The sequence below is a fragment of the Promicromonospora sp. NPDC090134 genome, assembly GCF_044746965.1.
Classification (GTDB): Bacteria; Actinomycetota; Actinomycetes; order Actinomycetales; family Cellulomonadaceae; genus Promicromonospora.
Genome location: NZ_JBIVCZ010000005.1, coordinates 113,141 through 227,427, shown reverse-complemented (window position 1 = coordinate 227,427; position 114,287 = coordinate 113,141). Strand labels below are relative to the sequence as shown.

Here is a 114,287-nt window from a genome sequence, read left to right as displayed (position 1 = left end):
GAGCCCGAACGTGCCCTCGACTCCGGGCCGCACGCCCCGCACCTCGACCGGGTCCAACGCGCCGAAGACGCGCACCAGGTCCTCGCGGAGGAACGACATGCCGCCCGCGGTGTCACCACTCGCGAGGATCTCGGCGTCCGACGGCGCGGGCTGCTGCTCCTGGGCGAACGCGACGATGCCGTAGCGCCCGCCGGGGGCGAGCAGGGGCAGCACCCGGTCCAGGTAGGTGATGCGCCGGTGCGGAGCGATGTGGTGGAAGCAGCCGGAGTCGTGAACGAGGTCGAACGGGCCCGCGGGCAGCGGGTCGCGCAGCACGTCGAGCACCGTGACGGTCATGGTCGGCGGGAGCCCGGGCCGCGCGGCGTCGAGCACGGCCGCCGCCAGGTCGACGCCGACCACCTCGGCGCCGCGCTCCGCGAGCCACCGGCCGTTCCGGCCGTTGCCGCAGCCGACGTCGAGCACCCGGGCCCCGGCGAGTTCGCCCAGCAGCCCCCGCTCGGCCCAGTCGACGAGCGGCTCGTCGGGCAGGCCGGTGCTGAGCGGATGGTCCTCCCGCTGCAGCAGGGTCTCCCAGAACCCCGCCGACGCGGCACTCGTCCGGTCGCCCCGCGAGGTCGCCGCCACCTGCCGGTCGAGGAGCTCGAACAGGTCCTCCGTCGTCGAGATGCGCATGGTCCATCCTCCCCGCCGGAAGGCGGACCTGACCAGGAAAGACGTGCCCTCGCGCGGGGTCTCGGGCGGGGTTCCGGGCAGGCCCGGTCAGGATGTCGCGCGCAGGCTCTCCCGTGCCGCGCGGACGGCCTCGTAGCGGTCCAGGGCCTCCGCGCGCTCGGCCTTGTGGTCGACGACGGGTGCGGGGTAGCCGGCCGGCGGACCGTCCGGCAGCTTCCAGGGCTGGTGTGCGGCCTTGCCCGGCACGTCCGCGAGCTCGGGGACGTGCCGGCGCACGTAGGCGCCGTCCGGGTCGAACCGCTCGCCCTGCAGCACCGGGTTGAACACCCGGAAGTACGGCGCGGCGTCGGTGCCGCTGCCGGCCACCCACTGCCAGCCGTGCTGGTTGGAGGCGAGGTCGCCGTCGACCAGTCGGCTCATGAAGTGCCGGGCGCCCCACCACCACGGCAGGTGCAGGTCCTTGACCAGGAACGACGCCGTGATCATGCGCACCCGGTTGTGCATCCAGCCCTCGGCCAGGAGCTGCCGCATCCCGGCGTCGACGATGGGAAAGCCCGTGCGGCCCTCCCGCCACGCGGCGAACAGCTCGTCGGCCCCGGGCCCGCTGTCGGTGACCAGCGCGTCGAAGGAGCGGTCGTAGTTGCGGTGGGCGGAGTCGGGGCGCTGGTCGAGCACGTCGGCGTAGAAGTCGCGCCACGCGAGCTCGTTGCGGAACGACTGGGCGCCGTTCGAGCGCCTGGCCGCGAGGTCGGCGAGCAGGCTGCGCGGGTGCACGCAGCCGTACTTGAGGTAGACCGACATCCGCGAGGTCCCGGGCCGGTCGGGCCGGTCCCGGCCGTCGGCGTAGTCCTGGAGGTGGTCGCGCACGAACTCGTCCCAGCGCCGGTGTGCTGCCGCTTCCCCGGGCTCGGGCAGGTCGGCGTCGACGACGGGCAGGTCGGGGATCTCCGTTGCCTTCACGTCGACGGTCGCGGGGTCGATCCAGTCGAGGGAGCCGGCGTCGGTGTCCGCCGGGGCGCGCCACCCGTGGTCGGCCCAGGCCCGGCTGAACGGCGTGAACACGCGGTAACGGCCGCCGTCCCCCGACCGGACCCGGCCGGGCGCCACCGCATAGGGGGAGCCGGTGCGCACCAGCTCGCGACCCTGCTCGCCGAGCGCGCGCTCGACGTCGTGGTCACGGGCCTGACCGTAGGGACCGAAGTCGGCCGCGATGTGGACGGCGCCCGCGCCGATAGCGTCGGCCACCCGGGGCACGACGTCGGCCGGGTCGCCCTTCACCACGAGGAGCCGGCCGCCCAGGCTCTCGCTCAGGTCCCGCAGGCAGCCGTACAGGAACCACCGGCGTGCCGTGCCGGAGGGCTTGAGCAGGCGCGGGTCGAGCACGAACAGGGCCAGCGCACGGGCGTCCTGACCTGCGGCGAGAAAGGTGGGCTGGTCGGCGACGCGCAGGTCGCGACGGAACCAGATCAGCGCCGGGGCATCGGTCATGCCGCCCACCGTACGGGGGCCCGCCCGGGCTCGCGCCCTGGCCGACTCGCGCCCCGGCTGCCCTAGGGTCCACCTGTGCACAACCACGAACCCGCGGACTACGACTGCCCGTTCTGCGACTTCGCGGCGGAGCGCGAGGCCGAGGTGGTCTACCGCGACGACCGAGTCCTCGCGATCATCGCGCCCCGCTGGTGGCCGCGGAACGCCGGCCACGCGCTGATCATCCCGGTGGCCCACCACGAGAACCTCTACGACCTCCCGGCCGCCGACGGCCACGCGGTCTTCGACGTCACCCAGCGGCTGGCCCGCGCGATGCGCACCGCCTACGGCTGCGCGGGCGTCTCCACGCGCCAGCACAACGAGCCCGCCGGCAACCAGGACGTCTGGCACTTCCACCAGCACCTGTTCCCCCGCTACCCGGGCGACAACCTCTACGGGACGCTCCCGGAGCCGGACTGGCTCCCCGCCGACCGGCGCCGGGCTTACGCGGAGCGCCTGCGGGACGCGCTCGCCTGACGTCGCGCGGTGAGCACGAGTGCGGCGCAGCCCGCGCACGTCACGGCACGACGAACGTCACCGTGCGCACCGGGTTGTCGAACTCCGTGGTGCGCAGCGACACCTGCACCTCCCACCTCCCCGTGGTCGGCAGCACCAGGTCGCCCGCGTAGACGCCCGGGCCGAGCGAGCTGAGCGTCACCTCGCCGAGCTCCACCTCCTCGGACGCGAGGCTCATCCGCGGTGCCTCGTAGCCCTCCACGGGCTCGCCGGCGGCGTCGGTCATCTCGATGGTGAGGGTGGCGGGGCCGACGGCGAGGGGGGCCAGGGTGATCCGGGCCGAGATGTCGTCCAGCCGCACCGACTCCTCGGCGGTCGGGCCGCGCACCTCACCGGCGGTGACGGTCGTGCCGGACTCGGGGCTCCGGTCCACCAGGAAGCCCGTGACGACCAGGACCACCACCAGCACGGCGGCCTCCGCGAGCGCCGTCCGGACCAGCAGCGCGGCCGGCGCCGCACGGCCCTTGCGCGGTGCCGTCCGCAGGCGCGGCAGCAGGGCGAACCGGTTCCACGCGGCGATCCCGACGGCGGCCAGCGCGGCGAGGACCTTGACCAGCAGGAGCGTCCCGTAGCCGGAGTCGACGAGCGCGCTCCAGCTCCCGGCGACGCGCCAGGCCAGGACGGTCCCGGCGACCACGAGCACCGCCAGCAGCACCGAGGCCCAGGTGGAGAAGCGGCCGAGCACGACGGCGCCGGCGTCACCGCGCGCGAGGTCCCCGAGCACGAGCGCGACCGCCACGAGGCCGCCGAGCCACAACGCTCCCGCGGCCAGGTGCAGCACGTCCACACCGATCACGAGCGCCTCGGGGGTCGCGGCGCGGGTATGCCCGGTGAACGCGGGCGCGGCGAGGGCGAGCGCGCAACCGGCCAGCACCAGGGCGACCCGTCTCCGGTCGGGCGCCGCACCCGCCGGGAGCGACCAGGCGGCGAGCGCGAGCCCCGCGACCACGGCGATCGGGACGGCGTACTCGGCGGGCGCGAGCGCCGACCAGGTCGCGCCGTCGGTGATCGCCGACGCCGGCAGGCCGAGCTGGTAGAGCGCGACGAGCGGCACGGCCAGCCCCCAGCCGAGGGCGGCGACGCCGGCCGCCACGCGGGCGACGGGACGGAGCCGGGCGCGTGCCCGGTCGGCCGCGCGGTCGCGCGGGAGGAGCAGGACCACGAAGGCCGCCACCCCGGCGGCCCCCAGCAGGCCCACGTAGCCCACCCCGCGGACCACGCCGAGGAGGACGGGCGCGTCGGTGCCGGCGTCCGCGCCGGTCGGCACGTCCACCACCTCGCTGGGCGCCCCGACGGAGAAGCTCAGCGAGCCGCCGATCGGGTGCCCGTCCTCGGACACGAGCCGCCACACCACCACGAGCGTGCCGTCCGGGACCTGATCGTCGAGGTCGACGAGGAGCCGCGACGCGCGGACCGTCGCCGTGGACGCCACCTCCTCACCGGTCGCGTCGAACACCTTGATCCCTGCCGGGACCCCGATCACGGACTCGTTGAAGGTGAAGGTGACCCGCTCGGGGGCGGTGTCGAGCACCGCGCCCTGCACCGGGTCGGTGCTGATGAGCGTGGCGTGGGCCGCGGCAGGGCTCGCCGACCCGAGCAGGAGCGCCCAGGCGACGGCGAGCAGGAGCAGCCAGCCGCCGGCACGCCGCCCCGCGGTGCGGCGGCTCATCCGCGTCGGCGCTGCCGCAGCAGCACCGCCCCGCCCACCAGGACGCCCGCGGCCAGGAGCCCGGCGGCACCGTAGGTGACCAGCGGGCCGCGGGCCTCGGCGGTGGCGGGCTCCGCGGCAGCGGGCTCCGCGCTCGGCGCCGCAGAAGGCTCCGCGGCCGGTTCGGCGGCCGGGCTCTCGGTCGCCTCGGCAGCCGGCTCGGCGACGGGCTCGGCGTCACCGGCCGTCACCACGAGCACCGGCGCCGGCCGTTCGAGCGCGTCGTGGCCCTCCCCGTGCTCGGCGACCTCGGTCCAGGCCGCCTCCCCCACCTCGCACCGCTGGACGATCGGGAAGACGAGGGTCGCGCCGTCGTCGTCGGGCAGGCGCACGGAGAACTCGACCTCGGCGTGCTCCCCGTCCGGGAGCGGCTCGTCGGTCGACCAGGTCAGGCCGTCCGCGCTCTGCTCGACCGCCCAGCGGTCCGTGCCGGCGGCGGTCACGTCGGTGGCCTCCGCGGGGACCCGGACGGTGATCGCGGTCGTCGCCGACTCCTCGCAGCCGTGCGGGATCTCGACACGGAGCACGGCCGTGGCACCCGCCGCGGTGGTGGAGGGCGTGATGGTCACGTGGGCTGACGCCGTCGTCGTCCCGAGGGCCACGAGGCCCGCGGCGGCAAGGCCGGTGAGGGCCGCGCGACGGATCGTTGTCGTGCGATTCATGGTGACTCCTGGGAGTGGAGCTGGCCCGCACACCAAACCAGCCTGTCGAACTAGTGTCAAGAATGTGAACTGATGCGCGCACGACCATGGATTTCGGGGTGCGCTACGCGTACGGTGGTTCACGTCACTGAATCAAGGTCGCAGCCGTGAACTGCGGAGCGGCCGCCACCGGAGGGAAGACATGCCCAACATCACCGTCGAGCTGCTGCGCGGCCGCACGATCGAGCAGCGTCGCGACTTCGCCAAGGCCGTGGCCGACAGCGCCGTCGAGATCCTGGGTGCCCGCCGCCAGGACGTCCGCATGGTGTTCAGCGAGATCACCCCCGACATCGTCGCCAACGGCGGCGTGCTCGCCAGCGAGGACGAGAGCCGCGCCGGAGTGGTCGCCTCGCTGGCCGACGACTGACATCCAGTTCGAAGTGAATGGGGCCGGGCCCGGGGGACGTGTCCCCCGGGCCCGGCCCTTCTCACTTCACCCTGACCGTCACCCTGGTCTCCGCCGCGAGCGCCAGCTCGCTGCCGAGATAGGACGCCGTCAGCGTCAGGTCCTTCCCCTTGGGCTGGGCCACCTCGAACCGGGCGCGCCCGTTCTCGATGGTCCCGAGGAGGGTCTGACCGTCCTTCACCGCGAGGCGCACCTGCCCCGTCACCGGGACCTCGTTCGCGGCGGTGAAGGAGACCTCGACGGCCACCTTGTTGCCCGACTTCTTCGCGGTGATCTCCATGGTGGGCACCACCTTGTCGACCACCACCCGGACCTTCGACGTCGCGGCCTGGTGGTCGGCGTCGCCCGCATAGCGCAGGGTCAGGTCGTACACCCCTGGCTTCAGCGAGGTGGCCGGCAGGACGAGGGTTCCTCGCCCGTCCGCGACCGTGGCCGTCGCGAGGGTGGTGTCACCGTCGCGCAGCTCGACCGCACCCGTGGCCGTGTCCGGTGAGACCGCCACCGAGACCGTGCCCGCCGTGCCGTAGGTGATCGGCAGGGCCACACCGGCCACCGCCGTCACCGTCGGCGACTTCACCGTGACGGTCACCGTGGCCGCGGCGGAGAGGTCTTCCCCGTCGTCGGCCTTGTAGGTGAACACGTCCTTGCCGGAGAACCCGTCGTCGGAGGTGTAGGTGAACGACCCGTCCGCCTCCAGGGTGACCCGGCCGTTGGCCGGCTGCGTCACCGCGGTGGCGGTCAGCACGTTGCCGTCGGCGTCGGTGTCGTTGGCCAGCACACCCGGCGCCGGGAGGGTCAGCGGCTGACCGCCCACGGCCGAGTAGGCGTCGTTGCCCGCCACCGGAGCCGTGTTGACGGGCGGCTGCTCGCCCTCCTCCACCGTGATGGTCACCGTCGTCGCCGCGGACGTCGCCGCGCCGTCGGACGCCTGGTAGGTGAACGTGTCCGTCCCGAAGTACCCGCTGTCGGGCGTGTAGGTGAAGGACCCGTCCGCCTGCAGGACGACGTCGCCGTGCGCCGGCTGGGTGAGCCCGGTCGCGGTCAGGTCGTCGCCGTCGATGTCGGTGTCGTTCGCCAGGAGCCCCGGCGCCGCCACCTCCAGCGGCTCGTCCTGCACGGTCCCGTAGGCGTCGGCGGCACCCACCGGGGCCGTGTTCGACGCCGTCCCGGCATGGAGGTCGCCCACCTGCTCGGCGGTCAGCTCGTAACCGAACATCCGGAAGTCGTCGACCAGGCCGTCCCAGCGGCCGTCCGGCCAGCTGGTCCCGCCGATGAGGTTGGTCGTCGTCTGGCCGCCCACCCCGACGTCACCGATGGTGACGGTGAAGTCGTCGCGCGTGGCCTGGAGCTCGCCGTCGAAGTAGATCTTCCCGACCGAGCCGCTCTGCGTGAACACCACGTGCGTCCACTCGTTGAGCGGCAGGTCGTTGCCCTGGCCCAGGACCAGACGCTCCTGGGCGCTGCCCGGGGTGCCCGGCGCCTTGAACGTCGCCGCGAAGCCGGTTGCCCCGCTGGTCTGGGTGTTGGACTGGAGCAGGAAGAACGTGTCGGTGCTGCTCCCGATCTGCAGCAGCGGCACCCAGGTGGGCAGGGCGTCGGGGCGAGCCCAGATCGAGACGCTGAAGTCGTCCTCCATCCCGGCCTCGATGTTGTCCGGCAGCTCGACCTGGTTGCCCGTGCCCGACGCACCGCCGGGCAGGTTGACCGCCCCGCCGAACTTCCCGGCACCGGACCAGCCGGTCGACCCGGTGAGCGTCGCCGCCCCGACCGAGCTGTCCAGCCCGGTGTTGGCCGCCGTCGATCCCTGACCCTCGTCGAAGGTGTAGTGGATCGGCGTGCCCTCGCCGGGCGGCGGCCGCTCGACCGTGTGCTCCACGGTCTGCGCGGAGTCGCGCCACCCGTCGTCGGCGAGGAAGCGGATCTGCACGTCGTGGTCGCCCGGGGAGAGCGCCACGTCGGTGAACTCCACCGCGCCGGAAACGACGTCGACCTGCCCGCCCACGCGGGCGCCGTCGACCCACAGCTCGGCGACGCCCGTGGGGGCCCCGCCGCTCGCGGCCGCGAAGGCGCCCGAGACGGTGACCGGCGCGCCGAACGGCGACGGGGAGCCCGGCTCGACCGTGACCGTGGTGGTCGTGGCGAGCGCGCTGCCGTCGGCGTACAGGGCAGCCACGGCGTCGTCACCGAGCGCCGAGGTGTAGACCCGGACGTCGTCCATGAGGCCGTCGTAGGCCGGGTCCGGGAAGCCGTTGCGCCCCAGCCAGTTGTTGGCCGTCGGCCCGACGTCGGTCATGTCGATCGTCAGGTCGTCGCGGGACGCGATCGGCTCGCCGTCGAGGTAGAGCGTGCCCGTCGCACCCTGCCGGGTGAACGCGACGTGGTTCCACTCGTTCACCGCCACGTCCTGGGTCGGCGTGGCGTAGACCCGTTCCTGCAGCGCGGCGCCCTTGGCCTTGAACGTCGCTGCGAGCCCGGTAGCACCGGCGGCGTTGGTCTGCATCTGGATCTGGAAGAAGCTGCCCGCCCCCTCCAGCCCGTCGCCGAGGTGGAACAGGCCGGTCCAGCCCGTCCTGGTGTCGGGCCGCACCCAGAACGAGGTGGTGAAGCTCTCCTCGCCCTGGAGCAGGTTGTCCGGCAGGTCCACCGCGTTGGCGTTGCTGCCGCCGCTGAGGTCGAGGGCGTCGCCGAACACGCCGTTCTCGCTCCAGCCGGTCGTCCCCGTGAGCGCGGCTGCGCCCACGGAACCGTCCGTGCCGGTGTTGGCGGCCCGGGTGCCGGAGCCCTCCTCGAACGCGTAGTGCACCGGGACGTCGGAGGCGCCCGCATCGGAGCCCACGATCACCAAGTCGTCGATCATGACGCCCGCGCCGGAGTCCCCGGCGGAGAGGGTCAGGTCCTGCGACCGTGCCCCGGCCACGAAGGTCCCGACGTACGTGCCGAACGCCGTCTGCGACGAGAGGTTCGACCCCGCCGACAGGGTGGTCGACAGGTCACCGACGGAGAGGTCGGCGGTGCCGGGTGCCGTGCCGGCGGACCGGCTGTCGCGGGCGTAGCGCAGCGAGACCCGGTACTCGCGGCCCGGGTCGAGACCCTTGACCGTGCGGGTCAGGCTGCCCTCGCTGCCCACGGCGAGGTGGTAGCCGGTGAGGCCGAGACCACCCTGGCTGGGCGCGGCGGCGCGGACGAGCTGGACCTCGCTGTCGACCTCCCAGGGGGACATGCGGCCGTTGCCCGGCTCGACGTCCACGACGGCGGGCGGGTTGGCGGAACGCCACTCCGCGGGCAGGCGGGGGTACTCGAGCTGGTCGACCAGGTGCGGCGCCGGGGCATCCATCTCGACCTCGGGATCGATCTGGAAGATGTCGGCCACCGACGGCGTGCCGTCCTCGTCGAAGACGAAGAGCATGTACGCACCGGGCGGGGCGTACGTGCCGTCGACCGGGCTCTCGACGGTGAGGGTGTCACCGTTCTGGGCGAACGCCAGGTCCTGGAAGTTCTGGTCGTTGTTGAACCCGTGCGTCACCGAGCCGTTGCGGACCAGGGTGACCCGCGAGACGTCGACGTCGGCCTGCACGTCGAACGTGCCGTCGTAGCCGACCTTCTCGGGAACGCCCGTGACCTCCGGGCGCACCGCCGGCTCGTCGCCGTCGAACAGGTACGACGGGGAGTAGAACTCGACGTCCGTGTAGTTGCGCGGGCCCGGCGTACCGCCGCCGCCCACCATCAGGCGGCCGTCGGGCAGGAGCAGGGCGGTCGAGTGGTACAGACGGGCGTGCTCGTAGGGCACGTCCACCGTGGTCCACTCGCCCGTGTCCGGGTCCCAGATCTCGGCGGTGGTGACGTAGCCACCGTTGCCGTTGTTGTCGCGCGAGCCGCCGGTGACGATCACGTCGCCGTCGGGCAGCACCGTGGACGTGGCCCAGTGCCGGGCGTACTGCATCGGCTCGGTCGCCTCGACCACGGGCGCGTCGGTGCCGCCGGTGATGTCGACGGTGAAGCCGGCACGGGCGCCGTCCGGACCGCCGCCGTTGGCCCACCAGCCGCCGCCGACCTGCAGGATCTTGCCGGGGCGGTACATCGTGGCGGTGGACGTGGCGCCGACCGGGTTGCCGAGGCCGCCCTGGTTCGCGACGTCCGCGGGCAGGGTGCCCCGGAGCGTCACCGCACCGTCGCCCGAGGGGTCGAGCTCGTACATCTGGGTGCCGGTGATGTTGAAGACGTTGCCGTTGCCCGGCGCGACGAACGCGCGCGGGTACCACCAGCGGTTCTCGTCGGGCCCGTTGCCGTTGCCGCCGTCGCCGTACGCGGCCGCGCTGGTGGCGCCCTCCAGCAGCTTCCAGGAGCTGCCCTCGTCCGGCGTGTAGATCTCCGGCGTGAGCACGCCGGGGCCGCCGGGGCCGCCCTTGAGGCTGCCACCCTGCACCACGACGGATCCGTCCGGCAGGGTGGTGCCCGTGGGGTACCAGCGCGGGTAGTTCATCGGGGCCTCGTTGCGGAGCCCCTGGTTGGTCGTGTAGCTGGTGACGCCGATCGCGGCGTCGTTGGGCGCGTTGCCGCCCAGGCCGTCGTCACCGCCGACCGTCATCGTGGCCCGCCGGTGCGGCATCTGGACCTGCATCGAGCAGAACAGGTCGGTGTACGTCGAGTTCGTGACGATCCCGTCGTTCACGTTGGCGGTCGTGCGTTCCTCGGTCGGGTCCCAGACGTCGATCTCCATCTGGCCGCCCTGCACGACGCACGAGTTGCCGCCGAAGTCGTAGGGCGTGTTGTCGGTGCAGCCCGAGGACACGCTGCCGAACGACTGGACCTTGCCGTCGGACGTCAGCGCCGCGTTGATCGGCACCAGCGGCCACGGGGTGACCCCGCTCCAGGCGCCCTGCTCGGCCTTGTCCGGCGGCGAGCAGTCGGCCGGGAGCAGGCCCGCGGTGTAGGCCAGGCCGTTCTTCATCTGGGTGCGGATCGGGGCCTCGGCGTACGCCGTGCCCTCGTGCCCCATGCCCGAGTACCACGACCGGCCCTCGTCGATCTCCTGGCACCAGGTGATCGGGTGGTTCGTGCCGTTGTTGCCGCCGCCGTACGACGACTCGTCGGCGTTGAGCAGGGTGCGCACGTTGGGCGCCGGGTTGACCAGCCAGTCGTACCACTCGTCGCTGCGGGTGAACTCGGCCGGCAGCCCCTGGGTCAGCGGGTGCGAGGTGTCCTTGACCACCACGCGCCCCGGGCGCACCGCGGGGTTCTCCGGGTGGCCCTCGGACGCCGCGCCCACGAGCCGGGCGTAGAACGGGTTCACGTCGTGCTCGCTCTGGCCGACCGACCAGCCCGCGTAGTGCAGGCCCAGGTAGCCGCCGCCACCGCGGATGTAGGCCTCCAGTGCGGCGCGCTGGTCCACGTTGAACAGCACGCCACCGGTCTGGGCGAACGCGATCGTGTCCTTGGTCGCCAGGTTCGCCGTGGTGAACGCCGCGGGGTCGTCGGTCTCCTGGATCTCGACCGGCTGGTCGTACTCGACGCCCAGGTCCGCGACCAGGTCGCGGATCGCCTGGCGGGCCTGGACGTGCGAGGCGTGGAAGTTGGACTTGTAGAACAGCAGCACGCGCAGCACGCCGTCGTCGACGGAGCCCGGCGCGGCCTGCGCGGGGGCCGCCGCCGCGGGGGCGGCCTGGGCGACGCCGCCCAGGAAGGGCACGACCGCCAGGGAGGCGGCGAGCACGGCCGCCAGGCGTGCTCGGCGGGAGCGACGCGCGTGGTGGCGCCGGTCAGGTCTGCGTAACAGGTTCATCGTTGATCCCTTTTCGCACGGTTCTCATGGACATGAAGGCAGCCCGGACGGCCGATCCCCCGCACTGGGGTCGGCCGCCCAGACCTGTCGCCGGGTGGTGCTGTATTCGGTACTCGGTCCGCGCGGCGTCAGCGCCCGCGGCGCGGGCTCACCGGAGCTCGGCGATGACCGTCTTGAGCTCCGTGTAGTCGTCCAGCCCGAACGAGCCCAGCTCGCGGCCCCAGCCGGACTGCTTGAAGCCGCCCCGCGGGAGGGTGACGTCGTCCGCGTGCCAGGTGTTGAGCCAGACCGTGCCGGCCCGCAGCCTGCCGCCGACCCGGTGGGCCGTGCTCAGGTCGCGCGACCACACGCCCGCGGCCAGGCCGTAGACCGTGTTGTTGGCCGCCGCGACCACCTCGTCCTCGGTGTCGAACGGGATGGCGGTGATGACGGGCCCGAAGATCTCGTCGGTCTGGACCGCCATCTGCTCGGTGACGTCGGTGATGAGCGTCGGGGAGAAGAAGTAGCCGCGGTCGGCGGCCGGGCCGGGGCTGCCCGCGGCGATCGTGGCGCCGTCGGCGACCGCGCCCCGCACGTAGCCCATGACCTTCTCGTGCTGCTCCTGCGAGACCAGCGGCCCCATCGTGGTCGCCGGGTCGAACGCGTCGCCCACCCGGATCGCCTTGGCGGCCGCGGCCACACCCTCGATGACCTGGTCGAACACCTCGCGCTGCACGTAGAGGCGCGAGCCGTTGACGCAGCACTGGCCCTCGTTGAAGTAGCCCGCCAGGGCGGCGCCTGCGATCGCGGCGTCGAGGTCGGCGTCCGCGAAGATGATGTTGGGCGCCTTGCCGCCCAGCTCCAGCGACACCTTCTTGAGGTTCTTCGAGGCGCCCGCGGCGATCTTCTTGCCCACCTCGGTGCTGCCGGTGAAGGCGACCTTGTCCACGCCGGCGTGGTCCACCAGGGCGGCGCCCGCGTCCCCGAACCCGGGCAGCACGTTGACGACGCCGGCCGGGAGCCCCGCCTCCAGCAGCAGCTCGCCGAGCCGGAGCGCGGTGAGCGGCGTCTGCTCGGCCGGCTTGAGCACCACGGTGTTGCCCGCCGTGATCGACGGGATGATCTTGAAGGCGGCCATCGTGAGCGGGAAGTTCCAGGGCACGATGCCGGCGACGACGCCGATCGCCTCGCGGCGCGTGTAGGCGTGGAAGTCCCGGCCGGGCACCGACATCGGGATGGTCGTGCCTTCCATCTTGGTAGCCCAGCCCGCGAAGTAGCGGAACAGCTCGGCGGCCACGCCGACGTCGCCCCGCGCCGACGCGAGGCTCTTTCCGTTGTCGAGCGACTCGAGCTGGGCGAACTCCTCGGTGCGCTCCTCGATCATGTCGCCGATGCGCCACAACAGGTGCGAGCGGTCGCGCGGCGTCATCCGCGACCAGGGCGAACCCTGCTCGAAGGCGTTACGGGCGGCGGTGACCGCCCGGTCGGCGTCGACCGCGGACGCCTGGGCCACCTGGACCAGGACCTCCTCTGTCGCGGGATTCACCGTCGCGAAGGTCTTGCCGTCCTTGGAGTCGACCCACTCGCCGTCGATCAGCAGCTGCTTGGGCGAGGACAGGAACGAGGAGACGGCGGGCAGGAGAAGGGAGTTCTCGGACATGGGGAGCCTTCCGGGGTGTCGGGGTTCTCAGGAGTTGTTCGGGGCGAGGTGGGCCGCGGCTACTTGATGATCAGCACCTTCGACCGGTCGAGGGTGAGCGCGACGGCGGCGACGATGATCGCGCCGTAGAGGATCTGCTCGTAGGCCGACGGCACGCCGACGATCGGCAGCCCCACCCGCAGCAGCGTCACCACGAGCGCCCCGGCCAGGCTGCGCCAGAGCGAGCCGTGGCCGCCCGTGATGGCGGTGCCGCCCACCACGATGGCGGCCACCGCGGGCAGCAGCAGATTGTCCGCCATGGTGGGGCTACCGCTGAAGTTGCGGGAGACCAGCATGACGGCGGCCAGGCCCGCGCAGGCGCCGGAGACGGTGAACGCGGCGACCTTGACCAGGTCGACCGGCGCGCCGCCCAGGCGGGCCGCCGACTCGGAGTAGCCGGTGGCGCGGATCCAGGCGTCGAGCGGGGTGAACCGGAGCACCAGGGAGACCGCCACCACCACGAGCAGCGCGACGAAGAAGGACATCGGCACCACGCCGGCCACGTAGAGCGTGAGCCAGTGGGTGGCGTCCCGGTCGACCACCCGGATCGGGCCGGCGTCCGAGATCACCAGGGCGATCGCGGTGAAGATGCTCATGCCGCCGAGCGTGACGATGAACGACGGGATGCGCAGCAGCACGTGGGCGACGCCCTGGAGCGCGCCGATCGCGCCGGTGGCCGCGATGATCGCCAGGGTGGTGAGCCCGCCGAGGTCGGGCAGCCACAGCGCGAAGAAGACCGTCGCCAGGGAGCACAGCGCGGCGATCGACAGGTCGATGCCGCCGCACAGGACCACCAGGGTGGCGCCGGCGGCGAGCACGACGAGCGGTGCCGACGTGCGGACCGCGGCCGTGAGGCTGCTGGCGGTCAGGAAGCTCGGGTCGGCGATGGTGAGCGCCGCCAGCAGCACGACGAGCGCGATGACCGGCATGAACGACGTGAGCCGCTGGGCCGTGGTCGGCCGGCCCTTGGCGGTGGGCTCGGAGGCCGGCCCGGGGGCCGGCTGGGTGAGGACTGGCGTGGACATGCTCAGACCATCTCCTTGACGAGGTCGAGCGGAGTCGGCTTGCTCCCCGTGGGAGCGGCGACCTCCGTGGTCGCGCGGCCATCGCTCATCACGATGATCCGGTCGGACATGCCGATCGCCTCCTCGAGGCTGTCGGCCAGCAGCACCGTGGCCACGCCGCTGTTGGCGAGCTCACGCATGAGCCGGTACACCTCCGAGCGCGCCCCGACGTCGAGGCCGCGGGTGGGGTGGTCGAGCAGCAGCAGCCGGACGTCGCCGGCCACCAGCCAGCGGGCCAGGACGACCTTCTGCTGGTTGCCGCCCGACAGACGCTGGATCGCGGTGCCCCGGTGCGGGGTGCGGATCGAGAGCCGCTCGATCCACGTGTCCACGAGCGTCGCCTGCTTGCGCGGCCGGACCACGGGTCCGGTGCAGCGGGCCTGCTGCTTGGTGAGCGTCATGTTGTCGGCCACCGACATCGGCCCGACCATGCCCTCGGTCTTGCGCTCGGCCGGGACGTACCCGATGCCCGCGGCGCAGGCCGCGCGGGTGCCGGACAGGTCGAGCCGCTTGCCGTCGAGCACCACCTCGCCGGCCGTGGTGGGCTCGGCGCCGAACAGCGCCCGGCACACGTCCTCGCGGCCGGAGCCGTGCACGCCGACGATGCCGACGATCTCGCCGGCGTGGACGTCGAGGTCGACGCCGCTGAACGTCCTGCCGGACAGGCCGCGCACCTCGAGCCGGGGACGGCGAGGCTCCTCGGACCGCTCGGCGGCGCCGTCGTGGTAGTGGTCGTCGGACCCGGTCGAGCCGATCATCATGCGGTGCAGCTCCGCCGGGGCCGCGCCCTCGGCGGGCACCTCGCCCACCGACTGGCCGCCGCGCAGCACGGCGACCCGGTCGCACACGTCGAGCACCTCGTCGAGCCGGTGCGAGACGAAGACGACGGACGCGAACTCGCGCAGCCGCCGCACCTGGGTGAAGAGGGTCTCGATCTCCTTGGACTCCAGCACGGAGGTGGGCTCGTCGAGGATGATCACCGGCGGGTGCGAGGTGCGCTCCTCGATGCGGAGCACCTTGGCGATCTCGACCATCTGCCGGTCGGCGAAGCTCAGGGTGTCGGTGCGCGCGAGGGGGTCGATGTGCGACCCGATCTTGTCGAGCTGCTCCTGCGCGAGCCGGCGCATCGTGCCCCAGCGGTAGATGCCCCGGCGCACGCCCGGTCCCTCGCTGCCGAGCACGATGTTCTCGGCGGCGGTGAGGTTCGGCACGAGCGACTGCTCCTGGAACACCATGCCGATGCCGTGGTCGGCGGCGTCGACGACGCTCCGCAGGCGCACCTTCTCGCCGCGCACCCAGATCTCGCCGTCGTCGGGCCGGACCAGCCCGACCAGCGCCTTGAGCAGCGTGGACTTGCCCGCGCCGTTCTCGCCGGCCAGGCCGAGCACCTCGTTCTGGCGCACCACGAGGTCCACGCCGTCGAGCGCCTTGACGCCCGGGTAGTGCTTGACGAGCCCGCGCACCTCGAGGGCGTGCCGGGGTTCCGGCACGCGGGGCGCGGACTCTGTCCGCAGGTTCGTTGTCACTTGGTCACCTGGTTCCTACGACGCTGTGGGATGACGGCGGCCGCGACGGCCGCGACGACGATGAGGCCCTGGACACCGCCCTGCCAGTACGGGCTCACCCCGACCTGGACGAGGCCGTTGGTCAGGACGGTCACCAGCAGCACGCCGACCGTGGAGTGGAGGATGCCGCCGCGGCCGCCGGTGAGCAGGGTGCCGCCGACGACGGCGGCCGTGATGGCCGAGAAGTCGTAGCCCTTGCCCGCCTGGACCAGGCCCGCGCCGAGCTGGCTGGTGACCAGCACGCCGGCCAGGCCGTAGAACGCGCCCGCCATGGTGAAGACCGCCACCTTGAAGGGCGCGACCCGCACGCCGGAGAGCGACAGCACCTCCTCGGCGCCGCCGATCGCGAAGGCGTACCGGCCCAGGCGCGAGTAGCGCTGCACCAGAGCGCCCAGGACGACGCAGGCCAGCGCGATCCAGGTCAGGTGGGCCAGGCCGAGGAACCGGTCGACGGCCCAGCCCTCCAGCATCGGGTCGGTGACGTTGGGCTGGACGCCCGCGAACAGGAGGGTGGCCACGCCCAGGCCCACGGCGGAGACGCCGAGGGTGGCCATGAACGACGGCACCTTGAGCACGACCAGGGCGAGCCCGCTGAGGCAGCCGAGCGCGGCGGCCAGCAGGACCGCCACGGCGACCCCGAGGAGCCCCCAGTCGTTGTCGTTGCGGTTGTTGGCGACCAGGAGGGCGACCGTGATGGCGGACGCGCCCATGATCCCGGGGGCGGACAGGTCGATCGAACCCATCATCAGCACGAAGCTGATGCCGATGGTCACGACCGCGAGGACCGCCGCGGCGTCCAGGACGTTCTGCACGTTGGAGAGCGTGCGGAACCCGGGGCTGAGCACCGCGAAGATCGCGAAGATGACGACGAGCGCCACCGGCGGTCCCGCGTCCCGCAGGGACACCCCCCGCCGAGGCCGGGGGCGTTGCGCGTGCACGACGTCGGAGTCGGCTTCGGCGGGGGGTGCCATGGTCACGAGATCGCGCCCTGCGACCGGCTGAAGAGGTTGTCGCAGGCGAAGTCGGCCTCGTCGGTCTCCGGGGAGACGAAGTCGGCGACGTTGTCCTGCTGGATGAGGAACTGCTCGGCGAACCAGGCGCGGTCCTCGTCGGCGATGTCCTCGACGGCGAGCTCGCCGGTGGCCACGCAGTAGCCGATGGCCAGGCCGATGCCGCCCTGCCAGGGGCCGTCGCTGGAGACGGTCGCCGTCATGGTGCCGTCCTCGATCGCGGTCAGCGCGTCCGGCACGGCATCGATGCCGACCACGGCCACGTCGTCCCGGCCGGCCTGCTGCAGAGCCTCGAGCGCGCCGAGCGCCATGTCGTCGTTGGCGGCCCAGATGCCCTTGACGTCGTCGCCGTGCTTGGTGAGAAGGGTCTTGGTGACCTCCAGCGCCTCCGCGCGGGAGAAGTTGGCGGTCTGGTCGTCGAGCAGCTCGACGTCGGGGTTGGCCGCCAGCGACTCCTCGAGCCCGGCGAAGCGGTCCTTGGCGGCGCCGGTGTCCAGGATGCCCTGCAGGGCGATGATGCCGCCCGAGCCGCCGATCGCCTCGGCCAGGGCGTCGCCGATCTGCTTGCCGGACTCCACGCCGTTGTAGGTGATGTGCGACAGCCAGGAGTCGTAGTCGGTGACGTTCAGGTCGGCCGGCTTGTTCCACTGGGTGACGAGGTAGGCGCCGGCCTCCTCGGCACCCTCGACGATCGGCGGGGTGTCGGAGTCGCCGTTGGGCAGGATGTTCATGACCAGGCACTCGGTGTCGCCGGCGAGGAGCTGGCTGATCTGCTCCTGCTGACGCGTCGAGTCACCGTCGTAGGTGAGCCGCTCCTGGGTGAGGCCGACCTGCTCGGCGAAGGCGTCGCCGCCGTCGAGCCACGAGGCCTCGTAGGGGTTGGACTCGTTGCGCACCTGGCCCACCAGGGTGACGTCGGCGGGGTCGCAGGCGGCGCCGCCCTCGGCGGTGCCACCGCCGCCCCCGGCGGCCGTCTCGGTGCAGCCCGTGAGCGCGGCGGCCGCCAGGGCGACGCCGAAGACGGCGGCCGTGCCTCGAGCGGCTGTGTGTCGAGAGGTGAACTTCATTGTCGTTTCCTCGATTTCGTTCGGTGCCGGTGTCCGGCGGTGGAACTGTTGTGGGACGGACGGGCTCAGCGCGCCAGCCAGCCTCCGTCGACGGCCAGGACGTGGCCGTTGACGTAGTCGGCAGCGGGCGAGCTGAGGAAGACAGCCGCTCCGGCGACGTCCTCGGCGGTGCCCCAGCGGCCGGCCGGGATCCGTTCGAGGATGGAGCGCGAGCGGTCCGCGTCGTCGCGGAGCGCGGTGGTGTTGTCGGTGACCATGTAGCCCGGCGCGATCGCGTTGACCTGGACGCCGTGCGGCCCCCACTCGTTGGCCAGCGCCTTGGTCACGCCGGCGACGGCGTGCTTGCTGGCCGCGTAGGACACCACCCGCAGGCCGCCCTGGAAGGACAGCAGGCTGGCGATGCTGACGATCTTGCCGTGGCCTCGTTCGACCATCGGCCGGCCGAGCTGCTGGGTCAGGAAGAAGAGCCCGTTGAGGTTGACGTCGAGCACGCGCTGCCAGGAGTCGCGGCTGACGGCGACGGAGTCCTCGCGGTCGATGATCCCGGCGTTGTTGACCACGATGTCGATCTGCCGCGAGCCTGTCAGCTCGGCGCCGACCCGCTCGACCGCGTCGAGGTCGCTCACGTCGAGGTCCACGACGTCGGCCTTCGCGCCGAGCGCGAGGACCTGGTCGCGGGTCTCGTCCTGGTTGCCGGGCCGGCCCAGCAGGACGACGTCGGCCCCCGCGCGGGCGAGGCCGAGCGCGACCGCGCGGCCGAGGCCGCGCCCCGCACCGGTCACCGCGGCGCACCTGCCGTGCAGGTCGAAGGGTGAGCGGGCCTCGCCGGCGGAGGCGGCGGCCGGGCCGGTCGTCACAGGTCCTCCAGCGCCACGGGGCTCAGGTCGGTGTAGACGTTGTTCTCGCCGGCCATCGCCCAGATGAAGGCGTACGACCCGGTGCCGGCTCCGGCGTGGACCGACCACGGCGGGGAGATGACGGCCTCGCGGTTGCGGAGCACGAGGTGGCGGGTGGCGCCGGGCTTGCCCATGAAGTGGAAGACGCGGTCCTGCTCGTCGAGGTCGACGTAGCAGTAGATCTCCGTGCGACGGTCGTGCAGGTGCGGCGGGAAGGTGTTCCAGACCGAGCCGCTGGCGATGACCGTCACGCCGAACTGGAGGACGGAGGTCTTGAGCTCCTGACCCCAGGCGTAGCGGAAGAGGTTGCGCTCGTTGGCCGCCTCGGCCGAGCCCAGCGCGACCGGCTCCACCTCGCTGTGGCTGAGCGCCTGGGTCGGGTAGGTCGCGTGCGCCGGGGCGGACACGAAGTAGAAGGCGGCGTCGGCACCGCCGAAGGACACCTCGCTCCCCCGGCCCACGAAGAGGCCGTCGAGGTGCTCGAGCTCGTACTTCTCGTCGTCGACGACGACGTGCCCGGCCGCCCCGACGTTGATGATGCCCAGCTCCCGGCCCTCGAGGTGGGACTCGGTGCCCAGCACGTCGGACCAGGCCGGCAGCGCGAGCTCGGCGGTGCCGGGGACGGCGCCGCCGATGACCAGCCGGTCGTCGTGGGTGTAGGTGCCGTGGACCTCGCCGCTCACGAAGAGGTCGGGGACGAGGAAGTTCTCCCGCAGGTCCGCTGTGGTGGCCGTCTCCGCGCTGGACGGAGATGTCGAGTATCGAACCTGGATCACGTAGCTGCCCCTCGGTCGGTCCGCGAATCGCGTTCGTCTGTGAACTGCGTTCGTCTATGTGAACTGCTCTGAAGATAGACGTGATCCGGCTCACGGGTCAAGGGGCGGAAACCTGTCCATGTATGCGAACTCGCGGTAGTGTCGTATTCACCCCCGGGGAGGGCCCGGTGCACCGTGGTAGGACCAGAGGAGAGTTCATGCAGCTTCAGAAGGAGTTCAAGAGGGAGCCGAACGGCGCCGCCGACGCGGGGCCGGTCAAGTCGGCTGCCCGCGCCCTGGACCTGCTGGACGACATCGCCGCCCGCGGCCCCGGAACTCAGCTGCAGCTCTCGAACCGCCTCAACATCCCCAAGAGCAGCCTCCACGCGCTGCTGCGGACCATGACCGAGCGCGGCTGGCTGCAGACGGACCCCACGGGGAGCGTCTACCAGCTCGGCATCCACTCCCTGGTCGTCAGCTCGGCCTACCTCGACGGCGACCCCGTGCTGGCCCGCGCCCAGTCCGTGCTCGACGAGGTGGCCGCCGCCACCCAGGAGACGGTCCACCTGGGCCGCCTCGACGGCGCCGACGTCATCTACACCGCCAAGCGCGAGTCGGTGCACCCGCTGCGCATGCACTCCGCCGTCGGACGCCGGCTCCCGGCGTACGCGACCTCGCTGGGGCGCGCCCTGCTGGCCGAGATGCCGGCCGAGTCCCGCCGCGACCTGGTGCCCGAGTCGATCGCCGCGATCACGCCGAACACGACCACCGAGAAGGAGGCCGTGCTGGAGATCATCGACCGCGCGGCCTACCAGGGCTACGCCACGGAGAGCGAGGAGTCGTGCATGGGCGTGCGCTGCTTCGGCGTCGCGCTCCCCTTCGGCCACCACGCCGTGGACGCGATGAGCGTCGCGGTGCCGATCAGCCGGCTCGGCGACGGGCGCGAGGACCTCATCATCGAGACCCTGCTCAGCGTGCGGTCACGGCTGGCGGCCGTGCACGAGAACAGCATGGTGCGCTGAGGGACACCTCCGGACGCACAAGAGACCCCGCCGAGCCTGGAGCTTCCGCTCCGGGTCCGGCGGGGACCTGAGCTACGTGCAGTTCCAGCTCCTGGCGACCCTCGGGGACTCCCCGACGGGCAGCCGACGGATGACCGACCTGGCCGACGGCGTCGTCTACAGCCGCAGCGGGCTGACCTACCAGGCCCAGACGCGACATCCTCGGCCGCGCGCGGGACCACATGCGCCAGACGCCGCCGCGGTCGGCGGGGGCGCGGCGGCGGAAGAAGGCGGCCGCGGCGGAACAGGCCCGGGTGACCGCAGCCTCACCCGCCCACGGTCGCCGGCGTCACCGGCGTCAGTCGATCTGCGCGACGGCCTCGGTGAACTCCCAGTGCCACGGTTCGTACGGCCCGGAGCCGCCGGCCTGCGCCCACGACGGATTGTCCCAGCCGTGCTCCGGGCCGTTGGCCTTGAGCCAGTCCCAGCGCTCGCCGGCGTAGCTGTCGGCGCAGATGTCCACCGCCAGGCCCCAACCGTGGTTGGACCGGCCCGGCGTCGCCGTCAGCGTCGGCTTCTCCGCCTTCGCGGTGACCTGCTGCGCGTAGCTGCGGTAACCGTCCGTGAGGCACAGCGCCTCGCCGAACTGCTCGGTGTAGGCCTGGTTCAGCCGAGCCAGCGCGACGGCGGCGTCGGCACGGACCGGCGGGTAGCCGTCCCAGAGGTCGCACAGCTCGTCGTCGGGCACCTGGCCGTTGAGTCCTGAGCCTGTCGCCTCGCCGTCGCAGCCAGGCAGGACCGGCGGAGCCTCGACCTGCACGGGCGTGGTCTCCTCGCCGGACCGCGTCGCATCCTGGGGGACGGTGACGCCGGGGTCGGCCGCGCCGCGCGGTGCGCGCTGCTGGCTGCGCGAGGCGCCGGCTTCACGGTCCCGCGCCGCCTGCGCCGCGCCGGACGACGGACCCGTGAGCGCGACGGCGGCTTCCGGCCGGTCGCGCGCGCCGTCCCCCGGCCCGCCGACGGCGGCCACCGCGAACGACGAGGTGGTGGCCAGCACGATCCCCACACCGAGCACCGTCGGCCAGCGACCCGTCACCGACGGCAGCACACCACGCGACGGAGCGGAGTGCCGACCCTTGCGATGGCGGCCTCGCTTCGGCCGTGCTCGCGTCGGTGTTGCCATGGGTGTCTCCTGGGGTCGGCACGATCGAGGGTGTGTGAGGGCGTGAGGGGCGGGCGCCTGCCCGCCCCTCACGCGGAACGCGTCAGAGAACGCGGATGAACGTCGGGCTGGACTGCCAGATCTGCGTGTAGCGCACCGTCTGGCCCGGTACGGGCGCCTCGATCTGCATGCCGTCGCCGGCGTAGATCGCGATGTGCCCGGGCGACCAGATCAGGTCACCGGGCTGCGCCTCGGACCAGGAGACCTCCGGTCCGGCGTACCGCTGCTCGGACGAGGTGCGGGGCAGGTTCACGCCGACCTGGGCGTACACGTAGGACGTGAACCCGGAGCAGTCCATCCCGGCCGGGGTCGAGCCGCCCCACAGGTAGGGCACCCCGAGGTACCGCATGCCGATCGACACCACGGCAGAGCCGGACGCCGAGGCCGGGATGTCGAGCGCGGCCTCTGCGGCCCCCGCGGCGGCGGCCTCGGCTTCCGCGGCCGCCTCGGCCTCCGCCTCGGCGGCGAGCTGCGCCTGGTACTCGTCGTTCTCCGCCGCGGAGACGACCGAGACGGCGGCCCGCTCGACCTTCAGCTCGGCGTCGTTGGCCACGGTGACGACCGGGGCGGCAGCGACGGACTCCTCGGCCTGCGCCGCCAGGGCGTTGAGGTCTGCCGCGTTGAGGGCACCCTGGACCGACTTGCCGGCCAGGGACGTGCTGACCGCGCCGGGCGCCGGGGCGGCCTGAGCCGGGGCGGCGACCAGGGACAGCAGCACTCCTGAACCGGCCGCGGCCGCGACGGCGGTGCGGCCGGCGAGTGTGGTGACCTGCTCGGTGGCGGTTCGGGCGACGTCGGCCAGGACGGGGCGGCTGACCGCCCGGTGGCGTCCACGACCGCGCACGGTCGGGTCGGGGTTGTAGCTGGGCTCCATGAAAGCTGGGACCTTTCGGGTCGGAGTAGAACCACACGCGTCCCCGGGTTCGGGGCGCGCGAAACCGGTCGACACCCCAGGTGGGGCGGTGTCGACGGGATGTGGCGGTCTACGTCCGGGAGATCCCGAGGGCGTGGAGCGACGGGGCGGCTGCGACAGCCACGCCGGTGGCGGTACCGCGCTGGGGGTGCGCGATGTCGGGCACCAGCCACTGCAGGGCGAGGTCCGGCTCTCCGGCCAGCTCCGCGGAAGGCGACACGGTCCGGTCGTACCGGGCCGTCACCGTGCGGTTCTCCGAGCAGTGGTTCGGGTCCTCACCGTGGTGACCGGAGGCCCCTCCTGCCTCGGCGGACACCACGGCAGCAGCCGCGTACTGCCCGACGGTGCGCTCCGGGTGGGCGTGTCCGGCCTCGCCGAGGTGGACGCTGCACAGCAGCTGCACGCCCAGGACGGTGAACACCAGGAACATGACGGCCAGGACGCTCTTGACCTCTCGCCGGGGGTCGGCGAGGAGCGAGCGGGCGGCACGTGTCAGGTTCATGGCGAGCCCAAGAGTAACGGTATGGACACGGAGCCGGGCAACAGGGCGTGATGATCGGGACCAGGGCACCGTCTGGATGCGGCTTGACCCAGTGGTCGCCGTCGCGAGGTCTCGCATCGGCCCTGGAGCCGACGCCGCGATCGCTAGCCTGAGCACGTGAACGGTGACTACCAGGTGTTCCGGCCCAGGTCAGAGGACGTCTATGACTGGTCGGGCGGCCAGCTGCGCCCCGAGATCCGGCAGCACGTCGCGGTGGGCAACGTCGTCCGCGTCCAGGTCTCCGAGAACGGGAGCGCTGAGACCGGCTGGTCGGACACGCCGTACGTGCGCGTCACCGAGCAGGACGGCGACCGGCTGACGGGGGTCGTGGACGACCCCTACCGGTCGCAGTACAGCGCCCTGGAGAACGGGACGGTCCTCGAGTTCGACCGGGCGGACCTCACCGAGATCCCGCTCGACTGGCCCGAGAACGAGGCGCTGGCGCCGAAGGCGACCAGCACCGGCCGCGGCCGCGAGATCACGGGGTACATCGAGCCGGACTGAGCGGACGGGTTTGCTCGACGCCGCCGGGGCCGGCGTTCCTCCCCGGAGCGGCCACCGGCATGCGGGCGCACGCCGCTTCGGCGCAGCCCAGGCACGCCGAAGCGGCCTCCCGACGATCGACCGGGGTCAGGGCTTCCGACAGCACCCGGTCGCCGGCGAGGCCTTCGAAGAGACAGAGCACAGAGGCCCGGAAGCGGTCGTACGGATCCCTCAACGCGAGCGCCGAAGCCGTGAGCCGTACCGGCTCGTCGAGCCGGTAGCCGACGACGGCTGGCCTGACCGGGCAGACGATGGCCATTCATGGCGGCTACTTCGGGTAGCTCAGCTGTCGTTGTCCCAGCGCGAGCTGCTGGTGAGGCCAACGGGTGCGAAGCCAACGGTCGTGGGTCGCCAGGACCGTCGTGCCCGGACTGGTACCGAGCGCCTGCTCCAGGTCGTCGGCCAGGGTCGGCGACAGATGGTTGGTCGGCTCGTCCAGCAGGAGAAGCTCAGGCGGGTCGGCGATCAGAAGGGCCAGCGCGAGTCGGCGGCGCTGGCCCACCGACAGGCGACCCACGGCCGTGTCCAGGTCTCGCGGGGCGAGGAGACCCAGACCGGTAAGCGGGACCAGGTCGGCACGCTCCGGGCCGAGGGTGAGCTCGTAGGTCTCCCGGGCGCTGCGATCAGGGTCACTGAACGTCGTGTCCTGGGTGAGGAGCCCGACCGTGAGTCCGGCGCGCCGACGCACGAGGCCCGACGGCGTCAGGCGGCCCGCCAGTACCGCGAGAAGCGTGGACTTGCCCGCGCCGTTGGGACCTGAGACGAGCAGGCGGTCGCCGGGACGCAGGTCGAGACGATCCAGTCCGAGCCGACCTGGGACATGGATGCCACGAACGGAGACGAGAGGCTCGGTCGGCTCGGTGACGGGCCTGGTGAGGGGCTCGTGGAAGCGGAGCAGGTCGGGCGGCTCGGGAGTCTGGTCACGTTCCAGTGCGTCCAGACGGGCCGCAGAGCTGCGGACTCGCCGCGCGATCTGGTTCTGGACCCGCCCAGCGGTGTGGCCGAACCCCATCTTCTCGTTGTCGCGCTTGAGCCGGCCGGGCGCGACGTCGTGTGCGGTCTCTGCCACAGCGAGCCGGAGGCGGGCCAGCTCGGCCTGTTCCTCGTCGTACCGGCGTCGCCACCGTGCCCGGTCTGCCTGCTTCTGCTCCCGGTACTGCGTGTAGCTCCCGCCGAACTGAACCGGCCCGTCCGCTGCCGGATCCAGGTCGATCAGGTCCGTGCACACCGCATCGAGGAAGGCCCGGTCGTGGCTCGACACCACGACGACGCCGGACATTCCTCGCAGCTCCTCCTCGACGAATCCGGCCGCCGCATCGTCGAGGTGGTTGGTCGGCTCGTCCAGGAGGAGCGCGGCCGGCCGGCGCACGAGAAGGGCGGCCAGTGCGAGTCGTCCGCGCTGACCACCGGACAGCGTGCCCAGCCGCCGGTCGTCACCCAGGTCCCCCAGTCCGAGACCTGCCAGCACGATCGCGGCCCGTCGGTCCACGTCCCAGGCCTGCCGGTCCTGGGCCCTGTCGAGCCGGTCGCCGTACTCGGTCAGCAGCTCGTCGTCGTCCGGACGTTCCGCCAATGCTGCGGTCAGCCGATCGAGCGCCGCGAGGTCGTCGCGAGACTCGCGGAGTGCATCGTCGAGCACGTCGGCCACCGTCTGCTCAGCCTCGAACGGCAGCTCCTGCTCAAGAAACCCGAGCTCTGCCGGCCGGACCACGTCGCCGCCGTCCGGCTCGTCCGTACCGGCCAGCAGCCGCAACAGCGTGGACTTCCCGACGCCGTTCTCCCCGATCAGGCCGATCCGGCGTCCGGGTGCGACGGTGATCGATACGCCGTCGAGCACGCGCCGGAGGCCGAACGTGCGGACCAGGTCCCGGGCGATCAAGGCCGATCCGCGGCCGCCCGCCCGCTGATCAGCCACGGCCGTCAACGCCCTGGACCTCCAGCGCGCCGGTCTCCGGCAGACGCCGTTCGTCGGCGTGACGGTGGTCTGCTCGCAGTCGCTGCGGGTTCGCCTTCCAGTGGGCGCGGCGGTGGCGGGCACGAGAACGGGAGGTGCGGTGCTGCATGGGGTGGCCTTTCGTCATGGGTTGCGGAAATCAGCAGTGCTGACGAGCAACCGACCACTGGCCAGGCGTCATTGCGGCAACAAGATCGATCCCAGGATTCGGGCGCACAAGGGCGCCCGAGATGGAATGAGGCACGGTCCGAGACGGATCGTGCCTCATTCAGCTCAAGATCGAGGTCACGCGTGTTCGCAGGCAGGACTCTTGGCAGGGCCGGTGCGTTCGCGAACATGCCGGTGAGATGAAGCAGCGAGGTCAACGCCGAGCGTCAGCGGACCTGGGGTGCTGCGTGAGGGAAGAACGAATCACAACTATGGGAGCGCCAAGGCTCGCGTGCGTGAACGTCACCGGCAGTTCGGTGACTAGATTCTGTCGACCTCGATATCCATTCCTGCACCTTAACAGTTGTCCGGGACCGCCCTGCCCGTCGGCCCGACGGTTTCTCACCACGGCACGTCGGCCGGCGTCGTCGAAGAACCCGTCATCGAGCTCGGCACGGACGGGCGCATCCACCAGCGCAGGGAGCCCGAGGCGTGGCCTTCCCCGCTCCGCTCTTGACACTGCATCGGTCGCCCATCAGACTACTTTTGCACTTTTGGCGGCAAAAGTCGGATGGCCGTCGCCGTAAATGACAGAGTCGTCAATCGGAGCATCCATGCAGATCTCGCTACATTCGCCTCGTGCGCGGCGCCTCAGCGCGGCCTTGACGGGCGGCGCGCTCCTCGTGGGCACGCTCGCCGCGGCCCCGGCCGTCGCCGCCCCTTCCACCGTCGCAGCCCTCGCACCGACCACCACCACAGCCGGAGCATGTGGAGAGGGCGACGGGCTCCCCGACTCCAAGATCTCCATCCAGCTGTACACGCACGTCGGTGAGCTCGGGTTCGGGACACCGACCCCCGAGACGATCGACCGCGTGCTCGGCGAGGTGGCCAACGCGGGCTTCACCAACGTCGAGCCGTTCAGCCAGCCCTACTCGATGCCGGTCGACGAGTACAAGGCCATCCTCGACAGGCACGGCCTCGAGGTGTCCTCGAGCCACGGCAGCACGGACTGGGACACGTGGCCCGACACGGTCGACTACGCCGTCGCACTGGGCCAGGACTACATCGGGACCGGCGGGATGGCCGGCAGCTACGGCACCTACGAGGAAGCGCTCGCGACCGCGGCGTACGTCAACCGGCTCGGCCAGTACGCGCACGAGAACGGCGCGAACAAGATCGTGCTGCACAACCACCAGAGCGAGTTCACCACGCGGTACCCCCACCCGGAGACGGGTGAGATGGTGAGCGCCTGGCAGGTCATCGAGGAGAACACCGACCCGCGCTACGTCACGTTCCAGCTCGACGTCGGCTGGGCCGCGGACGCCGGCATCGACGTCCCGGCGTGGATCGAGGAGTACGGGGACCGCATCGAGCTCCTCCACGTCAAGGACGCCGTGAACGTCGACGCCGAGGGCGACATGAGGCAGGTCGCCCTCGGGACCGGTGACATCGACCTTCGGGCGATCATCGCCGCAGCCGAGCCCTACGTGGAGTACTACACCTACGAGTGGGACGACGCGCCGTCGTTCGAGACCTCCGCGGAGTCCTACCAGTACCTGCGCTGCTTCCTGTCCGAGGACGAGGGCGACGACGAGTGTGACGCCGACGACGGTGAGTCGCTGGCGTTGGGCCGGCCGGTGACCACCTCCAGCATCGACGACCCCGCTCGCACCGGCGACAAGGCGGTGGACGGCAACGCCGGCACCCGGTGGGGCAGCCAGTGGAGCGAGCCGGAATGGATCGCCGTCGACCTCGGCGCCACCTACGACCTCAGCCGCGTCGTGATCGACTGGGAGACCGCGTTCGCGTCGGGGTACGAGATCCAGACCTCGCCGGACGGCGAGACCTGGACCGCGGTGCACACCGTCACCGACGGTGACGGCTACTTCGACGACATCGACCTCTCGGGCACGGGCCGGCACGTGCGCCTCTACGCGACCGAGCGCGCGACGCAGTGGGGCTTCTCCCTCTACGAGCTCGAGATCTACGGCACCCCGACCGGCGAGCAGCCGGCACCTGAGCCCGTGGCTCACGGCGCCGGGTACTGGTCGTCGGAGTACCGGCAGGTCAGGACCCCGGACTACACGACCGACGAGCTGCTGTGCTTCCTGTCGAGCACGCGCGTGCAGAGCGACGTGTTCGACGAGGTGGTCGACCTGAACACGCTGGACGACGCCGTGCAGGTGCTGTGGGCGCCCAACCACGACGAGTGGGTCGACGTCTTCGACCAGCAGCTGCTCGGTGTGTGGCTCAACGTCGCGGCGGGCTCGGTCGCCCTGGAGGACCCGATCGTCGGGGGCGGCACGGTCGGCGACGTGCTGCACGCCGTCGAGGCCGCGCGCCTCGACGCGGGCGCGACGCGGGTCGACCTCAAGGAGTACAAGGACGAGCTGGAGACGGTGGACGCCCAGCACTGATCGGGAAGTCCTCAGCCGGGGGCCGGGGTGCGCTCGTCAAGGCGCACCCCGGCCCCCAGCAGCGTCCGAGCCAGAACTCCCGCCGGCGTCGGCCGAACCTTCGCGTCCGCGACGGTGAGCCCGGCCTTTCGGCAGCCTCACAGGCCACCGCTGGACCGAGCCCGCTACTGCTTGATCATCGCCACCCGGTAGATGTCGGCCGGGTCGATGTGGTGGTCGTGGCTGTCGTCGCCGATGTCGATCCGGACCCAGGCGATGTCCCCCCTGAAGGCGTTCGCCCGGCCGATCGGGTAGTCGGAGGTGACCGGTGCCCCGGTGTCGACTCCGACATCCGTGGTCTCGTCGAGGGAGAACGAGAGCGGATGGGTGCGTTCGACCCGCCCGGTGCCCACGGGCTCGCCATCGACGAAGAGGGTGACGTCGGTGCCCTTGCCGAGGCCACCACCGTCGTACGTGATCTCGGCACGGACCTGGTGCTCGCCGCTCTCCAAGGACTTCGCGGCCGCGATGTGGGTGATCTCGAACCCGCAGAAGCTGTACGCGTAGGTGAGGCGGCCGTTCTTGACGTACAGCGACCATCCGCCGGTGGTGCCGCCCTGGTTGAGGATGACGCCGTCCGCTCCTGCGTCGGGGATCGTGACCTCGGCGGTCACCGAGTGGGACCGGTTGCGGGTGTTGACCACGCAGTTCTCGTTCAGCCGACCCATACCGGGGAAGAGGGTCTGCGTGCTACCGACGACCAGCGAGGGGCGCCCCGCGATGTCTGCGTTGAGTCGCTCCCAGACACGGTCGTCGAGCGGGAAGACGTTGTATCGGTTGGCCTCCAGCAGGAACAGCCGCTGCAGCTCCTCCAGCTTCTCCGGGTGCTCGGCGGCCAGGTCGTGCGCCTGGGTCCAGTCGGTGCTCCCGTCGTACAGCTCCCACACGTCGTCCGAGATGTCCTGCACCTTGGCGACACCGGCCGCCCAAGGGGTGCGGTGCTTCGTCACGGCGGACCAGCCGTTGTGGTAGATGCCCCGGTTGACGAACATCTCGAAGTACTGCGTCGTGTGCCGCTCGGGCGCGGTGGCCTCGTCGAAGGAGTACCGCATGCTCTGCCCGTGCATCGGCTCCTGCTGGACACCGTTCACGCTGATCGGCTCGGGCAGGCCCGCGACGTCGAGAATCGTGGGCGCGACGTCTGTCACGTGGCAGAACTGCGGCCTCACATCACCCCTCGCCGAGATGCCGGCAGGCCAGTGGACGATCGTCCCGTTGCGGGTGCCGCCCCAGTGGGAAGCGACCTGCTTGGTCCACTGGTAGGGCGTGTCCATGGCGTGCGCCCAGCCCACCGCATAGTGGTTGTAGGCCTTGGGCCCACCGAGCTCGTCGATGCGTTCCAGCAGGTAGTCGGTCGTCTCCAGCCCGGGTCCATTGACGATGCCGGCGGCGTTGTAGCACCCGGTGATGGTGCCCTCGGCCGAGGCGCCGTTGTCGCCGATGATGTAGAAGACCAGCGTGTTCTCGAGGACTCCCTGCCGCTCGAGCGCGTCGATCAGCCGGCCGGTGTGGTGGTCGGCGTACTCCAGGAACGCCGCGTAGACCTCCATCTGGCGGGCCAGCACAGGCTTCAGTGCCTCGTCCATGTCGTCCCAGGCGGGGATCTCGTCGTGGCGCTCGGTCAGCACCGCATCAGCAGGGATGACGCCGAGCTCCTTCTGCCGCGCGAAGGTCTCCTCACGCTGCACGTCCCAGCCCCGGTCGAACTCTCCCCGGTACTTCTCGATCCACTCCTTCGGCACGTGGTGCGGCTCATGGGTGGCTCCGGGTGCGAAGTACATGAAGAACGGCTGCTCGGGCGTCAGTGCCTTCTGCTGCTGCACCCAGCCGATGGCATGGTCCGCGAGATCCGGCATCAGGTGATAGCCGTCCTCGGGAGTGCCCCACGGTTCCACCGGCGTCGTATCGCTGTACAGGGCCGGGTACCACTGGTTGGTCTCGCCCGCGATGAACCCGTAGAAGTGCTGGAAGCCGTTGCCAGGCGAGGGCCACCTGTCGAACGGACCGGCGGGACTCGTCTCCCACACCGGCACCTCGTGACACTTGCCGATGTGCGCGGTCGCGTAACCGTTGAGCCGCAGGGTCTCGGTGACCGGAGCACAGTCGTTCGGACGCACCGACGTGTAGCCCGGCGCCGACGTCGCCATCTCCGTGATGCCACCCATCGCGACGGCATGGTGGTTGCGTCCCGACAAGAGCGCCGCACGTGTCGGTGAGCACAGCGCCGTCGTGTGGAAACGGCTGTACTTGAGGCCCGAGGCGGCAAGCCGCTCCGCCGTGGGCATCTGGCACGGACCACCGAACGCGGAGGACGCGCCGAAGCCGACGTCGTCGAGCAGGATCACCAACACATTGGGCGCGCCCTCCGGCGGAGTCTCCGTGGCGATCGGTTCGAACGTGCTGTCCTCGTCCTTCACGGTGTACGGGAGCACACGTGAGCGGACCCGATTGGGGATCGGCAGGTGTGAGCGAGCTGACGGGTCGGCGGAGTCCATGGATGCCCCTTCGATGCGGTCGGACGCGACAACCGTCACCCTGTCCGCACCGCCTTGCGTGGGGCTCACCCGCTTCAGGTGAGGCCTGACGGGCACACGTAGCACCGCGACCCCGTCGCCCGATCGTGAGCGCGGCGGGTCTGGAGCGCCTGGACGACGGTCGGGGGAACCTCGGGGGACCCACGACGCGGAAGACGTCTCCTGGACAACGAAGAAACCCCGCTTGACCGGAGCATCTGCCCTGGTCAAGCGGGGTTTCCGTCTGTGGAGCTAGGGGGATTCGAACCCCCGACCTTCTCATTGCGAACGAGACGCGCTACCAACTGCGCCATAGCCCCTCGGACTGCAGAAGACTAGCACTTCCCGGCCGGGGCTCCGCAACTTGATGGGGTGTCGCGCGGGTCACGAACGCGTGACCCGCGCGACACCGACCAGCCGCGACGCCGCCGGCGGGGTGCGGCAGGTCACCCCGCCGCGCGGCGTCGGGCCAGGATCTCCTCGAGCGGCTGGCCCAGCGTCTCCGACTTCATGCGGGGCGGCTCACCCCGGAGCAGCTCGTCCTCGGCGACCGCGTCGGCCCCGGCCTTTGCGGCACCAGCGGCACCGGCCGCCGTCGTCGAACCGGAGGCCGGACCAGAAGCCGGCCCGGACGCCGCACCCGGCGACGAACCGGAGGCTGAGGCCCCGGAGGCACCCGGACGCCCCGAGGCGCCCGCAGCCGCCGTCGACGCCTTGCCGGACGCCGGCGCGGCCGTCCCCGGAGGCAGCGCCGCCGGCCGCCGCTGGGGCGCCTTCGGCTTGGTCACGTACGTGGGCAGCGGCACGGGGACCGGGTCCCAGGCGCGGCCGCTCGGCGGCTCGGCGGCCGCCGCAGGCACGCCCGGAGCAGCGGCACCGGACGGCGCCTCGTCCACGACCTCCGCCGAGACCTCGATGACCTTGGGCTTCTCCGGGCCGTCGAGGATCTCGTCGAGCACGTTCTTGCCGCCCACCCGCGGGATCGCCTGCGTCTGCGTGTCCGAACCACGCGTCGCCAGCCCCACGACCTGCGCGCGGTTGCGCGGCGCGTACGGGCCGCCGTTCGCGAGGGCACGGGCCTGCGTGGCGCGCTGCCGCGCCGCCCGGACCGTCGCGTGCCACCGCGCGTCCGCCCGGCGGGCGGCGCGGGCCGCACGGCGACCCAGGAACAGGACGAACAGCAGCATGGCCGACGACGCGACGGCGGCACCCCAGTGCAGCTGGTCGAACCCGACGAGCGTCCAGGCCACGACGCTGGACAGCAGCAGGAGGATCGACACGATGAAGCGGCGGCGCGCCCGGGCGGCCCGGCGCGCGCGGCGCTCGACCCGGCGGATGCGCTCCGCCGTCAGCGGGCGGCCGCGCACCATGATCTGGAGCGGGAGGCCCTGCTTCGGGGTCGGGTGGGCGACGCGCGGCACGCCCTGGCTCGCACCTCGCCGGTTGCCGTCGTTGACCATCGCCCCTCCTCTCCTACCCGTGCCGCTCATGGCGACGATGCGCAGTCCACCCGAGAACCGGTCCGGCACCCGGGCGTCGGCCAGCTCCGCCCGTCGACGCACCATGCTCGGCAGCCAGTAGCCCAGCCACAGGACGAACAGCGCTACGGCTGTGAGTCCCGCGGTCGATTCCACGACACGACGTTAGGCGAGCATCGCCGCGCCCCGCCGCACCGCGCGCGGCGTGTCCTGCCGTCACAGCGCCTCGCGCAGGCGCTGCCAGCGCGCCAGCAGGCCCTCGGGAACCTCCTCGCGGGTGACCGCGAAGGTGCGGTGGTCGCGCCACTGGCCCTGGATGTGCAGGAACCGCTCGCGCACGCCCTCGTCCCGCAGGCCGAGCTTCTCGACGACGCGCAGGCTCGGCTTGTTCTCGGGCCGGATGTTGATCTCGATGCGGTGCAGCCCCAGGAAGAAGGCGTAGTCCGTGGCCATCGCGACCGCCGTCGGGATCACGCCGCGCCCGGCCACGCTCTGGCTGACCCAGTAGCCGATGCTCGCGGAGCACATGGAGCCCCAGGTGATGGACGCGACCGTCAGCTGCCCCACGAGGGCGCCGTCGAGCTCTACACCGAACGGGAGCGACGTGCCCGCACGGGCCTGCGCCGAGAGGGACCGCACGTACTCGCCGAACGTCGACGCGATGTACCGGTTCGCACCGGGCGACGTCGCCTCCCAGCGCTCCAGCCAGGCCGCGTTCTCGGCCCGCAGGCGCGACCAGTCGGTCGCGTCCCGACGCCGCAGCGGGCGCAGCACGACAGTCCCCGCCGGCGTGTCCTCACGCAGCGTCACCGGCCATGGCTTGGCCACCGTCCACCCCTTCACAAACTTTCCCGTGGTGCCTTCCGGCACGTCCGACCTACTCGACGGCAACATCGTTCGCCCCCTGCCACGCCCCGTGAGGTTTCCCTCGCTGGAGGAGGGTCTACCACGCTCGGTGGCCTCTGACCCGTCGAGCAGCCGCTCGGTCATGTTCTCGCCTTCTTCGTGCGCCGTTCGTAACAATCCAGTCTCGGAGTCTTGGCACAATAGCGGTCATGAGCGGCATCTCTGTTCCGACGCCACAGCCCTACCCCGTCCACCCCGGGATGGAGACGGGCGACGCCAAGGAGGAGCTCCGCCGCGCGATCCGCGCCCAGCGCGGCCTGCGGTCCGCCCGGCGCCGTGCGGAGGCCGCAGCGATGTTCGCCGACGTCATCGAGTCCATCCCCGAGGTGCGCGACGCCGGGTGCGTCGCGGCGTACGCGGCACGCAGCGCCGAGCCCGGCATGCTGCCGCTCCTGGACCGCCTCGCGGGCCGCGGCGTCCGCGCGCTGCTGCCCGTGCTCGGCGCCGGGCTCGCCCGCGACTGGGCCGACTACACCGGCCCCGACGACCTGCTGGAGCGCGCGCCCGGCCGCCCGCCGGAGCCCGGCGGCCCCGCGCTGGGCACGGACGCCGTCAAGCTGGCCGACGTCGTCCTGGCGCCCGCTCTTGCCGTCGACACCCGCGGGGTGCGGCTCGGGCAGGGCGGCGGCTGGTATGACCGCGCCCTGACCCACCTGCGGCCTGGCGCGAAGGTGGTCGCCGTCGTCTTCCCGGAAGAGGTGTACGACGCCGCGGACCACCCGCTGCCGCGCGAGGAGCACGACATCCTGGTCCACGCCGTCGCCACCACGACCGACTGGCGCTGGCTCGGCTGAGCCGGGCGCAGACGCCTGACGCCGCCCGGCAGGTGCCGGACGGCGTCAGGGCGGGCGTCCGGCGCCGCTACGGCGTCAGGGTCTGCTCGTCCTCGGAGGCGCGCCCCACGGCCTCGGTGGTGAACGGCCACGGGAAGGTCTCCCCCGACGCCCACGCGCCGAGCTGGTCGTCGTAGTGCGGCGACGCCGGGTGCGCCGACGTGCCGGTCACGACCACCCAGGTGGACGCGTCCAGGTCGGCGAGGTCCACGACCATGCGCATCGACGGGCCGCTGGTCACCTCGAAGCTGCCGCTGGCCGCGTCCCAGGACGTCGCGTTCACGATCGAGGAGCCGCCCCCGACCTTGACCGGGGCCGGGTTCATGTAGGTCGAGATCGGGGCCGGGACGCCCGAACCACCGAGCACCAGGTGCTCCAGCCGGAGCTGGTGCAGCGTGCCCCACTCCCAGTCGCTGGTGTCCTTGCCGAGCTCGACCGTGAGGTCCTGGCGGGCGCTGACCAGCGCCTCCGTCAGCACCTGGTCCCGGCTCTCGACGACGGCCACCGTGGACTGGTCGTCCCAGAAGGCGTCGTTCGGGTCGTCGAGCATGCCCTGGATGACGGCGAGCCAGCGGCTGCCGCCGTCGGGCCACATGGCCTCCGGCAGCTCGTCGTTGAAGGTGGTGCGCAGGAGGTTGCGCCAGACCGCCGCGAAGTAGGCCGCGGCGGCGGAGTCCGCGTCCATGGACCTGTCCCAGTCGGCCAGGAGGGCCTGGCCGTCCGAGTCGTAGCCCGCCGGGAGCTCCACCTCGAGGAGCACGGGCACCAGGGTGTCGGCGAACACGCTCCACTGGTCCATCTGGAACTCGGACATGTCGGCGGCCGTCAGCTTGCGGCCCTCCGCGATCCGGTCGGTGATCAGGGTGCGGATGCGCTCCGACCGGTACCCGTAGTCCCAGTCACGGCTGAGGAACGGGCCGTTGCCGCCGGGCAGCACCGCCTGGTTCGCCGCGACGACGAAGCCTTCCTTCGGGTCCACCACGCCGGGCATCTGCGCCGGGTCCACGTAGCCGGTCCAGTCGTAGCGGGCGTCCCAGCCGGGACGCGGCCAGGTGCCGTCCGACTCGACGGCGCCGGGCACGCTCGCGCGCACCGGGATCTTGCCCGGCGCCTGGTAGCCGATGTGGCCGTCCGTCGTGGCGAACACGATGTTCTGGGCCGGGACCTCGAACTTCGCGGCCGCCTCCTTCATGTCCGCCGGGGTCTTGGCGCGGTTCATCTCGAACACGGCGTCCGCGGTGTGGCCCGGCTGGAGCGCCGTCCACTGCAGCGAGATCTCGTACTGGCCCAGCTCGGTGCCGGTCTCCGTGGGCGAGCTGCGCACGGCGTCCATCTGCTTCTCGTCCATCACGGTCGAGACGATCGGGCCGTGCACGGTGCGCCGGACCTCCAGGTCGACCGGGCTGCCGCCGTCGACCCGGATCACCTCCGTCTCCTTCTCCATGGGGACCCACTCGTCCGCGCCACGCAGGTACGTGTCGTTGCGGACCCGCTCGATGAAGAAGTCGGTGACGTCGGCGCCCATGTTGGTCAGGCCCCACGAGATGTCGGCGTTGTGGCCGATGATCACGCCCGGGAAGCCGGAGAACGAGAAGCCGGACACGTCGTAGGGGCACTCCGGGCCCACCTGGTTGCAGTGCAGGCCGACCTGCGCCCAGATGCCGGGCGCGGCGAGGTCGAGGTGCGGGTCGTTGGCCAGCAGCGGCTTGCCCGACTCCGTGTACTGCCCCGAGACCACCCAGGAGTTGGAGCCGGTGCCCTCACCGCGCGCGATCTGCACCGGCACGGCGTCGAGCGCCTTCTGCGCGGATGCGAGGGCGTCCGCGAGGTCCGCGCTCCCGTAGACCTCCTTGGTGGCGGACGCCGTCTCGGTGCCCGTAGGGGCGTTCGCCTGCGCCCCCGCCTCGGCCGCGTCGAGGATCGGCGCGTTGCCGGTGCCGGAGTAGGACGGGAACAGCTCCGCCACGCGCGAGGCGTCGTTGTCCAGGGTGCCGTAGGCCTGGGCGCGGTCGAGCTCGTCGTCGTAGTTGCCGCGCAGGTCCCAGGCCATGGCCTTGAGCCAGGCCAGCGAGTCGATCGGGTCCCACGGCTCGGGCTCGTTCACCTCGACGCTCACGTCGAGCACCGTGTACTCCACGGCCGTCTCACCGGGGCTGCGGTTCTCGAGGTAGGCGTTCACGCCGTCCGCGTAGGCCTGGAGGTACTGCCGGGTCTCGTCGTCGAGGATGTTGAACTCCTCCTCGGCGACGTGCCGCCAGCCGAAGGTGCGCGTGACCTTGTCGGCCTGGATCGCGTCGGCGTTGTTGCCGACCAGCTCGGCCAGCCGGCCCGCGGTCACGTGGCGGCGGTAGTCCATCTCGAAGAAGCGGTCCTGCGCGTGCACGTAGCCCTGCGCGCGGAACAGGTCCTCGGCGGTGTCGGCGTAGATCTGGGGCACGCCCTGGGCGTCGCGGCTCACGCGCACGTCCGCGCTCAGCCCCTCGACCTGCACCTCCCCCGAGTGCTCCGGCAGCGGACGGCGCGCGGTGAGCCATCCGAAGGTCGTCACGGCGACCAGCGCCAGCAGGACGACGACCGTGGTTCCGACCAGGAACTGACGGACGCGGGTGGTGCGAGTCCGACGGCGTTTGGCGGGCCGTGCACCGGTGGACGGGGCTTTTTCGACGGGCTCTACTGGCTCGGCGGGAGTGGTCGCGGACACGCAGTGGAGACTACCGTCCGCCCCAGGGCTTGGGTGAACGCGCTTGGGTGAACAGCCTCGGGAGATCCTGGGACTATCCCCCGCCGCTCGACCGTTACTATTGGCACTCGGAAACCCCGAGTGCCAGGCGACGGTCCTGTGAGCGCGCGACGCCCCGGCCGCCCTGACGTCCCAGAGGAGTGCACGTGCCCACCTACGCGTACCGGTGTGCCGACTGCGGCCACGCGTTCGACATCCACCAGGAGTTCACCGACGAGTCGCTGACCGTCTGCCCGGAGTGCCAGGGCAACCTGCGCAAGGTGTTCAGCTCCGTGGGCGTCACCTTCAAGGGTTCCGGCTTCTACCGCACCGACTCGCGGAGCACGTCGACGAGCAGCACGGTGAAGGCGGGCAAGTCGGAGTCCTCGGGCTCGTCGTCCTCGTCCTCGGGTTCGGGCGACTCCGGGTCGTCCTCGGGCTCGTCGTCGAGCTCGTCCAGCTCCTCGTCCACCGGGTCGAGCGGTTCGAGCTCGTCGAAGGCCGCCGCGTCCTGACGTAGCCGGTCGACCGGCACGCCTGACGAGCTTCCAGGCGCGCGAGCCCGACCACAGGCACGTGTTTCGCGCCTTCGTGCACAGGTTGCCCGACGGCGGCTCCGCGCCCCCGTCCTGGCTGCCTAACGTCGGCGGCATGGGACTTCTCGACACGCTCGCCGAGCCGGCCGCACGTCACGGCGCACCGCGCGGCGCCGGCCCGCGCACGCCCTGGGGCCGACCCGGTTCGCCCACGCCCCGGCGGGCACGGCGCGTCCTGTGGCGCTGGCGGTTCGCCCTCGCAGCCGCCCTGTTCGGCCTCGCCGCCACCCTGACGGTCCACCTGCTGCGCCCGCCGCCGCCCCCAACGGTCGACGTCGCCGTCACCGCCCGCCCCGTCGCGGCCGGAACCCAGCTGACCAGGGAAGACGTCGCGGTGCGCGCCGTCGCCGCCGACCTCGCCCCGCCCGGTGCCCTGCACTCGGTGCGGGAGCTGCTGGGCCGCGCCGCCGTCGTCGGGCTGCCGGAGGGCGCTCCGCTGCACGCCACCCTCGTGTCCGACGACGGCGTCTCCGCCGCCGCCCCGCGCGGCACGGTGGTGGTGCCGGTCCGCCTGTCCGACGACGCCGTGGCCGCCCTGCTGCGTCCCGGCGACCGCGTGGACCTGCTCGCCGGGACGACGTCGGGCAGCGAGCCGGACGGCGAACCCCGGTACCTCGCCCGGAGCGCACGCGTGCTGCCCGTACCCGCCGGGCGCGAGCCGAAGGACGCGGGTGGGCTGCTCGGCCCCGTCGCGGACGGCGAGGGGCCGGTCACGCTCGTCGCGGTGACGCCGGAGGAGGCCCCGGAGCTGTCGGCGGTCTCCGGCTGGGGCTCGGTGACGGCGGTGCTGGTGCCGTAGCCGAATCAGGGGATCGGCAAGGACATAGGGGCAAGAACGACATTGCTCATGCGGAGCGACTGTCCAGCTGCACATGCGCCGAACCGGATTTTCCACCACAATCTCCGTCGAGGTTCCGGCCAATGCCGAACCACATCGACTTGAGACACCCAGGGGGATCCATGCGTGACCTGTTCAACGGCTTCAAGGAATTCATCGCTCGCGGAAACGTGATCGACCTCGCGGTCGGTATCGCCATCGGCACCGCGTTCACGGCGGTCGTCGCTGGTCTGCTCAACGGCATCATCAACCCGCTGATCGCGGCCATCTTCGGACAGCCGGACATCTCCGGCGTCGGCCACTTCGAGATCAACGAAGCCCAGTTCAGCATCGGCGAGTTTCTCCAGGCAGTCCTCAACTTCCTGATCGTCGCCGCGGCGATCTACTTCCTGGTCGTCCTCCCGATCAACAAGCTGAAGTCGCTGCGCAAGCCTGCGGAGGAGGAGGCCGTCGAGGAGGCCCTCGCCGAAGAGGTCGTGCTGCTCACCGAGATCCGCGACCTGCTCCGGGTCCAGGCCGGCGCGCCGTCGGACGCCCCGTCGGACGCCCGCAACAACTGACCCGCCCGGCCCCTGGCGCGGCTCGCCCCACGCGACGCGCCCCTCACGACGCGCCCCGTACATCAGCACCGGTCGCCTGCGGAGACGGATGAGAGTGGTCGGTAAGAGGTCAGGTGATCGGCACCTCGAGGTGCCGATCACCTGACCTTTTACCGACCACGTGACGAATTGCCGATCACGCGGCATCGGCCCCCGCCGCAGTCGGGGCCGTCAGCCCCAGTGCGGCGGGACGTCGCGGCGGAGCTGGTCGTCGTTCGATCCGTGTCCGCCGTCGGACGAGCCAGGGCCGCCGTCGGCACCCTCGCCCCAGCCGGCCGGACGCTCGTCGGCGCTCACGCCGAGCACGGCCTCACGCTCGGTCCCACGCCGCACGGCCCGCCGAGGCCCACGCCGTCGCGGGGCAGCTTCACCGGGCGCGGCCACGCGGCCGTCCCGCGGAGCTGCACCGTCGCTCGGCCCAGCCGCGCCGCCGCTCGCCGCCGTGTCGGCCGACTCATCCCTGGACTCGCTCACCGCACCATTGTCGCCCCCGGCCCAGGACGACCGGCAAAGGTCCGCCACGAGACCCGACCCGGCAACCGGCAGCAGCGTCAGTCGTCCAGCACCTGCGGCACGATCAGCTCCGCTGCCGGCGCCACTCCCCCGGACAACCCGACCCGGGCGTCCCGCACGGAGAGCACCACTCGGCGCACCCGCTCCGCCTCCGAGTCCGGGTCGAGGAACGCGGCCGCGGACCATACCTGCGCCACCACCCAGCCCAGCCGTTCGAGCCGCTCCGCGAGCTGCCGGTCGCGTACGCGGATCGAGGGCTCGGCCACGTAGGCGGCATCGTCGGTCAGGACCGCCACCAGCAGCTCTCCCGGCAGGTCGGGGTGTCCCACGGCGAGCGGGATGCGGTCGCCGCCGGGCAGGCCGTAGTCGGTCTCGACCACCAGGCCTGAGCGCCACAGCCGCTCCCCCAGGTCCACGACCAGCCGGTCCACGGACCGCGCCACGTCCACGCCGTTGCCGATCTCCACCTGGTCCGCGAGCCCGGAGCGCTCCTGCGCGAACGACAGCACCCGCGCCAGCATCTGCGGCCCGGGACCGCGCAGCCGCTCGGGGTCCAGGTCGGAGGCCGGGAAGCACGACACGACGTGCAGCCGCTTGCGTGCCGCCCCCAGCGAGCCGAGCAGCATCGCGTCGCCGCCGGCCTCGCCCAGCACACCGAACCGGTGCAGCACGCGGCCGTGCGGCGTCCGCCCGAAGCCGAGGGTGAGCACGATCGTGTCCCGCGCCAGGCCGGCCACGCCGGTGACGTCGGCGACCACCACGGGTTCGGGGCGCGAGCCCGCGAAGAACGGCGCCAGCGCCGGGTTGGCGCGGACCTCCGCGAGCAGCCGTTCCCGGATGCGGTCGGCGTGCGCGGCCGTGACCGTCACGATGCCGAAGGTCTCCTCGGGCCGGGTCATCGCGTGCTCGATCGCCAGGTCGACCACCCGCTCCACCTCGGCGGACGTCGACTCGACGGTTCCGGAAACCGGGTCGGGCATGCCCGTCCCGTCCACGAGCGAGAAGTGCACCAGGGCCTCGGTGCGCGGCAGGGGCGCCGGCCGCATGATCCCCTCGTAGCCGTGCTCGGCCAGCAGGGCCGTGAGCCGCGGGTCCCGCCGCGCGGGCTCCGGCTGGAGCGTGACGCGCGGCAGCAGCCGCGCCAGGTCGCGCACCGCGGTGCCCGACGCCGACCGCGGGTCACCGACCACGACGATCTGCCGACCGCGCGCCAGCGCGGGCACCACCACCTCGACGGGCACGTGCTGCACCGCGTCGAGGATCACCAGGTCGGCACTGCGCTCGGCGGGCAGCAGGTGCGGCACCATCGTCGGTGTCGACACCCAGGTGGGCCGCAGCCGCCGCACGGTCGAGCCGTGCCCGGTCACCAGGTCGCGCATCGAGCTCAGGCCGCCGCCGACCAGCGTCGCGTACAGGGCCTCGGCGTCCTCCCGCTCGTCGCGCATCGCCGCGCCGAGGTGCGCCCGCACCGCCGCCCGCACGGGCGCGGACAGCGAGTCGACGTGCCGCCGGTCGAGCTCGCGGAACCGCCCCGCGAGGGCGTCCAGCCCGGCACCGTCCTGCCCGGCGAGGTCCGGCTCGACGGCCAGGATCTGCTCGAACACGGACGACCACCAGGTCAGCTCCAGCTCCGGGCCCACCAGGTCGGCCTCGACCCGGCGCTCACCGAGGTCGTCGACCAGCTCGCCGAGGCCGGACGCGCGCAGCCGCCGCAGCACCGCCGTCCGCTCGGGGAGCGGGTCCAGGGCGTCCTGCGTCTCGGACAGCGAGGCGAGCCGCTGGACCAGGGCGAACAGGTCGAGGTCGAGCAGCTCGCCGCCCGCCTGCGACGACCGCAGCACGGGTTCGAGCGCCTCGAGGTCGATGCGCACCGCCTCGTAGGTCTCCTCGACGCCCGCCAGCCCCTCAGGGAGGGTGGGCCAGCCGCCGCGCGGGCACTGCGCCTGCCAGACCTCGCGCTGCCGCTGCACCTCGACGAGCGCGGCGTGCATGTCCGGCACGCGCACGCCCGGCCGCACCATCTCGCGGGCGCGCCGCTTCAACCGGCGCCGCTCCAGCCAGCCCATCTCGGCACCATGATCGGCGCGCTGCTTGCGCGACGCCGTGGCCTGCACCATGTCGGCCGCGGTGCGCTCGAAGACCATCGGCTGGAACACGTCGAGCGTGCCCCGCATACCGCCGAGCATCGCGAGCTGCTCGCCCCACTGCTGGGCCGTCGAGGCCTCGACCAGGCCCGTCACCTTCGAGACGTACTCGATCTGCTTGCGCAGCTCCGGCAGCGTGTGCTCGCCCAGGCGGGTGACGCGGGCCAGCGCGGAGCGCGCGTCGTCATCGGTCAGGATGTGTGCGCCGAACCACGGGCTCGACGACGACTTGAGCGTGAACGCCCCCAGCTCGGCCGCCCGCTCGAGGTCGGCCGCGAGCTCTGTCCGACGTTCCGCGCCGAGGGCCAGCACCGACTCGGAACCGAGCCGCACGCGCGTGGCCGGCGCGGGCCGCTCGGACGTGAGCCGGGCCAGCGCCTGCAGGGCGTCGTAGGCCGAGACCCGCCACGGCTCGCGCACCCGGTGCAGCGCCTCGATGTAGCCGGAGAGCTGCGCCCGCGACCCGATCAGGGCGTCCCGGACGCGCGCGACCTCGTCGGTGTCGATGCGCTCCTGCGCGGGCGCCATCGCCTCCAGCAGACGGCGCGACGTCGAGGTGCGCCAGGTCGGCACGGGCGCGATGTCCAGCAGCAGCCCGCCCAGGCCGAGCGTGTCCAGCCGGGCGGCCAGCGCGTCCGCGGCCCGGCGGTGCCCCGGCACGTACAGCACGGACCGGCCGCTCGCGTTCGCCTCGGCGACCACGGCGGACAGCGTGCCCGCGACGTCCGACCCGACGGGCGCGTCCACGAACAGGTGGCTGCCCGTCGCGAGCGCGTCCACGACGTGCCGCTGGTGCGGGTCCAGGTCGCCGACGCCGCGTTCGTGCGCCGGGTCGGCGTCGCCCACCCGCGACCCGGGGAGCTCCACCTTGCCGAGCTTGGTCATGGACGCGTCCACGCCGCCGAGCGCCGAGACCACCTCGTGGTCGCCCAGGCGGGACGCGAGCTCGTCGAGGTCGTCGACGAGCACCTGGCCGGGGTGCACGAAGGTGCCCACCAGCACCCGCCGGTCCAGCCGGAACTCGCCCAGCACCGCGGAGCCGAGGCTCGCGACCCGGTCCAGCACGTCGGTCGGGTTGAAGCCCGCGAGGGTGAACGTCGCCTTGGCCAGCGCGACCGGGTCGAGCAGGGCGCCGTGGGCGCGCAGCGTGCGCGCCACCACGGGGTTGATCTCGGCCGTGGGGTCGAGCGTGATGTCGTAGTCGCCCTCGCCGTCGCTCCGTGGCGTCAGCATGACCGGCCGCAGGATCACGGGCGCGCGCACCACGCGCGGCTCCTGGTCGTCCTCGTCGGGCGCCGGGGCAGCGCCGCTCGCCGGCATCGCCAGCGTCACGATCGGCACGGACCCGGTCAGGGCCGGCGCGTCAGCCGGGCTGTCGGCAGAGTCCCCGCCCGGCTCGGCGGCGGACGCCGCGGACGCCGTTCCCGACGGGCCGAGCACCCGGGTCAGGGCCTCCATGTCGTCCGAGGCGTCGTTCGTGCCACCGCCCGCGGCGGGCCGCTCCGTCCAGGTCGCGACGCCGATCGCGAGGTAGGTGGGCGACACCCCGTAGCGCTGCGCGTGCTCCGCGGAGCGCGCGGCGACGGCCCGGGCCCGACGGCGGGCGTTCGGCAGCGCACCGGCCTCGCGCACGAGGTTGGACAGCCGGGTGGGCCGGCCCGCGAAGAGCTGGGCGACACCCGACGGATGGGCGGCCGACAGGTCGATCACGGCCTCGCCGAGAAGTCCGACGTCGGCCAGGGAGGACCCCCCGGCGAGCCGGACGAGCCCGGCGCGCCACAGCGCGACCGACTCGGCCATGGGGTCCCGGACGGCGTCCGGCGTGGACCCCGGGGCCTCCGACGCGGCCAGCTCAGCGGCTGGGTCCACGTTCTCGTCCTTCAGCGCGGCCGAGAGCTCCTCGGACACGTCGACCGAGATCTCGGGAGCGGCTGCGGTCTGGCGGCGTGCAGCGTTCACCCCAGCAAACTAACCGCGCGGCGTCCGCAAGCTCCGGACGCCACGCCGCGCGACACGCCGCACCCCGCCGTCCCCGGCGTGTCAGGGCCGGAAGTCACCCGGGTGAGCTGTGCGTCCGACCCCCACGGCGGGGTGGTCCGGGGCATGCAAAAGCCCCTCCGGCAGGGGGTCCGAAGGGGCTCAGCAGGTGGACCGAGGCCCACCGGGGTAATGACAGTGCGCACCGCGCAGGGGGCGGGCGATGCGCACCGTCTTGTGAGAGTCTGCACCTGTTCCAGGCGGACGTCAACACCGACTCGGACGATCGTCCAGGTTATGGCAAACAGGTCACAAGAACGTTGTCGAGGTGCAAGTTTTCGCCTCGCCCCGGCCCCTCACAACCGCGACATCTCGCCGTTCCGAGGCCCTTCGGCCGGACCCGGAAAAAAGCCTGGACGGCGGCTCCTAGACTCGAACGTTTGTGAGCGCACTCGTCGAGGCAGTCTTCCCACGCAGGCTCGGCCGGCCCTTCCGCTGGCTCGTCTCGGCGTCCTGGACCAGCAACATCGGCGACGGCATCGCGCTCGCCGCCGGACCCCTGCTGGTCGCGTCGCAGACGGACAGCGCTTTTCTCGTCGCCCTCGCCGCGATGCTCCAGCGGCTGCCGTGGCTCCTGTTCGGCCTCTGGGCCGGGGCGCTGGCCGACCGGCTGGACCGGCGCCGCGTCGTCATCGTCGCCAACGCGTTCCGGGCCCTGGTCATCGCCGTCCTGTGCGCCTTCATCGGGACCGGCGCCGTGAGCATCGGGATGGTGCTCGCCGCGATGTTCCTCTACGGCACCGCCGAGGTCTTCGCGGACACCACCCAGCAGACGCTCCTGCCCACTCTCGTGGCATCCGCCGACCTCGGCGCGGGCAACCAGCGCATGCAGGCCGGGTTCCTCGGCGCGAACCAGCTCATCGGCCCGCCGCTGGGCGCCTTCTTCTTCGCCGCCGGCATGGTCTGGCCGTTCGTGATCCAGGTGCTCTGCGTGACGCTGGCGATCGTGCTCGTCTCCCGCATCGTGGCTCCGCCCGGCGTGTCGTTCGTCAACGTGCGCGACGCCGACACCCACGTCCGCAAGGACATCGCCGAGGGCCTGCGCTGGGCGTGGCACCACCCGCCCGTGCGCACGCTGTGCCTCGTCATCCTGGTCTTCAACATCACCTGGGCCGCCCCGTGGGGCGTGCTCGTGAAGTACTCGCTGGACCACCTGCACATGAGCGAGGTCGGCTACGGCCTGCTCACCACGGCGAGCGCGGTGGGCGGCGTCGTGGGCGTGCTCTCGTACGGCTGGCTGGAGCGGCACGTCAACCTGGCCACGCTCATCCGCGTCTGCCTGACACTGGAGGTACTCACCCACGGGGCGCTCGCCCTGACCACCACGGGCTGGGTGGCGATCCTGATCATGTTCGAGTTCGGCGTCTACGCCTTCGTCTGGGGCACGCTGTCCACCACGGTGCGGCAGCGCGCGGTGCCCAAGGCGTTCCAGGGACGCGTCGCGTCCATCAACATGATCTGCGTGTTCGGCGGCCTGGTGATCGGGCAGGGCATCGGCGGCGTGATCGCCGAGCACTGGGGCCTCGTGGCCCCGTGGTGGTTCGCGTGCGCCGGCGCCGGGATCACCCTCGCGCTGGTCTGGCGGTCCCTGGGCAACGTGGCGCACGCCCAGGCCACGGACTAGCGAACGGGCCGGCTCGGGAGGGTCCGCCCGTCGCCCGAGCCTGGGCGCACTCCCCTTTGAGGCCCGGGTTTCTTCTCTTTGGAGCGGTCCAAAGAGAAGAAACCCGGGCCTCAAAGGTGATCACCCGGCAGCCGGGGCGACCCGGGCCGCCGCAGGCTCAGCGGACCTTCACGACCGGGATCGAACCCGTCTCCGTGAACTCGCGCATGCGCTTGCTCACCGTCGACCGGCTGACGCCGACCTCCTCCGCGATCTCGCGGTACGTGCGGCCCTTGGTCCGCAGGTCGATCATGCGCTCGGCGTCCTGCGTGCCGAGCTGCGTGTTCCGGCGCGGCGCCCGGCGGCGAGGAATCCCGTCGCGGACGTTCGCCGTGGCGCGGGCCGCAGCCTCGGCCGGCTCCACCGGCACCCCGGCGGCGGCCCGGCCGGCCTCGTCCCCGTCGGTCACCGCCTGGTCGAAGACCCCGTCCGGCTGCGGGGCGCGCTCCCGTACCTCGTCGCGGGGCGCCGCCAGGCTGGCATACGCCACCCGGCGCTCCGCACCCTCCCGGACGCCGGCACCGGCACCGTCCCAGGCGTCGGCGCCGGGAACGGCCTCCGCGTCGACGTCGCCGCGGTGCTCCCCGGCGAACTCGGCGGCCACCGCGTCGGCTGCCCACTGCTCGTAGTCGAGCGCCCCGACCTCGGGGCGCTCACCACCGGCACGGCCGTCCGGCTCGTCGACGAGGATCCCGGTGAGCCGCTGGCGGTCGGCCAGGTGCAGCCGGGCGACGTCGGCGGTCCCGTCGCCCACGGCCGCGAGCGCCTCGCACCAGGCGGCGACCTGCGCCCGCATCTCCGTGGGCGGCACGGTGCGCAGCGCCACGGAGCGGGCCCGACGGCGGCCGGCCTCGGCGCGGGCGAGCCGGCGGCGGGCGGTGCGTGACCCGTCGTTCAGGCTCTGTGCCCGGAACAGGTCCTCGGTGGTGAGGAACAGGGCGTGCATGCGTGCGGACTGGCGCAGCGCGGACCAGGACGTGCCGGTGGCCAGGTGGCGGTCGCCGATCAGGGCGAGGTGCCACATGAGCGCGGCGAGCAGGGGCACGACGAACCGGAACACGACGGCGCCGACGGGGTGGCCGATGTAGGCCTCGTGCCAGGCGGCGAAGACGCCGGAGGCCGACGAGAGCGCCCAGGTCAGGGCGAGCAGGGTGCCGCCGGGGCGGTTGTCGCGGGCGGCCTCGCGGGCCAGGAGCGCGACGGTCACCAGCGAGAGCTCGAAGACGCCGGCGGTCGCGTAGGCGGTGCCCTGGCTCATGGCGAGCACGTCGATGCCGAACTGGACCATCGCCAGGTAGGCGGACCCGGTCGAGATGAGCGCGACGGACACCGCGCCCGTGAGCACCAGGTTGCGGGAACGGCGCGTGGGGACGGTCGTGACGGGGAACGCCCGGTCGGCGGGGGCCACGGTGATCTCTCCTTCGTCAGGTGTCAGTCGGACTGGATCCCGCGGCGGAGCCGAACAACAGTTCGGGTCGCGATGCGGGCGGGCACGAAGATATCGGACAACTGTGACAACCCGGTATCGTCGAGGGCTCGGCTGCGCGCAGCACCCGCGCAGGGCACGATGGGCACGACGTCGGGACCGGGCGCGGGCAGCGCAGTGGCACAGGGGAGAACGAGCAGATGTCGCAGAGGCGCAAGGCCTGGATCTGGGTGGTCGGCACAGTGGCGGTCGCGCTCGTCGGGACGGCGGCCTGGTTCGGGCTGCGGGCCGGGCCCGACCCGGCCGAGGCCGCGCCGTCGGCGAGCCCGTCGCCGTCCGCCAGCCCCACGCCCGAGCCGACGCAGAAGCCCGCCGGCTACTCGCTCGCCGCCCTGTCCCGGCCGGACATCGACGGCCTGCTGCCCGCCGAGCTGCCCGTGACCAAGCTCGACACGCTCCAGGGGCTGCCCGGTTCGGTCGCCGAGCCGAGGAAGGCCCGGATCCCGGTCTGGGCGGCGCCCGACGTGACCGAGGCGCCGGTGCTCGCCCTCGAGTCCGACTACTACGACGCCGACGCCCGCTGGCTCGTGCTGGAGCGCAAGCCCGGCTGGGTCAAGGTGCTCATCCCCTACGGCCGCGGCGCGCTCCCGTCGGACGACCCGGACCGGGTCAACGGCGTCTCGGGCTGGCTGCGCGGGAGCGACGTCGTGCTGGAGAGGGAGCGGCGCTCGGTGGTGGTGGACCTGTCGGACCGCACCGTGACCGTTACGCACGACGACGGCTCCCGGGACGTGCTCCCCGCCGGCGTCGGCGCGCCCGAGACGCCGACGCCGCGCGGCCTCACCCAGGTGTTCACGGTCACCGAGGCCGTGAACACCGGGACGTCGGTGTTCCTGTCGATGCAGAGCGAGTCCCTCGACGGCTTCTACGGCACCGACTACGCCGCCACCGCGCTCCACGTGGGCGAGGGCCAGGGCGATACGGTCAGCAACGGCTGCATCCGGCTGACGAGCGGGGACTTCGAGCGCCTCGCCGGCCTCGACCCGGGTGTACCGGTCCTGGTCCGGGGCTAGCGAGGCGTCCGGGTCACCCCGCCGGGCACTCCTCGTCCGCCGCCTTGCGGAAGCACCCCACGAAGTGGCCGGGCGCGTGCTCGACCAGACCGAGGTCGTCGGCCGTGCCGCTCACCGAGCCCGCCTCGGCCTCCTCGTCCAGGAACCGCCCCTGGGCCGCGAGCGCCTCGTGGTACAGGCACCGCCCCGCCAGGCGCGCGGTCCGGTGCGACTCCTCGGCCTCGACCTCCTCCCACGTGCGGTCGAGGTGCGGCACGGAGGCCAGCAGGTCGCGCGTGTAGGGGTGCAGCGGGTCGTCGAAGACGGCGCTGGTGGCACCTCGTTCCACGACGCGCCCCTTGTAGAGGATGACCACGCGGTCGGAGACGTAGTTGCCGAGCGAGAGGTCGTGCGTGACGAACAGGATCCCGAGGCCGCGCGACTTGAGCTCGCCCAGCAGGTTGAGCACGTCGATGCGGGTCGAGGCGTCGAGCATCGAGATGATCTCGTCGGCCACGAGCAGCTCGATGTCGAGCAGCAGGGCGCGCGCGATGAGCAGTCGCTGGAGCTGCCCGCCGGAGAGCTGGTGCGGGAACTTGCCGAGGATGTCGCCGGGTTCGAGCGTGACCGCCCCCAGCGCGTCCTCCAGCTTCTCTCGCCAGGCGGCGCCGGAGACCCAGGGGAAGTAGGAGCGCCGCAGCGTCTCGAACGTCCGGTCCACCTTGTAGATCGGGTTGAACGAGCTGAACGGGTCCTGGAACACGCCCTGGACCTTGCGGTAGTAGTCGCGCCGCGCCCGGAACCCGAGCCGGGTGACGTCGCGCCCGTCGAACGTGATGCTGCCGCCCGTGGAGTCGAGCAGGTGGAGCACCATCTTGCCGATGGTCGACTTGCCGCTGCCGGACTCCCCGATGAGCGAGACCACCTCGCCCCGCTGCACGTCCAGGCTGACCTGCCGCACGGCGTGCAGGTCGGAGGTGCCGAAGGTGCCGGTCTTGTAGACCTTGTCGAGCGCGTCGATCGTCAGCATCAGCTCACCGCCCAGCACGCGACCTGGTGCCCCTCGGCGACCTCGCGGAAGGGCGGGGCCTCGGCGCACCGGTCGTGCGCGAGGGGGCAGCGGTCGCGGAACCGGCAGCCGGCGGGCGGGTCGAGCAGCGACGGCGGCCGCCCCTCGATGCCCTCGAGCCGCTGCTCCTCGTACCGGTCGCCCACCTTGGGCAGCGCCCCGATGAGCATCTTCGTGTACGGGTGCAGGGGCTCGTCGATGATCGTCCGGGCCGGCGCCTTCTCGGCGAGGTGCCCGGCGTACATGACCAGGATGGTGTCGGCCACCTGGAACAGCACGGAGATGTCGTGGGTGATGACGATCATGGACCGGACGAACCCGTGGTCGCGGAACTCGACGAGCGCCCGGGCGACGGCCTTCTGCGAGGACACGTCGAGCGCGGACGTCACCTCGTCGCCGATCAGCAGCGACGGGTTCAGCAGCGTGGACAGCACGAGCACCACGCGCTGCTTCATGCCGCCGGACAGCTCGATCGGGTAGCGCTTCAGCACGTCGGTGTCGAGGCCGACGAGCTCCAGGCGCCGTTCGAGCTCCGGCAGCACCTCCGCGTAGCGCACGTTGTGCGCGGCGAGGAGGTCGCGGATCATCCGGCCGATCTTGCGGGTCGGGTTCATCGCCGACATCGCGTACTGCGGGATGAGGGACACCTCGCGGTAGCGGTGGCGGCGCATCGCGCCGTCGTCGCCGATGGGGAGCTTCTCCCCGTCGAGGGCGATGGTGCCGCCCACGTGCTCCATGCGGGTGTCGAGGCGGATCAGGGCCTTGCCGAGCGTCGTCTTGCCGCAGCCGGACTCCCCGGCGATGCCCATGATCTCGCCGTCGGCCACCTCGAAGCTGACGCCGTCGAGGGCCTTCACGGGGCCGCGCAGGGTGCGGTAGTGGACCCTCAGGTCGGTCACGGAAAGGGCCATCACATCTCCCGCAGCTTGGGGTTGAAGACCTCGTCGAGGCCCACGTTCATGATGTAGAGCGAGCCCACGATGAGCGTGATCCCCAGCCCCGGCGGGATGAACCACCACCACAGCCCCAGATGGAGCGCGCTCCACTGCACGGCCTGGTTCATCATCAGGCCGAGCGACATCGCGTTGGTCGGCCCGAGCCCGATGAAGTCGAGCGACGCCGCCGTCAGGATGGACCCGCCGAACAGCAGCACGAACGTCATGAAGAGGTAGGAGTACATGTTGGGCGCGACCTCGCGCCGCAGGATCGTGCCCACCCCCACCCCGGACAGCCGCGCCAGGTCGATGAAGTCCCGCGAGCGCAGCGACAGGGTCTGCGCCCGCACCGCGCGCGCCACCCACGGCCAGCTGAACACGCCGATGTACAGCGCCTGCATGGGCACGCTGCGCACGCCCAGGTAGGCGTTGATGATGATGAGCACCACGAAGCCGGGGATCACCAGCACCACGTTGGTGAGCATGTTGAGCAGCTCGTCGATCATGCCGCCGCGGTAGCCCGCGACGAACCCGATGGTCATCCCGATGACGGCGGCCACGCCGCCGCCCAGCAGGCCCACGAGGAACGTGGACCGCAGGCCGGCGACGAACTGCGCGAAGACGTCCTGCCCGAACGTCGTCGTGCCGAACGGGAAGTCCGCGGACGGCGGCGCCATGGGCGGCCCCGCGTAGTCCATCGGCGCGAACTTGAGGAACAGCGGCCCGAGCAGCCCCAGCAGCAGGAACGCGAGCACCACCACCGAGCCGAGCACGACCTTGGGGTTGCGCAGCGCGAAGTACAGCGTCTCGCGCGCGTCTCCCCCGGGCTTGCGGGCCGCCGACGGCGCCGGGGTCGCCCCGGGCGGTTCGGCCGCCTCGGCCCCCGTTGCCGCGCCCGGCCCTGCCGTCGTCGGTGTCGCCGTCATGCGGTCGCCCCCGTCAGTCCGGTCCGCGTGCGGGGGTCCACCAGCACGTAGACGATGTCGATCACGAAGTTGGCCAGGAGCACGCCGATCACCACGAACAGCAGGGTGCCCTGCAGCAGGAAGAAGTCCTGGTTCTGGATGGCGGACAGCACGAGCTTGCCCAGGCCCGGGTAGGCGAACACGATCTCCGTCACCAGGGCGCCGCCCAGGATCGTGCCGAGCTGCAGCGCCAGGCCCGTGATCTGCGGCAGCATCGCGTTGCGGAATGCGTACTGCCGCACGAGCCGCTTGGGCGCGCCGAGCGCCGACAGGTAGTTCGCGTAGTCGGACTCGAGCTCGTAGATGATCAGGTTGCGCATGCCGATCGCCCAGCCGCCCAGCGACACGAGGAACAGCGACAGGAACGGCAGCACCCAGTGCTGCAGCAGGTCGCCGGCGAAGGCCCACGACCACTGCGGCACCATCCCGAAGTCGTAGCCGCCCGCCACGGGGAACCAGCCGAGCGCGACGCCGAGGCCCCACGCGAGCAGGATCGCCAGCCACATGTACGGCATCGCCGTGATCAGGTAACCGACGGGCAGGGCCACGTTGTCGAGCCAGCGGCTGCGCGCCGCCATGGCCCCCACGCTGTTGCCGATCACGAAGCTCAGCAGGATCGCGGGGATCATGATGCCCAGCGTGTACGGCACGGCGTCGAGCACCACCTGGCTCACGGGCGCGGGGAACAACCACACGCTCGTGCCCAGGTCACCGCGGAACAGCGCGGCCCAGTAGTTCAGGTACTGCTGCCAGAGCGGCAGGTCGAGCCCGAACGTCCGCTCGTAGTACGCGGTCATGGCCGCGATCGTCTCGGGGTGCTGGACGGCGGCGCGCGCCACCATCCGCTGGACCGGATCCCCCGGCATGAGCCGGGGGATCAGCCAGTTCAGCGTGACCGCGACGACGAACGTCAGGCCGTAGATCACGGTCTTGCGAGCGAGATAGCCGCGCATACGTCAGGAGGCCGGCTCGAGGGCGAGCAGCGTGTTGATGCCACCCATCTGCACGTACCCGTTCCACATGATCGGGAAGTACGCGTCCTCGCGACCCTCCTTGGGCCAGTTGGTCCACTGCGACTCGTTGTACTGGGCCCACGCGCCGTTGTACCAGAGCGGGATCGCCGGCAGGTCGGTCATGAACTTCTCCTGGACCTTCGACAGGGTCTCGGAGAACTCGGGCGTGCCGCTCTCGGTGCGCGAGAGGTCCTCGACGAGGTCCCACGCCTCCTTGTCCTCGTAGCGGCCGAAGTTGCCCGCCAGCATCTGCTCCTGGATCGGCTGGTAGAACGCGTAGTTGTAGTAGGTCCACGGCGTGTTGCTCACGCCCGCGTTGCCGTTGATCACCAGGTCGAAGTCGCCGGTGGCCCGCGCGTCGTCGACGGCGCCCGCGTCGGGGAAGTCGGCGGTGACCTTGATGCCGACGGCGGAGGCGTCCTCCGCGATGACGCGCGCGGCCTCCATCCAGTCGGTCCAGCCCGCCGGGACGATCAGCTTCAGGTCGATCGCCTCGCCGTCCGGCGTCTCGACGAACCCGTCGCCGTCGGTGTCCTCGTACCCGGCGTCGGCCAGGATCGACTTGGCCTCCTCCGCGTCGAAGGTGAAGCCGTGCTCGGCCACGACGTCCTCGTCGTAGTACTCCTCGAACGCCGGCACCAGGCCCGACGGGTGCGCCTTCGCCACGAGGCCGCCGTACGCGTTCGTCACGATCTTGTCCACGTCGATCGAGCGCGCCAGGGCCTGCCGGAAGTCGACGTCGTCCATCGGCGGGCGCGTCTGGTTCGGGATCAGGTTGGCCGACGCCGCCGCCAGCATGTACGGCTCACCCTCGTAGTACGTGCTGACCTGGCCGGTGTCGACGAGCTGGTTGACGCCGGGCAGGAAGTTGTTGCTCAGGTCGAGGCCGCCGGACAGCATCAGGCCGAGCGCCACCTCGTTGGAGGTGTTCACGACGTCGACGATGTACTTCATGGGCATCTCGTAGCCGAGCTCGCCGCGGGCCCACCAGTCGTCGTTGCGCTCCCAGACCATGCGGTCCTGGGCGACGGCGGAGAACTTGAACGCCCCGGAGCCGATCGGGTCCTCGTTCGGGTTGGACAGCAGCTCCTCGTCCGACCAGTCGCCCATGATGTGCTCCGGGACGACCATCGTGCTGTAGAGCCAGTTGTCCCACTCCTGGTAGCGGGGGTCGGAGAACGTGAACTCCACCGTGGTGGGGCTGGTCGCCTCGGCCTTGTCGAGCCATGTCCACAGGTTGCTGTACGGCACGGCGTCGACCTTGCCGAGCTCGGTGGTGAAGACGACGTCGTCGGCGTCGAGCGTCTCGCCGTCCTGCCAGGTCAGGCCCTCGCGGAGCGTGAGCTCGTAGGTCTTGTCACCGGTCCACTCGCCGCCCTCGGCGAGCCAGGGCGTCAGCTCGAGGGTGATCGGGTCGAACTGGAACAGCGGCTCGTAGAGCAGGCCGCGCGCACCGGTAGCGTGCCCGGAGCTGGGGATCGGGTTCCACGACGTGGGCGGGCCCCACTGGGTGCCGCTCGTGAACAGCGTCTCCTCACGCGGGTACTCGGCCACGAGAGCGTTGGCCGAGTCCATGCCCTCCGCGGACGCGTACGGGTTGGACGTCGTGGGTGCGCTCCCACCGCCACCGGAACAGCCGGCGAGCAGCGCGCCCGCCGCGGTAGCCGCCACCAGGGCCAGCACGCCCCGGGACCTGGTCTGTCGAAGGAACATCGTCGATCCTCTCCGCCCGCACGGCCGTCGTGCGGACCAGGCGCGCCGTCGCGCCGGGTTGCTGAGCATCGTTGTGGGTCGGAGAGGGATTGGTCAAGGTTTGTCACCTATGTTGCGCAATTGACACCTACGCCCGACCCGGGCGCTTGGCGCGCCGGGCCGGGCGGCCGGTAGGCTGTGTGCGCCGGTCCGGGCCCAGCCCGGCCGCCGCACGTGGCTCCCCCACCGGGAGAGGCGCGGGCGCCTGTAGCTCAGTGGATAGAGCACCGCTCTCCTAAAGCGGGTGTCGGCAGTTCGAGTCTGCCCAGGCGCACCTACTGCTCGACGAGCCGTCCGGCGGGTGCCGCCGGGCGCTCCTCGCCCGCCGGCTGCGCCTGATCCGCATCCTCGACGCGGGACGCCGCGCGCTCGCCGCGCTCCCCGCCCCGGACCAGCACGGCCACCACCATGACCGCCAGCCCGGCCAGGGTCACGACGGCGCCCGCCCACAGCGGCGAGGTGTACCCGAGCCCCGCGGCGAGCGTGAGCCCGCCCACCCAGGCGCCCAACGCGTTCCCGACGTTGAACGCCGCGATGTTCGCACCCGACGCGAGGGTCGGGGCCGCCGACGCGTGGCGCATGACCCGCATCTGCAGGCCCGGCACCGTCGCGAAGCCGACGGCGCCCATGAGCACCAGGCTGATCATGGTCGCGACCTGGCTGGTGGCGGTCAGCGCGAAGACCGTCAGGACCACGGTGAGCAGCACCAGCAGGGTGAGCAGGGTGGCCCCGAGGTTGCGGTCCGCCGCCTTGCCGCCCACCAGGTTGCCCACGAACAGGCCCGCCCCGAACAGGATCAGCAGCCACGGCACGGTCGAGCTCGCGAACCCGCTGACCTCGGTGAGCGTGAACGCGATGTAGGTGAAGGCGCCGAACATGCCGCCGTAGCCGAGCACCGTCACGGCGATGGACAGCCAGACCTGCGGGGCGCGGAACGCGGCGAGCTCGCCGCGCAGGCCGGGACCGGGCTGCCCGCTCGGCCCCGCGACGCCGTCGGGCACCCCGACGCGTGCCGGGACCAGGAGCGCGATGCCGACGAAGGCGAGCACGCCGATACCGGTGATCGCCCAGAAGGTCGAGCGCCAGCCGGCGGCCTGGCCGAGCAGGGTGCCGAACGGCACGCCGAGAACGTTGGCGACGGTCAGGCCGGCGAACATGATCGAGATGGCGGCGGCGCGCCGCTCGCGGGCGACCAGGTCGGCCGCCACGACCGCACCGATGCCGAAGAAGGCGCCGTGGCACAGCGCGGCGACGACCCGGCCGAGCATCATCAGCTCGTACGTCGGCGCGACCGCGGACACCAGGTTGCCCGCGATGAACAGGATCATCAGGCCGAGCAGGGCCTTCTTGCGGTCCACCTTGGTGAGGGCCGCCGTGAGCGCGACCGCGCCGACCGCGACGGACAGCGCATAACCGGAGATGAGGTATCCGGCGACGGTCTCGGTGACGCCGAAGTCGGCCGAGACCTCGGGCAGCAGGCCCATGATCACGAACTCGGTGAGGCCGATCCCGAAGCCCCCGATGGCGAGGGCCCAGAGGGCGACAGGCATGACAGTGCTCCTTGAGGTGCGGGTGGTGCGGGGTGGGGCTGATGCGGGGTGGCGGCTGGTGCTGCTCGTCAGCCGTTGAAGCGGTCCGGGTGCGGGCCGGTGCGGCCGTCCCGGTCGAGGGCGTCGATCGCCGCGACCTGGTCGGCGGTGAGCTCGAACCCGAGCACGTCGAGGTTCGAGGCGATGCGCGCGGGCGTGACCGACTTGGGGATCACGACGTTGCCGTGCTGCAGGTGCCAGCGCAGGACGACCTGCGCTGCGGAGACGTCGTGCGCCCGGGCGGCGTCGGTCACGGGCGCCTCGTCGAGCACGGCGCCCTGCGCGAGCGGGCTCCACGCCTCGGTGACGATGCCAAGGCCTGCGTGGTGGGCACGCAGCTCGCGCTGCTGCAAGGCGGGGTGCAGCTCCACCTGGTTGACGACGGGGCGCACCCCGGTGGCCGCGACGATCGCGTCCAGGTGCGCGGGCTGGAAGTTCGAGACGCCGATCTCACGGACCAGACCGGCCTCGCGCGCCTCGATCAGGCCCTCCCAGGCGGACACGTACCGGCCGAGGCCCGGCGCGGGCCAGTGGATCAGGTACAGGTCGAGGGCGTCGAGCCCGAGCAGCTCCAGGCTGCGCTCGAGGGCAGGGCGCACGGCGTCGCGCGCCAGCGAGTCGGTCCACAGCTTGCTGGTGACGAACAGGTCGTCGCGCCCCAGCCCGGACTCCGCGAGGGCGCGGCCCACGCCCGCCTCGTTGCCGTAGACGGCAGCGGTGTCGACGCTCCGGTAGCCGGCTTCGAGCGCGTGGCCGACGGCGCGGGTCGTCTCGGCGTCCGGCACCTGGAAGACGCCGAACCCGACCTGCGGCATGGTCGCGCCCGCACGGGCGGCGTTCGGCAGCGCGACGGCGGGGACGGCCGCGGTGGTGGGGGTCTCGACGGGGGATGACATGAGGGCTCCTTGCTGTTCTCCGAACGGTGTCCGCTGTGCGTACGCGGACACCTGGCGGACGCGTTTAGTTGCACGCGCCTCCTAGATAGTTGCACGCGCGCACTAGTTGCACAAGCGCTATAGTTGGCGACAGGAATGACGCACGACGAGGAGGGCCCATGGGAATCGCCGACGACGCCGTCGAGATCCGTGCCCAGGGCTGGCGAACGCTCGCCGCACTGCACGGCATGATCGACACCGCGCTCGAACGCGCGCTGCAGGCCGAGCACGGCCTGTCCGTGGTGGAGTACACGGTGCTGGACGCGCTGTCCCGGCAGGACGGCTGGCACATGCGCATGCAGCAGCTCGGCCGCGCGACCGCGCTCTCGCCGAGCGCCACGACGCGCCTGGTCAACCGCCTGGAGGACCGCGCGCTGCTCACGCGCGTCCTGTGCCAGGACGACCGGCGCGGCATCTACACCGAGCTCACCGCGGCCGGCGAGAAGCTGCTGGTGGCCGCACGCCCCACGCACGACCGCGCGCTGCACGAGGCACTGCAGGAGGCGGAGCAGGTGCCGGAGCTGGCCGGGCTCGTGGGCACGCTGGGCGGTTCCGGGGTAACCGTGGCGGCCTGACCCGGCCCGCTCGGGGAAGCGCGTCCACACGTCGAATGCGACGGCGGGATCCCGCCAGCATCACGGCGTCCGGCCCCCGAGGCTTGAACCATGACGAACACGTACGACAACAGCGCACCGGTCGCCCTGGTCACCGGAGCGAACAGAGGACTCGGCCACTCCGTGGCGCGGCAGCTGGGAGAGGCCGGCGCGACCGTACTGGTCGGCGGGCGCGACGCCGCCCGGGCGGCGGGCGCCGCGGCGTCCCTGCGCGAGGCAGGGCTGGCCGCCCGGCCGGTGACGCTCGACGTGACCGACCACGCCCAGGCGGCAGCCGCCGCGGCACAGATCGAGCGCGAGTACGGCCGCCTGGACATCCTGGTCAACAACGCGGGCATCCTGCCGGAGGCGACCACGCCTGACCTGAAGCACCCGCTGGATCTGGACGTGTTCCGCTCGACGTTCGAGACCAACCTGTTCGGAGCGGTCGCGGTGACCCAGGCGATGCTGCCCCTGCTGCGCCGGTCGTCGGCCGGCCGCATCGTGAACGTCTCGACCGCGATGGGCTCGCTGACCGAGCAGCTCGACCCGCGGTCGCCGTACTTCGGCCTGGTCCTGCCCGCCTACCAGGGCTCGAAGGCCGCGCTCAACGCGCTGACCGTGGCCCTGTCGAAGTCGCTCGCGGGCACGCCGATCCTGGTGAACTCGGTCTGCCCGGGCTGGGTCCAGACCGATCTGGGCGGTCCGGACAACCGGGCGGCCGCTCCGACGTCGGCCGAGGAAGCAGCACCGGTCGTGGCACGCATGGCCCTGCTGGGACCGGACGGCGCGAGCGGGACCTTCGTCGACCAGGCAGGCCCCCTGGCCTGGTGACCTGACCGGCCCGGCACGCACACGGCGCGCCCGTCCGGAAGGGACGGGCGCGCCGTGGTGAGGGCCGGTCAGAGGACCGCGCGGAGGAACTCCTGGGTCCGCTCGTGCTCCGGGGACGTGAAGATCGACTCCGGGTCGGCCTCCTCGATGATCCTGCCGCCGTCGAACATCAGCACCCTGTTGGAGACCTCCCGGGCGAACTGCATCTCGTGCGTGACGATCAGCATGGTGATGTCCGTGGTCTCGGCGATGTTCCGGAGCACGCCGAGCACGTCGGCCACGAGCTCCGGGTCCAGCGCGGAGGTCACCTCGTCCAGGAGCAGGATCTCCGGCTCCATGGCCAGGGCTCGTGCGATGGCGACCCGCTGCTGCTGCCCGCCGGAGAGCTGGGTGCAGCGCGCGTCCCGCTTGTCGGCGAGCCCCACCTTCTCCAGCAGGTCCTCGGCCCGGGCGACCGCCTGGGCCCTGGAGATGCCGAGCACGTGGACGGGCGCCTCGATGATGTTCTCCAGCACCGACATGTTGGGGAACAGGTTGAACTGCTGGAACACCATCCCGACACGACGCCGCACGAGGCTGCGCCGCTTCTCCGAGATCGCGACGCGCCTGCCGCCACGGATCTCGTGCGTGTACGGCTGCCCGTCCACGAGGATCAGGCCGTCGTTCGCCTCCTCCAGTGTCATGAGAAGGCGCAGGATGGTGGTCTTGCCGGAGCCCGACGGCCCGATCAGCGTGACGCGGTCGCCCTTGGCGACGGTGAAGTCCAGGCCGTCGAGCACCACGTTGTCCCCGAAGCGCTTGCCGACGCCCTGGAACTCGATGGCAGGGGTGAGGTCGTTGTCAGGCAAGGCGGTTCTCCATTCGGCGGACGAGCAGCGAGGTCGGGTAGCTCACCAGCAGGAAGAGCAGGCCGGCGAGCGTGATCGCCTCGATGTAGCGGAAGTTCGCGCCGCCGTAGGCCTGGGCGGCGGCGTACATCTCGACCACGTAGATGAAGGCCAGGAACGGCGTCTCCTTGAACATCGAGATCGCGTAGTTCCCCAGGCCGGGGAGCGTGTTCCGGATCGCCTGCGGCAGGATCACCGCGCGCCAGGTGCGGCTCCTCGGCAGGTCGAGCGCGACCGCCGCCTCCCACTGACCACCCGGCACCGCGTCGATGCCGGCCCGGTAGACCTCCGACATGTACGTGGCGTAGTGGATGCCGAGCACCACGCAGCCGACGGCGAGCGACGGGAACTGCGTGAACATCAGGTTGGCGAACACCAGCTGCACCAGCAGCGGCGTGGACCGGATGAACTCGACCAGGAAGCCCACCGGCATGGTGACGGCGCGGACGTGGGACCGGCGCACGACGGCGACGACGAGCCCCAGGATCGCGGCGATGATCATGCCGACCACGGTCGCCAGGACGGTGATGCCCAGGCCCTTGATCAGGTCGGGGAACACCGCGGCGGCGTGGTCCCAGCTCCAGAAGTCGTTCATGACCGCACCTCCGCTCCGGCCGTGCGCACAGGCGTCACGCGCAGGATCTCGCGCAGCGACGGTCCCTGACCGACCTTGTTCTTGGCCCGCGCCTCGAGCGCGTTCATGATCAGCGTGAGTGCGTAGGCGAACACGAAGTAGAGCAGCAGGCCCACCGTGTAGGCGAACACCGTGTCCGTCGTGCCCTTGCGCAGCTCCCCGATGAAGAAGTTGAGGTCGTGCAGCGTGATGTAGGCCGCCAGGGCCGAACCCTTCACGAGCTGGATCAGCAGGTTGGTGAACATGGGCATCATCAGGGGCCAGGCCTGCGGCAGGATCACGCGGCGCAGGCGGTGCACGCCACCCAGGTCGAGGGCCGTGGCCGCTTCCCACTGACCGGTGGGCACGGAGTTGATCGAGCCGCGCACCACCTCGGCGGCGTAGGCGCCGTAGTTGAGGCCGAGCGCGAGGATGCCGCAGGCCAGCGGGTCGAGCTCGACGTAGAAGGGCGGGAGCGGCAGCACGTAGTACAGCCAGAAGATCTGCACCACGAGCGAGGTGCCGCGGAAGAACTCCACGACCACCCGGGACGGCACCCGCGCCCACCTGGTCCGGGCCCGGGAGCCCAGCCCGAGGATGAACGCGATGATCAGCGCGAGTGCCGCACCGGCGATCGTGAGCTCGAGAGTGACGAGAATCCCTTCGCCGAGCTGCGGCAGCAGATCGACGAGTACTTGCATGTTGTCGGACACGTGCCGGGTCAGCCGTCCAGGCCGAGCTCCGGGGCCAGGTCCTTGGCCAGCGACTCGAGGTCGCCCTCACAGAGCTTCTCGGCGGTCAGGCCCTCGACGGGACGCTCGGCGGCGGTGAAGCCGAACGGGCCTGCGATCTCCATCCAGCGGTCCTCGTCGGAGACGATCTCGGCGAGCTTCTCGTTGTAGGCGTCGCGGAGGTCCTCCTCCCCCTTCGGGAAGACGGTCGCACCGGCGCCGATCTGGGGCACGCCGTCGATCACGGCGACGAAGGAGTCGGTGACCTCGACGTCGGCGTTCGAGCGGGCCACCAGCGCGTTGAGCGAGATGGCGGTCAGCGCCGACGCGTCGGCGCGGCCCGAGGTGACGGCGTCGAGCGCGTCCTGCGGCGAGCCGACCTTGACGGTCTCGATCCCGAGGGACTCGGTGTAGCCCTCCTCGATGGCGCCGCTGAGCACGGCGAGCTTCACGCCGGCGTCCTTCGCGGACTGCATGTCCGTCAGGTTGTCGGGGTTGCCGGTCGGCGTCAGGAACGCGGTCGTGTACATGATCTCGGGCTCGGAGAAGATGGCCTCCGAGCAGCGCTCGGGGAGGATCGACATCCCCGCGCTCACGGCGTCGTACCGGCCCGCGGTCAGGCCGGGGATGAGCGAGTTCCACTCGGTCTGCACGCCCTCGACGGTGTCGATGCCGAGCTCGCCGAAGATCGCCTCGTTCAGCTTGATGGTGGCTCCGGTCAGCTCGCCGCCGTCCTCGTAGGAGTAGGGCTCCTCGCCGTTGAACGCGACGGTGATGGCGCCGTCGTCCTGGAGCTGCTGCAGGGCGCCACCGGCATCCTCCGGGGCTGTCGACGTGCACGCGCCCAGCGCGACCAGGGTGAGTACGGACCCTGCGGCGAGGACGGCCCGGCGGAGCGGGCGGACGCTTGATCTAGACATGGTTCCCTTCACGCCACCCGGCACACAAGGCAAAGGCCGGGTGGGCTGGAGTTCACGGACGACTCGCCACCGTAGCGGGATGGCGACGTTCAGACAATCTAGCGTTCGACATTAGGATTGTCTACAATCTGCAAGTTCACCCGGCCGGCGCCACCCCTGCTACCGCCGTGGCCACACAGATGTCCGCGCACCGGCGATGATGGTCGTCATCGACGTCATCGACGTTGCGCTCACGGAAGGAGCACTGATGTCCCACCCGCCACGGGCCACCCTGGCGACCGCGCCGTCCTTCTCGCGTGTGACGCGTCCCTCGACCGTCGACCTGATCCAGACCGAGCTGCGCAACGCGGTGTACGCGGGCGTGCTCGCCGTCGGCTCGCCGATCCGGGAGGTCGAGGTCGCGACCCAGCTCGGCGTGAGCCGCGGCCCGCTGCGGGAGGCCGCCCAGCGCCTGGTCCAGGAGGGGCTGCTGGTCGCGACCCCGGGGCGCGGCATGCGCGTGGCGACCATCTCCCGGGAGCGGCTCCCGGCTCTCTACGAGGCGCGCAAGTCGGTGGAGATCACCGCGGCCCGCCTGCTCGTCCGGTCGGGGAACGACGCCGCGCTGGCGACCGTGCGCCGGGCCCACGACGAGCTCGTGGACGCGAACCGGACGGGCGACGCCCGCCGTGTCGGCGGCGCCGACCTGAACCTGCACTGGGCGCTCGTCGCCGCGACGGGCAACCCGTGGCTCACCCGCTGGATGACCACGCTCATCGTCGAGGTGCGGATGGCCACGTTCTCCGTGAGCGACGAGTACGTGGTGCGCAAGGACACCGCCGACGCGCACGCGGTGATCGTCGAGCGCCTGGAGGCGCGCGACGAGGACGGCCTGGTCACGGTGATCACCGACATGCTCGACGGCGCCGTCGCCCGGCTGCTGGGCCGCGAGGAGGAGCCCGTCGAGACGCTGGAGGAGCCCGCCGACGCGCCGGCGATCACGCTCGGCCCGATCGACGCCCCCGACGAGATGTAACCGCTGGTCAGACGGGCGACAGACCCACGTCAGACCCAGGCCGCCGGGTCCGCGAGCACCGCTCGCAGCACCTCGCGCGCGCCGCCCGTGAGCGCGGCCTGCGGGCCTGCCTGCGCCGCCCGCACCTCGAGGTCGACGAACGGCGCCGCGAGGACGCGGTCGGCGAGCACGGCCTCGACGTCGGCACGGAGCCACGGCAGGAGCTCGGTGTAGGCGCCACCCAGCACGATGGTGGCGACATCGAGCAGGTTCACGAAGTCCGCGAGCGCCGAACCGAGGGCCCGGCCGGCGGGCAGGGCGGCGGCGCCTGCTCCAGCGCCCCCGGCGGGCGCGGCGGCGTCCCGCTCGGTGAGCAGGGCGACGAGCGCCGCGAGCGTCGCGTCCGGCGGCAGGCCCGCCGCGCGCATCATCGCCTCCTTGCCGGCGTACTGCTCCAGGCAGCCGAAGGCGCCACAGGAGCAGCGCGGCCCGGCGGGGTCGACGACGACGTGCCCGATCTCGCCGTTCCAGCCCCGCTCCCCCAGGAAGAGCGCCCGGTCGACGACGATGGCGGCGCCGATGCCGACGTCGCCCGAGACGAAGATGAACGAGTCCGGGGCCGCGACGTCGGAGCCGCCGGCGAGCTCCGCGAGCGCCGCCAGCTTGGCCTCGTTGGCGATGCGGACGGGCAGCTCGCCGAGGCCGAGGAGCGGGACGGGGTCGAGCGAGGACCAGCCCAGGTTCGGCGCGACCTCCAGCAGGCCGGTGCGCGGGTCCACCAGGCCGGGCAGGGCGAGCCGCGCGCCCGCGACCGTCATGCCGGCGGCGGCGACGCCGTCGGACACCTCGCGGGCGAGCTCGCCGAGCCGCCGCAGCACCACGGCGGGGTCGCTGTCGTGGAGCGCGCCGGGGACCACGCGGTCGACCACGACGTCCCCGGTGAGATCGAGCACACGCGCGCCGAGGTAGTCGACGTTCACCTCGAGCCCGAGGCCCACGACGGACCGCGGCGCCGGGACCAGCGGGACGGCGGGCCGCCCGGCCCGGCCGCCGGTCACGGCGGGCAGCTCGCGCACGAGCCGGGCGGCCACGAGCTGGTCCACCAGCGTGGACACCGTGGCGCGGGCCAGACCGGTCGCGGCGGCCACTCCCGCGCGTGAGAGTGGTTCCGGCACCTCGAACACGGCGCGGGCGACGAGCTCCAGGTTGTGCTCGCGCAGGGAGTGCTGGCGGGCCGCGGCGGGGCCCGTCCGCGTCATGGTCTCGTGTGCGGTCCCGGCGGTGGTCACGCCTTGACTGTAGCCGAGCCCCGCGTAATAGTTCATCCGTACAACAAATGCGGCGCCGCATGCCGGGGCCGCCCTCGACGAGGAGACCCCGTGAGCGACATCAAGTACTCGTTCGGCCTGTGGACCGTCGGCTGGCCCGCCGCCGACCCCTTCGGTACGGCGACCCGCCCCGAGCTGGACCCGGCCGAGTCGGTCCGCAAGCTCGCCGACCTCGGTGCCTGGGGCTTCACGTTCCACGACAACGACGTCTACCCCTTCGGCTCGGACGACGCCGAGCGCCAGAAGCACATCGACTCCGTCAAGAAGGCCTCCGCCGACACCGGCCTGGTCTGCGAGATGGTCACCACCAACACGTTCACGCACCCCGTCTTCAAGGACGGCGCGTTCACCTCCAACAACCGCGACGTGCGCCGCTTCGGCCTGCGCAAGGTGCTGCGCAACGTCGACCTGGCCGCCGACATGGGCGCGTCCACGTTCGTCATGTGGGGTGGCCGCGAGGGCACCGAGTACGACAACTCGAAGGACCTCAACGCGGCGCACGCGCGCTACGCCGAGGGCATCGACACCGTCGCCTCGTACATCAAGGAGAAGGGCTACGGGCTCAAGATCGCGCTGGAGCCCAAGCCCAACGAGCCGCGCGGCGACATCTTCCTGCCGACGATCGGCCACGCCATCGCGCTGATCGACTCGCTCGACAACGCCGACATCGTGGGCCTCAACCCCGAGGTGGGCCACGAGCAGATGGCCGGCCTGAACTACACGCACGGCATCGCCCTGGCGCTGCACGTCGGCAAGCTGTTCCACATCGACCTGAACGGTCAGCACGGCCCCAAGTACGACCAGGACCTCGTGTTCGGTCACGGCGACCTGCTCTCCGCGTTCTTCACGGTGGACCTGCTGGAGAACGGCTTCCCGAACGGCGGCCCGCGCTACGAGGGCCCGCGCCACTTCGACTACAAGCCCTCGCGCACCGAGTACCTCGACGGCGTGTGGGAGTCGGCCGCGGCCAACATGAAGACGTACGACCTGCTGGCCGCCAAGGCGAAGCAGTACCGCGAGGACCCCGAGGTCCAGGCCGCCTTCGAGCACGCCGGGATCTTCGAGCTCGGCCAGTCGACGCTGGCCGAGGGCGAGTCGTTCGACTCCTTCCTCGCCGAGGCCGACCCCGACGTCGACGCCCTGGCCGAGCGGGACTACGGCCTGGTCCGCCTGCACCAGCTCGCCCTGAACCACCTGATCGGCTGAACCTGGCCCGGTCACGTGCTGCTGCCTCCCCTTTGAGGCCCGGGTTTCTTCGCTTTGAGCCATCTCAAAGCGAAGAAACCCGGGCCTCGAAGGGGAGTGGCCGCGACGTCGGACCGACGCTGTAGCGTGTCAGTCGCCTCTCCCTACGAACCATCTCCTGGAGCACCGATGCCCCTCGTCGCCGGTGTGGACACGTCCACGCAGTCCTGCAAGATCGTCGTGCGCGACGCCGAGACCGGTGCGCTGGTCCGGACCGGTTCCGCCAAGCACCCCGACGGCACGGAGGTGGACCCCCGGCACTGGTGGGACGCCTTCCAGGAGGCGGCGGCCGCCGCGGGCGGCCTGGCCGACGTCGCGGCACTCTCCGTGGGCGGCCAGCAGCACGGCATGGTCACGCTCGATGCCGACGGCAACGTCGTCCGGCCGGCGCTGCTGTGGAACGACAACCGCTCCGCGCCGTCGGCCGAGGCCCTGATCACCGAGCTGGGCGACGGCGACCGCGCGGCGGGCGCCCAGGCCTGGGCCGACGCGAGCGGCTCGGTGCTCGTCGCCTCCCTCACCGTCACCAAGCTGCGCTGGCTGCACGACAACGAGCCGGAGAACGCGGCGCGCGTCGCCGCGGTGGCGCTCCCCCACGACTGGCTGTCCTGGCGCATCGCGGGCTACGGCCCCGCGGGCGACCCGACGGCGCCCCTGGGGCCGCAGCTCGACAAGCTGTTCACGGACCGCTCGGACGCCTCGGGCACCGGGTACTACGACGCCGCCGTCGGCGAGTACCGCCCCGACCTGCTGGAACGTGCCCTGGGCCGCACCGACGTGGTGCTGCCGCGCGTCGTGGGCGCGGCCGAGGCCGGCGCCGTGGCGCACCCGGACGTCGCGGGCTCGGCGGTCGACGGCGGGGCCCTGATCGGGCCCGGCGCGGGCGACAACGCCGGCGCGTCCCTCGGGCTCGGCATGACGCCGGGCGACATCGCCATCTCGATCGGCACGTCGGGCGTCGTCTCCGCCGTCGCGCCGAAGCGCACCGCCGACGGTTCCGGCGCGATCAACGGCTTTGCCGACGCGACGGGCAACGCCCTGATGCTCGCCGTCACGCTCAACGCGGCGCGGGTGCTCGACGCCGCCCGCGAGGTTCTTGACGTCGACTTCGACGAGCTGGCCGAGCTCGCGCTCCAGGCCCCGCCCGGCTCCGACGGCCTCGTGCTCGTGCCGTACCTGGAGGGTGAGCGCACACCCAACCGGCCCGACGCGACCGGCACGCTGCACGGCATCCGCCTCGCGACGTCGACCCGCTCCCACCTGGCCCGCGCCTACATCGAGGGCATGCTCTGCGGGCTCGCGGACGGCCTCGACGCGCTGCGGGCGCAGGGCGTCTCCGTGGAGCGCGTGATGCTGATCGGCGGGGCGGCCCAGTCCCCCGCCGTGCAGCAGATCGCCCCGCAGGTCTTCGGGCTGCCCATCGGCATCCCCGAGCCCGGCGAGTACGTGGCCGACGGCGCCGCCCGCCAGGCCGCGTGGACCCTGGCGGCGGCCGCTCCGGGCGGGGCCGCCGACGTGGCCCCGCCGGCCTGGTCGACGACGATCGCGACCACGCTCGCGGCCGACCCGAAACCGGTGGTGCGCGAGCAGTACGCGGCAGTCCGCGACCTGGTCTGAGCCGGAGATGACGCGCGAGGGGCGAGCCGGGTCGACCGAGGCCGTGCCGCACGTCGTGGCCGACGACCTGATCGCCGGGCTCGCCCGCCGCGCGGGCGCGCTCGACGTGGCGCTGCACACGGTCCAGGTGAGCGTGCGCGGCGAGACCGTCGCGCACGCGGTCAGCGGCCCGCTCGACCTGGACACGCCGCAGCGCATGTACTCGGTGTCCAAGACGTTCACGAGCCTGGCGATCGGCATGCTCGCCGACGACGGCGCACTGAGCCTCGACGACCCGGTCGCGGACCACTTCACCGAGCTGGCGCCGGTGCATCCGTGGCTCGCGGCCACGACCGTCCGGAACGTGCTGGCCATGCGCGGCCCCCACCGGGCCACCACGTACCAGCTCGGCGCGGACGTCTGGCTGGAGAGCTATTTCCGGGTGCCGCCGACGCATCCGCCGGGCACCGTCTTCACCTACGACACGAGCGGCTCCTACGTGCTGGCCGCGCTCGTCGAGCGCCTGGCGGGCACGTCGCTGACGGACTACCTGCGGCCCCGGCTGCTCGACCCGCTGGGCATGAGTCCTGGCCTGCGGTTCCTCACGGGCCCGGAGGGCATCGGCCACGGCGGTTCGGGCCTGATCTGCACCCCGCGCGACCTGCTGCGGCTGGCCCACCTCCTGCTCGACGACGGCGTGCACGACGGAGTCCGGCTGCTGCCGGCCGACTACCTGCGCTCCGCCACGAGCCGCCAGGCCGACACCAGCCTGCAGACCGAGGCCGCGGCACTGCGCAACGGGTACGGGTACCAGCTCTGGCTGCCCCGGCGGGGCAGCTGGCTGCTGCTGGGCATGGGCGGCCAGATCGTGTACGGCGACCCCGTCCGCGGGCTCGCCGTGGTGGTCACCGCCGACACCCAGGCGTGCACGGGCGGGGACCGTCTCGTCGACGACGTGCTCGACCTGCTGGTGGATCCGCTCGTCGACCGGCTCGACGCCCGTGCCACGAGCCAGGGCGTGCCGGCGGTGCATGACGCGGCAGGGGTGAGCGGCACCACCGTCCACCTCACCTGGCCCGCGCCGCGGCACGACCCGGCGCACGCCCGGCCCGCAAGCGGGAGCTATGCGAAGGTCGCCGACGGGCCGGGTCCGGCGGAGCTGATCCTGTCGCTGGACGGTTCGGGCGGCCGGGTGCGCAGCGCCGGGGGTGGTGCGGGCGGCTGGGACCTGGAGCTGCGGTACGACGGCCCGGTCCAGACCGTCGTCACCGGACGGCCCGCCGTGGTCACCGCCGGCTGGACCGACGCCAACACGCTGGACGTGCGCTGCGCGCTCCTGGGCGACGACCTCACGACCTGGCGGGCCCGGTTCGCCTGGGCCGCGGACGGCTCCCTGGCCGTCCGGTCACAGGTGTTCGGCGAGTCCGCCGACGACGAGTGGGGCTTCCACGCCGGCTACCGTCGCACGTAGGTCAGGTGCCGGAACCGCAGGCCCGAGGACGACGTCGTCCACTCGGTCGACGAGGCGACCGCCCACTCGGGGCCGATCTCCGGGGCGAACACGTCGCCCTCGACCTCCGTGTTGATCTCGCTGACCTCCAGGACGTCGGCGACGGGCATCGCCTCGTGGTAGACCTGCGACCCGCCCATCACCCAGATCTCGTCCCCGCCGGGGGCGTCGGCGGCGACCGTGAGCGCCTCGCCCAGCGTGCCGGCTGCCACCACGCCGTCGGCGGCGTCCGGCACCCCGTGGGGGCCGCGCGACGAGACCACGATGTTGGTCCGGCCCGGCAGCGGGCGCCTGGGCAGCGACTCCCAGGTGAGCCGGCCCATCACCACGGGGTGCCCCGCCGTGGTCCGCTTGAAGTGCGCGAAGTCCTCCGGCACGTGCCACGGGATGTCGCCGCCCGCGCCGATGACGGGCCGGCCTGCGGCGTCGCGCGCCTGCCCCCAGATGAGCCCGATCATCAGACGGCGATCGGGGCCTTGATGGTGGGGTGCGACACGTAACCGAGCACCTCGACGTCCTCGAACTCGTAGTCGAAGATCGAGTCGCGCGGGGCCAGCCGCAGCGACGGGTACGGGTACGGGTCGCGCGCGAGCTGCGTCTCGACCTGCTCGACGTGGTTGTCGTAGATGTGCACGTCGCCGCCGGTCCACACGAACTCGCCGACGTCGAGCCCGGTCTGCGCCGCGACCATGTGCGTGAGCAGCGCGTACGAGGCGATGTTGAACGGCACCCCCAGGAACAGGTCCGCCGAGCGCTGGTAGAGCTGACAGCTCAGCTTGCCGTCGGCCACGTAGAACTGGAACAGGGCGTGGCACGGCGGCAGTGCCATGTCGTCCACCTCGGCCGGGTTCCACGCCGTGACGATGTGCCGCCGCGAGTCCGGGTTGGTGCGGATCTGCTCGACGACCTTGGCGATCTGGTCCACGTGCCCGCCGTCGGGCGTGGGCCACGAGCGCCACTGGACGCCGTACACCGGACCCAGCTCGCCGGACTCGTCGGCCCAGTCGTCCCAGATCTTCACGCCGCGCTCCTGCAGCCAGCGCACGTTGGAGTCGCCGCGCAGGAACCACAGCAGCTCGTACACGACCGACTTGAGGTGCACGCGCTTGGTGGTGATCAGCGGGAACCCCTGCGCCAGGTCGTACCGGATCTGCCGCCCGAACACGCTGCGGGTGCCCGTGCCGGTCCGGTCGCCCTTGCGGGTCCCGGTGGCGAGCACGTCACGGAGCAGGTCCTCGTACGGGGTGTCGATCTCGGTCATGGGGGCAAGCCTACGTCCGCTCTCCGGGCGAGCCCCGGAGACCTGCCGCCGTCAGGCGTGCTTGGCCCGGAGCTCCTTGAGGTGGGCCCCACGCCGGCGGTAGAGCACGGTCATCGTCACGATCACGAGCGCCACGACGCCGCCGGCCACCGCGCCCCACGCCGACCCGCCACGGAATGCGGGACCGTCCACGTCGAGGATCCGCTCGCCGGCGTGCGCGGCCTTGGACGTGCCCAGCACGATGCCGAGCGTGAGCAGGTTCGGCACCGCGAACACCACCGCCAGCGCGAGCAGCCCGCTGCGCACCTGCCAGGACCGCCGGGTGAACACCGCCTGCGCGAGGAACAGCACCGGGAGCAGCGTGAACACGGCGCCGACCAGCAGCCCCCACCAGGCGCCCGCGGCGAACGACCCGTCCACGGCGTTGCCGATCGCCTGCGCCCACCAGCGAGGCAGGAAGGCGTCGAGGAACAGGTAGATCAGCCACACGGCCAGGATCACGCCCGCCACACCGAGCAGCCGCTTCACGATGTCCCGCCAGTCCGGCGTCCACGGGCCCTTCCCGCCGTCCGGCGTGGTGCCCCCGCCCTCCGACGTCGGACCAGTCGCCCCCGGCGTGCCGCTCACGTTCTCCCCCATCGCAGAATCGTCGCAGCGCAGGGCCCTGTCGGCGCGGTGAACGGACCCGTCCACGCGGCGCACGGGAACGTCGCGGGCGCCGTCCGCGTTGACCACGAGGTCGACCGACCGGGACCCGCAGCGCCCAGCTCCGTGACCGTGTCGGTGACCAGTGGAAGGATTACCCCCATGACGGAGCAGACCACGACCCCGGACGCCGCGCGCAGCGAGGACACCGTGACCCCCTCGCCCACCGACCCGCTGTGGGTGGAGCGCAACGGCACGCGGACGTACACGGGCTTCTCGGCCCGCGGTGCCCGCGTCGAGATCGGTCCGGCCAGTGCCGGCGCGGTGTTCACGCCGGGCGAGCTGCTGAAGGTCGCGCTCGCGGCGTGCGCCGGGATGAGCAGCGACCGTGCGTTCTCGCGCCGTCTGGGTGACGACTACAAGACCACCATCCGGGTCGAGGACCCGAAGAACATGGCGGAGGACCGGTACCCGGTGCTCACCGAGACGTTCGAGATCGACCTGTCCGCCCTCGACGACGAGGACCGGGCAAAGCTCCTGACGATCGCCCAGCGATCGATCGACAAGGCATGCACCGTGGGCCGCACGCTCAAGGCGGGCGCCCAGATCCCGGACGCGCAGTTCAACCAGCCGGAGGGCTGACATGACCGACGACAAGAAGCTGACCGCGGCCGAGTCCAACGGCCGGGCGACGCCGGGTGACGCCCTGGTCAAGCCGGACGACTCGCTGCAGGTCACCAAGGCGGACTGGCTCAACTACAGGCCGGACGGGCCGCTGGACCACCTGGTCGACCGGGCGGTGACCATCCCGTCGGCGACCATCCACAAGCATGTGGACAAGGTGCGCGCGCGGAACCCCGACGCCTCACCCGCGGAGATCATCCGGCTGCTGGAGAAGGAGTACCTGCGGGTCATCCAGACCACGGGCAGCGCGGTCGGCGCGGCCGCCGCCATCCCGGCGGTCGGCACGGCGGCGAGCGTCGCGCTGTCGACGAGCGACGTGGCGACGTTCTTCGCGTCGTCCGCGGCGTTCTCGCTCGCGGTGGCCGACGTGCACGGGATCGACGTGCAGGACGTCCCGCGCCGCCGGGCCCTGCTGCTCGCCACGGTGCTCGGCGACAAGGGGGCGAAGGACGTCGAGGACGCCATCGGCGGTTCGGGCGTCGCGTGGGGCAAGGTGCTGCTCACGAGCATGCCGCGCGGCACGCTGCAGCGCGTGAACAAGGCGCTGACGCACCAGTTCATCAAGAAGCAGATCGCCAAGCAGGGCAGCCTCCTGCTCGGCCGCATCCTGCCGTTCGGCATCGGCGCCGTGGTCGGCCTGATCGGAGCCCGCGCGCTCGGCCACACCGTGATCGCGCAGTCCCGCGCCGCGTTCGGTCCCCCGCCGCAGCGGTTCCCCCGCGTCATCGAGCAGAGGTAGGCCGCCCCGGGACGCCGTGCGGCCGGGTGTCAATATCCGCGGGCGGACCGGCAGGATTCCGGGACCCGACCTAGGCTGCGGGTCATGGCGGACACGACGCACGGCGCACTCGCCCCGACGTACCATCCCCTGCCGGTCACGATCGCGCGGGCGCACGGTACACACGTATGGGACATCGACGGCAACGAGTTCCTCGACTTCCTGTCGGGGTACTCGGCCCTGAACTTCGGGCACCTGCACCAAGGGCTGGTGGCGGCCGCGATGACGCAGCTGCGCCAGGTCACGCTCACGTCCCGTGCGTTCGACCACGACCGGCTCGAGGAGTTCGCCCAGCGGCTCGTCGAGGTCGTGGGGCCGCTGACGACCGGCGGCGAGGACAGCCTCGTGGTGCCGATGAACACCGGCGCCGAGGCCGTGGAGACCGCCATCAAGGCGGTCCGCAAGTGGGGGTACGACGTGCGCGGCGTGCCCGCGGACCAGGCGACGATCGTGGTCGCCGGCGGCAACTTCCACGGCCGCACCACCACGCTGGTCGGTCTGTCGGACGACCCGGCCGCCCGCGACGGGTTCGGCCCGTTCACCCCCGGTTTCGTCCGGGTGCCCTTCGGCGACCTGGCCGCGGTGGCCGACGCCGTGGACGACACGACGGTGGCCGTGCTGATGGAGCCGGTGCAGGGCGAGGCCGGTGTCGTGGTGCCGGCGGACGGCTTCTGGCCGGGCCTGCGCGCCCTCACCGCGGAGAAGAACATCGCGCTGGTCGCCGACGAGATCCAGTCGGGCCTCGGCCGCACCGGCACCACGCTGGCCTGCGAGCTCTGGGACGTGCGGCCGGACCTGGTCTGTCTGGGCAAGGCGCTGGGCGGCGGGATCCTCCCGGTCTCCGCCGTGGTCGGCAAGCCGGAGATCCTGGGCGTGCTGACGCCGGGCACGCACGGCTCGACGTTCGGCGGCAACCCGCTGGCGTGCGCGGTCGGTGTCGCGGCCCTCGACCTGCTCGCGACGGGGCAGTACCAGGCGCGCGCGGCGGCGTCGGGTCGCGTGCTCAAGGAGCGGCTCGACGCGCTCGTGGACCAGGGCCTGCTGACCGGGGCACGCTGCGTGGGGCTCTGGGCGGGGATCGACGTGGACCCGGCGCTCGGCACGGGCCGCGAGCTGTGCGAGGCCCTGCTGGAGCGCGGCGTCCTCGCGAAGGACACGCACGACGAGACGATCCGCCTGTCACCGCCGCTGTCGATCGTGCAGCCCGAGCTGGAGATGGCGCTGGACATCCTCGAGGAGTCCCTGGTGGCGCTGCGCGACGGCGGCCCCGGGGGTGGCCCCGACGAGGGTTCCGACGACGACGGCTCGGACGGCGAGGCCCAGGCGGAGGATCCGGCCCAGGACGCGGAGGAGCCCGCGACGGCCGAGGAGCCTGCCACTGAGGCACCGGCAGCGGCCGAGAAGCCGGCCACCGAGCCACCGTCCGACATCGACGAGGACGCGACCGAGCAGACCGAGACCGCCGTCGAAACCACCCCGTCCACGGACACGGCAGACATCCCGGACGACAAGCCGACCCCGCCGCGGAAGCGACGCCGGTCCAAACTGTCACCGGCCGCCGGCTGAGCGTAGGCTCCCGGGGGTGACCACTACGACGTCGTCCCACAACACCGCAACACTGCCCGCACTCGCGGAGCTCCAGCAGGCCTACGCCGACCTTCAGGCCAAGGGCCTGAAGCTGGATCTCACGCGCGGCAAGCCGTCGGCCGAACAGCTCGATCTCGCCGAGCCCATGCTGGCCCTGCCCGGCGTCGGCGTGCACGCCGACGAGTCCGGCACGGACACGCGCAACTACGGCGGCCTGGACGGCGGCATCACGATCCGCCGCATCTTCGCCGAGCTCCTCGACGTGCCCGTGGAGCAGCTCCTGGCGGGCGGGAACGCCTCGCTCACCACCATGCACGACGTCGTCGCGTTCGCCGAGCTGTTCGGCTTCCCCGACTCGCCGAAGCCGTGGTCGCGCGAGGAGAAGGTGCGCTGGATCTGCCCGGTGCCGGGCTACGACCGGCACTTCACGATCTGCGAGGCCTTCGGCATCGAGATGATCCCCGTCCCGATGACGGCGGACGGCCCCGACGCCGAGGCCGTGGCCGCGCTCGTCGCCGCGGACCCCACCATCAAGGGCATGTGGGTGGTCCCCACCTACTCCAACCCGGACGGCGCGGTCATCAGCGCCGAGGTTGCCCGCGCGCTGGTCTCGATGCCCGCGGCCGCGCCGGACTTCCGGATCCTGTGGGACAACGCCTATGCGGTGCACCACCTCACCGACGACGAGGTGACCAGCCCGAACGCCATCGCGCTGGCCGCAGAGGCCGGCCACCCGGACCGCGTGCTGCTGTTCGCCTCCACGTCCAAGATCACGTTCGCCGGCGCGGGCGTCGCGTTCCTGGGCAGCTCGCCGGCCAACATCGCCTGGTTCAAGAAGCACCTGTCGGTCGCCTCCATCGGCCCCGACAAGATCAACCACCTGCGGCACGCGATGTTCTTCGGCTCGGCCGACGGCGTGCGCGAGCACATGCGCAAGCACCGCGCGATCCTGGCGCCGAAGTTCGAGGCGGTGGTCGAGATCCTGACCGAGCGGCTGGGCGGCTACGGCATCGCGTCGTGGACCGAGCCCAAGGGCGGCTACTTCGTGTCGCTCGACGTCGCGCCGGGCACGGCGGCCCGCGTGGTCCAGCTCGCCAAGGAGGCCGGGATCGCCCTGACCCCGGCCGGCGCCACCCACCCGTACGGCAAGGACCCGCAGGACAAGAACGTGCGCCTCGCGCCGTCGATGCCCCCGCTGGACGAGGTCCGGACGGCGATGGACGGCGTCGCGACCTGCGTGCTCCTCGCGGCCGCCGAGACCGCTCAGGCCTGACCGACCGACTCGCCGACGTGTCAGACCCTCAGGTCACCCGGGTGACCTGAGGGTCTGACACGTTCCGGAACCGCGCGATCACTCCGGGCAGTGCTTGTTCACCACGAGCACCGGACACGCCGCGTGGTGCAGCACGGCCTGGCTGGTCGAGCCCAGCAGCAGCCCCCGGAAGCCGCCGCGACCGCGCGAGCCGACGACCACGAGGTCCGACGCCGTCGAGAACTCCGTCAGCAGCTCGGCGCCCGTGCCGTCGAGCACGATCCGCCGGATCCGCAGCCCCGGGTTCTGGGCCTCGTACCGGTCGACCAGCACGTCCATGCCGGCCCCGATGTCGGCCAGCACCTGCTCCCGGTCGATCGAGGACGGCAGCCACGCCAGCATCCCGGCGTTGCCCACGGGCACGCCCGTGACGGCGGTGAGCTCCGCGCCCCACGCGTTGGCCTGCGCGATCGCGTGCTGCAGCGCCCGCTCGGCCTGCGGCGACCCGTCCACGCCGACGACGATGCGGCGCACCTCCCGGATCTCGGCGACCCCGCCCGGCTCGACGTCCGGGACGACCGGCGCAGCGGCGGGCTCGTCCGCCCCGAGGTCCGGCGGCGTCCAGGAGACGCCACGGTTGGTCTCGGCGCGCAGCGGCACCACCACCACCGGGCACTTCGCGTGCGCGGGGAGCGCGGACGACACCGTGCCCAGCAGCCGCTCCGTGAACCCGCCCCGGCCCCGGGTCCCGACCACGGCGAGCCCGTAGTCGGCGGACAGCTCCACGAGCACACCCGCGGCGTCACCGGTCGCGACCTCCGTCGTGGCGCGCACCCCGGCGTCGGCCACGCGGTTCTCCGCCTCGACCAGGACGGCCTTGGCGCCCTCCTGGATCGTGGTGTCGTCCAGGGCGGCGTACCCGCCGTCGAGCGACGCGGCGGTGAACGACGGCAGTGAGTAGCTGCACACGATGTGCAGCGCCCAGCCCACGCGGTGCGCGTAGGCGGTAGCCCAGTCCAGCGCGTGCAGACTCGCGGCCGATCCGTCCACCCCGACCAGTACGACCTCGGATCGTGTCATCGCCAGTCCTTTCCTCAGCAGTGCATCTTTGCCCTCCAACGCTACCGGCGGGGCGCCCGTCGTGGGTATCCGGAGGCAAAAAGACGGCAGAAAAATGGCAAAGCAGAGCGCCTGCCCCGAACTACCGGACAGGCGCTCTGCTGCGGTACTGCGTGGCTGCGATCAGCCCAGGCGGATGAACGTGGGGTTCGACTGCCAGATGGTGCGGAAGTCGACCACGGTGCCCGGCTTCGACGCGTCGATCATGGTGTTGCCACCGGCGTAGATCGAGACGTGACCGGGGGTCCACATCAGGTCGCCCGGCTGGGCCTGCGACGCCGGCACCTGGGTGCCGTAGCCGGCCTGCGCCGACGAGGAGTGCGGCAGCGAGATGCCGAGCTGCGCGTACACGTAAGAAGTAAAGCCCGAGCAGTCGAAGCCGCTCGGGCTGGAGCCACCGGAGACGTACGGGACGCCGATGTAGCGGCTGGCGATGGAGATCACGGAGTTGCCGATCGCCGACGCGGGGATGTCGACGGACGAGGAAGCGGTCGACACGGCGGTGGCCGCGGCCTCTGCTGCCTCGGCGGCGGCGGCCTCAGCGGCCTCCTCGGCTTCCTGGGCGGCCAGCTCGGCCTGGTAGTCCTCGTTGTCGGCGGCCGAGACCACCGAGACGGCGGACTTCTCGACGCTCAGCTCGGCGTCGGGCGCGACGGTCACTACAGGGGCGTTCGACAGGGACTCACGGGCCTGGGACGTCAGCGCGTTGAGGTCCACCGAGTTCATCTTGGCGTGGCCGGTCTCCATCGGAGCGGCCTGCGCTGCCATCGCGCCACCGAACGTGGAGACCAGGAGCGCGCCACCTGCGGCGGCAACCGCGGTACGACGACCGACGGCGGCGTTCTGAGCAAGCTCGGTGAGCGGAGTCACGGGGCGTCGCGCAGCACGATGGCGTGCGCGGGTGGTACGTGCGGTCACGTATTACCTCTCCTTGTACGCCTTCGAGGTCAGCTGTCGGGTTCGGGTGGGAGAAATCACCCGGCCGTGCACTCCCGAAGGATTACCCGGCTTCACCCCGAGGACGCACCCTGGCGCCCGATGGTGGGTCCCCCGCCTCTGTCATGCGGTCGTCTTGGGGCCCCGGCCGGTGACAGAGTTCGGCGTCCGTCCGGAGACTCCCTCGGAATAAACTCCGCGGGAGCGGTCCGAACGTACCCGACGTCACCCCCGATGTCACGTTCCGGCAACGAATGTCATGGCGTGTCGGGAACGTGGCCTCACCTTTCCGACAAAGCGGATGGTTTGGGACACCCTCAGGCGGTCGCGACGAAGAGGTGGCGCGCCAGGTCCTCGCCGAGCTCCAGCGCGGTCCCGGCGCCGTCGACGGTCACCGTGTAGGTCCCGTCGCTGAGCTCGGCCGTGATCCGCGAGCCGGGCACGAGGCCGGCGTCGGACAGGCGGGCCAGCAGCTCGACGTCCGTCTGCAGCGGCTCCGCGATCCGGGTGAGGGACGCCGCGAGCGGCTCGCCCTTCACGCCCTTCTTGGCCGCCGCCTCGAACGCGGAGGGCAGCGAGATCACACCGCTGAGGAAGGGCACGTCCGTGTAGGCCTCGCCGAGCTCCGAGAGGCCGGGGATCGGGTTGCCGTACGGGTCGTGGTGCGGGTGGTCGAGCAGGCCGACGAGGCGCTTCTCCACGAGGTCGCTCATCACGTGCTCCCAGCGGCAGGCCTCGACGTGGACGTGCTCCCAGTCGAGCTTGATCACGTCCGTCAGCAGGCGCTCCGCGAGGCGGTGCTTGCGCATGACGCGCATCGCCTTGTCGTGCCCGAGCTCGGTGAGCTCCAGGTGGCGGTCCCCGGTCACGATCACGAGCCCGTCGCGCTCCATGCGCGCGACCGTCTGCGACACCGTCGGTCCGGAGTGCCCCAGGCGCTCCGCGATGCGCGCGCGCAGGGGGGTGATGCCCTCCTCGTCGAGCTCGTAGATCGTCTTGAGGTACATCTCGGTGGTGTCGATCAGATCCGTCACGTCAGCTCCCGTCATGCGCGCAGCCGTCCAGTCGCCCTGGGCTCGGCGCCCCGGGCGTCGGCCCAGGTTCTAGTCTAGTTCTGTGCCACTGACAATCCCGACACACCTGTTGCCCACCGACGGCCGTTTCGGCTCAGGCCCCTCCAAGGTGCGCCCGGGACAGGTCGATCATCTCGTGGCGAACGCCCACGTGCTCGGTACCTCGCACCGCCAGGCGCCCGTCAAGGACGTGGTCCGCCGCATTCGCGAGGGTGTCACGGAGCTGCTCGGCGCGCCCGACGGGTACGAGGTGGCCCTCGGCAACGGCGGCTCCACCGCCTTCTGGGACGTTGCCACGCTGTGCCTCGTGGAGCGCAAGGCGCAGCACGCGTCCTTCGGCGAGTTCGGCGCCAAGTTCGCCACCGCCACGTCGCGGGCACCCTTCCTCGAGCCGTCCCAGGTGATCGAGGCGGAGCCGGGCACGGTCGCCCACCTCGAGCCCGCCGACGACGTCGACACCTACGCCACCCCGCACAACGAGACCTCCACGGGGGCGATGGCCCCGGTGCTGCGCCCGTCCGGGCCGGACGGCGCCGTCGTGCTCACCGACGGGACGTCCGGCGCCGGCGCGCTGCCGGTCGACCTGCGCCAGACCGATGCCTACTACTTCGCCCCGCAGAAGGTGTTCGCGGCCGACGGCGGCCTGTGGCTGGCGGTCCTCTCCCCCGCGGCCGTCGAGCGCGCCGCGCGGATCGAGGCCTCGGGCCGCTGGGTGCCGGAGTTCCTGTCCCTTACCACCGCGATCCAGAACTCGCGCCTGGACCAGACCCTGAACACGCCGGCCATCGCGACGCTGCTGCTCCTGGCCGACCAGGTGGAGTGGCTCCTGGAGCAGGGCGGCCTGAAGTGGTCGGCCGAGCGGTGCGCGACGTCGGCCGAGACCCTCTACTCCTGGGCCGACGCCCGCCCGTGGGCGACGCCGTTCGTGCGGCGTCCGGAGGAGCGGTCCACGGTGGTCGGCACCATCGACCTGGCCGACGAGATCGACGCCGGACGGGTACTCTCCGAGCTACGTGCCAACGGCGTCCAGGACGTGTTCGCCTACCGGAAGCTCGGGCGCAACCAGCTCCGCGTCGGCATGTACCCCGCCGTCGAGCCCGACGACGTCGCCGCGCTCACCGCGTGCGTCGACTATCTCGTCGAACGCTTCTGACCAGCCTGATCACGTCCGCAATACCCCTTCGACGGGGAGTTCTGCCTATTGTCCGGTACACAGGGACTCTGTAACGTTTCCGCAACAGAGGGAACCATTCTGAGGGGCTGTTCAACAAGATGCCAGTGATCGACCACTTCACCTTCGGGATCGTGACGCCCATCCTGGCGTACGCGATCTCGTGCACCGGCGCAGCGACGGGCCTTGCGTGCACGTCCCGAGCCCGAGCGGCTTCGGGCGGCGCACGTGCGGCGTGGCTCGTCTTCGGCGCCATCGCCCTGGGCGGTACCGGGATCTGGGTGATGCACTTCGTCGCCATGCTCGGTTTCTCCGCCTCGGGCGTGACCATCCGGTACAACATCCCGGAGACCCTCCTCAGCGCGGCGATCGCGATCGTCGTGGTCGGCGCCGGCCTGTTCATCACCGAGCTGGGCAAGCGCAAGCTGCCGGCGATGCTCGTCGGCGGCGCGCTCGCCGGGTCCGGCGTCGCGGCCATGCACTACATGGGCATGGAAGCGATGGAGATGTCCGCGCAGGTCGTCTACAACCCCGTCTACGTCATCGCGTCGGTCGCCATCGCGATCGTCGCGGCGACCGCGGCGCTGTGGTGCACGGTCCACATCCGCGGCACGCTCGCGACCATCGTGGCCACCCTGGTGATGGGGATCGCGGTGACCGGCATGCACTACACGGGCATGGCCGGCGTCTCCGTGGTCAACCCCGTCGACACCGTCCCCGCCGGCGCGTCCACGATGCAGCTGCTCGTGCCGCTCGTGATGGCGGTCAGCGTGGTCACGTTCCTGCTCATCCTCGGGATCGGCCTGTGGCCGACCGAGGACGAGCTGCGCACGCAGGCCGAGTTCGAGAACCGGCTCAAGGTGCACAGCGAGCAGGGGCAGCGGTTCGAGAGCGTGCAGCAGGAGCTCCAGCCGAGCGGCGCACAGTTCGCGCAGTCCAACCGCGCGCGCTGACCTCGGTCGTTCCGGCCTCGGAGCGCCCGCCCCCGCACGGGGTCGGGCGCTTCGTCGTTCCCGGCGTCGGGCGGCGCGATTTTCCGCCGTCGGGCGGCGCCGTCGGACGCCCGTGGTGTGACCACACCCACGTACCGTTAGCAAGGCTAATGATCTAGACTGTGGCGGGTGCCGTCGAGCTCCCGCAGGTCCAGCCGAAGCCCGGCGACCGTCGGGGGCGACCTCCGTGTCGCCCTCACCCGAGTGTCCCGTCGCCTGCGCGCCGAGCGCGGCGAGGCAGACCTCCCTGAGGGGCAGTTCGGGATCCTGACGGTGCTGCACAAGCACGGCGAGATGTCCCCCGGCTCCCTTGCCGAGCACGAGCGCGTCCGGCCGCCGTCGATGACCCGAGCAGTGAACACCCTGGCTGAGCTCGGCCTCGTCGAGAAGGTGGAGCACGCGACCGACAAGCGACAGGTCGTCGTCCGCCTCACCGCGGCGGGCGAGCGCGAGGTCGCCGAGACCCGACGTCGTCGCGACGCCTGGCTCACCAAACAGCTGTCCACCCTGACCGTAGAGGAGAGAGAGATCCTTGCAGGAGCCAGCGAGCTCCTCATCCGGATCGCCGCTCGATGAGCGCAACCTTCGCCAGCCTTAAATACCGTAACTATCGTCTCTGGTTCGCCAGCGCTCTCGTCGCCAACATCGGCACCTGGATGCAGCGCGTGGCGCAGGACTGGGTCGTACTGACCCTCCTGACCAACAACTCCGGCGTCGCCGTGGGCATCGTCACCGCGCTGCAGTTCATCCCGCACATCTTCCTGTCCGCGTGGGCCGGCCTGCTGGCCGACCGCGTCGACCGCCGCAAGCTCCTGATGCTCACGCAGGGCGGCATGGGCGTACTGGGCCTCGGGCTCGGTGCGCTGGTGCTGTCCGGCGCGGCCGAGCTGTGGCACGTCTACGTCTTCGCCACCCTGCTGGGTGTCGTGAGCGCCGTCGACGGGCCCGTGCGGCAGACCTTCGTCGCCGAGCTCGTGCCGACCAAGCGGCTCGCGAACGCCGTCGGGCTCAACTCGACGAACTTCAACGCCGCGCGCCTCATCGGTCCCGGTGTGGCGGGCCTGCTCATCGCCGCCGTCGGCACGGGATGGGTGTTCATCATCAACGGCATCGCGTTCGGCGCCGTGATCCTGGCCCTGACCCGGATGCGCGACCTGCGGGTGCAGCCCACCGCCTCGCGCGCCAAGGGCCAGATCCGCGAGGGGCTCGCCTACATCCGCGGGCGCAGCGACATCGTGGTGATCATGGTCGTGATGGGCGTGGTCTCCACGTTCGGCCTGAACTTCCAGCTCACATCGGCCATGATGGCGCGCGTCGAGTTCGGGCGAGGCGCCGGCGAGTACGGGATCCTCGGATCCGTGCTGGCCATCGGCTCGCTCGCTGGCGCGCTCCTGGCGGCCCGGCGGGAGCGGCCGCGCGTGCGGCTCGTGCTGGGCGCGGCGTTCGCGTTCGCGATCTCCATGGGGATCCAGGCCGTCATGCCGACCTACCTCGGCTACCTCATCATGTGCATCCCCGTCGGCTTCGCGTCGCTGACCATGCTGACGTCGGCCAACGCGGCGATCCAGCTCTCGGTGGCGCCCGAGATGCGTGGTCGCGTCATGTCGATCTACATGATGGTGCTGCTCGGCACCACGCCCCTGGGCTCGCCCGTGGTCGGCTGGATCGGCGAGACGTTCGGCCCGCGGTACGCGGTGGTCATCGGGGCCGTGGCGACGCTGCTGGTCGCGGCGGTCGCGACCGTCTGGGCGTACCGGACGTGGCACGTGCGGGTCCGCGCGCGGCTCTCCCGCGAGCACCGCATCCCGCGCCCGTACCTCCAGGTGGACTACCCCACGCTGGCGGCGACGCCGGCCCCGGAAAAGCAGGCCCTGGCGGCCTGACCCCGCCGCGGATGCGGCACCGGCACCCCAAGGTGCGCTTCTACCCAGTCATTGGGCCCGGACTCACCCTGATTTGGGGCCCAATGACTGGGTAGAAGCGCACCTTTTAGTTGGGCGGGGCGGCGACGGTTGAGACGGCCGCGGGGACCACCCGGACGGGAGTCCCAGCGGTCGAACGCGACCACAGGCGGCCATTTTCCGCAGTTGTGCACAGGACGGGGACGCGCGCCCGGCACATCGGTCGCCGCGCTGCTGAGGTGGGTCCATGCCGAAGACCTTCGTGATCCCGCGAGCCGCCGAGCCGCTCCTGCGCCGGCAGGCCGGCCTGCTGTCCACGGTCCAGTGCGAGGAGCTCGGGATCGGCCGAGAGGTCCGGCGGCGTCTGGTCGGGCAGCTCCGCTGGACCAGCCCCGCGCGCGGCGTGTACGACACCGATCCGGTGCCGCTCGGCAGCAGGGTCAGAGACGACTGGTTCGACCACGCCGCGAGCTGGCGGACCTGGTTCGCGCTCCTCGTGCACGGGCCGGACGCCGTCGCCACCGGCTGCTGCGCGCTCGTGCTGCACGGCGTCTCCGGGCTGCCGCGCGACTTCCCGCTGGAGGTCGCGCGCGAGGACCGGTCGCCCCGCCGCACGCGGCACGGCGTCCCCGTCGTGGACTACGCGACGTTCCCCACGGTGCCGGTGGGCGAACGCGTGGTCGCCCGGATCGACCACGCCGCGGCTCAGGCGCTCCGCCGGCTCCCCCGCCAGAACGCCCTCGCCGTGCTCGACGATCTCGCTCGCCGGCACGGGTTCACACCCACACGTCTCGCGGAGCTGCACCACCTGGTCCGGCGTCGGCACGGCAGTGCCCGGGTCCACGAGCTCTTCGGGCTGGTCGACCCGCGCTCGGAGTCCTTCGCCGAGTCGGCGGCGCGGCTGTCGTTCCACGACAACGAGGTGCCGCCGGACGACCTCCAGGTGCGGTTCGTGGCGGGCGGCAAGGTGGTCGCACGCGTCGACTTCGTCTGGCGGCTCCCCGACGGGCGCTGGCTGGTCGTCGAGATCGACGGCGTCGGGCCGCACAGCACCGAGCAGGCCCTGGTCCGGGACGCCCCGCGCCAGAACCAGCTCCTGGCCGCCGGGCGGATCATCATGCTGCGCTTCCGGCCTGCGGAGAACGACCGACCCGGCGGTATCGGCGAGCAGGTCGCGAAGGTGCTCGCCAGACACCGCTGGCAGCCGGGCCGGTACGCACACCAGGGCACCCCGATCACGCTGCCCACCCCGGCCCGCTCCCGGGCGGGAAACTGAAGGTGCGCTTCTACCCCGTCATTGGGCCCGGATTCAGGCTGATTCCGGGCCCAATGACGGGGTAGAAGCGCACTCTCGGGGCGCGGGCCGGGGCGCGGGCACGGGCGCCGGCACCGGCGCCGTGCACGCGCGCCAGCCCGTCGGCGTCAGATGCCTACCGCCGTGCGGATCGGGCCCATCAGGAAGTAGACGAGGAACAGCGCCGCCGCGACCCACAGCAGCGGGTGGACCTTGCGCACCTTGCCGACGGCCAGCTTGAGCAGCACGAACGAGATCACGCCCGCCCCGATGCCCACCGTGATCGAGTAGGCGAACGGCATCAGCACCATGGTGAGGAACGCGGGGATGGCGACCTCGAGGTTCTTCCAGTCGATGCCGGTCACCTGGACCACCATGAGGAAGCCGACGATCACGAGCGCGGGAGTGGCTGCCTCGTGCGGCACCACCTTGACGAGCGGCGAGAGGAACGTCGTCAGCAGGAAGGCCACGCCGGTCGTGATGGCGGCGAGGCCGGTCCGGGCGCCGTCGCCCACGCCGGACGCCGACTCGACGTACGCGGTGTTGGACGACACGGACCCCATGCCGCCCGCCGACGCGGCGATCGAGTCGACGATCAGGATCTGCTTGGTCCGGGGCGGGTTGCCCTTCTCGTCGAGCAGCCCGGCCTCGCCGCCGATGGCGACCATGGTGCCCATCGTGTCGAAGAAGTCGGCGATGAGCAGCGTGAACACCAGCAGGATGACGGCGATCGGGCCGATCTTCTCGAACGAGCCGAACAGCGAGAACTGGCCGATCAGCGAGAGGTCCGGCAGCGCCACCACGGAGTCGGGCAGCGCGGGCACGTTGAGCGACCAGCCGCCCGGGTTGTCGTCGGCGCGCTTGCCGATCTGCCCGACGGCCTCGATGACCACCGCGAGCACGGTCGAGGCGATGATCGCGATGAGGATGCCGCCGCGCACCTTGCGCACCATCAGGACGGCGGCCAGCAGCACGCCGAACGCGAACACGAACAGCGGCCAGGCGCCGAGCGACCCGCCCATGCCGAGCTCCGTCGGCGTGGACAAGGAGGCGGGGATACGCACGAAGCCGGCGTCGTACACGCCGATGAACGTGATGAACAGGCCGATGCCCACGCTGATCGCGATCTTGAGCTCGCGGGGCACGGCCTTGAACACGGCCTCCCGGAAGCCGGTGACCACCAGGATCAGGATGACGATGCCTTCCAGCACGACGATGCCCATGGCGTCCGCCCAGGTCATGCCGGGCAGTGTCGCCACCGAGAAGGCGACGACGGCGTTCAGGCCGAGCCCCGCCGCGAGCGCCAGCGGGAAGTTCGCGACCACACCCATGAGGATCGACATGACACCGGCCACCAGGGCGGTCGCCGCGGCGATCGCCGGGAGGTCGCCGACGGTGGTGCCGCCACCGAGGTACTGCCCTGTGCCGTCCTGCACGCTGCCCAGGATCAGGGGGTTCAGCACCACGATGTAGCTCATCGTGAAGAAGGTGACCAGACCGCCGCGCACCTCCGTCCACACCGTGGACCCGCGTTCGCTGATCTTGAAGAACCGGTCGACGGCGCCCAGCGCCTGGGCCTGGTCGTGAGCCATGGTCCGATGTTCCCCTTCGTTAACTGTTGTTGCCCGGCTACATGCCGCGCACCAACTGTTGTTGCCCGGCTACATGCCGCGCACCGCAGTCTGGAGCATCTCTTCCACGGAGCGCACCTTGGTCAGCACGTATTCGGCACTGAGGTGGTGGAAGTCACGGTAGACAGGGTGACTGACATCACCGACGCGACAGGTCTGCGCGTCGCAGGTCTCCGACCAGACGCCGTCCCACACCCGGACGTCGTACCTGTCCCAGATCTCGGCGCTGATGCCGGGCAGGTCACCGTTGGAGCGCTCGGCGTCCGCGCGCGGCATGCCGCAGTCGCCCAGCGCGGACCAGGGCCGGGTGAGGCACTCGAGCGGGTCGACGTCGAGCTGCGGGTTGTCCTTGACCGCCACCACGGACGGGGACACCTCGGTGAGGTGCGCGAACAGCTCGTCGTTCGCTCGTTCCCAGGTGCTGCGCACCTCGTCCTCGGTCATGAGGGTGCCGTCCTCGTGCTGCATGCGGTCGCCGTAGATCTGCGCCTGGCTGACGACGACGGCGTCGGGCCGCAGGTCGTCGACGACGCGCAGGGACTCGGCCTGGAAGCCGGCGCACGGGCCGCGGTCCGTGGGCTGCTCGACCTTGACCTCGGCGGCGGGGCAGCCGTGCCGCCAGCGGACGGCGAGCCGCAGGCCGGCGTCCGCCGCGGCGACGTCGAAGGCGGGGATCCAGTGCATGGTGTGGGAGTCGCCGAGCAGCAGCACGGTGGTGGTGGCGTCGACGTCGCCCAGCAGGCAGACCTCGGTGCCCGACGTCGTCTCGGTGGTGTCGGTGCACCCGTAGCCCGCGGGTTCGGCGCGGGCCGCGACGGCGGTGGCGTACGGCTCGCGCTCCAGCACGGCGCTGGTCGCGGCCCGGGTGCCGACCGTGAGGCCGCCGACCGCGAGCCCGATCACCAGGGTCACCGCGGCGGTGCGGCGCCAGGACCGCATGGCACTGCTGAACCGGATCGGGTTCTCGACCCAGCGGTAGGTCGCGAACGCCGCGCCGAGGGCGGCGACGGAGGCGAGCACCTTGATCCAGACCGCGTCGTCCTGCACGGCCGCCGTGGTGAGCACCACGAACGGCCAGTGCCAGAGGTACCAGGAGTAGGAGACGTCGCCGAGCCGCTGCAGCACCGGCAGGTCGAGCACGCGGTCCACCCACGTGCCGGACGCGGAGATGCTGCCCGCCGCGAGCACGAGCAGCGCGCCGCCCACGGGCAGCAGGGCGACCGTGCCGGGGAACGGGTCGGTCTCGCGCACCACCGCGAACGAGAGCGCGAGCAGCGCGAACCCGGCGGTGCCGAGCAGCGCCCGCAGCAGGGCCGGACGCAAGCGGGAGAGCTCGGCGAGCCGGCCCCACGGCAGGGTCGCGACGAGGGCGGCGCCCGCGAACTCCCAGGCACGGGTGGGCAGCACGTAGAAGGCCCACTCGGGGACGGTCGCCGTGAGCCACACCGAGGTGGTCAGCGAGACCACGAACGTGCCCGCGAACAGGAGCTGCAGCATGCGGCGGGCCGGGATCCGGGTGCGCCGGGCCACGGCGACGGCCAGCAGGATCAGCAGCGGCCAGAAGATGTAGAACTGCTCCTCGATGCCGAGCGACCAGGTGTGCAGGTACGGGCTCGGCGTGACGGAGTCGGAGAAGTAGTCCTGCCCCTGGTACGGGAAGAGCAGGTTGGAGACGAACAGCATGGCCGACGCGCCGTGCCACGCGAGACGCCCCCAAACCAGGGGCGACAGGATCAGGAGGCACGCGGCCAGCGTGACCGTGACGACCAGCGCGAGGGCCGGGACGAGGCGGCGCATGCGGCGGGTCCAGAACTCGACGAGGTCGACGGACCCGCTGCGGTCCACCTCGCGCAGCAGCAGCGAGCTGATGAGGTAGCCGGAGATGACGTAGAAGACGTCGACGCCGGTGAACCCGCCGGGAATCGCGATCCCCGCGTGGTAGACGACGACGGCGAGCACCGCGACCGCGCGCAGCCCGTTGATGTCGGTACGGAAGGCGTGCCCCGGGCCCGGAGCGGCGGGGGCCCGGCCTGCTCCTCCGCGAGGCTCGGAGGGTGGTCCGGAAGGTCGGTCGACGGCGGTCGTCGCCTGGGCCATTTTTCTCCTGCTGTCGTTCCGGGCGGGTGCTCCGTCACGTGTCAGACGTACAGGTCACCCGGGTGACCTGTACGTCTGACACGCGCGCTCATGCGCGCGTCACACCATAACGGGCGCATCTGGCCAGGTTGCCCCGGTATCGGGGAGGGTCTGGGGAGAGTGTTCGGCTCTACGTCAGTCGAGGAACAGGTGCGAGCAGACCAGCACCGGCGCCGTGGCGGTGCCGCCGTCGACCACGCACCCGATCGCGCCGCGCCGCAGCTCCGCGTTGACGAGGTTCTCCTGGTGCGACGGCGAGTCCAGCCACGCCTGCACCACGGTCTGCGGCGGGTTGGCGGTCCGGCTGAGGTTCTCGGCCACGAGCCCGCCCGGGCAGCTCTGCCGCACGGGCGGCAGCGGGGCGTGGGTGAGTTCCGGCGCGCCGATCAGCGCCGCGGCCCGCTCCACCGCCACCGGCTGGAGGCAGTCGTCGTGCTCCAGCTCGGCCACGCCCACCTGCGCACGGGCCGCGTTCACGCCGTCCTCCAGGGCGACGGCGTACTGCGCCGCGTCGGTGAGGTCCACGTCGCCGGGCGCGGTCCAGGTCGCCCGGGGCGTCGCCGTCAGCTCCGGGGTGGCGTCCCGTCCGGGCAGGTCCGAGCAGGCCGTGAGCAGCGCCCCGGCCGTCACGAGCGTGACGGCGAGGCGGATCGGGTTGCGGAGCACGACGTCGATTCGACACGACGCACGGGCCGACCACAACCGCGGTCCGCCTCCGGGACCTGGGAGCCCCACGGTCAGGCCAGGAACACGTGCGCGCAGATCATGACGGGCGCGGCGGGGTCGCCGCCGTCGGGCACGCAGGCGACGGCGCCGCGGGTCAGGCCGCCGTTCAGGATGTTGGCGCGGTGGCCCTCCGAGTCCATCCAGCCCTGCGCCGCCTCCGCGGGCGTCCACCCGCCCTTGGCGAGGTTCTCCGCGACGGCCGTGGTCGGGCAGGCGTCGAAGATCGGGCCGAGCGGGGCGTGCGCCAGCTCCTGGCCGACCAGCGCCTGGGCCCGCTCCAGCGCGACGTCGTACGCGCAGTCGTCGTGGGCCAGCGCCGCCAGCCCGTTCGCCGTGCGGTGGCCGTTGACCGCGTCCTCCAGGGCCTGGGCGTACTGCACGGCGTCGGTCAGGTCGGGTGCCGTGCCGCCGGTGCCACCCGTTCCGCCGCCGCCCGAGCCGTCACCCGAGCCACCGGCGCCGTCCCCGGAACCCGTGCCGGTCACGTCGCCCGCTCCCGGGAGCGGCTCGCGGTCCTCGCCGCGCGACGCCGAGTCGCTGGGCGCCGGCTGCACGTCCACCGCCGCCGACTCCTGCGCGTGCTCCCCGTAGATGGCCCCCACCGAGGTCGGGTGGGAGGACGGCGCCCGCTCGACCGGCGCCGCCACGCCGACCACACCGGGCGCGATCCCCGGCGCCGGCATCGGCTCGGCGCTGGGGTCGAGCAGCCCGGCGCACGCCGTCAGGCAGAAGCCCACCGCCACGGCCAGCGCGCCGCGCACCAGCACACCGGGCGCCGGCAACCCGGGCGCCGAGAACCGGGGCGCCAGGGCCCCACGCGGAGCGCGCCCGGGCGGTGCCACGGACGACGTCGGACGGGGTGCTGGGGACACAAGCCGGGACAATACCGGCAATCACGATGGTAGGGAATGCCTGAAAAGTCTTATCAGTACCGACAAAGTCCGGGCACCCGCCATCACTGCTCGCACAATGCACCAAACCCGCCCGGATGAATTCTCTGCCGCATATCCTGGCGATCGGCCGATTCGGGTCGCACGCGGTACATTCATCGCATATTTTTGCGGGGCACAGCGACCACTTTGTCAGTCGAGCAGCTGAGGTTTCCCCACATGTCCGGAACGAGTACGAGTGGCGCGCCCTGGAACGACCATCACCTCGCCTTCGTGGGCGGGCTCCATCGCAGCGGCACCACCCTTGTCGGCCGCATCATCGGTTCCAGCCGCGACGCCTCCGGACTCACCGGAACGGGCGCCCCCATGGACGAGGGACAACACATTCAGGACGCTTATGTCGGCGGTCTGGGTAATACGTCCCAATGGTCGTTTCATCCGCAGGCGCACCTGACCGAAGAAGACGCACAACGTACCCCGGACGCGGCGGGGCGCCTCTGGCAGAGCTGGTCGCCCTACTGGGACCTGGACCGCACGGTGCTCGTCGAGAGGTCCACGCCCAACCTCACGAAGATGCGCTACCTACAGGAGGTCTTCCCGCGGGCGCGCTTCGTGGTCGTCACCCGGCACCCCGTGGTGCAGGCGCTGGCGGTGCGCAAGTGGGCCACCCGGACCCGGGGCCGGTTCACCTACGGGTTCCCGCGGCTCGTCGAGCACTGGGTGCACGCCCACGACGTCCTCGCGCAGGACGCGCTCCACATCGAGAACCTGCTGGTGCTGCGGTACGAGCACCTGATGCGCGAGCCCGCGCGAGAGCTCGACCGGGTCGCGCGGTTCCTGGACCTGGAGCTCCCGGGCGGCGGCACCCGCACGGTCGACGCGGACCGCGGCAACCGCTACGCCGAGCTGTGGGAGACCGGCGGCCGCGGCCATCTCGCGGGCCGGGTGCGCAACCACCTCGCGCACATCGGGTCGCGGCGCGGCACACCCCGGGGCGACCTGGTGCGCGACGTCACCGACGTCGCGCTGCTCCCCCGCTACCGCAGCGTCGTCAGCGAGCACCTCGGCGAGCGGATCCGCGCCCACGGCTACGACCTGGACGTGCTGGACCGGGCGGCCCCGTGGGCCCCGGCGCAGGTAGGCCCGACGGCGGACGCCCGATGACCGGCGGCCCCCGCGTCGTCTTCGTCACCGGTCCCGAGCGCAGCGGCACGAGCACGCTCGCCGGTGCGCTGCGCCAGTTCGGGCTCACCGTGCCGCGCCCGGAGATCGAGCCGAACGCCACCAACCCCCGGCGCCCGTCGGAGTCGCGGTGGGTGGTGGACCTCCACGAGGCCCTGCTCCGGGCGGCCGACGTGCAGGCCACGGACCCGCGCCCCCTCGCCTGGCACCTGGTGGACCGGGCGGGCGCCGAGGCGGACGCGTCCGGCGGGATCGCGGCCTGGCTCGCCGCCCGGACCGCGGAGCACGGCGACCTGGTGATCAAGGACCCGCGGCTGCTGTGGTTCCTCGAGCACTGGCAGAGGGCGGCGGCCGTCGCAGGCGCCACGGCGTCGTGCCTCACCGTGCTGCGCCCGCCCGGGGAGATGGTGGGCAGCATGGTCACCGACCACCGGGACTGGCTGGTGGACCGGCTGGCCGGGTGGGTCAACGTGATGCTCGGCACCGAGCTCGCGACCCGGGCGACCCCGCGGGCCTTCGTGCGCTACTGGGACCTGATCCACGACTGGGACGGCCCGGTGTTCGACGCCGCCACCGCGCTCGACCTGCCGATGATCGACCCGCACGACAAGAGCGCCGTCGAACGGGTGGACGCCTTCGTCGACCACACGCTGCACCGGGTCGAGGTCAGGTGGGACGACATGCCGGTCCCCGCCCCGCTGCGTGCCCTGGCGGACGACACCTGGGCCGCCCTCGACGCCCTTCCCGACCACGACGACGCCGTGACCCGGGCGGAGTTCGACCGGCTCCGCGCGCTGTACCCCTACGTGCACCGGAAGGTCACGACGTCACCCTCGCGGCGGATCGCGCGCATCGTGCCGCCCGCGGTGGTCCCGCCGTCGGTCCGGGCGAGCATGGCGGGCATGCTGCGGCGCGCGCCGCACGTCGGCTGAGGTGCGACGGAATTCACCCCGGTCACGACCGCCTTCAGCGGGCTCGACGAGCCCTCGTCCGTACACTGGCAAGGTGCCAACGATCCGCTCCCTGCTGGCCCATCCCGAGGAGCGTCGGCCCAGCCCGCCGGCCCCGCACGCCGATCTCTTCCGAGTCCTCGGCGCGGGTATCGGGCTGTTCGCGATCGGGCTGGTCGTCTCGCTGGTCCTGCTCCTCACCGGTCGCGGCAGCGTCGAGAACGTCGCGATCTGCGGTACGGGCGTGGTGCTCGGCGGGCTCGGCCTGATCTGGGCGCGCCGCCACCGCTGACGCCGGGCTGACCCTCAGCCCCAGGCCCGCTCCGCGCTCAGCGCATCCGCACGGTCCGGGTCCCGCAGGACCGCCTCCAGCAGCAGCGGATCCGCCCCGCTGAGCTCGGCCAGCGCCCGCGCGAGGCCCTCGACCGAGACGGCGTGCGCGACGGCGTCGGGCCCCTCGCCCGGCGCGCCGGCGGACACCCACCAGGAGACGGGCCGGCCCTCCACCGTCAGTGTCGTGTGCCGGCGCCACGTCTCCGGCGCGGCCGGCACGACCGCCCGGACCCGCGGGTCGAGCCCGACCGACTCCCCGGGTTCGTCGGGGCCCACGTCGGCGCCGGCCTCCAACGGGAGGTCGAGCAGGTCGGCAAGGGCCTCGGCGACGTCGGCGGGCGCGGGGACCACCGGGCCGAGCTGGGCCCACCGGGGCGAGGCGGCGACGGCGAGGTCGTCCGTGCTCTCCACCGTGATCCCGGCCGGGCCGAACGCGGGCAGGCGGGGCGGCGTGATCCCGGGGCCGCCGGCCCGGGCCAGCGCGGCCAGCCCGGTCCAGACGGCGCGCGCGACGTCCGCGGGCAGCCCCCCGCCCGACCCGGCCGACGCGTCGGGCAGGCGCTCCAGGACCGCTGGCCAGTCGCGTCCGGGCAGGTCAGCGAGGTTGTGCAGGCCGCCGAGCGCGGTCAGGAGGTCGGCGTCCAGGCCGGCCGTCCCCGGTGGCGCGGGCGGCAGGAGCGGGGTGTCGTCGAGGGCGAACGGGGCGCCGAGCCGGCCGCGCAGGAACCACGCCGTGTACGACGGCGCCTCGCGGTCCGGGGCGTCGGGCGAGCGCACGGGCGTCAGCAGCGCACGGCGCAGCTCCGGGTCGGCGGCGATCCGGGCGAGCCCCGCGGCGAGCGAGCCCGGCCCGGCCCCGGTGCCCGCGACGTCCCTCAGCGCATCGAGGTCCGGGACCGCCGCCACGTCGCCGACCCATGCGGCCGCGCCGAGCTCCTCGGCGAGCAGGTCGAGGTACTCGTCCCAGTCGGCGAGCCAGCCGGCCGGGTCGTCGGGACCGTAGTCGCCGTCGTCGTCCCCGTCGGGCGTCACGACGTCGGCGACCCGGTAGACGGCCAGGTCGGCGTGGGCCCCGGCGGCTCCGAGCGCGGCCGCGCCCCAGCGCTCGACGACGTCGGCCCGCACCGGCGCGAGGTCCAGGTTCCGCGCCGCCCAGGTGCCCGGCAGCGCCGCCTCGCGCAGCGGGACGACGGCGCGGTCCGTCACCACGGGCAGCTCGCCCAGCCAGAACGGCAGGTCTTCCCCCGACTCGGCGACGGCGAGGCACACCAGCTCGAGCACCGCGCGCACGGTCTCGGCGGGGTGCTCGGGCGCCCACGGCTCCTCGGACGTGGCGGCGGCCGTGGCCGGAGACGACGGCGCAGCGGTCAGGACGGCGCCGAGGTGCTCGGCGTCGCCGTCGTCCAGCACCTCCTCCGCGGCGGCCAGCGCCGCCGACCGGACCCCGGCGTCCGCGAGCAGCCCGCGCGGCGTGGTGGGTACGGCGCCGGCCCGCTCCAGCACCGGGTGCGCGGCGTCCGGGTGGACCACCCGGACGCCCAGCGCCCGGGCGATCCCGGCGAGCCGCGGGGTGTCGAGCAGCACGGTCCCCCGCGCGCCGCGGGTCACGCGGCCGTCCGCGAGCGGCAGCGGGGCCCCGGACACGGCCTCCAGCACCGCCGGCTCCCCGGCGTGCGGCGCAAGGGCGTCGAGGGCCGCGTGCACGACGTCGGGGTCCGGCGACAGGGCCTCGACCAGGTCGACGAGGTCGGCGGAGTCCGCCCCGAGGGAGCGTACGAGGGCCTGGTGACGCGCGGATACCGTGACCAGGGTCCTGTCGGCGGCCCGCGCGAGCGCGCGGGCGAGCGGGGCGTCCTCGCCGAGCGGCCCCGCGACGAAGGCGGCGTCCCGGGGCGCGACCAGCGGCCCCGGCACGCTCGGCGGCAGCAGCCGGGTGGCGCCCAGGGCGTCGCCGGCGGCCGCGCGGATCGCGGCGTCCACGTCACCCGCCGGGAGCCCCGTCGGCACCAGGCCGAGCACGTCGCCCCCGGGCTGTGCGGCGAGCTCGCCCAGGAACGCGGCGTAGGCGCGGCCCGCCTCGGCGGCGACCCGGTCCGACGTCGGCCCGGGGAGCACGCCTCGCCGTCCCGGGTCGACCGGGAACGAGGCGATCAGGAGTGCGGGGAACGTGAGCCGGACGTCGGTGGGGGTCGGGGCGTGCAGCGTCGGCCCGGCCGTGACACGGCTCCCTGCCGCGGCCCGGCTCCCGGGGGCGAACTGGGTCCCCGACACGGGCACCGCCCAGAGCACCGACCAGTCCGTGCGGCGCGCCTCCGACGGCAGCGAGTCGTCCGGCTCCAGCACGCCGGACGACCGGTGCACGCTCCAGCGCGTCCCGACGTCGCGCAGCACGCGCGGCGGCGCCAGGGGCACCGTGTTCCCGGGTTCAGAACCCGGCTGACCTGCGTAGTCGTCCTCGATCACCAGCTCGTCGAGAGCGGGCAGCGCGAGCAGCAGACCGTCGTCGACGGCGGCGAGCTGCGCGCGGACCGCGGCCACCGCGGCATCGTCCCGCAGCCGCACCTCGACCACGGTGTCCGGCTCCTCCGCCGTGGTCCCGGGCGCGGGGAACGGCAGCCGCAGCACCGGCAGCGCGCTGCCGCGGCGCCGGGCCTCGTCCAGGAGGCCGGGTGCCGGCCCCGCGGCCGGCGCGTCGGGTCCCAGCCCCAGCTCCGCACGGGTGGTCGCGAGCGAGAAGCGCACGCCACCCCCGCGCGAGCGCACCAGGATCTCGTCCGACACCGACCGGACCGCGGCGAACCCGACGCCGAACCGCCCCACGACGCCGTCAGGCCCGGCCGCGCCGCCCGACTTGGCGGAGGCCCGGAGGGAGGCCAGCGAGGCGACGCCGTCGGCGTCGAGCGCCGCGCCCGTGTTGGCGGCCACCAGCCACCAGCCCGCCGCGGTGCCGTCCGCCTCGTCGCCCGCGTAGCCGCGCGGCTCCAGGGTCAGCATCAGCCTGCCGGGCACCCCGGCCCGCGCGGCGGCGTCGGCCGCGTTCTGCGCGAGCTCCACCACCACCCGGTCGCGGTAGTACCCGCGGGCGTGGTCCTCCTCGGAGTTCGCGTCCTCGCGAAAACGCGTCGGCGACGCCAGCCACGCCTCGGTCACCACACGCCGCAGCGCACCGGTGCCGAAGGGGTCGTGGGTCACGCGGAGGGTTCGCCCCCGTCGCCCGCCGGCGTGTCGCCGGCCGCCGCGACCGGCTCGACCTCGTTCTCGTCGATCAGCGGGGCGGGCGCCGGCCAGTCGGTCGGGTGCGCCTCGACGTCGGTCTCCGAGTGGGCACCGCAGCCGTGGTCGAGGGAGACCACCTTGCCGTCGTCGGGCGACCACTCGTTGGCGCACACCCCGAAGAGCTGGCCCATCGGACCGGAGAGCGGGATGAGGAACGCGCAGTCCATGCACTCGGCGGCGGCAGCGACGGACCCCGCGGAGGTGGGTCCGCGCGAGCCGCGGTACCAGCGCTCCGCCGCGTCGTCGCGGCCCTGCGGGGACAGCACGCGGGCACGGGCGAGCGCGAGCTCGTCGATCGCCACCTCGTCGACCTCGGGGTCGCCGGTGGCGGTGTACCCGGGCTCGAGCCGCGGGTCGTCGGCGCGGAACGGCAGCACGTCGCCCGGGCCGACGTCGCCCGGGCGCAGCCGCTCGGACCACGGGAGCCAGGCCGGGGCGAGGATCGCCTCGTCGCCGGGCAGCAGCTCGACCTCGCTGATCGTGGCGGCCCGGCCGCGCGGCACGCGCGTCACGGTGACCGTCCAGTGCCAGCCGCGGTACCCGCGCATGGTCGCCGCGAAGCGGTGCGAGACCACCCGCTCGTCCTCGAAGAAGGTGCCGAGGTGCTCCCCGACGTCCTCGGGCCGCTCGGCGACCTCCTGTGCGGCGGCGCGCGCGAGATCCGCGGCGCCGTTCAGCACGGCGTCACGGCTGGAGCGTGCGGCGACCCGCCGGGTAGGCGTTCGGGTAGCGGGCGCGGTGATCGTCACCATGTTCCTCGGGACCTCGTGGGGTTTCAGGCGTCGAAGTCGTCTGCGACCTTGCGCAGCATCTTGGCTAGCGTCTCCGGGTTCTTCGGATAACGCCCCTTGCGCAGGTCATTTGCCACCCGGTCGAGCATCTGGGTCAGGTCGCCGACGATGACTGCCATGTCGTCGGCGGGCTTCCGCTTCGCCTTGGCGACCGACGGAGCGGCGTCCAGCACCTTGACCGCGAGCGCCTGGGGACCGCGGCGGCCGTCGGCCACCCCGAAGTCCACGCGCGCGCCGGGCTTGGGCACGACGCCCTCGGGGAGGGCGGAGGCGTGCAGGAACACCTCGCCGCCGTCCTCGTTGGCGATGAAACCGAAGCCTTTGTCGGTGTCGAACCACTTGACCTTGCCGGTGGGCACTGCGACCTTCTTCTGTGCTTGTCGGTACTGCTCGCGAAACTGCTCATGACGGCCCGGGGTGCTGCGACTGACGCGCTCTCTCCGGACCCGTTGCACAAGGTTACCGGGCGGATGCCTACCGCGTCGCATGCATTGGCCACTCTTCGCCCGCGCGGTGCGCCGGTGCCCGGTGCGGGCCGCCCGGATGCTGGGTTTCAGACGCCGATGCCCAGGTCGGCGCCGAGCCGGAGCGCCACCTCGTCGAGCCAGGTCACCGGGTCGGCGACCGAGCCGACCTGGTGCCCGAACAGCTCGAACGAGATCAGGCCGAACAGCGTGGTCCAGGCGATGATCGTGCGGCGGACGGCCTCCGGCACGTCGTCGTCCGCGAGGTCGGCGGCCGCCCAGAGGCCCTGGTCAGCGATGAACGCCAGACCGGGCCCGACGGTCACCGGCGCGTCGGCCGTGGCGGCGGCCACCGGGGCCGGCACGGCCGTGGGGCGCGCGCCCGCCGCGTAGGCGTCGCCGACGATGCGGGCGAGCACGCGGACCACGCGGACGGCGGGCACGACGGTGTCCCGCGGCGCGGCGTAGCCGGGCACGGGCGTGCCGTACAGCAGGCCGAACTCCCCCGGGTGCGCGACGCACCAGGCCCGCACGGCGCGGAAGGTGACCAGCCAGCGGGCGCCGGTGTCGGCGCGGTCGGCGACGGCGGCGTCGGCGGCCTCCGCGGCCTCGCCGAGCTCGTCGTACGACTCGATGAGCAGCGCCGTGAGCAGGGCGTCCCGGCTCGGGAAGTAGCGGTACACGGCCGAGGACACCATCTCGACGTCCCGCGCGACGGCGCGCAGCGACAGGGCCGCCGCGCCGTCGGTCGAGAGCCGCGCGCGGGCGGAGTCGAGGATCTCGCGGGTGATCGTCTCGCGGGCAAGGGCGCGGGCGGTGCGGGCCGGACTCATGCCGTTCAGGTTCGCACGACAGATCACTGCACACAACCGAGAGCACCGCTCTTGCCAAAGCGCACCCGCTCGTGCCACGCTTGCGGCAACAGAGAGCACCGCTCTCGGAATGGAGCATCGATCATGTCTGACCGTCACCTCATCGTCGGCGCCGGCCCCGTCGGCCGCCATGTCGCCGCCCTTCTCGCCGAGCGCGGGTCGCAGGTCACCGTCGTGAGCCGCTCGGGCCGCACCACCGGGATCGACGGCGTGGAGCACCTCGCCCTCGACGCCTCCGACGCCGACGCCCTGGCCGGTGCGGCCCAGGGGGCCGACTACCTCTACAACTGCGCCAACCCGGCCGACTACACCCAGTGGGAGCACGTCTGGCCGCCGCTCGCCTCGTCCCTGCTGTCCGCGGCGGAGCGCTCCGGCGCCGTCTACGCCATCACCGGCACCCTGTACCCCTACGGCCCCGTCGACGTCCCCCTCTCGGAGGACCTGCCCGACGTCGCCACGGACCACAAGGGCCGGCTCCGCGCACGGATGTGGGCGGACGCGAAGGCGGCGCACGACGCCGGGCGCATCCGGGCCGTCGAGATCCGCGGCTCCGACTACATGGGCCGCGGCGTGGGCGGCAACGGGCACATCTCGCGCCTGGTGCCGAGCGCGCTGCAGGGCAAGCGCGTGCTGATGATGGGCCGCACCGACCAGCCCCACACCTTCACCGACGTCGCGGACGCCGCCCGCACCCTGGTGGCCGCCGCGGAGGACCCGGGTGCCCACGGGCGCGTCTGGCACGTGCCGAGCAACGCCCCGGTGACGCAGGCGCAGGCCCTGACCGACGTGCTCGCGAGCGCGGGGAGGCCGCCGGTGAAGATCGCCTCCCTGCGCGGCGCCGGGCTCGCCGCCGCCGCCCTCGCCGTCCCCTTCATGCGCGAGATGCGGGAGATCATCTACCAGTGGGAACGGCCGTACGTGCTGGACGACACCGCGGCCCGCGCCCGCTTCGGCATCACCCCCGCCCCGTGGGAAGAGGTCTGCCGCCGCACCGCGCAGGTGTGACGCCGGCCAGGGCACGGCCCGGCCGGACGGAGAGCCAGGAAACCCGCGTAGCATCGTCAGGATGGCCTCCTCGCTCCCCGCAGCGCCGGCCTCGGCCACGCGGCACTTCGCCGACGACCTCCGGCAGCGCTCGGACACCGCGCTCGCCGCGCTCCTGCGCGCCCGTCCTGACCTCGCCGCCCCCTCCCCCTCGACGCTCCGGTCGCTGGCCGCCCGTGCGTCGAGCCGCACGTCGCTCGAACGCGCGCTCGCCCGCGCCGACGCCCTGACCCTGCAGGTCCTGGAGGCGGTGCTCGCCCTGGAGCCGGTCTTCCGAGCCCCGCCCGGCCCCGGCGCCCTCGGCCCCGAGGTCGTCACCCGCGCGCTCGGCGGAGCGGTGGACGACCGGGCGGCGGTGGAGGAGGCCGTCCACCTGGCCGTCGAGCACGCCCTCCTCTGGGACGCCGGCGAGGGCACCGGACCGGCGTCGTCCCCGGACCTGCGTACCTCGCCGGGGCTCGACGAGCTGCTGGGGCCCAACCCCGCGGGCCTGGGCCCGCACATCGACCCCGTCCCGGACGGGCTGGCCGAGGCGGTCGCGCGTGCTCTCGGTCCCGCGCCCGCCTCGGCCGGCCCGACCGGGACGGGCGCGGCGCTCGACGCCCTCCTCGCCGAGGCGCCCGGCGGGGCACGGGCGATCCTGGACGCCCTCGCGTGGGGGCCGCCGGTCGGCGTCGTCCCGGCCGCGGGGACCCGCCCCCGCGACGCGGTGAACTGGCTGGTCACCGCACATCTCCTGGTCCGCTCCGACGCCCGCCACGTGGTGCTGCCGCGGCTGGTCGGGCTGGCCCTGCGCGACGGGCACACCCACCGCGCACCCCGCACCCGGGCGCCCGAGCCGCAGGGTCGCTCCGTGCCGCGGGCCACCGCCGACGCCGAGGCCGCGAGCGCCGCGCTCGAGCTGGTGCGGCGGGTGCGCGTGCTGCGCGGGTCCTGGGACGAGAACCCGCCGTCGGTCCTGCGCGCCGGCGGGCTGGGTGTCCGTGACCTGCGGCGGCTCGCCGCGCAGCTCGAGACGGACGAGCCCGGGGCGGCGTTCGTGGTCGAGGTCGCCGCGCTGGCCGGCCTGGTCCGGGACGACGGCGAGGCACCGCCGTCGTACGTGCCCACGGTGACGGACTGGGACGACCTGGACGACGCCGCCCGCTGGGCCCGCCTGGTCGAGGCCTGGCTGGCCTCCCGGCGCGCACCGTGGCTCGTGGGCTCGCGCGACGACAAGGGTGCGCTGCGGGCGCCGCTGTCGCCGGACCTGCAGCGGCCGTGGGTGCCGCGGCTGCGGGACAGCGTGCTCGGGGTGCTCGCGGCGGGCCGGGACGGCGAGAACGTGCTGGCGCCCACGGCAGGCGCGGTCGTCGACGTGTTGACCTGGCACACGCCCCGCTCCGTGCCGCCGGCGAGCGCGGTCGAGGGGCTCCTGGCCGAGGTGGAGTGGCTGGGCGTGACGGGCGCGGGCGCGCTGTCGGCGCCGGGCCGGGCGCTCCTCCCGGCGGACCCTTCCCGCCCGGCCGACGTCGCCGGGGCGCTGCGCGCGGTGCTCCCGCACGAGGTGGACGAGATCCTGCTGCAGGGTGACCTCACGGGGATCGTCCCCGGGCGGCCGTCGCGCGAGCTCGCGCGGCTCCTGGAGCGGGCGGCGGACGTCGAGTCGCGCGGCGCGGCGACGACGGTGCGGTTCAGCCCGGCGTCGGTCACGCGGGCGCTCGACCAGGGCGAGACCGCGGACGGCCTGCTCGACGAGCTGGCGCACCGGTCCCCCGTGCCCGTGCCCCAGCCGCTGGAGTACCTCGTCCGGGACACCGCCCGGCGGCACGGCGCGGTACGCGTGGGCTCGGCGTCGGCGTACCTGCGGGCCGCCGACGCGACCGTGCTCGCCGGGCTGGAGCACGACCCGTCGCTCGTCGGCCTCGGCCTGGTGCGGCTCGCGCCGACGGTCCTTGCGGCGTCGGTCCCCGCGGCCGCGCTGCACGAGGCGCTCCGCAGCCGCGGGCTGGTCTCGGCCCTGGAGGGACCGGACGGCCGCGTGCTCGTCGCGCGCCGCGGCGTCACCGGCCGGGCGATGCCCGCCCCGCGCTCGGCGGCCGCGATCCGGATGGGTTCCGGATCCGACGTCGCCACCCGGGCGCCCGACCCGGAGGCCCTGGTCGCCGAGCTGCGCGCCGTCGAGTCGGCGGCCCGGGCCGGTGCACGGGCGCGGGCGGACGCGGCCGAGGTGGCGCACTCCGTGACGACGTCGGGCGGCGGCATCCCGCTGCGCGGCTACCGGGTGGTCCCCGGCCGGCCCGCCGGCACGGGGACGGCGGAGGAGGTGACGTCCGGCCCGGCCTGGCAGGCGCCGCCGCGCCCGACGAACGGGTCACTCCCCGTCACCCCGACCGCCGGCGCGCCGTCCGCGGACCGGGATCCGGGGCCCGAGGACGACGACGCGGGAACACAGCACCCCGCTGACGGGTTGGCACTGCTGCGCGACGCGCTCCGCGACGGCTCCACCGTGATCGTCGAGGTGGCCGGGCACACCGGCCGGCTGGAGCGCCGCGAGCTGAAACCCCTGAACCTCGACGGCGGCAGGCTGCGCGCGCTCGACCCGGACCGAGAGGCCGAGCTGACGATCGCCGTCCACCGCATCGCGTCGGTCCTGCCGACGTCATCCACGCCCTGAGGCGCACCAGACCAACACTGAGGGAGACCCCATGCCCGACGGCCCCTTGATCGTGCAGAGTGACAAGACGCTCCTGCTGGAGGTCGACCACCCGAGCGCCGAGCAGGCGCGCCGCTCCATCGCGCCGTTCGCCGAGCTCGAGCGCGCGCCCGAGCACGTCCACACCTACCGCCTGACGGCGCTGGGCCTGTGGAACGCGCGCGCGGCCGGCCACGACGCGGAGCAGGTCGTGAACACGCTCATCGAGTTCAGCCGCTACCCGGTGCCGCACGCGCTGCTGGTCGACGTGGCCGAGACGATGTCCCGGTACGGGCGCCTCCAGCTCGCGCAGGACCCGGCGCACGGCCTCGTGCTGCGCACCACGGACCGGGCGGTGCTCGCGGAGGTGCTGAAGTCGAGGCGCACCGCCGGCCTGGTCGGCGCGCGGATCGACGAGTCCACGGTGGCCGTGCACCCCTCCGAGCGGGGACACCTCAAGCAGGTCCTGGTCAAGCTGGGCTGGCCGGCCGAGGACCTCGCGGGCTACGTGGACGGCGAGAAGCACCCGATCGAGCTGAGCCCCACCACGCACCCGCGCACGCCGCACGAGAAGGCGGCCCCCTGGGAGATGCGGCCCTACCAGGCGCAGGCCGTGGACGGGTTCTGGCACGGCGGTTCCGGCGTCGTGGTGCTGCCCTGCGGCGCGGGCAAGACGATCGTCGGCGCGGGCGCCATGGCCAAGTCGGGCACGACGACGCTCATCCTGGTGACGAACACCGTCAGCGCGCGCCAGTGGCGCGACGAGCTGGTGCGGCGCACCACCCTGACCGAGGACGAGATCGGCGAGTACTCCGGCACCAAGAAGGAGATCAAGCCGGTCACCATCGCCACGTACCAGGTGCTCACCACCAAGCGGAAGGGCGTCTACACGCACCTCGAGCTGCTCGACGCGCGCGACTGGGGCCTCGTCCTGTACGACGAGGTGCACCTGCTGCCCGCTCCCGTCTTCCGGATGACGGCGGACCTGCAGGCCCGCCGCCGGCTCGGCCTCACCGCCACGCTGGTGCGCGAGGACGGCCGCGAGGACGAGGTGTTCAGCCTCATCGGGCCCAAGCGGTTCGACGCGCCGTGGAAGGACATCGAGTCCCAGGGCTACATCGCCCCCGCCGACTGCGTGGAGGTGCGCCTCACGCTCCCGGAGAGCGAGCGGATGACGTATGCGACGGCCGAGACGGAGGACAAGTACCGGCTGGCCGCGTCGGCGTCGGGCAAGAAGAAGGTGGTGGAGCAGATCGTGGCGCGCCACCCCGACGACCAGGTGCTGGTCATCGGCCAGTACATCGACCAGCTCGAGGAGCTGGCCGAGCACCTCGGCGCGCCGATCATCACCGGGGCGACCACCAACAAGGAGCGGCAGCGGCTGTTCGGGGCGTTCCGCGAGGGCGAGATCTCGCGCCTCGTGGTGAGCAAGGTCGCCAACTACTCGGTGGACCTCCCGGAGGCGTCGGTCGCCATCCAGGTGTCGGGCTCGTTCGGGTCGCGGCAGGAGGAGGCGCAGCGCCTCGGGCGCATCATGCGGCCCAAGGCCGACGGGCGCACCGCGCACTTCTACGCGGTGGTCGCACGGGACACCGTGGACCAGGACTTCGCGGCCCACCGGCAGCGGTTTCTGGCCGAGCAGGGGTACGCGTACCGCATCGTGGACGCCGAGGACCTGGACGAGTCGCCGGCCGGTTCGACGACACCCTGACGTCGGGCCTGCTCAGGGGCGTGAAAATGCCCTTCACGCTGGGCATTCACCTGGGGATTCGTTGCACATACGCAACGTTACGGTCTCAGATTGCGATGTCTTGAACCCGGGGTGACGATCAGGGACGTGATCGAGTCCCGAGCAAGAGCCGAGCGTCCGCACGATCCCGGCACCCGCGCTTCCGGGGGCTGGGTCATCGTGGCCTTCGCCGGCCTCGTCGGCATCGTCGTGGCGGCCACCTCACAGGCCGCCAGCGCGACGGTCGTCGGGCCGGCCGAGCCGCGGCCGTCCGTGTCGCCGCGCCTGTCGGCCGCCACGCAGGCCGAGCTCATGTCCGACATCCTGCCCGCGTCGCCGCCGATCACCCTCACGGACCCCGTGACCGACGGCGCGGGCGCGCTCACCGACGCCGAGCGCCAGGACGTCCTGGCCGCCGTCGAGCGGCTCGCCACGGAGTCCGACCTGCGCATGTTCGTCGTCTACATCGAGAGCTTCGACGGCACCGACCCCGTGGACTGGGCCAACGCGAGCGCGAACCAGTCCGGGCTCGGGACCGACGACCTGCTCCTCGCGATCGCGACCGTCGACCACGAGTTCGGCCTGTCCGCGGACACCAACGTGCCGCTCACGGACGGCCAGCTCGGACAGATCGACGACGCCGTCGCGTCCGCCGTCGAGGACGAGCGGTGGGCCCCCGCCGCCACCGACGCCGCGGACTCGGTCCGCAAGGGGGTCGCGAGCACCACCAGCCCGCTCCTCGTGGTGGGCATCGCCGTGGCGGCGATCCTCGTCCTGGCCGCCCTCGGCTACGTGCTGTGGCGGTTCGCCGCGCCCCGGCTCCGCCCGCTCCTCGCCCAGCTCAGGGACCGCACCCCGGTGGCCGGCGGGCCGGCACCGGACGCCTTCGCGGACCTCACGCTCGACGAGCTCGACGAGCGTGCCGAGGCGGCCCTGGTGGGCATCGACGACGCCCTGAAGACGTGCGAGCAGGAGCTCGGCTTCGCCCGCTCCGAGCTGGGCGCCGACGCGACGCGGGACTTCGAGCTGATCCTCGAGGGCGCCGCCGCCGACGTCCGCGAGGCGTTCGCGGTGCGGCAGACCGTGGACACGGAGCCCCGGGCCACCGCGCCCGAGGACCCCGAGCCCACGGACGCCGCGTCCGGCGACGGCGAGTCCGGCGACGCCGCGCCCGGCACCGCGGAGGACCCGGTGCGTCGTGCCCGCCTCGCCCGGATCATCGCACTCTGCGAGGCCGCGGCCGACACGCTCGACGCGCGCACCCGCGCCTTCGACGACCTGCGCCGCCTGCAGCAGCGCGCCCCGGAGCTGCTGGCCGACGTCGTCGCCCGCGAGGCCGAGGTCGCCCAGCGCGTCGCCACCGCGCGCGGCCTCCTGACGCAGCTCTCCCGGCGCTACCCGACGGGCCCGCTGGCCACCGTGGTGGGCAACCCGGAGCAGGCGGAGCTGCTGATCGCCAACGCCAAGGAGGCCGTGGCCGCCGGGAACTCGGCCCTGGCCGCCGGCCAGAAGGTCGTCGCCGTGGCGCACGCGCGGGGCGCGCAGAACGCCCTGGGGCAGGCCGTCATGCTGCTCGACGCCGTTGACGCGACCGCGCTGCACCTCCGCGAGGCCGTCGGCCGGCTCGACAAGTCGATCGCGTCGCTCACCCAGGACGTGGTCTCGGCCAAGGCGATCGAGGGCGACCTCCGGGTCACCCTCGCGCGCGCCGCGGCCCAGGCCTCGCTCAAGAACGTCGAGGTGACGCGCGAGGGCGGCGACCCGCTCGCCGGCCTGCAGCGCATCGCCGCGGCGGAGGCCTCCCTCGACGCCGCCCTGGCGTCCACCCGCGACCACACCGAGGTCAAGGCCCGGGCGTCCGCGCTGCTGCGCGACACGCTCCGCCGCGTCGACGCGCAGCTGCGTCAGACCGGCGACTTCATCGCGACCCGCCGCGGGGCCGTCGGCGCCGCGGCCCGCACCCGGCTCGCGGAGGCGGTCCGGCTGGCCGACGTCGCCCGCGCGCTCCACCCGACCGACCCCACCGCGGCCCTGAACGAGGCGCAGGAGGCGAGCGCGCTGGTGCGGGAGGCGACGCGCCTGGCCCGCCAGGACGCGGACGCCGTCGTCGCGGCCGCCGCCGAGGTCGAGCCCGACGCCGGCGGGGACGACGCGAACGGGCCGATCAGCGGCGGCATGATGCTCGGTGGCATCCTGCTCGACCCGCACCTGGTGCGCTCCCGCAAGCGCGCCCGCACGACCCGCATCGGGGGCGGGTTCGGCGGGGGCGGGTTCGGCGGCGGACGCCCGGCGGCGCACCGCAAGCTGGGCACGGTGCGGGCCTGGTGGCCGGCGTCGGCGAGGTAGCCGACCCGCACGAAACCGCCGGACAGGGTGGGCGAAAGGTCGGGAAAACGGTAGTTTGGGCTGCCGGCAAACCGGCTCTCGCCGTTCACACGGATCACCCCTCCGGAGTACACGTTGAAGAAGCTCGCCCTGCCCACAGCACTGCTCCTCGCCCCGCTGCTCGCGTCCTGCGGCACGGGCACCGCCGCGGACGACGCGGCCTCTGCGGGGCCGCCGCCCGGCGTGGGCGGCGAGGTGCACTGGTCGTACGAGGGCGCGGAGGGGCCGGCGGAATGGGGGCACCTGTCCGCCGACTTCGAGGCGTGCTCCGCCGGTGACGCGCAGTCGCCCATCGATCTGCCCGCCCACGCCGACCAGGAGGCGACCGACCACCCGACGATCATGTCGTCCCCGACGGTCGGCGAGTCGGTCGACACGGGTCACACCGTCCAGCTCGTGCCCGAGAGCGGGGCGTCGACGATCGAGTGGGACGGCGCCGAGTTCACCCTGGCCCAGACGCACTTCCACGTTCCGTCGGAGCACACCGTCGAGGGCGAGGCGATGGACGCGGAGTTCCACCTGGTCCACACCGCCCCGGACGGCCGCACCCTCGTGATCGGCGTCCTCGCCGAGGAGGGCGCGGAGAACACGGCCTGGCAGCCGTTCGTCGAGGGCGCGGCGACGCCGGGCACCTCCGATCTGCCGCTCGACGTCGCGGCGATGCTGCCGACGGACCCCACCTACGAGGCGTACGAGGGCAGCCTGACGACGCCGCCGTGCACCGAGGGCGTCCAGTGGGTCGTCTACGCGACGCCGGTGGAGCTGTCGGCCGAGCAGATCGCGGTGCTCGACGAGGCGTCGCACGGGCACAACGCGCGACCCACGCTGCCCCAGGGCGACCGCACCCCTTACGAGGGCACGCTCGCTCTGAGCAGGTAGCCGCACGGGCTGCGCGCGGCGCCCCGAGCCGATGGCCCGGGGCGCCGCGCCGGCTACAGGTAGCGCAGCGGGTCGAACTCCTCGATCGGGATGATGCGGACACGCGGCAGCATGGTGGTGAAGGCGTCGGCGTCGGCCTCGAGGTCGTACATGACCAGGCCGCGCTGCTCCAGGTCCGTGAACCGGGCGTTGACGAACTCGCGGAAGCCCAGCAGGCCGACGCGGCGGTCGTCGTCGGCCAGCAGGGCCTCGATCTGGGGCAGGAAGTCGCCGTCGTGGCTCGCGAGCAGCACGTCGCCCGGACGGTCCAGGAGCGCGTCGAGGGTGCGCTGGATACCGACGTCGACGACCTTCTCCGAGCCCTGCGCGGCCAGCGGGATGGGCTTGTAGCCCATGGCGAGCAGCGCCTGCACGAACGGCATCGGCATCTGGCCGGAGGTCGCGTTCAGGAAGAACAGCGGCACGACCTCCTGCGACCAGACCTTCTCCGCGAACGCGGAGATACGGTCCCAGCGCGGGCGCTCCTCGGGTGCCGGACGGCGGTTCAGCACGTTCATGCCGAGCGTGGCGTCGATGTTCTCACCGTCGACGATGAGATACGTGCGCCGGGGCAACTGCCCGGACTCCTGCGGGGACGGTGCTGACATGCGACACAGCCTAGGCGGTGCGCGCCGAATCGCGGAGCCGAAGCCCGCGCGACGGGGACGGCGGACACCGGGAGCGGAAGCCCGGGGGAATTCCCGGGCGAAACTCAGGCAGCCTTCAGGAACCAGCCGCACACTGGAAACATGGCTACTCCTGAGGCGCGTCTGGTCGTCGTGGACGACGAACCGAACATCCGCGAGCTCCTGTCCACGTCCCTGCGCTTCGCGGGCTTCGAGGTCCATGCCGCCGCGGACGGCAACGGCGCCCTCCAGCTCGTCCGCGACGTCGAGCCGGACCTCGTGGTGCTCGACGTGATGCTCCCCGACATGGACGGCTTCACCGTGACGCGCCGCATGCGCGCGACCGGCCGGCACACCCCCGTCGTCTTCCTCACCGCGAAGGACGACACGCAGGACAAGGTGCAGGGCCTCACCGTGGGCGGCGACGACTACGTGACCAAGCCGTTCAGCCTGGAGGAGGTCGTGGCCCGGATCCGCGCGGTGCTGCGCCGCACGGGCGTGCCCGCCCCCGAGGAGGAGGCCGTGCTGCACGTGGGCGACCTCGAGATGGACGAGGACTCGCACGAGGTGCGCCGGGCCGGCGTCGAGGTCGACCTGTCGCCCACGGAGTTCAAGCTGCTGCGCTACCTGATGCTCAACTCCGGCCGGGTCCTGTCCAAGGCGCAGATCCTGGACCACGTGTGGCAGTACGACTGGGGCGGCGACGCGAACATCGTCGAGTCCTACATCTCCTACCTGCGGCGCAAGATCGACACGCTCGAGGTCGAGGGCGAGCCACTGCCCCCGCTGATCCACACCAAGCGCGGCGTCGGGTACCTGCTGCGCGCCCCGCAGCCCGTCCGTGCTTAGGGAGCGCCTCGCCGGTATCCCTCTGCGCGCCAGGCTCGTCGCGATCATCTCGCTGCTGCTGGCGGCGGGGCTGGGCATCGCCGGCATCGCCACGACCACGGTGGTGTCGGGCTTCCTGGTCCAGCAGGTGGACGACGAGCTGCACACGGCCGCGCTCGACCCGATCGGCATCATCCAGTCCACCTCCGGCCAGGCCCTGCCGAGCGACTACTACGTGCTCATCGAGAACGAGAGCGGCAAGCAGACCCAGCTCGGCAACTCCGCGATCACCCGGTTCGGCACGCCCGAGCTGCCGACGGTGACGTACGAGGAGGCTGTCGCCAGCGGCGGCGAGCCGTTCACCGCCGCCGGGGCCACCGGCACCGGCGACACGGGCGACGGCGGCACCGGCGACGGCGGCACCGGCGACGGCTCCGGACCGGACACCGGCACCGAGAGCTGGCGCGTCATCACGCTGGGCGCGACCTACCCGAGCGGCGAGCGCGCCACCGTCTACGTGGCACTGCCGCTGGTGGGCATGGACAAGACCGTCTCGATCCTGACCCGCACGCTGATCATGTCGGGCCTGGGCATCGTGCTGCTCGGCGGGCTCACGGCCTGGCTGCTCGTGGAGCGGTCGCTCCGCTCGCTGCGGTCCGTGGAGCACACGGCCGCGCAGATCGCGGCGGGCGACCTGACACTGCGCGTCCCCGAGGCGCCCGCCGGCACCGAGATGGGCTCGCTGGCGGCGTCGCTCAACGCGATGCTGACGCAGATCGAGCGCGCCTTCGCCGCTCAGGAGGCCTCCGAGGTGCGCATGCGGCAGTTCGTCTCGGACGCCTCGCACGAGCTGCGCACACCCGTCGCGACGATCCGCGGCTACGGCGAGCTGTACCGGATGGGCGCCCTGGACAGCTCGGACAAGGTCGACGACACGATGTTCCGCATCGAGGACGCCGCCCGCCGCATGGGCACGCTGGTCAACGACCTGCTGGTGCTCGCGCGCCTCGACGAGGGGCGCCCGGTCGCACGCGAGGACGTCGACCTGGTCGCCCTCGCGCGGGACTCCGCCCAGGACCTGCACGCGCTGGACCCGACGCGCGACGTCACCGTGGTGCCCCTCGCCCCGGACGCCGGTCCGGACGATCCTGCGGGGCAGGTCCCCGACAAGCTCGTCGTGGAGGGCGACGGCGACCGCCTGCGGCAGGTCCTGACCAACCTCATCGGCAACGTCGCGCGGCACACGCCGTCGGGCACGCCCGCCGAGATCGCGCTGGGGGTGCTCCCGGGCTCGCCGGGCGCGAACCGCGCCGCGCAGAACGGCGAGAAAGTGGCCCCGGGCGCCGACGCCCCGGCAGCGGGCCGCAGCGCCGTCCTCGAGGTGCGCGACCACGGCCCCGGCCTCACCGAGGAGCAGGGCCGGCGGATCTTCGAGCGGTTCTACCGCGCGGACTCGTCCCGTACCCGGGAGTCGGGCGGCGGCTCGGGGCTGGGCATGGCGATCGTCGCGGCGATCGTGGGCACGCACGGCGGGCACGTCGAGGTGGGGCAGACCCCCGGCGGCGGCCTCACGGTCCGGCTCACGCTGCCCCTCTGACACGACCGGAGCCGAACCGTGATCACGATCCCGTGACGGTGGTAGCCGCCACTGACCGTTTCGGTAATAGGCTGGTCGTGGAGTGACCGACATCGACCGTTAGGCAGAGTTCACATGGGCGTGCTGACGTCTGACGCGCCGCAGTGGTTCCTCAAGTCCTTCGTCCGCAGTGCGGTGGGCGCGGGGGCCACGGCGGACACCGAGGCGATCGAGGCGATCGGCCAGTCGCTCCTCGACCGATGGGCCGACGAGAACCGGCACTTCCACAACCTGCGCCACCTGGCCTCCGTGCTGCACCGCGTGGACGAGCTGGCCGAGGAGACGCACGAGCCGGACCTGGTGCGTCTCGCCGCCTGGTACCACGGCGCGGTGTTCAACGCCGAGCGCAAGATGGCCGACGCCTCGCAGGGCGGCGAGCAGACCACGGCCTCCGCGGCCCTCGCGGACAAGGAGCTGACCGAGCTCGGCGTGCCCGTGCGAGCGGCGGACCGGGTCGCCGCCCTGGTCAACGCCATCGTGCGGCACGCGCCCGACCCCGCGGACTTCGACGCCGCGGTGCTCAACGACGCCGACCTCGCGATGCTCGCTGCCGAGCCGCAGCGGTACAAGGACTACAAGTCCGCGGTGCGCGCCGAGTACGCGCACATCCCCGCCGAGGACTACCTCCGGGCCCGGATCCGCGTGATCGAGCGGCTGCTCGCGCGCAAGTCGCTCTTCCTGAGCCCCATGGGCGCCGCGTGGGAGGAGCCCGCGCGGCAGAACCTCGACATGGAGCTGCACCGGCTGCGCAAGGAGCAGGCGAAGCTCGACCTGGGCTGACGCCGCCCGCGACCGACCCTCCGGACGGCCGCGCGGCGATTCGAGCACGACCACACCCCCGGCATCCACAGGCCTGTGCACAGGCCGCCCCGTGACCGCCCCGCCGTCGGCGATCCCGCGCCTACGGTCGGTGCAGGACGCCGGACGGGCCGGCGTGCGGGAGGTGATGACCATGCGGTTCGAGGTCGACAGCGACCAGGTGGAGCAGGCGAGCGCGGCGGTAGCGGGCTCGGTGGCCACGGTGCGCACCGAGGTGGGGGCGCTCATGCGCAACCTCGACGCGCTGCAGGCGAGCTGGCAGGGACCGGCCGCTGCGGCGTTCGGCGGTACGGTCGCGCAGTGGCGGGGCGCGCAGGCGCAGGTCGAGGGCGCGCTCGACGCGATCCAGGCCGCGCTGGCCGCCGCGGCCCGCACCTACGCGGAGGCGGAGGCGGCCGCGACGCGCATGTTCTCCTGAGGCCGCGGGCTCTTCCGAGACCCGGCCGGAAAAGGCCGACGCCGGCCGGTCACCCTCCGCGTGAGAGGTTGACCGACCGGCGTCGGACAGGTTCCCGGGCCGAAGCCCGAGGGGGTCAGGCTGGACTCAGAAGTCCATGCCGCCCATGCCACCGGTCGGGTCGCCGGCCGGGGCCCCGACGGGCTCCGGCTTGTCGGCGACGACGGCCTCGGTGGTGAGGAACAGCGCGGCGATCGACGCGGCGTTCTGCAGCGCGGAACGGGTCACCTTGACCGGGTCGTTGACGCCCGCGGCGAGCAGGTCCTCGTACACGCCGGTCGCGGCGTTCAGGCCGTGGCCCGAGGGAAGGTTGCGCACCTTCTCCGCCACGACGCCGCCCTCGAGGCCGGCGTTCACGGCGATCTGCTTCAGCGGGGCGTCGATCGCGGCACGCACGATCGCGGCACCGGTCGCCTCGTCACCCTCGAGCTCGAGCTTGGCGAACGCAACGGCACCGGCCTGGATGAGGGCCACGCCACCACCGGCGACGATGCCCTCCTCGACGGCAGCCTTCGCGTTGCGGACGGCGTCCTCGATGCGGTGCTTGCGCTCCTTGAGCTCCACCTCGGTGGCCGCGCCGGCCTTGATGACGGCCACGCCGCCGGCCAGCTTGGCGAGGCGCTCCTGCAGCTTCTCGCGGTCGTAGTCCGAGTCGGACTTGTCGATCTCGCTGCGGATCTGGTTGACGCGACCGGCGATGAGGTCGGCGTCGCCGGCACCCTCGACGATCGTGGTCTCGTCCTTGGTGACGACGACCTTGCGCGCCTGGCCGAGCTCCTCCAGCGTGGCGTTCTCCAGCTTGAGGCCGACGGTCTCGGTGATGACCTGGCCACCGGTCAGGATCGCGATGTCCTGCAGCATGGCCTTGCGGCGGTCGCCGAAGCCCGGGGCCTTGACGGCAACGGACTTGAAGGTGCCACGGATCTTGTTCAGCACCAGGGTCGCCAGGGCCTCGCCCTCGACGTCCTCGGCGATGATGAGGAGCGACTTGCCCGACTTCATGACCTGGTCGAGCAGCGGCAGCATGTCCTTGACGTTCGAGATCTTCGACTCGACGATCAGGACGTACGGGTCCTCGAGCACGGCCTCCTGGCGCTCGGGGTCCGTCTCGAAGTAGCGGGCCAGGAAGCCCTTGTCGAAGCGCATGCCCTCGGTGAGCTCGAGCTCGAGGCCGAAGGTGTTCGACTCCTCGACGGTGATGACGCCTTCCTTGCCCACCTTGTCGAGGGCCTCGGCGATGAGCTCGCCGATCGCCGGGTCGCCAGCCGAGATCGCGGCCGTGGCGGCGATCTCTTCCTTGGTCTCGATCTCCTTGGCGGCGTTCAGCAGCTGCTCGGTGACGGCCTCGGTGGCCTTCTCGATGCCGCGCTTGACGGCGATCGGGTTGGCACCGGCGGCAACGACACGCAGGCCCTCCTTCACGAGCGCCTGGGCGAGCACGGTGGCGGTGGTGGTGCCGTCACCCGCGACGTCGTCCGTCTTCTTGGCGACCTCCTTGACGAGCTCCGCGCCGATCCGCTCGTAGGGGTCCTCGAGCTCGATCTCCTTGGCGATGGAGACACCGTCGTTGGTGATCGTGGGGGCGCCCCACTTCTTGTCCAGAACGACGTTGCGACCCTTCGGGCCGAGCGTGACCTTCACCGTGTCGGCGAGCTGGTTGAGCCCGCGCTCCATGCTCCGACGAGCAACCTCGTCGAAAGCGATGATCTTGGCCATGGGGATGAATCCTCCGCTGGTGGCTTGTCCAGGCCGGCCGGTGCCCGCGACGGACGGCAACCGCCCCGACGACCATGTCTCGCCGCGGCAGGAGGCCTCACCATTCGACCCTGCTGTCACTCTCCAACGGAGAGTGCTAAGACATTATTGGCACTCGGACCTTGAGAGTGCAAGGCGCGTACACCGCGGGCGAACGCGGGGCGCCTACCCCGGCGCCAGCCCCGGCACGTGGCGGACGTCGAACTCCCGCAGCAGCGCCCGGCGCGCGGCGTGCCACCCGCCCATGCCGTGCACGCCCGGGCCAGGCGGGGTCGACGCCGAGCAGAGGTACACCCCCTCGGCGACCTGGTACGGGTCGGGGGCGAGGGTCGGCCGCGCGATCATCTGCCACATGCTCGCGGCGCCCGCGGAGATGTCGCCGCCCGGATAGTTCTGGTTGTGCCGCTGCATCTGATCGGCGGGGATGCACCGCGCGCCGACGACGACGTCGCGGAAGCCGGGCGCGAAACGCTCGATCTGCCGCGTGACCGCCTCGGTGACGTCGTGCGTCGAGCCGGCGGGTACGTGGGCGTAGGTCCACAGCGGCCGCGTGGCGCCGCGCACCCGGCCGGGATCGGCGACGCCCGGATCGCTGAGCAGGACCATCGGATGGTCGGGATGCACACCGTTCGCGACGGCGTCCTCCGCGATCACCATCTCCGCGCGGGACCCACCCACGTGCACGGTCGACGCACGCCCGACGTCGGGCGCAGCCCACGGGACCGGACCCGACAGGACGAAGTCGACCTTGGCCGCCGCGTTGCCGTACTTGAACCTGCGCAGCGCGGCGCGCCGCGCGACCCCGATCCGGTCCCCCATGACCCGGAGCACCGTGGTCGGCGTGGTGTCGAAGAGCACGGCCCGGGCGGGCGGGAGGTCCGTCCAGTCGTCGACCGGACGGCCGGTCTCGACGGTGCCGCCGTGCACGTGAAGGTCTCGGACCAGGGCGTCGGTGATGGCCTGCGAACCGCCCACCGGGACGGCCCAGCCGCCGTCGGCGTGCGCGAGGGCCGCGAGGAGCAGGGCCGTACCCGCCCCCGCGTAGGACGGGAGGGGCGTGATGGCGTGCGCCGCGACGCCGGTGAGCAGGGCCTTCGCCTCCTCGGTGAGGAACCGCCGTTCCCAGCGCGGGCCGCCCTGCTCGAGGAGCGCCGCGCCGAACCGCAGGCCCGGCCGGACCAGGGAGGTCAGGCCCCACGTCTCCGACGCGTGCGCGCCGTGGTCGCGCACGCCCTCCAGCATGCCGCGCACGGTCCGCTTGTCCCCCAGCGCGAGCGCAGTCACCTGCCGCCAGCTCTCGGCGAGCGGTCCGATCAGGTCACGCCAGGCGTCGCCGTCGGGCCCGAGGCCGTCGGCCGTGCGGGTCAGGTCGCGCCACGCGATGCCCGCGCGGTCGCCGCCGAGCGGCTGGGCGTAGGCGACGTCGGGCGCGACGAGCTCGACGCCGTGCGCCGGCAGGTCGAAGGCCCGGAAGAACGGCGAGGCCCAGGCCATGGGGTGCACGGCGGAGCAGAGGTCGAAGAGCAGGTCGCCGGCGAGCTCGGGAACCGGGAGCGTGCGCGCGCCGCCGCCGATCGTGGGCTGGGCCTCCAGGACCCGGACCCCCAGCCCCGCGCGGGCGAGCGTCACCGCGGCCGCCAGGCCGTTCGGCCCGGAGCCGACCACCACCGCGTCGAGGAGCGTCACGCCCTCATCGAATCATGGGTGCTCGCCGGCAGGGGGCGCCGGGCGAGAACCAGAGCGAGCAGCCGCGGTACGGGGCGGCTGCTCGGTGGCGTCGGGCATCGTCGTCCGACATCGTGCGATACCGGTCGTCGTCGACCGTCCAGTGCGGACGCCGGGGTCTGGGTCCCAGCATCCTCGGGGGGTGGCGGGCGACGGGTGGGTAGCTCCCACCCGTCGTCCCATCGAGTCAGACTGGACGAACCTGCTCTGCCTGCGGACCCTTCTGTCCCTGCCCCACCTCGTACTCGACTTCCTGACCCTCGTCGAGGGACCGGTAGCCATCGCTCTGGATCGCACTGTAGTGAACAAAAAGGTCCTGGCCGCCGGCAGTCGGGGTGATGAACCCATACCCCTTCTCGGCGTTGAACCACTTGACGGTGCCCTGGGCCATGCGTAGTTCTCCTTGTACCTCTGCACGGGCCATGCGGTCGACCCGTGGTGGTTCGAGCGTAGTGGTCCGTCTCACACCAGGGAAGCCTCAATGCCCGGTATGCGGCATTAAGCGCATGGCGAACGCCCAGGTCAGAGGGCTGCAAACGGCCGCTTGTCAAGGAATATCAACGTGGTGGTACGGGCTGGTAAACCTAGCCGAAGGTCAGCCCATCGTCGCTGGCCGGGTCACGACGGCGACCCACACGGCCTCCGGCGAGTCCGAGACCGCCGCCGACTCGACCATGTTCGCCTCCGGGATGCCGAGCAGCGCCGCGATGTAGGCGGCCGTCTCCGCACGGTTGGCGCCGTAGAGAACGGTGTTCTCCGTGTAGGTCGCGCCGTCCGGGGTCTGCGGCTCCTCGCGCAGCGCCGCGCCGGCCACGTCCTGCCCCGTCAGGTACTCGGCGGTCTCGCCGGCGAGCCCCGCCTCCTGCCCGACGTTGTAGACGGCCACCTGGGCAGTCAGGTCCGCGCCGGCCTTCAGCGCCGCGGGGTCGGCAGCGCCACCGGTCTCCCCCGACGGCTCACCGCTGGGCTCGCCCGACGGCTCACCCGACGCCGAGGCCGAGGCCGACGGCGATGCCGGGGCGGATGCCGAGGTCGACGGGTCGCCCGACGCCTCCGCCGGGTCGCCGTCGCCGGAGAGCAGTGTGATGCCGCCCCACGCCACGGCGGCGCAGACTACGGCGACCAGCAGGAACGGCCAGGCCGAGCTCCAACCGCTGCGCGGTGCACGGTGCACACCCACTGGTGCGCCCCCGGGGACAGCGACGTCGAACTCGTCGGGCGGGTAGGGGTAGCCACTCTTCGTCACGGCAGAGAGAGTAGCGGGTTGTTGTGACGGATCGGTGCCTTCTCAGTGGTTCTCATCCGCCAGACGGCGTGCAGATCGTGCTCGCTGCCGGGTCGACCGGAGTCTGCGCAGGCGCTTGACCAGCATCGGGTCGTGCTCCAGGGCGGCCGGGGAGTCGATCAGCGTATTGAGAACCTGGTAATACCGCGTGGCCGTCAGACCGAACAGCTCCCGCGCCGCCTCCTCCTTGGCGCCGGCGTACTTCCACCACTGGCGCTCGAACGCGAGGATCTCGCGGTCCCGGTCGGAGAGCCCCTGCTGCGCGCCCGCGACGGCGGGGGCCTCGACGTGGGCGACCAGCGTCTCGCCGGTCCCCCCGAGGGTCGGAGGAACTGTCCTGTCGTTCACCTGAGTCCTTTTCACGTTGTCTGCACGCCGGACGTCCGCCGGCGCCAAGGGGCGGCCCGCGATCGTTACGGCAGGCGCCAGTCGACCGGCTGGGCGCCCTGCTGCTCGAGGAGCGCGTTGGCCCGCGAGAACGGCTTGGACCCGAAGAAGCCGCTGCGCGCCGACAGCGGCGACGGGTGCGCGCTCTCGACCACGGGGACGTCCCCCAGCCACGCCTTGAGGTTGCGCGCCTTCGCCCCCCACAGGATCGCCACGAGGGGCCCGCCACGGGCCACCAGCGCGCGGATGGCGGCCTCCGTGACCTCCTCCCAGCCCTTGCCCGCGTGCGAGTCGGAGGAGCCGGGGCGGCAGGTCAGCGTCCTGTTCAGCAGCATGACGCCCTGGTCGGCCCAGGGCCGGAGGTCACCGTTCGACGGGAGCGGCAGGCCGAGGTCCTCCTGCAGCTCCTTGTAGATGTTGACCAGCGAGCGCGGGACCGGCCGCACGTCCGGCTGCACCGAGAAGGACAGGCCCATGGCGTGCCCCGGCGTCGGGTACGGGTCCTGGCCCACGATCAGCACGCGCACGTCCGCGAGCGGACGCTTGAACGCGGCGAGCACGTTCTCCCCCGCCGGGACGTAGGTGCGCCCCTCGGCGACCTCGTTGCGCAGGAAGTCGCCCATCGCATGGATGCGGGGCTCGACGTCAGCCAGCGCCTCGGCCCAGTCCGGCGCGATGACCTGCGACAACGGGGGCCGGCCAGCGGCAGCGGCGGCGTCGGCAGGGGGTGTCGGGTTCACGATGGTCTCCACGTTCAGGAGGTTACCGGCACCCTCCGACACTGACGCCCTGTGCTGCCCGACACACCTACTTGTGACGACTCCTCACGGGTGTTGGCGCGAGAATGAGCACCGTGAGCGCGACGACGACCCCAGAACCGGAAGGTCCCTCCACCTCTCCCTCCGCGACCGCCCCCGTCCGCTGGACGCGGTACATCGCCATGGGCGACTCCTTCTCGGAGGGCCTGTGGGACCCCTATCCCGACGCCCCGGACGTACAACGCGGCTGGGCGGACAACCTCGCCGCCTTGCTCTCCGCCCGCCGCATCGCTGCCGGCGAGGCGCCGCTCGAGTACGCGAACCTCGCGATCCGGGGCCGCAAGCTGCGCCCGATCGTCGCCGAGCAGCT

General features: G+C 72.6%; 96 protein-coding genes, 2 tRNA genes, 1 pseudogene and 1 riboswitch (2 of these 100 running past the window's edge). Of the genes and pseudogenes, 40 read left to right on the top strand and 59 right to left on the bottom strand.

The genetic code is table 11. From position 1 onward, the window contains the following. Positions 1–672, bottom strand: partial view of an SAM-dependent methyltransferase gene (locus ACIPN7_RS15700; protein ID WP_400543789.1) — the 5' portion only. It extends 33 nt beyond the left edge of the window; only the first 672 of its 705 coding nucleotides appear in the window; the start codon lies at positions 670–672; the stop codon falls past the left edge of the window. A gap of 87 nt (positions 673–759) precedes the next feature. Then, positions 760–2,160, bottom strand: a complete 1,401-nt coding sequence (locus tag ACIPN7_RS15695) for a cryptochrome/photolyase family protein (RefSeq protein WP_400543786.1) — start codon at positions 2,158–2,160, stop codon at positions 760–762. A gap of 75 nt (positions 2,161–2,235) precedes the next feature. On the opposite strand from ACIPN7_RS15695, the gene ACIPN7_RS15690 reads away from it, so the two are divergent. After that, a complete protein-coding gene (locus ACIPN7_RS15690; RefSeq protein WP_400543783.1) occupies positions 2,236–2,676 on the top strand; it encodes an HIT family protein in 441 nt (146 codons plus the stop codon). A 40-nt stretch (positions 2,677–2,716) separates the two neighbouring features. Here ACIPN7_RS15690 and ACIPN7_RS15685 read toward each other — a convergent pair whose 3' ends face one another. After that, positions 2,717–4,384 carry a FixH family protein gene (locus ACIPN7_RS15685; RefSeq protein WP_400543780.1) on the bottom strand — a complete coding sequence of 556 codons (1,668 nt, stop codon included), beginning with the start codon at positions 4,382–4,384 and terminating at the stop codon, positions 2,717–2,719. Then, positions 4,381–5,085, bottom strand: a complete 705-nt coding sequence (locus ACIPN7_RS15680) for a DUF1775 domain-containing protein (protein ID WP_400543777.1) — start codon at positions 5,083–5,085, stop codon at positions 4,381–4,383. The genes ACIPN7_RS15685 and ACIPN7_RS15680 overlap by 4 nt, the downstream gene beginning before the upstream one ends. Before the next feature lie 181 nt (positions 5,086–5,266). Between ACIPN7_RS15680 and ACIPN7_RS15675 the strand changes: the two genes are divergently transcribed. Then, a complete protein-coding gene (locus tag ACIPN7_RS15675) occupies positions 5,267–5,491 on the top strand; it encodes a 4-oxalocrotonate tautomerase family protein (protein WP_400543774.1) in 225 nt (74 codons plus the stop codon). 61 nt (positions 5,492–5,552) lie between these two features. Here the strand turns inward: ACIPN7_RS15675 and ACIPN7_RS15670 are convergent, their stop codons facing one another. The 8 genes from ACIPN7_RS15670 to kduI form a co-directional block, all read right to left on the bottom strand. Further along, positions 5,553–11,309 carry a LamG-like jellyroll fold domain-containing protein gene (locus ACIPN7_RS15670; RefSeq protein WP_400543771.1) on the bottom strand — a complete coding sequence of 1,919 codons (5,757 nt, stop codon included), beginning with the start codon at positions 11,307–11,309 and terminating at the stop codon, positions 5,553–5,555. Positions 11,310–11,457: 148 nt separating this feature from the next. After that, on the bottom strand, positions 11,458–12,948 hold the full coding sequence (locus tag ACIPN7_RS15665) for an aldehyde dehydrogenase family protein (protein WP_400543768.1): 1,491 nt from the start codon (positions 12,946–12,948) through the stop codon (positions 11,458–11,460). 59 nt (positions 12,949–13,007) lie between these two features. Further along, positions 13,008–14,012: an ABC transporter permease gene (locus tag ACIPN7_RS15660; protein ID WP_400543765.1), complete on the bottom strand. Its 1,005-nt coding sequence runs from the start codon at positions 14,010–14,012 to the stop codon at positions 13,008–13,010. Between the two features lie 2 nt (positions 14,013–14,014). After that, positions 14,015–15,577 (bottom strand): sugar ABC transporter ATP-binding protein, encoded by a 1,563-nt coding sequence (locus ACIPN7_RS15655; RefSeq protein ID WP_400543762.1) that lies wholly within the window; start codon positions 15,575–15,577, stop codon positions 14,015–14,017. Further along, positions 15,574–16,587, bottom strand: a complete 1,014-nt coding sequence (locus tag ACIPN7_RS15650) for an ABC transporter permease (RefSeq protein WP_400544395.1) — start codon at positions 16,585–16,587, stop codon at positions 15,574–15,576. The genes ACIPN7_RS15655 and ACIPN7_RS15650 overlap by 4 nt, the downstream gene beginning before the upstream one ends. Positions 16,588–16,589: 2 nt before the next feature. Next, on the bottom strand, positions 16,590–17,693 hold the full coding sequence (locus ACIPN7_RS15645) for a sugar ABC transporter substrate-binding protein (protein ID WP_400543760.1): 1,104 nt from the start codon (positions 17,691–17,693) through the stop codon (positions 16,590–16,592). 65 nt (positions 17,694–17,758) lie between these two features. Continuing rightward, on the bottom strand, positions 17,759–18,550 hold the full coding sequence (gene kduD, locus ACIPN7_RS15640; protein WP_400543757.1) for a 2-dehydro-3-deoxy-D-gluconate 5-dehydrogenase KduD: 792 nt from the start codon (positions 18,548–18,550) through the stop codon (positions 17,759–17,761). Next, positions 18,547–19,365 carry a 5-dehydro-4-deoxy-D-glucuronate isomerase gene (gene kduI / locus ACIPN7_RS15635; protein WP_400543754.1) on the bottom strand — a complete coding sequence of 273 codons (819 nt, stop codon included), beginning with the start codon at positions 19,363–19,365 and terminating at the stop codon, positions 18,547–18,549. Before kduI ends, kduD begins: the two co-directional genes overlap by 4 nt. A gap of 197 nt (positions 19,366–19,562) precedes the next feature. On the opposite strand from kduI, the gene ACIPN7_RS15630 reads away from it, so the two are divergent. After that, positions 19,563–20,366: an IclR family transcriptional regulator gene (locus ACIPN7_RS15630; RefSeq protein WP_400543751.1), complete on the top strand. Its 804-nt coding sequence runs from the start codon at positions 19,563–19,565 to the stop codon at positions 20,364–20,366. A 337-nt stretch (positions 20,367–20,703) separates the two neighbouring features. Here the strand turns inward: ACIPN7_RS15630 and ACIPN7_RS15625 are convergent, their stop codons facing one another. The 3 genes from ACIPN7_RS15625 to ACIPN7_RS15615 all read right to left on the bottom strand — a co-directional run bounded on the left by ACIPN7_RS15625 (position 20,704) and on the right by ACIPN7_RS15615 (position 22,982). Continuing rightward, positions 20,704–21,441 (bottom strand): D-alanyl-D-alanine carboxypeptidase family protein, encoded by a 738-nt coding sequence (locus ACIPN7_RS15625; RefSeq protein WP_400543749.1) that lies wholly within the window; start codon positions 21,439–21,441, stop codon positions 20,704–20,706. Positions 21,442–21,610: 169 nt separating this feature from the next. Continuing rightward, complete coding sequence (locus tag ACIPN7_RS15620; RefSeq protein WP_400543746.1) at positions 21,611–22,441, bottom strand: C40 family peptidase; 831 nt, start codon at positions 22,439–22,441, stop codon at positions 21,611–21,613. A 109-nt stretch (positions 22,442–22,550) separates the two neighbouring features. Continuing rightward, positions 22,551–22,982 (bottom strand): hypothetical protein, encoded by a 432-nt coding sequence (locus ACIPN7_RS15615; RefSeq protein WP_400543743.1) that lies wholly within the window; start codon positions 22,980–22,982, stop codon positions 22,551–22,553. Positions 22,983–23,138: 156 nt separating this feature from the next. On the opposite strand from ACIPN7_RS15615, the gene ACIPN7_RS15610 reads away from it, so the two are divergent. Further along, positions 23,139–23,525 carry a hypothetical protein gene (locus ACIPN7_RS15610; RefSeq protein ID WP_400543740.1) on the top strand — a complete coding sequence of 129 codons (387 nt, stop codon included), beginning with the start codon at positions 23,139–23,141 and terminating at the stop codon, positions 23,523–23,525. Here ACIPN7_RS15610 and ACIPN7_RS15605 read toward each other — a convergent pair. Continuing rightward, positions 23,500–23,823 (bottom strand): hypothetical protein, encoded by a 324-nt coding sequence (locus tag ACIPN7_RS15605; RefSeq protein WP_400543737.1) that lies wholly within the window; start codon positions 23,821–23,823, stop codon positions 23,500–23,502. The genes ACIPN7_RS15610 and ACIPN7_RS15605 overlap by 26 nt on opposite strands. A gap of 9 nt (positions 23,824–23,832) precedes the next feature. Further along, entirely contained in the window at positions 23,833–25,443 is a 1,611-nt protein-coding gene (locus ACIPN7_RS15600; protein WP_400543734.1) for an ABC-F family ATP-binding cassette domain-containing protein, read from the bottom strand. Positions 25,444–26,279: 836 nt separating this feature from the next. On the opposite strand from ACIPN7_RS15600, the gene ACIPN7_RS15595 reads away from it, so the two are divergent. After that, positions 26,280–28,082: a discoidin domain-containing protein gene (locus ACIPN7_RS15595; protein ID WP_400543731.1), complete on the top strand. Its 1,803-nt coding sequence runs from the start codon at positions 26,280–26,282 to the stop codon at positions 28,080–28,082. 164 nt (positions 28,083–28,246) lie between these two features. Here the strand turns inward: ACIPN7_RS15595 and ACIPN7_RS15590 are convergent, their stop codons facing one another. The 4 genes from ACIPN7_RS15590 to ACIPN7_RS15575 all read right to left on the bottom strand — a co-directional run bounded on the left by ACIPN7_RS15590 (position 28,247) and on the right by ACIPN7_RS15575 (position 32,940). Further along, the gene (locus ACIPN7_RS15590) at positions 28,247–30,616 is read right to left on the bottom strand and encodes a sulfatase-like hydrolase/transferase (protein ID WP_400543728.1); all 2,370 of its coding nucleotides are present in this window, start codon (positions 30,614–30,616) and stop codon (positions 28,247–28,249) included. A 265-nt stretch (positions 30,617–30,881) separates the two neighbouring features. Next, positions 30,882–30,954 (bottom strand) — tRNA-Ala (locus ACIPN7_RS15585). A 126-nt stretch (positions 30,955–31,080) separates the two neighbouring features. Continuing rightward, positions 31,081–32,268, bottom strand: coding sequence for a hypothetical protein (locus ACIPN7_RS15580; RefSeq protein WP_400543725.1), 1,188 nt, complete (start codon positions 32,266–32,268; stop codon positions 31,081–31,083). A 60-nt stretch (positions 32,269–32,328) separates the two neighbouring features. Then, the gene (locus ACIPN7_RS15575; protein WP_377230813.1) at positions 32,329–32,940 is read right to left on the bottom strand and encodes a GNAT family N-acetyltransferase; all 612 of its coding nucleotides are present in this window, start codon (positions 32,938–32,940) and stop codon (positions 32,329–32,331) included. A 227-nt stretch (positions 32,941–33,167) separates the two neighbouring features. Between ACIPN7_RS15575 and ACIPN7_RS15570 the strand changes: the two genes are divergently transcribed. Then, positions 33,168–33,812 carry a 5-formyltetrahydrofolate cyclo-ligase gene (locus ACIPN7_RS15570; RefSeq protein ID WP_400543722.1) on the top strand — a complete coding sequence of 215 codons (645 nt, stop codon included), beginning with the start codon at positions 33,168–33,170 and terminating at the stop codon, positions 33,810–33,812. A gap of 67 nt (positions 33,813–33,879) precedes the next feature. On the opposite strand, the gene ACIPN7_RS15565 is transcribed toward ACIPN7_RS15570, so the two are convergent. Continuing rightward, complete coding sequence (locus ACIPN7_RS15565; protein ID WP_400544392.1) at positions 33,880–36,417, bottom strand: penicillin acylase family protein; 2,538 nt, start codon at positions 36,415–36,417, stop codon at positions 33,880–33,882. 314 nt (positions 36,418–36,731) lie between these two features. Between ACIPN7_RS15565 and ACIPN7_RS15560 the strand changes: the two are divergent. Further along, positions 36,732–36,878, top strand: a pseudogene (locus ACIPN7_RS15560) (FmdB family zinc ribbon protein); the annotation flags it as partial. A 14-nt stretch (positions 36,879–36,892) separates the two neighbouring features. On the opposite strand, the gene ACIPN7_RS15555 reads toward ACIPN7_RS15560, so the two are convergent. Beyond that, positions 36,893–37,105 carry a hypothetical protein gene (locus ACIPN7_RS15555; protein WP_400544418.1) on the bottom strand — a complete coding sequence of 71 codons (213 nt, stop codon included), beginning with the start codon at positions 37,103–37,105 and terminating at the stop codon, positions 36,893–36,895. A 116-nt stretch (positions 37,106–37,221) separates the two neighbouring features. Here ACIPN7_RS15555 and ACIPN7_RS15550 point away from each other — a divergent pair, with 116 nt between their 5' ends. Together ACIPN7_RS15550 and mscL are read left to right on the top strand one after the other, a co-directional pair. Then, complete coding sequence (locus ACIPN7_RS15550; protein WP_400543719.1) at positions 37,222–37,965, top strand: Flp pilus assembly protein CpaB; 744 nt, start codon at positions 37,222–37,224, stop codon at positions 37,963–37,965. A 161-nt stretch (positions 37,966–38,126) separates the two neighbouring features. Beyond that, positions 38,127–38,564: a large conductance mechanosensitive channel protein MscL gene (gene mscL / locus ACIPN7_RS15545; protein ID WP_400543716.1), complete on the top strand. Its 438-nt coding sequence runs from the start codon at positions 38,127–38,129 to the stop codon at positions 38,562–38,564. Positions 38,565–38,774: 210 nt separating this feature from the next. Here the strand turns inward: mscL and ACIPN7_RS15540 are convergent, their stop codons facing one another. After that, positions 38,775–39,077 carry a hypothetical protein gene (locus ACIPN7_RS15540; RefSeq protein WP_400543713.1) on the bottom strand — a complete coding sequence of 101 codons (303 nt, stop codon included), beginning with the start codon at positions 39,075–39,077 and terminating at the stop codon, positions 38,775–38,777. A 77-nt stretch (positions 39,078–39,154) separates the two neighbouring features. After that, entirely contained in the window at positions 39,155–43,219 is a 4,065-nt protein-coding gene (locus ACIPN7_RS15535) for a hypothetical protein (RefSeq protein WP_400543710.1), read from the bottom strand. A gap of 460 nt (positions 43,220–43,679) precedes the next feature. Between ACIPN7_RS15535 and ACIPN7_RS15530 the strand changes: the two genes are divergently transcribed. Next, positions 43,680–44,921 carry an MFS transporter gene (locus ACIPN7_RS15530; RefSeq protein ID WP_400543707.1) on the top strand — a complete coding sequence of 414 codons (1,242 nt, stop codon included), beginning with the start codon at positions 43,680–43,682 and terminating at the stop codon, positions 44,919–44,921. Positions 44,922–45,078: 157 nt separating this feature from the next. Here ACIPN7_RS15530 and ACIPN7_RS15525 read toward each other — a convergent pair whose 3' ends face one another. Then, positions 45,079–46,368: a winged helix-turn-helix domain-containing protein gene (locus tag ACIPN7_RS15525; protein WP_400543704.1), complete on the bottom strand. Its 1,290-nt coding sequence runs from the start codon at positions 46,366–46,368 to the stop codon at positions 45,079–45,081. 218 nt (positions 46,369–46,586) lie between these two features. Here ACIPN7_RS15525 and ACIPN7_RS15520 point away from each other — a divergent pair, with 218 nt between their 5' ends. Then, complete coding sequence (locus tag ACIPN7_RS15520) at positions 46,587–47,459, top strand: L,D-transpeptidase (RefSeq protein WP_400543701.1); 873 nt, start codon at positions 46,587–46,589, stop codon at positions 47,457–47,459. Between the two features lie 13 nt (positions 47,460–47,472). Here ACIPN7_RS15520 and ACIPN7_RS15515 read toward each other — a convergent pair whose 3' ends face one another. Genes ACIPN7_RS15515 through ACIPN7_RS15495 form a run of 5 tightly spaced genes read right to left on the bottom strand, consistent with a single transcriptional unit; the run spans position 47,473 to position 53,133 of the window. Beyond that, complete coding sequence (locus tag ACIPN7_RS15515) at positions 47,473–48,468, bottom strand: ABC transporter ATP-binding protein (RefSeq protein WP_400543698.1); 996 nt, start codon at positions 48,466–48,468, stop codon at positions 47,473–47,475. Beyond that, positions 48,468–49,418: an ABC transporter ATP-binding protein gene (locus ACIPN7_RS15510; RefSeq protein ID WP_400543695.1), complete on the bottom strand. Its 951-nt coding sequence runs from the start codon at positions 49,416–49,418 to the stop codon at positions 48,468–48,470. Before ACIPN7_RS15510 ends, ACIPN7_RS15515 begins: the two co-directional genes overlap by 1 nt. Further along, positions 49,418–50,368, bottom strand: a complete 951-nt coding sequence (locus tag ACIPN7_RS15505; protein ID WP_400543692.1) for an ABC transporter permease — start codon at positions 50,366–50,368, stop codon at positions 49,418–49,420. The genes ACIPN7_RS15510 and ACIPN7_RS15505 overlap by 1 nt, the downstream gene beginning before the upstream one ends. After that, a complete protein-coding gene (locus tag ACIPN7_RS15500) occupies positions 50,365–51,360 on the bottom strand; it encodes an ABC transporter permease (protein WP_400543689.1) in 996 nt (331 codons plus the stop codon). The genes ACIPN7_RS15505 and ACIPN7_RS15500 overlap by 4 nt, the downstream gene beginning before the upstream one ends. A 3-nt stretch (positions 51,361–51,363) precedes the next feature. Then, the gene (locus tag ACIPN7_RS15495; protein ID WP_400543686.1) at positions 51,364–53,133 is read right to left on the bottom strand and encodes an ABC transporter substrate-binding protein; all 1,770 of its coding nucleotides are present in this window, start codon (positions 53,131–53,133) and stop codon (positions 51,364–51,366) included. Between the two features lie 240 nt (positions 53,134–53,373). On the opposite strand from ACIPN7_RS15495, the gene ACIPN7_RS15490 reads away from it, so the two are divergent. Beyond that, positions 53,374–53,446: transfer RNA gene (locus tag ACIPN7_RS15490), tRNA-Arg, on the top strand. 1 nt (position 53,447) lies between these two features. Here ACIPN7_RS15490 and ACIPN7_RS15485 read toward each other — a convergent pair. Together ACIPN7_RS15485 and ACIPN7_RS15480 are read right to left on the bottom strand one after the other, a co-directional pair. Further along, positions 53,448–54,722 carry an MFS transporter gene (locus tag ACIPN7_RS15485; RefSeq protein WP_400543683.1) on the bottom strand — a complete coding sequence of 425 codons (1,275 nt, stop codon included), beginning with the start codon at positions 54,720–54,722 and terminating at the stop codon, positions 53,448–53,450. A 68-nt stretch (positions 54,723–54,790) separates the two neighbouring features. Further along, positions 54,791–55,657: an aldo/keto reductase gene (locus ACIPN7_RS15480; protein WP_400543681.1), complete on the bottom strand. Its 867-nt coding sequence runs from the start codon at positions 55,655–55,657 to the stop codon at positions 54,791–54,793. Positions 55,658–55,815: 158 nt separating this feature from the next. Between ACIPN7_RS15480 and ACIPN7_RS15475 the strand changes: the two genes are divergently transcribed. Beyond that, positions 55,816–56,271, top strand: coding sequence for a MarR family winged helix-turn-helix transcriptional regulator (locus ACIPN7_RS15475; RefSeq protein WP_400543678.1), 456 nt, complete (start codon positions 55,816–55,818; stop codon positions 56,269–56,271). Positions 56,272–56,361: 90 nt separating this feature from the next. Next, positions 56,362–57,123, top strand: a complete 762-nt coding sequence (locus ACIPN7_RS15470; protein WP_400543675.1) for an SDR family NAD(P)-dependent oxidoreductase — start codon at positions 56,362–56,364, stop codon at positions 57,121–57,123. Between the two features lie 68 nt (positions 57,124–57,191). Here the strand turns inward: ACIPN7_RS15470 and ehuA are convergent, their stop codons facing one another. From ehuA to ACIPN7_RS15450, 4 genes are read right to left on the bottom strand one after another with little or no spacing between them, the layout of a single operon-like run. After that, a complete protein-coding gene (gene ehuA / locus ACIPN7_RS15465; protein WP_400543672.1) occupies positions 57,192–57,971 on the bottom strand; it encodes an ectoine/hydroxyectoine ABC transporter ATP-binding protein EhuA in 780 nt (259 codons plus the stop codon). Then, on the bottom strand, positions 57,964–58,605 hold the full coding sequence (gene ehuD / locus ACIPN7_RS15460) for an ectoine/hydroxyectoine ABC transporter permease subunit EhuD (protein WP_400543669.1): 642 nt from the start codon (positions 58,603–58,605) through the stop codon (positions 57,964–57,966). The genes ehuA and ehuD overlap by 8 nt, the downstream gene beginning before the upstream one ends. Beyond that, positions 58,602–59,336: an ectoine/hydroxyectoine ABC transporter permease subunit EhuC gene (ehuC, locus tag ACIPN7_RS15455; RefSeq protein WP_400543666.1), complete on the bottom strand. Its 735-nt coding sequence runs from the start codon at positions 59,334–59,336 to the stop codon at positions 58,602–58,604. The genes ehuD and ehuC overlap by 4 nt, the downstream gene beginning before the upstream one ends. An 8-nt stretch (positions 59,337–59,344) precedes the next feature. Continuing rightward, positions 59,345–60,274, bottom strand: coding sequence for a transporter substrate-binding domain-containing protein (locus ACIPN7_RS15450; RefSeq protein WP_400543663.1), 930 nt, complete (start codon positions 60,272–60,274; stop codon positions 59,345–59,347). Between the two features lie 247 nt (positions 60,275–60,521). On the opposite strand from ACIPN7_RS15450, the gene ACIPN7_RS15445 reads away from it, so the two are divergent. Then, positions 60,522–61,289 carry a GntR family transcriptional regulator gene (locus tag ACIPN7_RS15445; RefSeq protein ID WP_400543660.1) on the top strand — a complete coding sequence of 256 codons (768 nt, stop codon included), beginning with the start codon at positions 60,522–60,524 and terminating at the stop codon, positions 61,287–61,289. Positions 61,290–61,318: 29 nt separating this feature from the next. Here ACIPN7_RS15445 and ACIPN7_RS15440 read toward each other — a convergent pair whose 3' ends face one another. Further along, positions 61,319–62,557: an ROK family protein gene (locus tag ACIPN7_RS15440; RefSeq protein WP_400543657.1), complete on the bottom strand. Its 1,239-nt coding sequence runs from the start codon at positions 62,555–62,557 to the stop codon at positions 61,319–61,321. Between the two features lie 90 nt (positions 62,558–62,647). Here ACIPN7_RS15440 and xylA point away from each other — a divergent pair, with 90 nt between their 5' ends. The 3 genes from xylA to ACIPN7_RS15425 all read left to right on the top strand — a co-directional run bounded on the left by xylA (position 62,648) and on the right by ACIPN7_RS15425 (position 66,908). After that, positions 62,648–63,802, top strand: a complete 1,155-nt coding sequence (gene xylA / locus ACIPN7_RS15435) for a xylose isomerase (protein ID WP_132235710.1) — start codon at positions 62,648–62,650, stop codon at positions 63,800–63,802. 168 nt (positions 63,803–63,970) lie between these two features. Further along, on the top strand, positions 63,971–65,458 hold the full coding sequence (gene xylB / locus ACIPN7_RS15430) for a xylulokinase (protein WP_400543654.1): 1,488 nt from the start codon (positions 63,971–63,973) through the stop codon (positions 65,456–65,458). Between the two features lie 7 nt (positions 65,459–65,465). Beyond that, complete coding sequence (locus ACIPN7_RS15425) at positions 65,466–66,908, top strand: serine hydrolase domain-containing protein (RefSeq protein WP_400543651.1); 1,443 nt, start codon at positions 65,466–65,468, stop codon at positions 66,906–66,908. Here the strand turns inward: ACIPN7_RS15425 and ACIPN7_RS15420 are convergent. Genes ACIPN7_RS15420 through ACIPN7_RS15410 form a run of 3 tightly spaced genes read right to left on the bottom strand, consistent with a single transcriptional unit; the run spans position 66,893 to position 68,847 of the window. After that, a complete protein-coding gene (locus tag ACIPN7_RS15420; protein ID WP_400543648.1) occupies positions 66,893–67,405 on the bottom strand; it encodes a dihydrofolate reductase in 513 nt (170 codons plus the stop codon). The two genes, ACIPN7_RS15425 and ACIPN7_RS15420, sit on opposite strands and share 16 nt — an antisense overlap. Beyond that, positions 67,405–68,208 (bottom strand): thymidylate synthase, encoded by an 804-nt coding sequence (locus tag ACIPN7_RS15415; RefSeq protein WP_400543645.1) that lies wholly within the window; start codon positions 68,206–68,208, stop codon positions 67,405–67,407. The genes ACIPN7_RS15420 and ACIPN7_RS15415 overlap by 1 nt, the downstream gene beginning before the upstream one ends. A 51-nt stretch (positions 68,209–68,259) precedes the next feature. Beyond that, positions 68,260–68,847 carry a hypothetical protein gene (locus tag ACIPN7_RS15410; protein ID WP_400543642.1) on the bottom strand — a complete coding sequence of 196 codons (588 nt, stop codon included), beginning with the start codon at positions 68,845–68,847 and terminating at the stop codon, positions 68,260–68,262. Between the two features lie 168 nt (positions 68,848–69,015). On the opposite strand from ACIPN7_RS15410, the gene ACIPN7_RS15405 reads away from it, so the two are divergent. From ACIPN7_RS15405 to ACIPN7_RS15390, 4 genes are all read left to right on the top strand, one after another. Then, the gene (locus ACIPN7_RS15405) at positions 69,016–69,495 is read left to right on the top strand and encodes an OsmC family protein (RefSeq protein WP_400543639.1); all 480 of its coding nucleotides are present in this window, start codon (positions 69,016–69,018) and stop codon (positions 69,493–69,495) included. 1 nt (position 69,496) lies between these two features. Then, positions 69,497–70,276, top strand: coding sequence for a hypothetical protein (locus tag ACIPN7_RS15400; protein ID WP_400543636.1), 780 nt, complete (start codon positions 69,497–69,499; stop codon positions 70,274–70,276). Positions 70,277–70,360: 84 nt separating this feature from the next. Continuing rightward, complete coding sequence (gene rocD / locus ACIPN7_RS15395) at positions 70,361–71,881, top strand: ornithine--oxo-acid transaminase (RefSeq protein WP_400543634.1); 1,521 nt, start codon at positions 70,361–70,363, stop codon at positions 71,879–71,881. A 16-nt stretch (positions 71,882–71,897) separates the two neighbouring features. Continuing rightward, a complete protein-coding gene (locus ACIPN7_RS15390; protein ID WP_400543631.1) occupies positions 71,898–73,175 on the top strand; it encodes an aminotransferase class I/II-fold pyridoxal phosphate-dependent enzyme in 1,278 nt (425 codons plus the stop codon). 78 nt (positions 73,176–73,253) lie between these two features. On the opposite strand, the gene ACIPN7_RS15385 is transcribed toward ACIPN7_RS15390, so the two are convergent. The 3 genes from ACIPN7_RS15385 to ACIPN7_RS15375 form a co-directional block, all read right to left on the bottom strand. After that, positions 73,254–74,234, bottom strand: a complete 981-nt coding sequence (locus ACIPN7_RS15385; RefSeq protein ID WP_400543629.1) for a universal stress protein — start codon at positions 74,232–74,234, stop codon at positions 73,254–73,256. 162 nt (positions 74,235–74,396) lie between these two features. Further along, a complete protein-coding gene (locus ACIPN7_RS15380) occupies positions 74,397–75,191 on the bottom strand; it encodes a C40 family peptidase (RefSeq protein WP_400543627.1) in 795 nt (264 codons plus the stop codon). 2 nt (positions 75,192–75,193) lie between these two features. Continuing rightward, positions 75,194–75,386: riboswitch (cyclic di-AMP (ydaO/yuaA leader) on the bottom strand. 140 nt (positions 75,387–75,526) lie between these two features. Continuing rightward, complete coding sequence (locus tag ACIPN7_RS15375; RefSeq protein ID WP_397398072.1) at positions 75,527–76,243, bottom strand: iron dependent repressor, metal binding and dimerization domain protein; 717 nt, start codon at positions 76,241–76,243, stop codon at positions 75,527–75,529. Positions 76,244–76,325: 82 nt separating this feature from the next. Here ACIPN7_RS15375 and serC point away from each other — a divergent pair, with 82 nt between their 5' ends. The 5 genes from serC (at position 76,326) to ACIPN7_RS15350 (ending at position 81,622) form a co-directional block, all read left to right on the top strand. Then, the gene (gene serC, locus ACIPN7_RS15370; protein WP_400543624.1) at positions 76,326–77,435 is read left to right on the top strand and encodes a phosphoserine transaminase; all 1,110 of its coding nucleotides are present in this window, start codon (positions 76,326–76,328) and stop codon (positions 77,433–77,435) included. Positions 77,436–77,554: 119 nt separating this feature from the next. After that, entirely contained in the window at positions 77,555–78,406 is an 852-nt protein-coding gene (locus ACIPN7_RS15365; protein WP_400543621.1) for an MHYT domain-containing protein, read from the top strand. A 243-nt stretch (positions 78,407–78,649) separates the two neighbouring features. Next, on the top strand, positions 78,650–79,021 hold the full coding sequence (locus tag ACIPN7_RS15360; protein WP_312877164.1) for a MarR family transcriptional regulator: 372 nt from the start codon (positions 78,650–78,652) through the stop codon (positions 79,019–79,021). After that, positions 79,018–80,328 carry an MFS transporter gene (locus ACIPN7_RS15355; RefSeq protein ID WP_400543618.1) on the top strand — a complete coding sequence of 437 codons (1,311 nt, stop codon included), beginning with the start codon at positions 79,018–79,020 and terminating at the stop codon, positions 80,326–80,328. Before ACIPN7_RS15360 ends, ACIPN7_RS15355 begins: the two co-directional genes overlap by 4 nt. A gap of 265 nt (positions 80,329–80,593) precedes the next feature. Then, positions 80,594–81,622: a hypothetical protein gene (locus tag ACIPN7_RS15350; RefSeq protein WP_400543615.1), complete on the top strand. Its 1,029-nt coding sequence runs from the start codon at positions 80,594–80,596 to the stop codon at positions 81,620–81,622. Positions 81,623–81,768: 146 nt separating this feature from the next. Here the strand turns inward: ACIPN7_RS15350 and ACIPN7_RS15345 are convergent, their stop codons facing one another. The 4 genes from ACIPN7_RS15345 to ACIPN7_RS15330 form a co-directional block, all read right to left on the bottom strand. After that, a complete protein-coding gene (locus tag ACIPN7_RS15345; protein ID WP_400543612.1) occupies positions 81,769–83,232 on the bottom strand; it encodes an NCS2 family permease in 1,464 nt (487 codons plus the stop codon). Positions 83,233–83,301: 69 nt separating this feature from the next. Further along, positions 83,302–85,368, bottom strand: coding sequence for an acyltransferase family protein (locus ACIPN7_RS15340; RefSeq protein WP_400543609.1), 2,067 nt, complete (start codon positions 85,366–85,368; stop codon positions 83,302–83,304). A gap of 174 nt (positions 85,369–85,542) precedes the next feature. Beyond that, the gene (locus ACIPN7_RS15335; RefSeq protein ID WP_400543606.1) at positions 85,543–86,073 is read right to left on the bottom strand and encodes a CAP domain-containing protein; all 531 of its coding nucleotides are present in this window, start codon (positions 86,071–86,073) and stop codon (positions 85,543–85,545) included. Between the two features lie 71 nt (positions 86,074–86,144). Next, entirely contained in the window at positions 86,145–87,005 is an 861-nt protein-coding gene (locus ACIPN7_RS15330) for a CAP domain-containing protein (RefSeq protein ID WP_400543603.1), read from the bottom strand. 237 nt (positions 87,006–87,242) lie between these two features. On the opposite strand from ACIPN7_RS15330, the gene ACIPN7_RS15325 reads away from it, so the two are divergent. The 3 genes from ACIPN7_RS15325 to ACIPN7_RS15315 all read left to right on the top strand — a co-directional run bounded on the left by ACIPN7_RS15325 (position 87,243) and on the right by ACIPN7_RS15315 (position 89,447). Beyond that, complete coding sequence (locus tag ACIPN7_RS15325) at positions 87,243–88,187, top strand: sulfotransferase family protein (RefSeq protein ID WP_400543600.1); 945 nt, start codon at positions 87,243–87,245, stop codon at positions 88,185–88,187. Then, positions 88,184–89,137 carry a hypothetical protein gene (locus ACIPN7_RS15320; RefSeq protein ID WP_400543598.1) on the top strand — a complete coding sequence of 318 codons (954 nt, stop codon included), beginning with the start codon at positions 88,184–88,186 and terminating at the stop codon, positions 89,135–89,137. Before ACIPN7_RS15325 ends, ACIPN7_RS15320 begins: the two co-directional genes overlap by 4 nt. 73 nt (positions 89,138–89,210) lie before the next feature. After that, positions 89,211–89,447 (top strand): DUF2530 domain-containing protein, encoded by a 237-nt coding sequence (locus ACIPN7_RS15315; RefSeq protein WP_400543595.1) that lies wholly within the window; start codon positions 89,211–89,213, stop codon positions 89,445–89,447. Between the two features lie 14 nt (positions 89,448–89,461). Here the strand turns inward: ACIPN7_RS15315 and ACIPN7_RS15310 are convergent, their stop codons facing one another. From ACIPN7_RS15310 to ACIPN7_RS15295, 4 genes are all read right to left on the bottom strand, one after another. Next, positions 89,462–92,680: a sacsin N-terminal ATP-binding-like domain-containing protein gene (locus ACIPN7_RS15310; RefSeq protein WP_400543592.1), complete on the bottom strand. Its 3,219-nt coding sequence runs from the start codon at positions 92,678–92,680 to the stop codon at positions 89,462–89,464. Continuing rightward, the gene (locus tag ACIPN7_RS15305) at positions 92,677–93,516 is read right to left on the bottom strand and encodes a DUF3027 domain-containing protein (RefSeq protein WP_400543589.1); all 840 of its coding nucleotides are present in this window, start codon (positions 93,514–93,516) and stop codon (positions 92,677–92,679) included. Before ACIPN7_RS15305 ends, ACIPN7_RS15310 begins: the two co-directional genes overlap by 4 nt. Before the next feature lie 23 nt (positions 93,517–93,539). Continuing rightward, a complete protein-coding gene (locus ACIPN7_RS15300) occupies positions 93,540–93,914 on the bottom strand; it encodes a cold-shock protein (RefSeq protein ID WP_285105431.1) in 375 nt (124 codons plus the stop codon). Between the two features lie 194 nt (positions 93,915–94,108). Then, the gene (locus tag ACIPN7_RS15295; protein ID WP_400543585.1) at positions 94,109–94,852 is read right to left on the bottom strand and encodes a TetR/AcrR family transcriptional regulator; all 744 of its coding nucleotides are present in this window, start codon (positions 94,850–94,852) and stop codon (positions 94,109–94,111) included. Between the two features lie 123 nt (positions 94,853–94,975). Here ACIPN7_RS15295 and ACIPN7_RS15290 point away from each other — a divergent pair, with 123 nt between their 5' ends. The 5 genes from ACIPN7_RS15290 to ACIPN7_RS15270 all read left to right on the top strand — a co-directional run bounded on the left by ACIPN7_RS15290 (position 94,976) and on the right by ACIPN7_RS15270 (position 103,602). Further along, positions 94,976–95,896: an NAD-dependent epimerase/dehydratase family protein gene (locus tag ACIPN7_RS15290; protein ID WP_400543582.1), complete on the top strand. Its 921-nt coding sequence runs from the start codon at positions 94,976–94,978 to the stop codon at positions 95,894–95,896. 61 nt (positions 95,897–95,957) lie between these two features. Then, positions 95,958–98,591: a helicase-associated domain-containing protein gene (locus tag ACIPN7_RS15285; RefSeq protein ID WP_400543579.1), complete on the top strand. Its 2,634-nt coding sequence runs from the start codon at positions 95,958–95,960 to the stop codon at positions 98,589–98,591. A 31-nt stretch (positions 98,592–98,622) separates the two neighbouring features. Beyond that, entirely contained in the window at positions 98,623–100,320 is a 1,698-nt protein-coding gene (locus ACIPN7_RS15280; protein ID WP_400543576.1) for a DNA repair helicase XPB, read from the top strand. A 126-nt stretch (positions 100,321–100,446) separates the two neighbouring features. Next, a complete protein-coding gene (locus ACIPN7_RS15275; RefSeq protein ID WP_400543573.1) occupies positions 100,447–102,684 on the top strand; it encodes a TPM domain-containing protein in 2,238 nt (745 codons plus the stop codon). A 114-nt stretch (positions 102,685–102,798) separates the two neighbouring features. Next, the gene (locus tag ACIPN7_RS15270; RefSeq protein WP_400543570.1) at positions 102,799–103,602 is read left to right on the top strand and encodes a carbonic anhydrase; all 804 of its coding nucleotides are present in this window, start codon (positions 102,799–102,801) and stop codon (positions 103,600–103,602) included. A gap of 53 nt (positions 103,603–103,655) precedes the next feature. On the opposite strand, the gene ACIPN7_RS15265 is transcribed toward ACIPN7_RS15270, so the two are convergent. Next, entirely contained in the window at positions 103,656–104,249 is a 594-nt protein-coding gene (locus ACIPN7_RS15265) for an NYN domain-containing protein (protein ID WP_400543567.1), read from the bottom strand. Positions 104,250–104,390: 141 nt separating this feature from the next. Between ACIPN7_RS15265 and ACIPN7_RS15260 the strand changes: the two genes are divergently transcribed. The 4 genes from ACIPN7_RS15260 to ACIPN7_RS15245 all read left to right on the top strand — a co-directional run bounded on the left by ACIPN7_RS15260 (position 104,391) and on the right by ACIPN7_RS15245 (position 107,968). After that, entirely contained in the window at positions 104,391–105,116 is a 726-nt protein-coding gene (locus ACIPN7_RS15260) for a response regulator transcription factor (RefSeq protein WP_400543564.1), read from the top strand. After that, on the top strand, positions 105,109–106,692 hold the full coding sequence (locus ACIPN7_RS15255) for an ATP-binding protein (protein ID WP_400543561.1): 1,584 nt from the start codon (positions 105,109–105,111) through the stop codon (positions 106,690–106,692). Before ACIPN7_RS15260 ends, ACIPN7_RS15255 begins: the two co-directional genes overlap by 8 nt. Positions 106,693–106,806: 114 nt before the next feature. Beyond that, positions 106,807–107,511 carry a hypothetical protein gene (locus ACIPN7_RS15250; protein ID WP_400543559.1) on the top strand — a complete coding sequence of 235 codons (705 nt, stop codon included), beginning with the start codon at positions 106,807–106,809 and terminating at the stop codon, positions 107,509–107,511. 91 nt (positions 107,512–107,602) lie between these two features. Further along, on the top strand, positions 107,603–107,968 hold the full coding sequence (locus tag ACIPN7_RS15245; protein WP_400543556.1) for a WXG100 family type VII secretion target: 366 nt from the start codon (positions 107,603–107,605) through the stop codon (positions 107,966–107,968). A 126-nt stretch (positions 107,969–108,094) separates the two neighbouring features. On the opposite strand, the gene groL is transcribed toward ACIPN7_RS15245, so the two are convergent. From groL to ACIPN7_RS15215, 6 genes are all read right to left on the bottom strand, one after another. Beyond that, positions 108,095–109,723, bottom strand: coding sequence for a chaperonin GroEL (gene groL, locus ACIPN7_RS15240; RefSeq protein ID WP_400543553.1), 1,629 nt, complete (start codon positions 109,721–109,723; stop codon positions 108,095–108,097). Between the two features lie 204 nt (positions 109,724–109,927). Then, positions 109,928–111,448, bottom strand: a complete 1,521-nt coding sequence (locus ACIPN7_RS15235) for a phytoene desaturase family protein (protein WP_400543550.1) — start codon at positions 111,446–111,448, stop codon at positions 109,928–109,930. Positions 111,449–111,674: 226 nt separating this feature from the next. Then, positions 111,675–111,878 (bottom strand): cold-shock protein, encoded by a 204-nt coding sequence (locus ACIPN7_RS15230; RefSeq protein WP_020017272.1) that lies wholly within the window; start codon positions 111,876–111,878, stop codon positions 111,675–111,677. 204 nt (positions 111,879–112,082) lie between these two features. After that, positions 112,083–112,733, bottom strand: coding sequence for a LytR C-terminal domain-containing protein (locus tag ACIPN7_RS15225; RefSeq protein WP_400543546.1), 651 nt, complete (start codon positions 112,731–112,733; stop codon positions 112,083–112,085). 42 nt (positions 112,734–112,775) lie between these two features. Then, complete coding sequence (locus ACIPN7_RS15220; protein WP_400544390.1) at positions 112,776–113,072, bottom strand: DUF3263 domain-containing protein; 297 nt, start codon at positions 113,070–113,072, stop codon at positions 112,776–112,778. 113 nt (positions 113,073–113,185) lie between these two features. Beyond that, complete coding sequence (locus tag ACIPN7_RS15215; RefSeq protein ID WP_400544388.1) at positions 113,186–113,902, bottom strand: uracil-DNA glycosylase; 717 nt, start codon at positions 113,900–113,902, stop codon at positions 113,186–113,188. 101 nt (positions 113,903–114,003) lie between these two features. On the opposite strand from ACIPN7_RS15215, the gene ACIPN7_RS15210 reads away from it, so the two are divergent. Beyond that, positions 114,004–114,287 carry the 5' portion of an SGNH/GDSL hydrolase family protein gene (locus ACIPN7_RS15210; protein ID WP_400543544.1) on the top strand. The gene runs 571 nt beyond the window's last position, so 284 of the gene's 855 nt are visible here — the first part of the coding sequence; its start codon is at positions 114,004–114,006; its stop codon lies off the right edge, out of view.

What these genes read in the sequence shown, in the direction of transcription:
- ACIPN7_RS15695 (WP_400543786.1), bottom strand. Translation starts at nt 2,160, where the DNA reads ATGACCGATGCCCCGGCGCTGATCTGGTTCCGTCGCGACCTGCGCGTC.
- ACIPN7_RS15685 (WP_400543780.1), bottom strand. Translation starts at nt 4,384, where the DNA reads ATGAGCCGCCGCACCGCGGGGCGGCGTGCCGGCGGCTGGCTGCTCCTG.
- ACIPN7_RS15680 (WP_400543777.1), bottom strand. Translation starts at nt 5,085, where the DNA reads ATGAATCGCACGACAACGATCCGTCGCGCGGCCCTCACCGGCCTTGCC.
- ACIPN7_RS15675 (WP_400543774.1), top strand. Translation starts at nt 5,267, where the DNA reads ATGCCCAACATCACCGTCGAGCTGCTGCGCGGCCGCACGATCGAGCAG.
- ACIPN7_RS15670 (WP_400543771.1), bottom strand. Translation starts at nt 11,309, where the DNA reads ATGAACCTGTTACGCAGACCTGACCGGCGCCACCACGCGCGTCGCTCC.
- ACIPN7_RS15665 (WP_400543768.1), bottom strand. Translation starts at nt 12,948, where the DNA reads ATGTCCGAGAACTCCCTTCTCCTGCCCGCCGTCTCCTCGTTCCTGTCC.
- ACIPN7_RS15660 (WP_400543765.1), bottom strand. Translation starts at nt 14,012, where the DNA reads ATGTCCACGCCAGTCCTCACCCAGCCGGCCCCCGGGCCGGCCTCCGAG.
- ACIPN7_RS15650 (WP_400544395.1), bottom strand. Translation starts at nt 16,587, where the DNA reads ATGGCACCCCCCGCCGAAGCCGACTCCGACGTCGTGCACGCGCAACGC.
- ACIPN7_RS15645 (WP_400543760.1), bottom strand. Translation starts at nt 17,693, where the DNA reads ATGAAGTTCACCTCTCGACACACAGCCGCTCGAGGCACGGCCGCCGTC.
- ACIPN7_RS15630 (WP_400543751.1), top strand. Translation starts at nt 19,563, where the DNA reads ATGCAGCTTCAGAAGGAGTTCAAGAGGGAGCCGAACGGCGCCGCCGAC.
- ACIPN7_RS15620 (WP_400543746.1), bottom strand. Translation starts at nt 22,441, where the DNA reads ATGGAGCCCAGCTACAACCCCGACCCGACCGTGCGCGGTCGTGGACGC.
- ACIPN7_RS15615 (WP_400543743.1), bottom strand. Translation starts at nt 22,982, where the DNA reads ATGAACCTGACACGTGCCGCCCGCTCGCTCCTCGCCGACCCCCGGCGA.
- ACIPN7_RS15605 (WP_400543737.1), bottom strand. Translation starts at nt 23,823, where the DNA reads ATGGCCATCGTCTGCCCGGTCAGGCCAGCCGTCGTCGGCTACCGGCTC.
- ACIPN7_RS15595 (WP_400543731.1), top strand. Translation starts at nt 26,280, where the DNA reads ATGCAGATCTCGCTACATTCGCCTCGTGCGCGGCGCCTCAGCGCGGCC.
- ACIPN7_RS15590 (WP_400543728.1), bottom strand. Translation starts at nt 30,616, where the DNA reads ATGGACTCCGCCGACCCGTCAGCTCGCTCACACCTGCCGATCCCCAAT.
- ACIPN7_RS15570 (WP_400543722.1), top strand. Translation starts at nt 33,168, where the DNA reads ATGAGCGGCATCTCTGTTCCGACGCCACAGCCCTACCCCGTCCACCCC.
- ACIPN7_RS15550 (WP_400543719.1), top strand. Translation starts at nt 37,222, where the DNA reads ATGGGACTTCTCGACACGCTCGCCGAGCCGGCCGCACGTCACGGCGCA.
- mscL (WP_400543716.1), top strand. Translation starts at nt 38,127, where the DNA reads ATGCGTGACCTGTTCAACGGCTTCAAGGAATTCATCGCTCGCGGAAAC.
- ACIPN7_RS15520 (WP_400543701.1), top strand. Translation starts at nt 46,587, where the DNA reads ATGTCGCAGAGGCGCAAGGCCTGGATCTGGGTGGTCGGCACAGTGGCG.
- ACIPN7_RS15515 (WP_400543698.1), bottom strand. Translation starts at nt 48,468, where the DNA reads ATGCTGACGATCGACGCGCTCGACAAGGTCTACAAGACCGGCACCTTC.
- ACIPN7_RS15510 (WP_400543695.1), bottom strand. Translation starts at nt 49,418, where the DNA reads ATGGCCCTTTCCGTGACCGACCTGAGGGTCCACTACCGCACCCTGCGC.
- ACIPN7_RS15505 (WP_400543692.1), bottom strand. Translation starts at nt 50,368, where the DNA reads ATGACGGCGACACCGACGACGGCAGGGCCGGGCGCGGCAACGGGGGCC.
- ACIPN7_RS15500 (WP_400543689.1), bottom strand. Translation starts at nt 51,360, where the DNA reads ATGCGCGGCTATCTCGCTCGCAAGACCGTGATCTACGGCCTGACGTTC.
- ACIPN7_RS15495 (WP_400543686.1), bottom strand. Translation starts at nt 53,133, where the DNA reads ATGTTCCTTCGACAGACCAGGTCCCGGGGCGTGCTGGCCCTGGTGGCG.
- ACIPN7_RS15485 (WP_400543683.1), bottom strand. Translation starts at nt 54,722, where the DNA reads ATGCCTGTCGCCCTCTGGGCCCTCGCCATCGGGGGCTTCGGGATCGGC.
- ACIPN7_RS15480 (WP_400543681.1), bottom strand. Translation starts at nt 55,657, where the DNA reads ATGTCATCCCCCGTCGAGACCCCCACCACCGCGGCCGTCCCCGCCGTC.
- ACIPN7_RS15475 (WP_400543678.1), top strand. Translation starts at nt 55,816, where the DNA reads ATGGGAATCGCCGACGACGCCGTCGAGATCCGTGCCCAGGGCTGGCGA.
- ACIPN7_RS15470 (WP_400543675.1), top strand. Translation starts at nt 56,362, where the DNA reads ATGACGAACACGTACGACAACAGCGCACCGGTCGCCCTGGTCACCGGA.
- ehuD (WP_400543669.1), bottom strand. Translation starts at nt 58,605, where the DNA reads ATGAACGACTTCTGGAGCTGGGACCACGCCGCCGCGGTGTTCCCCGAC.
- ACIPN7_RS15450 (WP_400543663.1), bottom strand. Translation starts at nt 60,274, where the DNA reads ATGTCTAGATCAAGCGTCCGCCCGCTCCGCCGGGCCGTCCTCGCCGCA.
- ACIPN7_RS15445 (WP_400543660.1), top strand. Translation starts at nt 60,522, where the DNA reads ATGTCCCACCCGCCACGGGCCACCCTGGCGACCGCGCCGTCCTTCTCG.
- xylB (WP_400543654.1), top strand. Translation starts at nt 63,971, where the DNA reads ATGCCCCTCGTCGCCGGTGTGGACACGTCCACGCAGTCCTGCAAGATC.
- ACIPN7_RS15425 (WP_400543651.1), top strand. Translation starts at nt 65,466, where the DNA reads ATGACGCGCGAGGGGCGAGCCGGGTCGACCGAGGCCGTGCCGCACGTC.
- ACIPN7_RS15420 (WP_400543648.1), bottom strand. Translation starts at nt 67,405, where the DNA reads ATGATCGGGCTCATCTGGGGGCAGGCGCGCGACGCCGCAGGCCGGCCC.
- ACIPN7_RS15415 (WP_400543645.1), bottom strand. Translation starts at nt 68,208, where the DNA reads ATGACCGAGATCGACACCCCGTACGAGGACCTGCTCCGTGACGTGCTC.
- ACIPN7_RS15410 (WP_400543642.1), bottom strand. Translation starts at nt 68,847, where the DNA reads ATGGGGGAGAACGTGAGCGGCACGCCGGGGGCGACTGGTCCGACGTCG.
- ACIPN7_RS15405 (WP_400543639.1), top strand. Translation starts at nt 69,016, where the DNA reads ATGACGGAGCAGACCACGACCCCGGACGCCGCGCGCAGCGAGGACACC.
- ACIPN7_RS15400 (WP_400543636.1), top strand. Translation starts at nt 69,497, where the DNA reads ATGACCGACGACAAGAAGCTGACCGCGGCCGAGTCCAACGGCCGGGCG.
- rocD (WP_400543634.1), top strand. Translation starts at nt 70,361, where the DNA reads ATGGCGGACACGACGCACGGCGCACTCGCCCCGACGTACCATCCCCTG.
- ACIPN7_RS15385 (WP_400543629.1), bottom strand. Translation starts at nt 74,234, where the DNA reads ATGACACGATCCGAGGTCGTACTGGTCGGGGTGGACGGATCGGCCGCG.
- ACIPN7_RS15365 (WP_400543621.1), top strand. Translation starts at nt 77,555, where the DNA reads ATGCCAGTGATCGACCACTTCACCTTCGGGATCGTGACGCCCATCCTG.
- ACIPN7_RS15355 (WP_400543618.1), top strand. Translation starts at nt 79,018, where the DNA reads ATGAGCGCAACCTTCGCCAGCCTTAAATACCGTAACTATCGTCTCTGG.
- ACIPN7_RS15350 (WP_400543615.1), top strand. Translation starts at nt 80,594, where the DNA reads ATGCCGAAGACCTTCGTGATCCCGCGAGCCGCCGAGCCGCTCCTGCGC.
- ACIPN7_RS15345 (WP_400543612.1), bottom strand. Translation starts at nt 83,232, where the DNA reads ATGGCTCACGACCAGGCCCAGGCGCTGGGCGCCGTCGACCGGTTCTTC.
- ACIPN7_RS15340 (WP_400543609.1), bottom strand. Translation starts at nt 85,368, where the DNA reads ATGGCCCAGGCGACGACCGCCGTCGACCGACCTTCCGGACCACCCTCC.
- ACIPN7_RS15325 (WP_400543600.1), top strand. Translation starts at nt 87,243, where the DNA reads ATGTCCGGAACGAGTACGAGTGGCGCGCCCTGGAACGACCATCACCTC.
- ACIPN7_RS15320 (WP_400543598.1), top strand. Translation starts at nt 88,184, where the DNA reads ATGACCGGCGGCCCCCGCGTCGTCTTCGTCACCGGTCCCGAGCGCAGC.
- ACIPN7_RS15305 (WP_400543589.1), bottom strand. Translation starts at nt 93,516, where the DNA reads ATGGTGACGATCACCGCGCCCGCTACCCGAACGCCTACCCGGCGGGTC.
- ACIPN7_RS15295 (WP_400543585.1), bottom strand. Translation starts at nt 94,852, where the DNA reads ATGAGTCCGGCCCGCACCGCCCGCGCCCTTGCCCGCGAGACGATCACC.
- ACIPN7_RS15290 (WP_400543582.1), top strand. Translation starts at nt 94,976, where the DNA reads ATGTCTGACCGTCACCTCATCGTCGGCGCCGGCCCCGTCGGCCGCCAT.
- ACIPN7_RS15285 (WP_400543579.1), top strand. Translation starts at nt 95,958, where the DNA reads ATGGCCTCCTCGCTCCCCGCAGCGCCGGCCTCGGCCACGCGGCACTTC.
- ACIPN7_RS15280 (WP_400543576.1), top strand. Translation starts at nt 98,623, where the DNA reads ATGCCCGACGGCCCCTTGATCGTGCAGAGTGACAAGACGCTCCTGCTG.
- ACIPN7_RS15265 (WP_400543567.1), bottom strand. Translation starts at nt 104,249, where the DNA reads ATGTCAGCACCGTCCCCGCAGGAGTCCGGGCAGTTGCCCCGGCGCACG.
- ACIPN7_RS15260 (WP_400543564.1), top strand. Translation starts at nt 104,391, where the DNA reads ATGGCTACTCCTGAGGCGCGTCTGGTCGTCGTGGACGACGAACCGAAC.
- ACIPN7_RS15250 (WP_400543559.1), top strand. Translation starts at nt 106,807, where the DNA reads ATGGGCGTGCTGACGTCTGACGCGCCGCAGTGGTTCCTCAAGTCCTTC.
- groL (WP_400543553.1), bottom strand. Translation starts at nt 109,723, where the DNA reads ATGGCCAAGATCATCGCTTTCGACGAGGTTGCTCGTCGGAGCATGGAG.
- ACIPN7_RS15230 (WP_020017272.1), bottom strand. Translation starts at nt 111,878, where the DNA reads ATGGCCCAGGGCACCGTCAAGTGGTTCAACGCCGAGAAGGGGTATGGG.